Here is a 113068-nt window from a genome sequence, read left to right as displayed (position 1 = left end):
TGCCGGAGTCCAAGGTCGCGCGACTGTTGGCGACCCCCCTGTGCGGCACGCGCGGAGTCGGCCGGCTCCTGGCCCGGTTCATGACCGATGTGGCCGACGAGGCCGCGCTCTACACACCCGAGGACCACGCCCGGCTGGGCCACATCGCGCTCGACCTGGCCGCGGCCGTGGTGGCCCACCACACCGACGGCGAGGGTGCGTCGGCGGCAGGCTCCTCGCAGCACGTGCTGTTCCTGCGGATCACCGCGTTCGTCGACCGTCACCTGCACGTACCGGAACTGAGCCCCGCGGCGATCGCGGCGGCCCACCGGATCTCGACCCGCTACCTGCAACGGATCTTCCGGACGCACGGCACGTCGCCGAGCGCCTACGTCCGCCACCGGCGCCTGGACCGCTGCCGACGGGACCTGGCCGACCCCGCCATGGCCCACCTGCCCGTGCACGCCGTCGCCGCCCGCTGGGGGTTCACCCGGCCCGCCGAGTTCAACCGGGCCTTCCGCACCGCCACGGGCATGCCCCCCGGCGCGTACCGCGCCGCCGCCGGGAGCAACGCCGAGGACGTCCCCACGATCGGCACGCGGCCGCGTCCGCCGACGCCCGTCGGCCCGCCGGGCTCGGGGTTTCGGTGCGGTGGGTCGCCCGCGCGGCCCGCGGTCGCGACCTGGCAGCGCAGGCCCCGAACGGCGTAGGCCGGGCGCGCGGGCGGCCTACGCCGTTCGGGCGGGCCTACGCGTTCGGGCGGGCCTACGCGCTCGGGCGGCCCTCGAAGACATCCGGCGCCGTCGGCGGCACGTCGTCGAGAAACGCGGTCACCATCGGCCCCAACACCGCCGACTCCCCGAAGATGCCGACATGCGACGTCGCGGGCAGGATCACCAGGCGCGCGGCCGGAACCCCTTGCAGCATCCCCGAGCCCGCCGCCTCCTCGTCGCCGCCACCGCGCAGCCGGAACATGGCCAGTGCGTGTTCCGGCCGCACGGCATCCGCGTCCCCGGCGATGACCATCGTCTTCGCGGCGATCGAGCGCATCTGCGCGTCGGTGATGTGCTGGTCGTCGATGCCCAAAACCTTCATCTTGGCGACGTAGGCGTCGAACGCCGCGGCGTCCGGCGTATGTTCGCGAAATGCCCGCTCGACGGGCGTACCGGCAAACGCCGAGGCGCCGAGGCCCTCGATGGCCTTCGACACCGACGGGTACCAGCCGTCCCGGCGACAGGTGGCCGACAGCGAGACCAATTTCCCGACGAGCGCCGGGTGCCGGAGGGCCAGTTGCAGCGCGACCCCGCCGCCCTGCGAGTAGCCCAGCACATCCGCGCGCTTGACCTTCAGCGCCCGCAGCAACGCCCCGGCGTCGTCGGCGAATCGCTCGTACGACATCGCGCGCGAGATGTCCGGGGTGCGGCCGTGCCCCTGCTGGTCGAAGACGATCACGGTGCGCCGATCGGCGAAGGTCGACACCCACGGCGCCATCGTCTCGGTGCCCATGAACCCGCCGGGGATGAGCAACAACGGAGGCGTCGCCGACGTGCCGAGTTCGCCGTGCACTTCGTGATAGAGGCTCAGACCGTTGATCGGCAGCCGGCCGGCGTGTGCCGGCTTCATCGCCCTTCCCTGTCGGCATCCGGGTTCGGGCCGTACAGCCGGGCGACATCGGGCGAGCCGAGCCACTTGGAGTAGGTGGGCGACTTCGGCCAACCCTCGGGCGAATCCTGCCATTCCTCCTGCCGACCCCACGGCAGGATGTCGATCAACGGGAAGGTGTGGCTGAGTTGTTCGGTACCGCGACCGGCGGTGTGCCAGGTGCGGTAGACCGTGTCGCCGTCGCGGAGGAACACGTTCACCGCGAAGCCCCCACCGGGCGGCGCGCCCACGTCGGCGCCGAACGAGCTTTCCGCCGACGAGTACCACGCCATCGTGTTGCCGACCTTGGCCCGATAGGCGAGCGCTTCGTCGATGGACCCTTGGGTCACGATGACGAAGCGGGCGTCGTAGTTGGCGAGGAAGTCGAGCCGCACATACTGCGACGTCAGTCCGGTACAGCCGCCGCACTGCCACTTTGCGCCCTCGGACCACATGTGGTGGTAGGTGATGAGCTGGGAGCGCCCGTCGAAGACGTCGACCAGCCGGATCGGGCCGTCCGGACCGATCAGCGTGTAGTCCGGGAGCTCGACCATCGGCAGCCTGCGGCGCTGTGCGGCGATGGCGTCGAGTTCGCGGGTGGCGGCTTTCTCCCGCGCCCGCAGGTCGTCGAGCGCGGCCTGCCACTCGTGCTGCTCGACGACCGGGGGCAGGGCGCCGGTGCTCTGGTCGGTCATGGTTCCTCCCGGGTCGGATGAAGCTGCTCTGAGGTGTGGACCGGAAACGTCGGCGGAACTCATCGGTGCGGGGCAGCCCGCGACATTGTCACGCTGTGTAGCGGTCGGCGCCGATCGGCCCCGGGTCGCGATCCCACCCGTCACGCCGGGGGTCGGGTATCGGCCATCCGTGCCGGAGCAATCGCACAAACGCCCTGTATGAAGCGAAGTGGCACAAGGCCGAAAAACAGCTGGTCCATCACGCGCCGTGTGGATTCAATTACTGCTCATGCCCCATCCGACTACGGAGAAAGGCTGAAGATTGACGACTCATCGCAGCGTCGATCCTCGACGGCAACCCTCGCCCGGCACGGATCCCCGGCCGTCGGTCGTGGTGCTGGACGCTCCGGGGGCGGGATACGCCGAGGGCGCCGAACTGGAAGGGGAGGTCATCGGCCCACACGCCGACGTGCGGCCGCTGATCGTACCGGCGCATCGACGTGACCTGCTCTTCGACATGGATGCCGACTACGTCATCCTGTGGCACCGGGTCGCCCTGGACGCCGAGTTCTTCGAGAAATCCGCCGGCTGCCGGGCCGTGGTCTGCGCCAGCGTCGGCTACGACCACGTCGACGTCGACGCCGCCCGGGCACACGGCGTCCCCGTCTACCACGTTCCCCACTACGGAACCGAGGAGGTCGCCGACCACACGCTGGCGCTCTTCCTCGCCCTGGAACGACGCCTCGGCGAGCTGCGCGACCATGTGGCGAACGGCGGATGGGACTGGCGGGCCATCGGCGACCCACGACGGCTGCGGGGACTGGTCTGGGGAGTGGTGGGTCTCGGACGCATCGGGCTCGCGGTGGCCCGGCGGGCCGAGGCGTTCGGGCTCCGGGTCGTGTTCTTCGACCCGTACAACCATCCCGGGATCGAGAAGGCGCTCGCCGTGGAGCGGCGCCACGACCTGGACCGACTGCTCGCCGAATCCGACGTCGTCAGCCTGCACGTACCGCTGACCGCGGACACCCGCCATCTGCTGAACGCCGACCGACTGCACCGCATGCGGCGACGGTCCGTCCTGATCAACACCGCTCGCGGCGGGCTGATCGACCTCTCGGCCCTGGAAGGCGCGCTGGCCGAGGAGCGACCCGCGCGGGTGGGCCTGGACGTCGTCGACGGTGAGCCGGACATCCCCCACTGGCTGCGGAACCACCCCAGGGCCCTGATCAGCCCCCATGCGGCGTTCTACTCCTCCTCGTCCCTCACGGAACTGCGCACGCGTGCCGCCGAAGCCGTTCGCCAGATGATCGGAGGGGAGCCGATCACCTCGGCTGTCCCGGTGTCATGAGCCACGCCTGAGCCACGCCTGAGCCACGCAGCCACGCATGAGCAACACCCGAGCAACGCCCGACCCCATGCGCGTCACTCCACTCCGAGGAGAGCAGGATGACCACCGACGCAGTCCGGTGCGCCGAGGACGGGGAGTCCACCCCGGACGGCGAATGGACCGACTGGAAGTGGCAGCAGCGCAACGCGATCCGCACGGCCGGACAGTTCCGGACGCGTTTTCCCGGGTGCGACCAGGAGATCCTGGATCGCATCACCCGGCACAACCTCTCCAGGCGTTTCCAGGTGACGCCCTACTACCTGAGCCTGGTCGCCACCGACCCGACCACGGGCGGACCGGCGCTCGACGACCCGCTGTGGAAGCAGGTCGCCCCGCAGCGGTTCGGCGGCGGCGACGACGAACCGTACGCCTACGACGGCAAGACCGAGAACTGGGAACTCCCGCACGAGATGGTCACGCCCATCGCGCAGCACAAGTACGACAACCGCCTGATCCTGCGGTACGCGAACGTATGTCATGCCTACTGCCAGTTCTGTTACGAGGCGCTGCGCACGCTCGACAAGGACTCCGCGAAGGCGAGCTTCGACCGCGACCACTGGCGGGCCACCCTGGACTACCTACGCGCGCACCCGCAGGTCGAGGAGATCATCCTGAGCGGGGGCGAGCCGCTCATGCACGCCAACGGCCAGATCGACCAGGTGCTGGGTGAGGTGTCGGCCGCCCGGCCCGATCTGCTGGTGCGCTTCCACACCCGGGCCCTGACGTTCAACCCCTACCGGATCGACGAGGAACTCGCCGCGATCCTGGCCCGGCACGGCGTCGTCTCGATCGGGCTGCACGTCACCCACCCCAGGGAGCTGACGCCGGAATTCGACGTCGCGGTCAAGAGGTTGCAGGCGGGGGTGCCCATCATCTTCGCGAACGTCCCGCTCCTCGGCGGTGTCAACGACTCCCCGGAGACGATGCGGGAGTTGTGCATGGGCCTGTATCGACGGGGTGTGCACGCGGGCTACCTCTACCACTTCATGCCGCACAGCCCCGAGTCCGAGTGTTTCCGCATCCCGGTGCAGCGCGGGGTGGAGATCATGCGGTCGCTCAAACGCCGGATCTCCAACCCCGCCGTCCCCGAGTACGTACTGCCGCACGCCACGGGCAAGTACACGGTTCCGCTGGTGGACGTCGGCTCCACCGACGGCCTGCCCCGACACGTCCTGGACGACGAGGGTTTTCGGGTGTTGGAAATGGTCAACTGGCAGGGGGACCATGTGCGTTATCCCGACCCGGAGGTGGTGTGACGGCGATCCGCCGGCGCGAGCGCGTCGCCTCCCTGGCCGCCGCCCGGCTGGAGAAGACCGTGTCCGCCGACGCGGTGCGGCACAACCTCGAGGTGCTGCGCGCGGCGGCCGGGGGCCGGCGCGTCATGGCCGTGGTCAAGGGCGACGCGTACGGGTTCGGCGCACCCGACCTCGCCCGCCTGCTGGTCGACGCGCGGGTGGACGCGCTGGCCGTGGACACGGTCGCCCAGGGGGCCGAGCTTCGGGACGTCGGCATCGAGGTCCCGATCCTGGTGATGGACGTGGACGTCGCGGACAACGCCGCCGCGTGCGCGCGCCATCGGCTCATGCCGGCGGTCGCCACGGCGGAGCAGGTCCGGCGCCACGGCACGGTGCTGCGGGATCGGGGCGGCGCGCCGGGCGACGTGTGGCTGCGGACCAATATCGGGTTCAACCGGTTCGGGCCGCGCGAGGACGAGGGGTTCGGTGCAGTGCTGGACGCGCTGCATGAGGCACGTGCCGCCGTGCGGCCGGCCGGGGTGTTCGCCCACCTGTCCAGCGCCGGTCGGGACGAGGGGGAGACCGCGGCGCAGGCCGATGCGTTCCGGGCCCGGCTGGCCTCGGCCCGCGCCGTGCTGGGGCCCGGGTTGGCGGCCTCGCTCGCGGCGACGCACGGACTGCTGCACCCCGACGCGTTGCGGGGGACGGACTGGGTGCGGCCGGGGCTCGGACTGTACGGGCTGTTCCAGGCCGACGATCGGGTACGCGCCGCCCCGGCGGGTGCGCGTCTCGATCGGCTCCGGCCCGCGGTCTCCGTACGCGCCCGGGTCCTGGACGTGGTCACCGTGACCCGCTCGGAGGGGCTCGGATACGACCGGTCCGCGCCCGTCGCCCCCGGCCGGCGCCTGGGCTCGGTCGCCATCGGCTTCTCGCACGGGCTGGCCGGATCGGCTGCCGCGCCGCGCGGACTGCTGCGCGGGCGAAGTTGCGCCATGGTCGGCCGGCCCGGCATGGACTGCACCCAGTTCGACGTGACGGACGTGCCCGGCGCCCGCCCGGGGGACTGGATGACGTTCATCGGGCCGGAGCACGACGGCGGCGCGCCGGCGCGCACCGCTCAGGATCTCGGCGCGGAGTTGGGGCTGAGCCTGTACGAACTCCTTGCGACCCTGCGCATGCCCGTGCGCGTCGAGGATTCCCGGCCGAGCCGAGACGGCATCGAAGCTTTCGAGGACTGACCACCGCCCCCGTAGCGAACGTGGAGGACAAACATGGTCGAGGACCCGGGTATGGAACGGATTCCGCCGCGCGAAGGCGTCCGGCGACCGGCCGCGGACGTTCCGGAGGGCTCGGTGGAGAGCCTGCTCAACGCCGCCCTGGACGGCCCGGTCGAACCGCTCGAACTCGACGCCGGTCACCGCCGCCTGCTGGCCGCACTCGGCGAAGCCCAGGAGCGCGGGCGCACCCACGGCGACGCGGCGGCCCTGCTCGACGTACACCGCAGCGCGTACACCGTGTACGAGGGGCTGCTCGGCCACCCGCTGGGCATCGCCGTGCACGAACGCACCGCCTGGTTCAACGCGTTCCGCCACCTGTACGAGGACGAGGTGCTGCGTGCGGACACCGCCGAGATCCGGGACCGGCTGCCGTCCCCGCAGGACGCCGGCAGTCCCGACTTCGTGCGGGACTGGTTCGTCACCGAGGCCAAGGAACGCAACGAACTCGACCGCCTCGTGGAGACCTGCCTGGAAGAGCGGGCCACGATCGACCAGTTGGCCCTGTTCATCCGGGCCGACGGGTATCTCAACTACCGCTTCTTCGACGCGCTGGTCCTGGCCCAGCCGCACTTCATGGAGACGGTCAAGCACGAGATCAGCCGTCATCTGTGGGACGAGTGCGGCGCGGGCGAACGACACCGGGCGCACACCCTCCAGTTCACCCGCAGCCTGCAGACCCTCGGACTGACCCTGCCGACCGTGCCGCCGTGGGAGGACTGGCGTCCCTACGCCGGGCACAACCTGTACTTCGTGCTGGCCTGCAACCGCCGGAACCACTTCAAGGCGCTGGGCAGCCTGGCCATGCCGGAACTGTTCGACGTGGACCGCGACGCCTCGGTGATCCGCGGCCTGGAACGGCACGGCTACGGCGCGGCCGAGGACTTCGAGTTCTTCCACAACCACGTGGAGGGCGACGCGGAGCACGGGCCCGAGTGGCTGGACGGTGTCGTACTGCCGATCGTCGAGGCCGAACCCGAGGCCGGCATCGAGCTGATCACGGGCGGAGCGCTTCGGATGCTCGCCATGCGCCGATACAACGAGTACCTCGCCACACTGCTCGGGGTGGGGCGGCCGGCCGCCGAGCCGAACCCGTGAGCCCGGCGGCGGAGAATCCGTTTCCGTCGCTGGAGATGACGGAACGGGCCACGGGTCTGCGCGCCCGCGAACGATTGAGCACCAACGAGAACGAGTTCGGTCCGTCGGCCGAGGTGATCCGGGCGATCCACACCGCGGCCGCAGAGGCGCACCGGTATCCCGACTGCGAGCACTTCGCGCTGCGCGAACGGCTGGCCGCGGGGCTGCGGACCGGCCGGGACACCGTCATGGTGGGCCCGGGTGTGGACGGGCTGCTCGCCATGACGACGCGGGGATTCCTCGGCGCCGGCCGGACGGCGGTGACCAGCGAGTCCACCTATCCGACGTTCGGCTACTTCGCCCGGGCCGCCGGATCCGACGTGCACACGGTGCCCTACCGGGCGGACGCGCCCGATCTGGGGGCGCTGGCGCGGCGCGCGCACGAGTGCCGTGCCGATGTCGTCTACCTCGCGGATCCCGACAACCCGGGCGGCGGTTCGCACGGCGCGGCGGCGGTGCTGGCCCTGGCCCGGGCTCTGCCGGCGGCGACGCTGCTCGTGGTCGACGGCGCCTACGCCGAGTACCAGAGTCCGGCCGAGCGGTTGAGCGCCCGACAGGTCACGGGCACCCGGATGTTGTGGCTGCGGACGTTCTCCAAGGCGCACGCCCTGGCCGGGCTGCGGATCGGGTACGCGGTCGGGGACCGGTCGCTGCTCGACGCTCTGGCCCGCGGCGCCGAGCACTACGTGGTGGGCCGGGTGGCCGAGGCGGCGGCGCTGGCCTCGCTCGGCGCCGAGGCGCACCTGGCGCGCGTGGTCGAGCAGACCGCGGAGGGGCGAGCGCATTACACGGCCGCCCTGGGCCGACTGGGCCTGAGCGTACTGCCCGGAACGACCAATTTCGTCACCGTGCGGCCGGCCGATCCGGCGACGGGCGAGCACCTCGCCGAAGCGCTCGCGGCGCGGGGGATCTTCGTCCGGTACCTGAAGGTTCCGGACCTGGCGGGCTGCCTGCGAATCACCATCGGGCCGGCCGGTCAGCGGGCGCGGGTGCTGGATGCGATCGCGCGGTGTTTGGAGGGGCGGATTGCGGCGGCTGCCCCCTAGGGCGAACGGCCTTTCCCGAACCGCTTTTTGCGCGCGGCCCTCTTGGAATCGTTCCCTGCGAACGGCGTTTTCGGCACAGTCCTCTCGGAACAGCCCCCTGCGAACGGCGTTTTCGGCACAGCCCTCCCCGAACAGCCCTCCCCGAACAGCCCTCTGCGAAGGAGAACCCGTGCCCCTGTCATCCTCCGAACCGGCGGCGGCGCAGATCGCCGAATCGGTCTGCCCCGGCCACCCGGACAAGGTCGCCGACCAGGTGTCGGACAGCGTGCTGGACGCGTACGTCGCCGCGGACCCGCGCGCCCGCGTCAACTGCGAAGTACTGGTCACCCGGGGCGTCGTGGTGGTCACCGGACAGATCACCTCCACCGCCGACGTGGACGTCGAGGCCGTGGTCCGCGGCGTGCTGGCGGACGTCGGCTACCACGAGCCGGCGCGGCACGGCCTGAGCGCGAACACCAGTGGGATACAGCTGTTGCTGGACCGCCAGTCACCCGAGATCGCCCACCGCGTCGACCTGGGCGGGGCGGGCGACTCGGGCATCGTCTACGGCTACGCGACCGACGAGACGCCCGAACACATGCCACTGGGCTGCGTTCTCGCGCACGACATCGCACGCCGGGTCGCCGGCACGCGCGACGACGACGGCGCCCGGCTCCTGGGGCCGGACGGCAAGGTCCAGGTCCAGTTGACCGGCGACCCGGCGACCGGCGGGGAGGGAACGCTGCGAGCCGTGGTCGTGGTCTCGGCGCAACACCCGCAGGCGCTCTCTTTGGACGACCTGACCGAGACGGTGACCGAAAAGCTCGTCGTGCCCGCGTTGCGCGATCGCGGTGTGCGTCCGGATCGGGTCTATGTGAACCCGGCGGGCACGTTCGTGGTGGGCGGTCCGTCCGCCGATGCCGGGCTCACGGGGCGCAAACTCATGGTGGACTCCTACGGCGGCCTGGTGCGACACGGCGGTGGCTGCTGCTCGGGCAAGGACGCCACCAAGGTCGATCGTTCGGGCGCCTACGTGGCCAGATACCTGGCGACCAACCTGGTCGCGGCGGGACTGGCCCGGCGCTGCCGGGTCGGGCTCGGGTACGCCATCGGTTATCCCACACCCGTATGGGTGAACGTGGATTTCGCCGGCACCGGCGACGTGGACGCGGCGGAGGTGGCCGAGGCGCTGCCGGCCCTCGTGGACCTGCGGGTGGAGGCGGTGATCGAACGCCTGGAACTGCGCACGGCACGATTCCGGCCGACCGCCACCTACGGCCACTACGGCCGTCCCGACCAGGACTTCCCCTGGGACCGGACGGGATTGGTACCCGAGATACGGGAGCGTTTCGACCGCACCGGATGACGCGACCGGTGGTCGGTGGTCGCCGTACGACGACCCGGGTGGCCGGGTACTGCGGTCGGGTGTATGTCCGCGTATGCCCGGCCGCCCGCGCCCCGCGTTGTGGAAGGCTGTCAGCGGCGTCGCGATGGTCGGCCGCTTTTCGCGGTGGTCGGCTTTTGGCCCAACGCGCGACGCTTCGTCGTGCTCCATTGAATCCAAGGTGTGTTCCATGTCCATCGCATCCGCGGCACATGTGCTTTCACCGGCCGAACTGCGCAGCGTGTTCGAGCAGGACAAACAGGAAGAGCTGGTCGGCATCGAGATCGAGTCGGCCGCGCTGAACCCGCGTACGGCGGAGGCGATTCCGTACGAGGGCGAGACCGGAATCGGGGCCTACCTCGCCCACCTCGCGGCCGAGCCCGGCAACGAGGCCGTCCACGACTACGGCACGCTCGTCGGGGTCCGGCTGCCCGACGGCGGCCATGTCTCCCTGGAGCACGGCGGGGCCGTGGAGTATTCGTCGGCTCCCGCGGCGTGTGTCGCGGACCTGATGGGAGTCGTGCGCACGACCCTGGAACGGCTCGCCGCCGTCGCGGACCGATTCGGTTTCGCTCTCGTGCCGGGCGCGCAGTACCCGTGTACGGCCTTCGAGGACGTGCGGTGGATGCCGCACTCGCGTACGTCGCTGATGCGGGATCACTTCGCGAGCCTGGGGCGGGAAGGGGAGTGGGGTCCGCGGATCATGTCCATGATCGTGTCGACGCAGGTGTCGTTCGACTTCACCTCGCCCGACGATCTCGCGGACAAACTCCGGGTCCAGGCCGCGGCCTCCACGCCGGCGGCCGCGCTGTTCGTCAACGCGCCGATGGACGCCGGAAAACCGAGCGGACTGCTGTCGCGCCGGATGCGCTTCTGGAGTCGTGCCGACCCGATCCGCACCCGCGTCGTTCCCGTGACGCTGCGGGAGGACTTCAGCATCGACCTCTTCATCGACTGGGCCCTGGGCCTGCCGATGATGCACCGAGGCATGCCGGACGGAAGCCGCGAGCGCGTGCCCCCCGTGCCGTTCCGCACCCTGCTGGCCGAGGGCTTCGAGGACGGCACCCGGCCGGGAATGCAGGACTGGCGCGACCATCTGTCGCAGATCTTCCCGGACGTGCGGCTGCGCGACACCCTGGAACTGCGCGCGGTGGACGGGCTCCCCTACGCGGACCTCGCCGCGGTACCCGCGTTCTGGAGCGGATTGACCTACCACGCGCCCACGCGCGCGGCCGTATGGGAACTGCTGCGCGACATCACCGCCGAGCAGCACCTCGTGGCCCTCGACGACATCGCCCGGCGCGGCATGCGGGCAACGCTCGCCGGCCGCCCCGTGCGCGAAACGGCGGCCGAACTGCTCCGCCTGAGCAGGGCGGGGCTACGGGCGCGCGTCGACGCCGGCCTCGAACGTGCCGAGACACTGTCGTACCTGGAGCCACTCGAAGCGGTCGCCGCGACGGGCGAGACCTTCGCCCACCGCACCCTCGCCCAATGGCACCGAGACCCCACCGCCTTCCCGGCAAACTACGTCGCGACCCACCGAATCCCGAGCACGGGATGACGCCGGCGCGGGATGCGGGTTCGGTTCAGCTGCCGGTGGTGATCATTGCGAGGAGAACGATGACGAGTAGGGCGATGTAGGCGATGGAGTGGACGCGGTCCGGGACGTGGCGGCCGAGGCGCTTCACCAGGGCGATCGTGGGCAGCGAGCCGCTGAGCAGAGCTGCGGAGGAGACCAGGTCGACGTAGCCGATTCGGCCCGTGTGTGTCGAGGACGTGGCGGCGAGCGCGTAGACGATGCTTCCGACCGCCGCGACGGGAAGGCTCAGTGGGTTTGCCATCGCTGCCGCATCGGCCATGGGGAGGCCTCTGCGCCGCAGGAGCGGGACCGTCATGACGCTTCCGCCCACTCCCAGGCACGCGGCGACCGCGCCTATTCCGGCTCCGCCGAATGTGGTGGTGAGCCGTCCGAGGGCCGCCGGTTGTGCCGCGTGTGCGGGTACGAGGAATCCCTTTCGCAACAGGCTGTCGATGATCGTCACGGCCAGATAGGCGGCGAAGAGGAGGTGCAGCTGCGGGCCTTCGACCCGGGTGGCCGCGAGGGATCCGAGGCCGGCGCCGATCGCGACGAAGGCGGTCAGCGGCCACATGTACTCCCGGCGGAGCCGCCCGGCGCGCAGTTGTACCAGGGTGGTGGTCAGCGCGTTCACGAGCATGACCGCCGTCGACGTCGCCACCGCCACATGCATCGCATCGGCGCCGGAATCGGCCGTGACGGCCTGGAAGCCGTAGACGACCGGGACGGTGATGAATCCGCCGCCGAAACCGAAGAGCACCGTCGTGACGCCGGTCAGGCAGCCGAACAGGAAGAGGACAAGGAAAAGGGTCGGCACTGCCGGAACGCTACGGGTGTCCGTAGCCGGCGGGCAATCGATCGTTCGCCATGTTCTTACGCGCAGCGGACAGAAGGGGGTAGCTTCGCCGTATGCGCAACATCCCCGTCGCGGAGGTGGACGACCTCGACCGTGCCGTGCTGGCCGTCGGCACGGACTATCCCCACGACCACCTGCTCCCGTTCCACGAGCATCGGCGCACCCAGTTCCTGTACGCCGTCACCGGCGTCATGCAGGTGGAGACGATCGACGGCACCTGGACCGTTCCCGCCGACCGTGCGGTGCTCATCCCGCCCCTGACCGCTCATCAGGTCACCATGACGGGGGTCTCCACGCGGAGCCTGTACATCGAGCCGAGCGCCGTCCCGTGGTTTCCCACGCGCTGCCGCGTCGTCGACGTCTCCGCGCTGCTGCGGGAGCTCATCCTCGTCGCCGTCGACATGGAACCCCGTTATCCCGACCACGGTCGCGACGCCGTCGTCATCGAACTGCTCCTGCACGAGATCAGAAACCTCACACCGCTGCCGCTCGATGTGCCGCTGCCCTCGGACCCGGGGCTGCGCCGGTTGTGCCACGCGTTTCTCCGCGAGCCCGACATCCACGACCCGCCGGCTCGCTGGGCGACGGCGCTCAACGTGAGCGAACGCACGCTCAGTCGTCTGTTTCGTGGCGGTACGGGCTTGAGCTTCACCCAATGGCGACAGCGCGCCTGCGTCCTGCACTCCTTGCGCCCCCTGGCGGCGGGGGTGCCGGTCTCCCGGGTCGCGACCACACTCGGCTACGAGAATCCCGCCGCCTTCACGGCGGCGTTCAGGAACCTTCTCGGCCGCCCACCGACCGCGTATGGACCGGCGTGACGTCGGCCGGATGCCGGGGCTCGCTATGTGTTCGTGGGGAGGTGCGGCTCGAAGTGGCGGAAGGTGAGACTGACGCGGCGGCCGGCCGGGGGGTCGCGGGGGACGGCGTGGGTCCAGCCGCGTTGGGTCACGGCGGTCATGAGCAGCAACGAGCCGTGCGCGAGGGCGAGTTCGTGGCGGTGGTCGCGGTCGAGGCTGCGGAAGACGAGGCGTCGCGTCGCGCCGAGGGAGACGATCGCGATCGTGCTGCCGGGGGTGAGACCGTCGTAGGAGTCCTGGTGGAAGCCCATGGTGTTGTCGCCGGTCTCGTACAGATTCGCCAGGCAGTTGTCGAAGGGATGACCGGCGTGTGAGCCGGCGCGGGCGCCGATCGCGGCGATTCGCGGGGGCATGGGTGCGACGTCGTGCCGCCGCCCGGAGTAGTCGTACGGCACGCCGAAGCAGGCGGTTCGGCGTGCCCGCATGTCTTCGTCCCAGGTGACCTCGGCCAAGACCCGGGCGAGGTCGGTATCGGGATCGGCGAGCGCACCCGGGTGGTAGCGGATGTCGAGAGGTGGCGGTGGCATCGATTCTCCACGTCACGTCCTGGCCGATGTCGACGGCCCATCGGATCGCGTCTACCGGGAATGTAGTGCTCATTGGTTTTACGCGCGCCTGGTTTAACCCCCCGCACGTCACGAGTTGCCTGTGTCGGTCAGGATTGCGCCGGCGATGACGTTGAAGAGGTGAGCGGCGCGTGGGGTGAGTGCGGGTTGGTCGCCCAGCCAGGCGAGCATGGCCATCAGCGCGAACAGGTCGTCGCCGTCGAGGTCGCCGCGCGCCGTGCCCGCCGCCTGGGCGCGGGTGAGGAGCCGCGCGCCGGCCGCGCGCAGGGTGACGCACGAAGCGTGGAGCGCGGATTCGGTGTCCGCGATGGCGGCTGCCATCAGTACGGTCACGCCCCGATACTCGGTCGTCCACGCGACGCAATCGCGTACCCACGAGACGAGGGCTTCGCCGGGCGGGTTCGACGTCTCGGCGAGTGCGGCCGCTTGTGCGGTGAGTTCGTCGAAGCTCGTGCGGAGCAGGGCTTCCAGCAGCGCCTCGCGTGTCGGGAAGTGCCGCAGCAGCGTGGCGAGTCCGACGTCGGCCCTGCGCGCGATGTCGCGCATCGACACGTCGATGCCCTGTTCGGTGATGGCGGTGCCCGCTACTGCGAGCAGGTGGTCGCGGTTCTTCCTGGCGTCGGCCCGCATGCGTGCACGTCCCTCTTGACTATCCGGTTCAGTGGTCCATATATTCGGATCAGTGATCCACATATGCGGATCGCTGATCCGAATAAGCGTATCCCGCGGTCTGGACAGGAGAAAACGATGCCGACACGCACGATGAGGGCGATCCGGCTCCACGCGCACGGCGGCCCCGAGGTGCTGCGGTACGAGGAGGTGCCGATTCCCGAGCCGGGGCCGGGCGAGGTGCTCGTCCGCGTGCGGGCGGCCGGCATCAATCCGCCCGACTGGTACCTGCGCGACGGTATGTCCAACCTGCCCCCGGAGACGAGGCCGAAGTTCGACCTGCCCGTGATTCCGGGGACGGACCTGTCCGGCGTCGTCGAGGCCGTCGCCGCCGACGTGGACGGCCTCTGCGTCGGCGACGAGGTCTTCGGCCTCCTGCGCTTCCCCGGCTTCGACGGGCACACCTACGCCGAGTACGCGGTCGCGCCCGCGGCGGACCTCGCACCCAAGCCGGCCGGCATCGACCACGTGCACGCCGCCGCGGTACCGATGGCCGGGCTCACCGCGTGGCAGTTCCTGATCGAGCTCGGACACGATCACCCGTCGCCGTTCCAGGCGGCGAGGCACCGTCCGGTACCGCTCGGCCCCGACGTGACGGTCCTCGTCAACGGCGCCGCGGGCGGCGTGGGGCACTTCGCGCTACAGCTGGCGAAATGGCAGGGCGCACGCGTCATCGCGGTGGCATCGGGCGCGCACGAGTCGTTCCTGCGCGGGCTCGGCGCCGACGAGTTCATCGACTACACCAAGAGCCGACCCGAGGACCTCGTACACGACGTCGACCTCGTCCTCGACACCGTCGGCGGCCCCCACAGCAGCCGCCTCCTGCGCACGCTCAAGCGCGGCGGCTCCCAATTCCGCGTGTTCTTCGGCAAGTTCGACGAAGCGGAAATCGCCGAACTGGGCGTCACGGTCACGGCAACCCAGGTCCGCTCGAACGGCGCGCAACTCGCCGAACTGGGACGCCTGCTCGACGCGGGCACCATCCGCGTCGCGATCGACAGCACGTTCACCCTCGCGGACGCCCGGACAGCGCACGAACGCGCCGCCCGGGGGCACATCCGGGGCAAGATCGTACTCACGATCCCTTAGCACCCGGGGCTGAGTGGGAAGATTCCACAGCGGGTTCGGGCCGTTGGCTGTCGCCGCCGGTGCGTGTGCCGCGTGACACGAATTCGGTGGCGCCGATCTCCCGGTAGCGGCCCACGAGTTCGGCCAGCAGTTGCTCCGTCCGCGGGTCGTCGGGTGTGTACACCCACATCCTGGTGTCGGCGGCGGCGGTCGCCGAGAAGCCGGTCGCGATCAGGTCGAGCCGGTCGCCGTCGACGGTCCGAAAGCGCTTGCGCCGGGTGGCCGACGAGGCGACCTCGTGTCTGGCCCACATCGCGGCGAAGCGCGAACTCGCCTCGGACAGGCGGCGGATGAAACCCGTCCAGCGCGGGTCGTCCAGGCGGCGGCCGAACTCGGCACGCAACTGGGCCACCATGAAGGAGACTTCGCGCTCCCACTCGACGAGCGGTTGCAGGTTTTCCTCGGCGGTGAACAGGTGCCACAGCACGTTGCGTTCCGCCGGAGGGCGCAGCACCAGCCCCGGATCGAGCGCCGCGTACGCGTCGTTGAACGCGAGCACGTCGTAGCGGGTGGTCACGATCGTCGCCGGAAGCGGGGTCAGGGCATCGAGGATGGCCTGGTTCTCCGCCGGCCGGGAACCGTGCGCCGACGCGTCGAGCGGCACGCTCGGGACGCCCGCGAGCCGGTACAGGTGGTCGCGTTCGGTCCGGTCGAGCTTCAGCGTCCGGGCGATCGCGTCGAGTACCTGGACACTCGGGTTGATCCGCCGCCCCTGCTCCAACCACGTGTACCAGGCCACCCCGATTCCGGAGAGCTGCGCCACCTCCTCTCGGCGCAATCCGGGCGTACGCCGTCGTGTTCCGGCCGGGAGGCCGACCTCGGCCGGTGTGACGTGCTCCCGCCGCCGCCTGAGGAAGGCGCCCAACTCGGAGCGCCTCCGGGCCTCGCCGTCGGCGGAACTCCCCGCGGCGGCGGAGTCGGGGTCGGAGGGGGCGGGGCCCATGAGCGTCACCGTCCCAGTGTGCGGGACGGCGTCGCGGCCCGGCCGGACACCCCCTCTCGGTGTAGCCGGATACCGCCGGTACCGGGATGAGCGGATGCCTGGTACCCGCACACGGGTACCAACACCATCGGCCACATGAGTCAGACGAAATGGGACCCGGCGCGCCCGGACCGTCCCGGAGCCACCGCAGTCGCGACACCCCCCGACCCGGACGAACGCACCCGCCGGAACAACCGCATGCTGGTCGTCATGCTGGGCGCGGTCTTCATGGCCCTGCTCGACTCGACCATTGTCAACGTCGCCACCCCGACCATCCGCACCGACCTCGGCTCCACCGGCTCGGCGCTGCAACTGATCGTCTCCGGCTACACCATTGCCTACGCCGCGCTGCTGGTCACCGGCGCCCGCCTCGGCGCCCGCAACGGCTTCCGGGCCATGTTCGTGTTCGGTCTCGTCACCTTCACCGCCGCCTCCGCCGGCTGCGGTCTGGCTCCGAACTCCGCCGTACTGATCGGCGCCCGCGTGGTGCAGGGCGTCGGGGCGGCCATGCTGATGCCGCAGATCTACAGTCTGATCCAACTCAGGTTCACGGGGGCCGCGCGGGCCCGGGCATTGAGCCTGTACGCCGCGGTCATCGGGCTGGGCGTGGTGGTCGGACAGGTCGCCGGTGGTCTGCTGGTCAGCGCGGACCTGTGCGGCGCCGGCTGGCGTCCGGTGTTCTTGATCAACGTGCCGATCGGTGTGGGGCTGGTGATCGCCGGGCTGCGGGTGCTGCCGCGCGGCAGGCCGGAGCAGGCCAAGAGCCTGGACATCGCCGGCCTGATCGCGCTGACGGCGGCACTGTTGTTGCTGGTCGTGCCGCTGGTTCTGGGCCACGAGCGCAGGTGGCCGCTGTGGACGAAGGTCTCGCTCGTGGTCTCGGTGCCGGCTCTGGTCCTGTTCGTCGTGGTCGAGCGGGTGGTGGCACGCCGTGGCGGCGCCCCGCTGTTGCCCGGCCGGGTACTGAGGACGCCCGGGCTGGTGTCCGGCGCGTCGGCCAACTTCTTTGCGATGGCCGGCTACTCCGGCTTCCTGTTCGCCTTCTCGCAGCACATGCAGTCCGGGCTCGGCGAGTCCGCGACCCGTACGGGCCTGACGTTCGCGCCACTGGCCCTCGGTGTCGCGGGCGGCGGCCTGACCTGGCATCGGGTGCCGGAGCGGTGGCGTCGATCGATGATCGCCATCGCGTGCGTGGTCGCGGCCATCGGGTACTTCGGCATCGGCCTCGACATGCGCTCGGGCGGGCACGGGGGCGTGGCGCTGCCGGTTCTGCAACTGGTCGTCGGCATCGGCATGGGCTACCTCACCGGCCCGCTGCTGACCGTGGCGCTGGCGCGGGTCGAGCCCGCCGACGCGGCGGACGCGAGTGGCGTGATGACCACCACGGCCCAGATCGCCCAGGTGCTCGGGGTCGCGGTGTACGGGTCCGTCTATTTGGGTTCGGCCGGTGAGCACGCCGCGCGCTCGTCGGGGCACGCGATCTTCGTCACCGCGATGATCGTCACGGCCGGCATGCTGGCGAGCGCGCTCGCGGCGCCGGCGCTGCCTCGCGACGGGCGGGCCTGAAGGTGGCCAGGGGAGGCGGCTCGGGCGCTCGCCTCCCCTGGTTCGGGGGTGTGTTCGGGGTGTGGAGGAAGCGGGAGGGCTCAGGTCACCCGTGCTGCCCGGGCCGGTAGTCGCCGGCGGGCGTCCGGACCATGACATTGCCGCGGTTGAAGGCGTTGATGACGGCGATCTGGGCGACCAGGTCGGCGAGCTGGTCCTCGTCGTAGTACTTGGCGGCATTCGCCCAGACCTCGTCCGGGACGCCGCCCGCCGCGTCGGCGATGCGGGTGCCCTGTTCGGCCAGTTCCAGGGCGGCGCGCTCGGCATCGGTGAACACGGTGGCCTCCTGCCAGGCCACGACCAGGTTCAGGCGTACCGAGCTTTCCCCGGCGTGGGCGGCGTCCTTGGTGTGCATGTCGATGCATCCCGCGCAGCCGTTGATCTGACTGGCGCGGAGCATCACCAGTTCCCGCGTCGCGGCCGGCACCGTCGAGTCCGCGAGTGCCTTGCTTGCCGCGATGAGGTGCTTCATGGCCTTGGCCGCGACGGGGCTGGTCATGAAGTTCAGACGGGCGTTCATGGTGCGCTCCTTGGTGTTGTCCGCTGTTGCCCCTCTAAGACAAGGGGCCTCGGCGGCCTGTGACAGGAGCGGGTGTGACGTGCGTCTCTCGGTTGAGCGGTGTGTGCGGGGGTTGGGCGAGGAGGCCGTCGATGATCACGCGGAGTTTCCAGGCCGCCCTGGCGTCCTGGTTGCCGCCGGTGAGGCTCGGGGCCAGGGCTCGCAGGGTGGGGTATCGATCGGCGGGCAACGTCCGGAAGGTGGCGTCGAGTCGGGCGGTGAACGTCTCGGGCGTGGGCGGGTCGGTACCGGCGCCGGCGTTCTCCAGGGCGGTCGAGTAGATGTACTGGCCGAGCAGGTCGATGGCCCAGGAGCAGGCGTCGTCGTCGAGTCCGCCCGTGCGGAGCAGGCGGGCCATCTCCTCGGTCAGGCGCAGGCCGTGCGGGCCGGGGAGGGCGTCCCGCAGGCCGACGGAGGCGATGTCGTTGTGGCCGGCCAGGGCCGTGACGATGCGTCCGACGAGCAGTTCGAGGCGGGTACGCCAGTCCCCGGCGCCGTCGTCGGGCACGACCACGTCGGCCACCGCGTGGTCGAGGACGAGCGCCATCAGCTCCTGCCGATCGCGGACGTACACGTAGAGCGAGGCGGGACCGGTCTGCAGGGCCTGGGCGACGCGCCGCAGGCTCACCGCTTCGCAGCCAAGCTCGTCGACCAGCGCGATGGTCGCGGCCAGCACGGCGTCCAGGCCGAGCATGGATTTCGAGGGGCGGGAGCGGGAGCGGGCTTGCGGCATGGGCTGAGCCTACCTTGACGAATGCTGTTCGTTAAGGGCACTCTGCTTGACGAACAGTGTTTGTTAAGCGTGGGAGGAAGACCTGTGACCGTTCCCGCTTCGACGTCGGCTTCGACGTCGACGTCGGCCGTTCGTACGGCGCCGCCGAGTGCCCATCCGCGTCGGTGGCGGATCCTGGCGGTGGTGCTGCTCGCCCAGGCGCTGGACCTGCTGGACGCGACCGTGATGAACGTGGCCGCCCCGTCGGTCCGCGCCGGACTGGGTGGTGGTGCGGCGATGATGCAGTGGCTCACCGCCGGGTACACGCTCGCCTTCGGTGTCCTGCTGATCGTCGGCGGGCGGCTGGGTGATCGGTGGGGTCGGCGGCGGTTGTTCGTCCTGGGTGCCGCCGGGTTCACGATGGCCTCCGCGGTGTGCGCGGCGGCGCCTTCGCCGACCGTGCTGGTGGCGGCTCGGGTGGTGCAGGGTGCGCTCGGCGCGCTGATGATCCCGCAGGGGTTCGGCGTCCTGACCTCGGTGTTCGACGAACGCGAACGCGGCCGTGCGTTCGCGACGTTCGGGCCGGTGATGGCGCTTGCCGGCGTCGGCGGCCCCGTCCTCGCGGGCGGGCTCATCGCGCTCGATCCGGCCGGACTCGACTGGCGGCTGATCTTTCTGATCAACCTTCCGCTCGGCGCGCTGGCCGTGGTCGGGGCGCTGCGGTGGATGCCGGCCGACCCGGGGGATCCGCTCGTGCGGATCGACCCGCCGGGCGCGCTCCTGGTCGCGATGGGGTCCGCGCTCGTCGTGCACCCGCTGATCCAGGGGCGGGAGGCGGGTTGGCCGTGGTGGACGTTCGCGGAGATCGCCGCCGGAATCGCGGCCTTCACCGCCTTCGGCCGACGTCAACGCACCAGCCGCTCGCCGGTCCTGGTGCCGAGCCTGCTGCGCAAACCCGCGTTCGTCGGGGGCCTTGCGGTCACCGCGGCGTTCTTCACCGGCCTCGGCGGACTGCTGCTCGTCCTGTCCCTCCACCTCCAGCTCGATCTCGGTCGGTCCGCGTGGGGAACCGCGCTTCAGCTGTCGCCGCTCGCGGTGGGTATCGGGCTCGCCTCGCTCTTCGCCCCGGCGGTGTCCGCCCGGCTCGGCCGCTCGCTCCTGCATCTGGGGTTCGGGGTCGAGGCGCTCGGCACGCTCGGCCTTGCGGCGGTGGCGGGGTCGGGGTCTGCCGTCTGGGCGCTGTCGATACCGACTCTGGTCGTGGGTCTGGGGGTGGGACTGGTGTCCGGCACGCTGGTCCAGTCGATCCTGGCGGCGGCCGAACCCGCCGAGACGGGCAGCGCGTCGGGGACGCTCAACGCACTCCAACAACTTTCCACGGCCCTGGGTGTGGCGGTGTTGGGCACGGTGTACTTCGCCGCGCACGACGCCGGCGCTCCTGAGGCGGGAGCGCACGGTCTGGTGATCGGTGCGCTGGTGGTCACGGCGACCTGTCTGGCCGGCGCGGGCCTGGTGTTCCTGCTGCCACGTGCACGCGACGAGCTGCCCGCTTCGGCCCCTTCGACTCCTTCGACTCCTGTAACCCCTTCGACCCATTGATCACGTGAGGACACCGTCATGAGCAACGTCATCGTCTTCGGAGCCAACGGCCGTACCGGGCACCTCGTCGTCCGCGAGGCCCTGCGACAGGGCCACGACGTCACCGCCGCGGTGCGCGACCCGGCCCGGTGGCAGCCCCCGTCCCCGGAGGAATCGTCCGGTACGGGGAAGTCGAACGTCGTGCGGGCCGACGTGCGCGTTGCCGCCGACGTACGCGCCGCCGTCGAGGGCCACGACGTCGTGGTCTCCGCGATCGGCCCGCCGGGGCGGCACGCACACGGGCTCTACTCCGACGCGGCGCGAGCGCTGGTGTCCGCGATGGAAGGGGCGGGCGTACCCCGGTTGATCGCGGTCACGTCGGGGGGAGTGCACGACCGTGACCCCAACTTCCCCTGGTGGTACCGCAATCTCGTCGCCCCCCTGGCTCGGGAGTTGTACGACGACATGCGGTTGATGGAAACGATCGTGCGCGGAAGCACCCTCGACTGGACCTTCGTCCGCCCCGCGCGGTTGCAGGACGAACCCCCCACCGGCAACTACCGCGTCGTCGACGCGAGCAACCCCAAGGGCGGCCGGAAGGTGACCCGCACCGACCTCGCCCGCTTCATAGCCCACGAACTCGACGAACACCACTGGTCCCACGCCGCCCCAACCCTGGCCGAATAACGCGCGAGGCGGTACAGCCGGCGGGCACGACCACCTACGCGAGCGTGAGCATTGCCTTGGTGACCTCGGCGACCGCCGTGTCGGGGATCGTGGTGGCGGCGGCGTCGAGGACGAGCAGTTGTGCTTCGGGGATTTCGTGTGCGATCGCCTCGCCGTTGGCGAGGGGGAAGAACGGGTCGCGGCGACCGTGGACGACGAGCGTGGGGATCTCGATGTCGGGCAGGCGTTCGCGCCAGCGGGGTGCGCAGTCGAGCCTGGAGAACACCATGCCCATCTGGTTGGCCATCTGGACCGGGGGCGTGGTGTCGGGTGTGCGGTCCCAGATGCGTGCGGCGATCGCGCGCGCGGCGACGGGGTCGTTGCCGAGGATCTCCGCGCCGGCGGCGGCGAATTCCGCGACCGCCTCGCGGTCGGTCCAATCGGGCATCGCCCGCGCGAACAGCCGGCCCATCGTCGCCTGGTCGTGCTCGGGGAGGTCGTCGTCGGCCGGGCCGGGGGCGACCGCGCGGGTGCCGACCAGGGTGAGCGCCGAGAACGCGCCCGGATGGTCGAGCACGGCCACCTGGGCGACCATCCCGCCGACGCCGATCCCGCCGAGGTGCGCGGGCCCGCCGCCGAGCGCGTCGACAAGGGCCGCCGCGTCGGCGGCGAGGTCGCGCAGGGTGTAGGCGGGCGCTTCCGGGTCCTTCGTCGTCGACTCCCCGCTGTCGCGCAGGTCGTAGCGCACCACGCGGCGCCCGCCGGCGGCGAGGCGCTCGCAGAGCGCGTCGGGCCAGGACAGCATCGTGGTCCCACCCGCGAGCAGGACGAGCGGCGCGTTGTCGTCCCCGAACGACTCGACGCCCATGGCGATTTCGTTGGCATGCACAGTGGTCATCGGTTCACCCGGAGATGTCGCAGGAGAGGTGCGTGGTCAGCGTGATGCGGGTTGTACCAGGGCAGACCCGATCCGCCGCCCAAACTCATCGCTCACGCATGTACGGCCTGCCGCGGTGGTGAACGGAATGGCCGGGTGAAGCGTCGCGGGCGCGGCGGCCCGGTCGGGTCGGGCCCGGGCATCGGGTTTTGATCCGACTTCAGGGCGCGGAGCGTTCGGCTTTTGGCACGGCCCCGGGGGCTGGTTCCGTCACAGGGTGAGGACGAGTTTGCCTTGGAGGTGGCCGGTGTCCAGGTGTTGGTGGGCTTCGGTGATGTGTTCGAAGGGGAAGGTCTTTTGGATGTGGACTTGGAGTCTGCCCTGGTTGACCAGGTCGACGAGACCGCGTAGGGCGATGGGGTCGGGGTCGACGGCGATGCCGCTGAAGTGCATGCCGGCTGCTTCGTATGCGGCGATCAGGCCTTGGTCGTCCTCGGCGACCGCCGTTACGAGCCGGCCGCCCGGGTGGAGAACGGCGAGGGAGCGTTCGGCGGTGTCGCCGCCGATCGTGTCGAGGACGACGTCGATGTCGCGGGCGGCCCTGGTGAAGTCGACGGTGGTGTAGTCGATTACCTCGTCGGCGCCGAGCGCCTCGACGAAGCTCCGTTTGTTCGGGCCGGCGGTGGTGATCACGTGTGCGCCGCGTGCTTTGGCGATCTGGATCGCGATGTGGCCGACTCCGCCGCCTCCGCCGTGGATCAGGACGCGGTGGCCCTCGGTCACGGCGGCGAGGTCGACGAGGCCCTGCCAGGCCGTGAGTCCGGCGATCGGCAGTGCCGCGGCCTCGATGTGCGAGAGGGACGGCGGCTTGTGGGCCAGGTGCAGGGCCGGGGCGGCGACCACCTCGGCGTACGCGTTCGCCGCGCGCGGGAACAGGGGCATCCCGAACACCTCGTCGCCGGGCCGGAACCGCCACGTCAGCGGGCCCTCCTCGACCACCCCGCTGATGTCCCAGCCCAGGACGAACGGTGGCCGGCCGAGCAGCGGGAACTCGCCCGCGCGCAGGCGCGCCTCCAGCGGGTTCAGGCCGATGGCCTTGACGCGGACCAGGACCTCGGTCGGGAGCGGGCGGGGTTCGGGTGCGTCCACGACGGTGAGGACCTCGGGGCCGCCGAGGGTGTGTTGGGTGACGACTCGCATGGCTCTCCTGAGGTGAGGAAGGGGGAGAGATCCAGGCTAGGTTCTTGATGGGTACCGGCAGGTACCTTGGGGGCATGAGCGGATTCGGTGCCGGCGATCCCTTCCTCGCCGACTGTCCGGGACGGCTGGCGGTCGAGTTGATCGCCGACAAGTGGACGGTGGTCGTGCTCTACGGCCTGAGCAGGGGCCCGGTGCGTCATGGGGAGTTGGTCGGGCTGATCGGTGGGATCTCCCGCAAGGTGCTCACCCAGACGCTCCGACGGCTCCAGGCACACGGGCTCGTTCGTCGGCACGCCTATGCCGAGGTGCCGCCGCGGGTCGAGTACGAACTCACCCCGCTCGGGGCGACGCTGATCGATCCGATCCACATGCTGACCGAGTGGGCCAGGGCGCACGGCGACGCGGTGCTCGACGCGCTCGACGCCGAGCCCGAACCCGTCGCCCACGGCGACTGAGGCCCCGTCGGAGCGTGTCTTCGGGTCAGTCGGGGGAGGCGGGTTCGGGAGCGGGGCGACGGCTACTCGGTCAGACGCCCGCGACGGACTGGATCCATGTGCGGTACGCGGTCACGTTCGTGTACGCGGTGGTGCTCTGTCGGTCGCTGGTGGAGGCGACGCCGACCTGAATGCCGTTCGCGTTCATCGGACCACCCGAGTCGCCGCCCGCGGTGATGCCGTTGCCGTAACCGGCGCAGATCGCCGAGCCGTTGTACGCGTCGCGGCAGCCGCCGGTGACCGTCACGTTGGCGACCTTCAGGAACTGCGACTGGCAGTTGATCTCCTGGCCGCACCGGGACGTCGCGCCCCAGCCGTAGACCTGGACGCTCTGACCCACCGTCACCGATCCGGGCCGGCCCAGCCGGGAGTAGGTCGCCGAGACGGAGCGGTCCAGGCGTACCAGAGCCAGGTCCGCCGACGGATTGGTGTAGGTCTGGGCGCCGTTGGCCACGGTGCCGCCGGAACTCTGGTCGAGGCTGCCGATCCGGAACGTCAACTGCCCACCGCTGACGCAGTGTTTGGCGGTCAGGATCCAGGTGGGGGCGATGATGGTCGAGGTACAGGTCTGCCTGCCGGCGGAGAACAGGCGGGCCGCCCATGGGGCGTTCTGTGCGTATCCGCCACCGATGATCGGCCGGGGACCTTCGGCCGACGGGTTCTCGTTGGAAACCTCGACCGGAGCGGGGGAGGCGGTGGCGGTGGCGCCGAGGGTGAGCACCATGAGCAATGCGGCCAAGAGGGCGGGGACGATCCTGGTTATTCGCAAAGTTCCTCGTTTCCGACGGCACGCGATATCTCACGCGTGGGGTACAGGGGATACCAGGATCCCCAACGTCGGATTCCACGGGTAATAGCAATCTCCCCTTTTGGTGATGTTATGGCCAGGAAAGAATCGCACCGGTGTCGGCCGGAGTTCCGTCGATCCGGTCGTTGTGGCTTCGGTCATGGCGTCCTTCGACGTGGATGCGGATGATCCTGTGGAGCGCGATGTCCGTGCTCACCACGACAGACGGGAAGCCCGACCCATCGTGAACCCGGCCCTCAAGTCGATCCTCGCCGCCCTCCTGGCGTCCGGCCTGCTCCTGGCGACGGCCGGCTGCCGACTCTCGGACAAAAAAGACGACAAGGATGAGAAGTACGTCACCGGCGCCGCGGATACCCGCCCGTACGAGGAGTGGCTCGCGGCACGCTCGGAGATACCGGCCGACCTCGCGCTCTCGGGACGGTTCCGTACCGTTCCGGGCCATGACGAGGCCAGGGGCGGGACTCGCGTACTGCGCTATCGCATACAGATCGAGGAGGGCCTGTCGATCGACGCCACATACTTCGCGCGCGCCGTGCACGAGACGCTCAACGACACGCGCAGTTGGGGAGGCGACGGGACCATCGCACTGGAACGGGTGGGTTCGGGCGACTCCGACTTCGTCGTGACCCTCGCCAGTACCGGAACCGTCAACACGTGGTGCGCCAAGGACGGCCTGGACACCGGCGAACAACGTGTCTCGTGCAACGTCGCCTCCACCCGGCGGGTGATGATCAACGCGTGGCGGTGGGCGACGGGATCCACGACGTACGGCGACGACCTGGCGAACTACCGACGCATGCTGATCAACCACGAAGTCGGCCATCGCCTCGGTCACATGCACGAGATGTGTGACCGGTCGGGCGCCCCTGCGCCGGTGATGATGCAGCAGACGTTGACCCTCGTCACCGGCAGCGCCACGTGCTCGCCCAACCCGTGGCCCCGCCCATGAGCCGAATCGGGTGATTCATCCATCCGGAACGGCCTGCTTCCCGTTACGCAGGCCCCGAGATTGTCGGCCCCACCCTCGCAGTCTCGCCACCTGAACCACTAGGCAACGGCGCGACACGAGCGGAAAATTATCGGCGGGGTTGGTCAGCCCCACCGGGGAACCGCACCCGTGGTGAACCGGATTTCGGGGCCTGTCGTTTCGACAGCGTCGTCGAAGCGTGGACAGGCTCCGAGCACTCGGCCGGGCAATGGCCCGAGCCTCATACTCGGAGGAACAGGTGACCGTCACTCATCACGGTGACAGGCTCAACGGCGAGTCTGTCACGATCGCGACATCCACCACACGGATCGCCTCGTGGCTGGAGGACATCGCGACGGTGGACCGGATCCACCACTACCTGGACGCGCAACTCCGGAACCGCACGACGGGTCCGGGTGCCAGATCGTTGCGTGCGATGCGCCTGCACAACGACGAGGCGCAGGCCTCGATCCTCGCGGCCGTACGCGCCGGTGTCGCCGGTGACGCCGGTGTCATCGCCGGCGGTGTCACCGACCCGACGGGTGCCGCGCTCGCGCAGGAGGTGAGCGAGCACGCGTCGCGCTGGACGCACGCGCTGGCTCGCCTGATCGAGCACCCGGGATGGTTCGACCACCTCTGCGACGCGCTGATCGCCACCCACCAGGTGGTAAGGGTCGGCCCCGCCAAACCCTGCGGTCGCTGCGGGAACGACGGCGAGCGTGTGGTGTACACCAGCCTGTACCCGGGCGTCATGGACCGGGTCACCGTGTCCTGCGACCCGTGTGGTCGAACCGCCCATAACCCTTACGGCGAACCCGGCCCCGAGATCGATGTCCGCCTGGTCGCCCGTTCGGGCTCCGCCGTCCTGGAGATCGCGACGGTCGCGGACCCGCGAGCCGTGGCCCCGACGGCGATGCACCTCCGGTTCGCTCCCGGTGACGTGGAGGGCGGCCCGGTGAAGCCGTCGCCCGGGGAGCACTTCCCGTTGGAACCGGGCGGACGTTCGACCACGACGATGGAACTGCCCGACGCCGTGGGGGTGGGCGCCCGGCTCGAAGTCCTGTGCGTCAACGGTTTTCAGGTCTCGACCCGGAGCTTCGCGCTCCCCGGCCCGGCCGCGATCCCCCGCCCCCGCGCCACGATGTCCCGCCGCCGAGACACCCGCAAGGTCGCGCCGAAGCGCGGTACGGCGACCACCGACCCGGCGGTCGCCGCCGTCTCGTCGAAGGTCTGACACCCGCCCCGGAGACCTGACTCCCGCCCTCGCGCAGCGGCGGCGGGAGTCAGGGCGTGCGGCCGATGAAGGCGAGCAGGCGGGTTTGTGCGTCGGCGTCCTCCGGAACCTCGACCCGGGGGCCGTAGTGGCCGCTGCCGCGCAGGACTTCGTCGAGCGGCAACATCCCTTCCAGGAGCCGGGCGCACGTGGCCTGGTCCAGCCGCTCGTCCTGGCCGGTCGCCCGGGCCAGGTCCCAGGTGTGCATGAAGACGTCGACCGTATAGAACCGGTCGATCGCCTCGCCCAGCGGCAGCTCCCCGATATTCGGGTTCACCAACACCTTGCCGGTGGTGGCGGGGTCGTCGAGGAGGGCCTGCACCGCCTCGGTATGCACGGCCCAGGCGGCTTCCGGGTCGTCGTCCACCGGCGGCCCCTTGGGCAGTTCGATCCCGGCGCCCGATCGGAGAAACGCCGGGAACCACTCGACCATATGGCGCACCACGTCCCGGGCGGTCCACCCCTCGCACGGTGCCGGGTCGTCCCACGCGGCGGCCGGCACGCCGTGTATCCGCTCGGTGAACACGCCCGCGACGCGGCGGTGTTCGTCCGCGGCGGTGGTTTCGTGCGGCAAGGCCGTCTCGTCGTGGTGCGGGTCGTTCGTGGCAGTCATGCTGCCGCCTCCTCGGTGCGGGATATGAAAGGGCGTCGCGCGCCCACCTCACATCATCGGCCCGGGGGTGGGGGAGCGCAGCTCTCGGCGACGACCGTCGGCGGGCGTTCGGTGAGTTGGTGCAGGCGCAGGGCGAGTTGCAGTTCGAGTGCCTGCTGCGGCCCGTTCCAGTCCGGGCCCAGGAGGGCCTCGACGCGGTCCAGGCGTTGTACGACCGTGTTGACGTGGATGTGCAGTTCGTCCTTGGCGCGGGTCAGGCTGCCGCCGCACGCGAAGTAGACCCGGAGCGTGCGCACCAGCTCCGTGCCGCGCCGCGCGTCGTAGGCCAGCAGCGGGCCCAACGCGTCGCCGACGAAGGTGTCGACGTCCTGCCGGCCGCCGAGTACGACGCCCAGGAACCCCAGCTCCGCGGCGCAGGCGCCGTCGCCGGTGCGGCCCAGCACGATCAGGGCGCGCAGGCAGCGGGCCGCCTCGGCGTGGGCCGCTGCGATGCCGCGCGCACCGACGGCGGGACCCGCCGCGGCGACGGTGACCGGCGCTCCGGTACGTACGCCGAGCCGGCTCGCGGCGCGTCGGGCCGCCTCGCCGGGCGGCGTGCCGTCGTCCGGCAGGAGCAACACCGTGGACCCGGCGTGCTGCGCGGTCACGCCGCCGCCCGCGAACAGGTATTGCCGGGCACGCGCCGCGAGCCGCTCCCGGTCCGACGTCGCGGTGTCGGCGACGAGGATCAGGTGGGGGCGGTCGAGGTCGATCCCGGAACGCCGCGCCCGAGCCGACAGGGACGCGGGATCGCGGTCGGGATCGGTCAGCAGGTCGGCCAGCAATTCGCCGCGGACCCGGTTCTCGGTCTCCGCGACCGAGCGGCGCAGCAGGAGCAGGAGCGCGGCCACGACGCCGGCCCGCTCGAAGACGTGCCGGTCGGCGTCGTCGAGCTCGGTGCGATGCAGCACCAGGCTGCCGAGCGCCTCGGGCCCGGCCAGGACGGCGCACACCCACCCTCCGTGCCACGCCACCGCGCGGCCGAGCGCGTGCGACTCCTCGGCGGCGCGGACCAGTTCGGCGCCGCCGAGCGGGGTGGAGCCGTCATCGGTCGTGGTGCCGGTCAGGTCCAGTCCGGCCGTGTCGTGGATGGCGACCGCCCCGCCGAGGAGTTCGGCGACCGCCGCGGCCACGTCCGGCAGGTCGCCGCCGCGCAGTACCAGGTCGGTGAGTTTGTCGTGCGCCTCCTCGGCGCGCTGCACCGCGTCGGCGTGGGCCCGGATCACGGTGTTCGCCTCGGCCAGTTCCGCGAGCGCCGCCCGGGTATCGGCCATGGCGCGCGCGGTGTCGATGGCGATGGCGGCGTGGGTGGCCAGCGAGCTCATCAGCGCCACTTCGTCGCCGCCGAACGTGCGCGGCGCCCGGTCGGCCGCCATCAGGACACCGACGACCTTGCCTCCGTCCCCGCGCGTGGAACCCAGCAGGAGGGGCACGCCGAGGATGGCGACCAGTCCCTCGTCGAGAACCCCCTCGTCGACCCGGTCGACGTGCCGGAAGCGGGTGTCCGTGCGGTAGTCGGGGGTCGCGTAGGGCCGCGCGGTCTGTGCGACGAGGCCGCCGAGGCCGTCCCCGAGCCCCAGGCGCAGGGCCTGGAAGATCGGGGATACCGATCCGTCGGTCACCCGCATGTAGGTGTCGCCGGCCTCCTCGTCGGGCAGGGTGAGGTACGCGGTGTCGGTGCCCAGCAACATCCGCGCCCGTCGCACGATCGAGCGCAGCACCGAATCCAGGTCACGCAGCGCCGCCAGGTCGCTCGCGGTGTCGAACAGCGCGGTCAACTCCCGCTCCCGGCGCCGGTGTTCGCGCAGCGTGCCGCGGATGCGCAGGGCCTTCGCCGTGGCGTCGTCGAGGTCCGCGAGATCGTCGGGCGCGGCACCGGCCGCGCGGGCCTGCGCGGCCAGGGCCCGGAAGTCCTCGGCGGGCGCGTCCGCGGAGAGGAGGTCGAGGAGATCCCGGGTGAACCGCGCGGGTCGCCCCGGGTGTTGCTCTGCCATGGTGGTCCGTCCGTCCGTCCGTTCGCCGTGCGAGTCAGTGTGCGGTCCAGCCGCCGTCCAGGACGAACGAGGTTCCGGTGACGTGGCGGGCGTGCGGCCCGCACAGGTACAGGGCCGCCGCGGCGACCTCCTCGGGCTCGATCAGCCGTTTGATCGCCGTGCGTTCCAGCAGGATGTCGCGGACGACGTCGTCGGCGGGGATCCCGTGCGCGGCGGCCTGGGCGGCGATCTGGCCCTCGATCAGCGGCGTGCGGACGTAGCCGGGGCAGACGCAGTTGCTGGTCACCCCGTGCGGGGCGCCTTCCAGGGCGGCGACCTTGCTGAGCCCCTCCAGGGCGTGCTTGGCGCTCACATACGCCGACTTGAACGCGCTCGCCCGCAGACCGTGCACCGAGGAGATGTTGACGATGCGCCCCCAGTTCTGCGCGTACATGTGCGGCAGGACGCGGCGCATGATGCGAAAGGGCGCCTCCACCATCACCTTGTGGATGAGGGCGAACCGTTCGAGAGGGAACTCCTGGATCGGCGCCACGTGTTGCAGACCGGCGTTGTTGACCACGATGTCGACCCGGGTCGGCAGCGCGTCCACGGCGTCCGGGTCGGCCAGATCGGTCCCGTGCGCGGTGCCGCCGATCTCCTCGGCGACCGCCTCGGCCGCGTCGACCGCGATGTCCACGACGTGCACGTGTGCGCCGGCGGCGGCGAACGCGAGGGCGCAGGCGCGTCCGATCCCGCTCGCCGCCCCGGTCACCAATACGACGCGTCCGGCGAGGAAGGGGTCGTCGGGGGGAGTGGGCGGGTGGTCGCCGGTGATCGTACTGGTTGCCATGGCCATATCGTAGGAAGGGCGAGCCTGCGGGCACATGGAGTCCGTCGCCATAGTCGCGGGGTGCGCCGTGGGCCGAGCCGCCATGTCGGGCCTGCGGATGCGGCGGTGTCGCCGGGCGCGTGTCGAGCGGCTGAGACCCCGGCCGCGGGTCACCAGGTGCCGATGTCGCCGTCGTCGACGTCGTCGTTCCAGGCCACCGTGCGGTTCGACGGCGGGTTCGTGCCGTGCTCGACCCAGTCTTCGAGGGCCTTGAACACGGTGCGGTACGCGGGCAGGAGCGGACGCAGCCGAGCGGGGAAGAGGTCGCAGAACCCGTCGACGTGGTTGCCGCCCTCGATGCGGTACTGGCGGTGCAGCCGGCCGCGACCGGCGGCGGCGACGAGGTCGGCGTAGCGGTCGGAGTGCAGCGTGATGGGCAGGAACGCGTCGAGGGTCCCGTGCAGGGAGAGCAGCGGCTTGCCGATCGCCCCGGTGAGCGCGACCCGGGCGACGGCCTCGTGTACGGCGCGGGGGCGGTTCGGGTAGTCGTAGTCGGCGTCGCCGCCCGCCTCGCCGGGGCCGGCGAAGGGGACTCCGGCGGGCGGCAGACCCGTGCCGGGGTAGTGCGGGTCGAAGACCGCCCGGTAGGTGCGTTGGGTGACATCCCAGTAGGTCCGGTGGTGAATGTCCCAGAGGAACTCCGAGCCGGCCGGCAGCCCCGCGTCGATCAGCCGTGCCGCAGCCTCCGGATCACCGCTGTCCCGGTAGCGCGGATAGTGGGCCAGGGCCGTCGGCAGATAGGTGAACAGGTTGGGACCTTCGGCCGACCACAGCGGGCCCTCCCAGTCCACGCCGCCGTCGTACAGGTCCGGGTGCCGCTCCAGCTGAGCGCGTGTCAGGTAGCCGCCGTTGGAGATCCCGGTGACGTAGGTACGGTGCGCCTCCGCGCCGTAGTGGCGGCGCACCACCACGCGTGCGGCGACGGCGAGTTCGTACAGGCGCCGGGACCAGTCGACGAGCGCGTCGCCGGGGCGGCGCCCCGCGGTGTGGAAGTCGGGGCCGGAGTTGCCCTTGTCGGTGGCCGCGTAGGCATAGCCCGCGGCGAGCGCACCGTCGGCGATGATGCGGTCGGTGGCGTATTGGCGGCGGATCCCCGGGGCTGCGGTGACGACGAGTTTGCCGTTCCAGTCGTCGGGGAGACGCAGTACGAACTGCGCGTCGTGGTGCCAGTCGTGATGCGGGTTCAGCCGGGTTTCGGCGGGGAAGCAGCCGTCGATCTGCAGTCCCGGGACCGGACGTTCGGGCCGTGGGGTGCCGGACGCGTGCAGGTTTTCCCAGTCCGCGAGGACGGTGTGGCCCGTGACGGCGGTGCCGGTGGTGGTCAAATCCGCGAGGCGCACGGCCTGTTGGCGTTCGGCTCCCGGCACGCGGACCGTCGGGCCGGTGTCGACGCGCATGGCGCCGCCTTCCGTGGTGTTCGCCATCGCCGGCTCCTTCGGAGAGTGGTGGGTACGCCCGTACCGCGCGGGAGCGCCGGGCATCCGCACGACGCTACGGCCGTACCCGGACCTCGTCCATGGCGGCAAGCCCCATACATCGCCACCCGGGCGTGGTCGCGGAGCACACCGGCCGCCGCCTCAGCCGCCGGCGAACGGCGATTCCACCGGCGCACGGGCCGACACGTCGCTCGGTCGACCCCGGACCAGGGGTGTGACCCACACCTCCGGCCGCTCGTCGTGTGGGTCGTCCTCATGGGCCCGGCCCGCGTGTGCCGCCTACCGTGTCGGGGCGGGCCGCTCCGGGCCCGCCGGGCGGAGGAGTTGACGATGGTGCGGAAGTCGGGCGGCTGGATCCTCGCGGTATTGCTGGCGCTGCTGACCGGGCTCGTCGGAGCCCCGGCCGCTTCGGCCGCGGCGCCGGCGTACCTCACGATGGAGGCGAGCTACAACTCGCCGGCCAACGGCTGGGAGCGCGTCGAGCGTTATCTCGACACCACCGCCGGTTTCCACCAGGAGCAGTACCCGCCGGACGGCCGTGGTGACCAGGACGGTCAGCGCCTGACCTTCTTCGGCGGGGTCAAGCAGCCGTATTCCGGGCGCTTCCTGCTCTACTCCGCGCCCGGCTGGAACAGCGGCGCACACCAGGTGCCGGTGCTGCTGGTGCACGGCGCCAACGACAACCCGGACCGGGCCTGGGCCAACCCGGGCGAGTCGGGCGGTTACGGCTGCGGGACGGCGTCCTGCCCGAACACCGGCCTGATGCAGTACCTCTCCACCCGGGGATACCGGGTCTTCGCCATCGGCTTCGCACACAAGCAGGGCGACAACCTGATGCAGGCTCAGGAGGTGGGCGACGCGGTCGCGTTGATCCGCGCCCGGCTGGGCGTCCCCCAGGTGGATCTGGTCGGCTGGAGCAAGGGCGAGATGTCCACCCGGGCGTACGTCTCCTCGGTCAAGCCCTCCTGGGGTCGGCCGTACGCCGGCGACGTCCGGCGGCTGGTCACCCTGGGCGGCCCCAACGGCGGCTACGACTACCCCTTCGCGCACGGCTGGGCGCACGATTTCAGCATCTGGCCGGAGTGCGGCGGCAAGGTCAACGCGCCCTCGCCGCACCTGCGCATGACGTGCTACGGGACGTATCAGGCGCACCCGGAGTACGCGTTCACCCCGACCGGCGGCTATGACGACTACCCGGGGCAGCGGCAGATGTTGGCCCGGTGGGACGGTACGTACGGGGTCGATCAGAGCCAACAGGACTGGTACACCACGTATTACGGCGGCCAGGGGTTCTACACCGACGGCACCGGCATCCAACCCGCCATCGCCGCGGGCTCGTTGATCACACCGCTGCACCAGGCCGGCATCCCCGCCCAGGTCCGCACCTTCCTGCTGGCCGGCGGTACACCGAGCATCCTCGGCATCTTCAACGAGAACCGAGGGCCCAGCGACGGCGTGGTCTTCGTCTCCAGTGCCCTGGACACCACCGGAGTCGGTACGGTCGGCGGGACCGCGCTGGTCGCCGGCGCCAACCACCTCGAACTCGGCTGGAACACCACGGTCGCGGCCAAGGTCGCCGGCTGGCTCGACTGAAGGAATCAAGGATGCTGCTGCCCACCATCGCCGCCGGTCGGATCGCGACCTCCCGGCTCACCGTCAACTGCCTGCAGATAGAGGGACGTTCCGGTGAGCCGGTGGTCTTCGTGCACGGCAACGTGTCGTCCTCGCTCTTTTGGCGACAGGCGATGCTCGAACTGCCCGCGCACTACCGGCCGATCGCGCTCGACCTGCGCGGCTTCGGCGACACCGACCCGCTGCCGGTGGACGCGACCCGCGGCCTGCGCGACTACAGCGACGATCTGAGCGCGCTGATCGAGGCGCTCGACCTGGGCCGGGTACACCTGGTCGGCTGGAGCCTGGGCGGAGGCGTGGTCCTGCAACAACTGCGGGACCACGCCGAGCGGTTGCGCTCGGTGACCCTGGTCAACCCGGTCTCGCCGTACGGCTTCGGCGGCACGCACGGGATCGACGGCCGGCTGAACAGCCCGGACGGCGCGGGCTCCGGCGGCGGCGCCGCGAACCCGGAGTTCGTCCGGTTGCTGGCGGCCGGCGAGACCGGCGGCGAGTCACCGCTGTCACCTCGCGCGGTGTTCGACGCGTGCTACGTCAATACGCCCGTGGAGCCGGCCGACGCCTACGTCGCCTCGATGCTCACCACCCGGGTCGGCGACGACCACTATCCCGGCGACTCCCGCACCAGCCAGGCCTGGCCGGGCCTGGCTCCGGGCGACCGCGGCGTGCTCAACTGCCTGGCGCCGACGCACTTTCGGATCGACGACCTGGAACGCGCCGCGGCCAGGCCCCCGGTGTTGTGGCTGCGGGGCTCGGCCGACGTGATCGTCTCGGACACCTCGCTCTTCGACCTGGCCCACCTCGGCGCACTGGGCGCCGTCCCCGACTGGCCCGGCGCGGACCACTGCCCGGCCCAGCCGATGATCGCCCAGACCCGCGCCGTCCTGGCCCGCTACGCGGCGGCCGGCGGCCCGGTCCGAGAGGCGGTGATCGAGGACGCGGGCCACAGCGTGCACATCGAGCGCCCCAAGGAGTTCCTGACGGAATTGCTACGAGTGCTGCACGAGGCCGGCCCCGATACCCCGGCCGGGTAGCGCCCTGCGGGCAGCGTGGGCCGCCCGAGGCCCGGATGTCACATGTGTCCCCGGATTGTGCCGTTCCGGTAACAGGGGCCGGCGGGCGTGGTCGGTGGCTTTAGGGTCGTGATCACAAGCACGGCGCTGCCGTCGGGTACCCGGCACCAGGGGGGTTACGGGTACCCGCGTCACATACACGGCGGCGTCGTGGTCCGCGACAGACACCGAACTGGGGGGTTCACGGTGCGTATCACCATGCCGCGTCGCGCGGCGAGCAAAGTTGTTGTACCGCTGACCGCACTCGCGCTCTTCGGCCTCACGGCCTGCGAGAAGTCGGGCGGCGACGCCAAGGACAAGCCGTCCGGGTCCGCTTCGACATCCGCCGACAGCGGCAAGGGGGACCAGAACGCGACCCCGGCGACGGACCGGCAGCTGTCCGCGGTCCTCATCGACGGCAAGGACATCCCCGCCGGATACGGCGGCGGCAAGGTGTCGAACGAACGGTCACCGGACAAGCCCGGCCAGGTGGTCAGCCCCGCCGAATGCGTGGCGCTGGGCAGCGGCGGCACGTCGCACCCGGTCGGCCACGCCGAGCGGTCGTACGCCATCGCTCCCGCGGACCCGGAGTCGGACGACTCGGTGCGGGTGAGCCTGTCCAGCGCGCCGCGCGACGTGCTGCAGAAGCAACTCGACGACGGCATCAAGGCGCTGAGTTCCTGCGCGCACTACACACTCACCGAAGGCGGCGACGTCACGACCTTCGCCGTGACCGACGTCAAGGTCGGCGTGCGGGGCAAGGACAGCGTCTCGTACAAGGTCGCCGTCTCCGGCAACGGCCGGTTGCTCGGCACCGCCGTCAACACCCTGGTTCTCCAGGGCACCACCGGTCTCGCCGTCACGTCGTTCGCGACGCCGGGCAAGGGCGACCCCGCCGACACCGGCCCGTTCGTGAGCGCCCAGCTCTCCAGGCTCGTCAAGATGCCGCCCGACACGGGGAGTTCCCCGTCCCAGCCGGCGCGGCCCACCGCCGAGCCGTCGGCCACGCGGAGCGCGGAGAGCAGAACGATCCCGACCGCCGACACACTGACGGCGGCGCTGCTCGACGCGCAGGAGATTCCGGCGGAGTACTCGGCCGAGGGCCCGGAACCCGCGACGCCCGAGGCCGCACCCCGACTGTCCGACCCGCGGTGTGCACCGTTGCTGGACACCTCACTGGACCAGCGCACCGCCGCGGTTCAGCAGAACTATCGCAAGACGACCCTCGACGCGACCGTACAGCCCACCGAGGGCGTGATCACCGAACTGTCGAGCGGCCAACGCGCGGTGCTGAAGCGGGAGTTCGACGCCTACGTCGCGGCGCTCAAGGTCTGCTCCTCGTTCAACGAGACCAACGACGACGGCACGGTCGACCGGTACACGATCACCGAGGTCTCCGTCGGGCGCAACGGCGCGGACACCGTGGCGTTCCGGATGCGCGACGACCACCCCACGGACGGACGCCTGTACGCCTACCTCGTGGTCGCCGTGAAGGGCAACGTCGCCATGCAGATGGCGTCGTTCGCACAGAACGGCCCGGCCGAGGTGCCGTCCGCGATGATCACCGGCCAGCTGTCCAAGGTGGCCGAGATCACGGGCTGACGACCCGTCATGTGAGGCGAGGATGCCCGGGCGGCGGGCCACGAGGTGGTCGACCTCGTGGCCCGCCGCTCAGTCCACGTAGCGGGCGGGGGGTGGGGTTGCGGTGGGGTCGGAGAGGTTCGCGGCCAGCCACTTTCGGTAGGAGGCCATCCATGGGCTGTTCGGGCCGCCTGCGCGGTAGTTCTCCAGGATCGCGTTGACCCGGCGGACGAGGTCGGTGTCGTTGAGATTCATCGCGACGCCGTACAACGTTTCGTCCAGGCGTGGTTCCAATACGCGGATCATCGGGTCCTGTGCGGCGAGTCCCGCGGCGAGTGAACCGTGTGTGAGGATCGCGTCGGTCTGACCTTCCTGTAGGCGCACCAGGCAGTCGAGATGGTTGTCGGCGAGGTCGACGATCGCGCCCAGGTTCGCCTGTGCCAGTACGTCCACAGCCGTGGTGCCCGCGCCCACGCACACCCGCCGTCCGCGCAGCGAGGCGTCGAATGCCCGCACGGGCGATCCCTTGGGCACCACGAGCTGCTGGCCGCTGCGGAAGTAGACGGTGGAGAAGGCCACTTCGGACTTGCGTTGACACGTGATGGTCATCGTCCGCACCATCACGTCGACGTCTCGGGCCCGGAGCCGCGGGACACGCTGGTCGGGGGACATGGTCACGAACCTGACCCGGGCGTTCGGGCCCAGGATCCCGCGGGCGATGGCCCACACGATGTCGATGTCGAACCCGACGACCTCGCCCGTCGCCGGGTCGACGGACCCCCATAGGTAACTGTTGAGGTCGATGCCCGCGACCAGGAGGCCGTTCTGCCGGATCCGGGTGATCGCCGGCCCGTCGTCGGCGTTCGTCGGCCGCAGACTGGCCCACGGATCGCACACGGCCGGCGGCGCGGCGGGCGGTGTCGCCGCCGGCGCTCCGACAACCGCCGCGGGTAACGGGCGCCGCGTGGGCGGGGAACCACCGCATCCGACCGCCAGGCCCATGAGCACGACCACCACCAGACATCCGGCCGCCACTCTCACCGGTTGTAAGCGCATCGCCCGCCACGTCCTCTCCGTACGGCGTCTGTCGGAGGCGCCGCGCGCACGATCCGCACCCGACCCCCGGTTCGATCGACACCATCGTTGCGTTCCGAGAGGATGCAGGTGTGGGTATCTCCCCATGCGGCCGGCCGGCTCACGGCCGCTGCCTGTTTTATGGCGACATGGCGACTCGACCGGGCCCCCGGCCCGAGGTTCGGCGGATTCAGCCGGACCGGCTCGCCTGGGGAGTGGGCCGCTCGGGCTGCGCGTTGTAGCCGGCGATGTCGCAGTGCAGCGGACCCCACAGGCCCGGCTTGCCGAGTTCGCGGAAGTTGACGTCGACGTCGGTGGAGGGTCGGCCGCCCGGAACGCGGGCGTTGGCCGCGGTGCAGGTGAGTTGGTGGATCGCGTCCACCGGCACCCGGCCGGCGTCGAGGGGCAGCGTGAGCGTGACGCCGCCGTCTCCGGTGTCGACGTCGACCCGGCCGGCCACCTCCGCCAGGGCGGTCGAGAATCCCCGCCGCTGTTCGGCCTCCGTCGGTCCCTTCAGGAGCAACGCGATCGCCTGGCCGGGGTCGAGGGACGTGTCGGTGGGTCGGGACACGGCTTGCACACCGTCGGAGGTCGCGAAGAACAGGCGCGTGCGGTCGGGGACGGCGCCGACCTGGGGAACACCCTTGGCCGGAGGGCCGACTCCGTGCGGCGTCGTGGTCGAGATGCCGCATCCGGCGACGAGGGCGGCCATGGCGGCGGCGGCCACGGTGACGGCGAGCTTCACTGATCCTCCGGACGGCGGGTGTCCGGCACGACGACCGGTGGTACTGGTACGAGCGGGAGTTCGATGGTGAACACGGTGCCCTCGTTCGCGGTGGAGGTCGCGTGCAGGGTGCCGCCGTGCAGGTGGATGTTCTCGCGCGCGATGGCAAGTCCCAGGCCGCTGCCGTCGGATCGGGTCCGGGCCGAGTCGGCCTTGTAGAAACGATCGAAGATGTGCGCGAGTACGGCCGGATCGAGGCCGGGGCCGTGGTCGACGACATCGACGGCGACGCGGTCGTCGGCGCGGCGCAGCACGACCCGGACGGGGGCGCCGCCGTGCCGCAGCGCGTTGCCGACCAGGTTGGCGAGGGCGACGTCGAAGCGTCGAGGGTCCAGGACGACCCGGATCCCGTCGGGGAGTTCGGTGTCGACCCGGTCGCTCCAGCCGCGGGCGCGCAGGGTTCGGCGTACCGAGCCGGCGACGTCGACCTCGTCGGTGTGCAGGATCGCGGCGCCCGCGTCGAAGCGGGAGATCTCCATGAGGTCGTCGACCATGCGCGCGAGTTTGCGGGTCTCCTCGGCGACCAGGCGCAGCGCCTCGGAGGTGTCGGGGTCCAGATGGGCGGTGTCCTCGTCGAGGACCTCGGTGACGGCGACCATCGCCGCGAGGGGGGTGCGCAGTTCGTGGGAGACGTCGGCGGCGAATCGGCGGGCGCCGGCTTCGAGGCGGCGCAGTTCGGTGGCGTCGCGTTCGATGGTGTCGGCCATGGTGTTGAACGTCGTGGTCAGGTCCGCGAGTTCGTCGTTGCCGTGGACGGGGATGCGGGTGTCGAGGTCGCCCTCGGTGATCCGGTGGGCGCCCGCGCGCAGCCGCCGTACTGGGCGCAGGACGTGCGCGGCGGCGACGAGCGCCGGGACGAGGGCGAGCCCGACGGCGGGGATCGCGCCGTAGCGGGCCGCGGTGACCAGGGCGTGGATGTCGGCCTGTTCCCCGCGCAGGGACATTTCGGCGTACACCACGATCCGGGTGGGGGTGCTCTCGGGTCCCGCGTGGAGGATCGGCATGCCGACGACCAGCCACGGGCCGCCGGGCCGCGCGACGCGCTGGGCCACCGCGCCGTTCTTCCGCAACACCGCGGATCGCAGGGCGGCGGTGATCGCGCCGGGATCACCGGGCGCCTCGGCGGGGACGAGCGGGCCGTCCTGGTACGACACGTGTGTACGCCAGTTGCGCGGGGTGCCCGCGCGGTTGAGCAGTACGGTCAGCTCCAGCAGGTTCTCGGCACTGGGCGGATACGCCAGGTCGGGGGCGCGCGCGTCGAGTTGGGCACGTAGTTCGTCGGTCGCGGCGTCCTCGGTGCGGTCGAGGATCGCGTCGCGGGCCTTGTCGAACGTCAGCGCGGAGGTGATCAGTGCGCTGAACGCGGCGACCAGGAGAAACGCGACGATCAGCCGGGGGCGCAGGCCACGCGGCGACAACCGGCGTCCGCGAGCGCGCGGTGACCCGGGCGCGGAACGCGGGGTGGACGTGGTGGACGCGGTCACAGCGGACCGAAGCGGTAGCCGAATCCGCGCACCGTCTGCACGTAGCGGGGGCGGCGTGGGTCGTCCTCGACCTTCCCGCGCAGGCGCAACACGCACGCGTCGACCAGCCGGGCGTCGCCGGCGTAGCTGTGCTCCCAGACCCGTTCGAGGAGGATGTCGCGGCTGTACACGCGCCCGGCGGAGGCGGACAGGTACAGCAGCAGCTTGAGTTCGGAGGGCGCGAGCGTGAGTTCGGTTCCGTTCTTGGACACGATGAGCGCGGCCCGGTCGATTACCAGACGCAGGAGATCCTCGACGCCAAGAACATGATCGACCAGGCGTCGGCAGGCCGACGGATCTGGTACTACCGCGCACCCGGTGGCGCGTTCACCCCGGAAAGCCGCCGGGTCGCCGCCGATCACGGCATGCGGCCCCTCGGTTGGAACGTCGACCCGAGCGACTACCAGCGCCCCGGAGTCGACACCATCGTCACCCGCGTCCAACAACAACTGGCCAAGGGTCCCACCGTTTTGATGCACGACGGGGGCGGCGATCGCGAACAGTCCTTCCAGGCCATGGAGAAGCTCCTGGCGTGGTTCGACGAGCAGGGATACCGGTACAGCTTCCCGCAATCGTGAACCCGCTTCGATCGCCGGGCGACCGGCCGGCCGCTTGCGCGGTCGGCCGGTCGTCGTGTCCGGTACCGTCAATATTCGTCCGCCAGTTGGGTGACATCCACGGAGGACGCCCCGCTGTGCGGCTCCGGTACGACCGCCCACAGGGCCGCCATCGCGGCGAACGTGGCCATCAGGGCGACGGCCCCGGTCCGGCCACGCGCCCAATGGCCCCGGAAACGGATCGGATCCTCCACCAGGAGCTTGGAAAGTACGGCGGCGGCGACGGAAACGACCACGATGACGGCCGTCCGACCCCAGCCCGCGAAGCCGAGGCGTTCCTCGTCCAGCAGCAGATAGACCGGCCAGTGCCACAGGTAGAGGCTGTACGAGATCAGACCGGTCCAGCGCGCCGGGGCGCAGCCCAGGACGCGGCCGACGGGGCTGCCCGGTGCCCGGGTGAGGCACGCGATGAGGACGGCGGCGGCCAGCGCGTGCAGGAACATTCCCCCCTGGAACAGTGACGGGGAATCCTCTCCGTCGGCCAGGATCCAGTACGTGCCGATGCCGCACACCAGGGCGAACGAGAACCACCCGGCCGGGCGTTCGCCCAGTCGGGCCACCGCGCGAGTGGCCGGCCCGGTGGCCATCAGGGCGCCCAGGAGCAGGGAGAAGGCACGGGTGTCGGTGCCTTCGTACACCCGGGTGCTGTCGATCGAATCGGTGAGGTGGAGCATCAGGGCCGGCGAGGCAAGGGCCCCCGTCGCCGCGACGACGGCGACGTTACGGCCCGCATGCCGGCCTCGGGCCACCAGGACCAGGAGCAGCGGCCAGAACAGATAGAACTGCTCCTCGACGGCGATGCTCCACAGATGGCTGAAGACGCGGGTGTCGCCGGAGTTCCAATAGCCCATCCGATCCGCGATGAAGTGCCAGTTGGCGAGGTTCGCCACCACCCACGGGCCGTCGTCGAGCGCGTTTCGGATCAGCGCGGGCGATCCGAATGCCGATACCAGCAGCAGGGTGCCGGACACCATGACGGCGAGCGCGGGCAGGAGGCGGCGGGCTCGGCGGCCCCAGAAGGCGACGAGGTTGATGCGGCCGTCGCGGGCCGCCGCCTCCTTGAGCAGCAGCCCGGTGATCAGGTAGCCGGACAGCACGAAGAACAGGTCGACGCCCAGGAAGCCGCCGCCGAAGTTGCCGGCGTGAAAGAGCAGTACCGCCGCGACGGCCACACCGCGCAGACCGTCCAGTGGCCCGATGTGCGCTCTGGCGGAGGTGGGCGCACTCGCGGCTGTCGCGGGCGTTGCGGACGGCGCGGGAGCCCGCCGATGGGTACGCCGAGGGGAAGTCTGCGCAGGCATGGGGTAGTTCTCCGAAAAGCGCGGGGCGGAACGAACTCGGGCCCGTTCCGCCCCTCGATCAACTGTGGCCGGGGAGGCGAGCGTGTCGCCCCGGGTCGACTACTTGCAGCCGAGTCGTGCGTACACCTTGTCGCCGGTCCACGCGCCGGTGGCCCAGCGGTCCGCCGCCGCCGGTGCGAAGGAGTACCGCCTGCCGAGTTCCTTGCCCAACCAGTGGGCGAACGCGGCAGCGCCCTGCTGACACGAGTGGATGCCGTCGTCGCTCCGCTGTGCCTTGGCGGCGGCGCCGTCGGTACCCCACAGGGCCGCGGCGTCGAGGAAGTGCACCCTGCCCGGATGCTTGTCCGCCACGTCCTTGGCCGCCTTGGGGGCGGACTTGATCTCGGCCTCGTGCGGCTTGTAGAAGTCGTCGATCCGGAACGGCGGCGCCGACACGATGACGAGTTCGGCGCCCGCGTCGGTCACCGTCTTGACCAGTCGTTCGTAACTGGCTTGTTGTTCCTCGGACTTGCCCCAGTCGTAGGTCGTGATCTGGTAAACGACGACATTCGGCTTGAAGGAGCCGAGTTCCTTCGGCAGCTGTTCCCAGGTCGGTTCGGCGACCTCGCCGATGACACCACCGCCACCGGCGGCCGCGATCGACTTGAACTCGGTCCCGTTGGCCTTCATCGCCGCGCCCAGCGCGGGAGCCTCGACTTCGCCGATGGAGTCACCCATCCAAAGCAACTTGGCGAGCTTCGCGTTCCGAGTCCCGGCACCGGCCGGGGACGCGGTCGAATCGGCCCGGCCCACGGTGGCCTTGCTCGTGTCGTCCGAGTCGTCGCAGGCACTGAGCCCGAGAACGCCGATCGCAGCGCCAAGGGCGATTCCCACGGAGAACCGAACGGCGCGCCGAAGGCGGACAGAGGGATTGGTCTGGCTGTTCATGCACCTCAGTAGAACCGCAGAAATCCCCACCCAGAGGCCTCGTCATCGTTTCATCACACCCTGTGAGAGAAACAGTCATCCCCCAAGACCGACATCGCGGTGGCTGTCGGTATCGATCTGCTCGCGAAGTTCACGGGAGCGGGAGGTGATCCGAAACTCTTCGGTTTTTGTGCTGTATTCGTGGTCGTCGGGCAGAAGTCGGCCATGGGCACAGCGATGCGGGTTCCGGAGACGCGGGACATGAAGGGTGAGGAGTTGTCGGCCGACGAGGCGTGGGCGACGTTGCGTCGGTACGGCGGGTGGACGCTGGTCAAGAACGCGTTCATTCGGTTTCGGTACGCGGACGGGTTCACGCACTCGCGTGCGCTCGCGCTCCAGGCCGTGTTGTCGGTGCTGCCGTTCGCGATCGCCGTCGTGGGGCTGTCCAGGGTCTTGCACACGGACAAATTCGGCATGTTCGTCTCGTCGGTCCTCGGTCGGCTGTCCACCGGCCCCAGTTCGGCCGTCGTGCAGGACACGCTGCGCGACGCGGGTGAGGGCAGCGCGGCGGCGCTCTCCCTGGGATTGCTGTTCGCGCTGGTCAACGTCGCGACGGCGATGAGTCAGATCGAGCGGGGCGCCAACCGGATCTACGGCGTGGAACGCGACCGCCCGTTCGCGCGCAAGTACGGCCGCGCCGCGGTGATGACCGTCGTGGTGGGCATCCCGATCGGCCTCGGTGTACTGCTGACCGTGGCCGGCCGCGACATCGTCGGAGCGGCCGGCGACGTCTACGGTTGGAGCGATACCCAACAAACGGTGGGGAACACGATGCGCTGGCCGGTGGGCATCGCGCTCGCGCTGCTCTCGGCGTCCGCGGTGTTCCGGTGGTCGCCGCGCCGTCGCCAACCCGGCTTCACCTGGCTGGCGTTCGGGGCGGCGGTGTACGTCGCGTTGTGGGTGCTGCTGACGTGGCTGCTGGGCCTGTACGTCCGCTTCAGCAGCTCGTTCGACTCGGTGTACGGACCGCTCAGCGCGTTCGTGTCGTTGATCCTGTGGGCCTACCTGACCTCGATCGCGCTGTTCCTGGGCCTGGCCTTCGCCGCACAACTGGAAGCGGTCCGCGCCCACCTCCCCGAACCGATAAAGCCCGACCCCGGCGCCTGACACCGGCCGGCGCCCAACGTCAACTCGCGTTCGTGGGTGGGTGGTTGGGGCGGGTGTGGGGGTGTTGACAGATTGTGCCGGGCTGGTTGTGTTTTGTTGACGGTCGACTTGTGACTGTGTGAGCGTTTCGTTCGCTCGGGCACGAACCCGGCGCACCTGATGGTCGGTTCCGTTCACCTCGCGGGGCCGGCGCGAGTCGGACTCGTGGTCGAGGCCTGTCCTCCATCCAAGGAGCCTCGATGAAACGCAGCACGGTGACGGTCGGGTCGGTCCTGGCCCTACTCGCCGGCCTCGTGGTCGGTACCTCCCAGTCGAACGCGGCGACGCCTGCGCCCGCGCCCGGATTGGCGGCGGCCGTGTCCGCCGCCGACCGGGCCGCGGCGAGCGGCCTGGACGTCCTGGCCAAGGGCCCCGACGAGAGTTACGTGCGGCAGCAGGTCACCCCGTGGGTCGACAACCTGTACTCCGTGGCCTACGAGCGCACCTACCGCGGGCTGCCCGTGGTCGGCGGCAGCGCGGCGGTGCTGGCCGACGGCAACGGCACCGTCCGGGCCGCCCAGTCGGCCACCGATCAGCGGATCGACGTCCCCGTCAAGCCGACGGTCGGCAAGGACGCGGCCGAGAACGTCTCGCGTGCGCAACTCAGGGTCGTCGAGAAGGTCGACTCGCGACGCCTGGTCGTCCGGGTCCGGGAGGGTGGCGCGAACCTGGCCTGGGAGACCGTGCTGATCGGCAACACCGAGACCGCGCCCAGCCGGCTGCACGTCTTCGTCGACGCCCGCTCGGGGCAGTTGCTCGACTCCTACGACGACGTCAAGGGCGGCACCGGTACCAGCCAGTGGAACGGCCCCAACCCGCTGACGATCACCACCAGCGGCAGCGCCGGCAACTACAAGATGACCGACCTGACCCGGCCCGGCCTGTCCTGCTCCGACTACAACGGCGGCGTGTTCACCAAGGCCACCGACACCTGGGGCAACGGCAACGCCGCGAGCAAGGAGACCGGCTGCGTGGACGCCCTGTGGGCCGCGCAGAAGGAATGGAACATGCTCCGCGACTGGCTCGGTCGCAACGGCCACAACGGCAACGGCGGAAGCTGGCCGGTACGCGTCGGGCTGCCCGCGGTCAACGCCTACTGGACCGGCTCGCAGATCCAGATCGGCCACAACCAGAGCAACCAGTGGATCGCGTCCATGGACGTCGTGGGCCACGAATTCGGGCACGGCATAGACCAGTTCACCCCCGGCGGCGCCGGCTCCGAGGCCGGCCTGGGTGAAGGCACCGGCGATATCTTCGGCGCGCTCACCGAGGCGTACACCAACGAGCCCTCGCCCTACGACCGCCCGGACTACCTGGTCGGCGAGACGGTCAACCTGGTCGGCAGCGGCCCGATCCGCAACATGTACAACCCCTCGCAGATCAGCAACAACCCGAACTGCTACAGCGCCTCGATCCCGGGCACCGAGACCCACGCGGCGGCCGGTCCGCTGAACCACTGGTTCTACCTGCTCGCCGAGGGCACGAACCCCGGTGGCGGCAAGCCCAGCAGCCCGACCTGCAACAACACGCAACTCACGGGCGCCGGAATCCAGACCGCGGGCAAAATCTTCTACGGCGGCATGTTGCTCAAGACGAGCGGCATGACCTACAAGAAGTACCGCACCGCGACCCTGAAGTCCGCCAAGGCGCTCGACTCCACTTGCGGCCTGTTCAACAAGACCAAGGCCGCCTGGAACGCGGTGAGCGTCCCGGCCCAGCCCGGTGACCCGACCTGCCCGTGATGCCGAACGCACCTCGATAGATCCGACGACAGGCGCCGGACGATAGGCACCCGACGCCAGGCACCCCACGTCCGTCCCCCAGACGAGGCCGCGGCCCCCGCCGCGGCCTCGTTCGCCATGTCGGGCTCCGCGCGTCGGACATCCGGCGCCGTCGCCGGGAGCCGTACCCGGAACGTCCCGGGAGATCGGATGGCTGAGGGCCCGCGGGTGCCGGGACGACGCCGCAGGCGGCTGATGGGTGGTGGTCCGAGCAGTCTGTTTTCCGGTGCGCCCGGCCGTCATACTGGAAGTCATCGGATCTCTGGAAGGATCATCGGCATGGCTGTGACGGACGAGGCCATCGACAGGATCAAGGAGATGATCGTCTCCGGGGAGCTCCGGCCCGGCGACAAGCTTCCGAAAGAGGCGGACCTGGCCACCAAGCTGGGATTGTCGCGCAACTCGCTGCGCGAGGCGGTCAAGGCGTTGTCGCTGATCCAGATCCTGGACGTGCGCCAGGGCGACGGCACGTATGTGACCAGTCTGGAACCCGGCCTGTTGATGGGCGCGATCGCGTTCGTCGTGGACTTCCACCACGACAAGAGCGTGCTCGACTTCCTCCAGGTCAGACGGATCCTGGAACCCGCCGCGACCGCGCTCGCCGCGGCCCGGATCGACGCCGCGGGGATCGCCGGGTTGCGCGGCCTCGCGCAGGTCGACGAGCCGCAGCCGACCACCGAGCAACTGATCGAGCAGGATCTGCGCTTCCACCAGGCGATCGCGGGCTTCAGCGGCAATCCCGTGCTGTGCTCGCTGCTGGATTCGTTGTCCAGTCCCACGATGCGCGCCCGGCACTGGCGCGGCCTGACCCAGAGCGGTTCGTGGGAGCGTACGGTGCGCGAGCACCAGGCGATCGTGGACGCGCTGGAGAGCGGCGACGCGGAGGCCGCGCGGGCGTGGTCGACGGCGCACATCGCGGGCGTCGAGCAGTGGCTGCGCAAGGTGGCCTGAGGCGCGGCCGGGCCAGGCCCGACCGCGCCCGCCAGTGCCCAGCCGCGCCGCCAGTGCCCAGCCGCGCCGCCAGTGCCCAGCCGCGCCGCCAGTGCCCAGCCGCGCCGCCAGTGCCCAGCCGCGCCGGCAGTGCCCGACCGCGCGTCAGGCCAGCGACGCGGCGTGGGCGGGGTCGATCGCGTGCCGGAGCGGCAGGTCCTCGGTGAAGCGGCGCACTTCGTCGAGCACGAGCTGCCCGAGGCGGTGGCGCTCGGCCCCCATGGCGCCGGCCAGGTGCGGTGTCAGGACGACGTTGGGAAGGGTGAACAGTGGCGAGTCGGCAGCCGGGGGCTCGGGGTGCGTGACGTCCAGTACGGCGGTGAGGTCGGGCCTGGCCCGCAGGACCTCCGTGGCGGCGGTCTCGTCGATCAGCGCGCCCCGCGCGGTGTTGATCAGTGTCGCGCCCGGCCGCATGGAGCCCAACAGCCGTGCCCCGATCGAGCCGCGGGTCTCGGGCAGCAGCGGTGCGTGGAGACTGACGACATGGCAGCCGGCGAAGAGTTCGTCGATGGAGACCAGCCGGACTCCCGCGCGCTCGGCGGTGTCCGAGGAGGCGACGGGATCCGTGGCGAGCACCTCGACGTCGAAGCGCGCCAGGTGGGCGGCGACGAGCCGGCCTATGTGCCCGAGCCCCAACAGGCCCACCCGTGACCGGTAGGCACCCGGGACGTCGGGATTGACGGGGAAGCGGCGGTTGTGCGCCACCTCCCGGGCGATGTGGTGGGCCTGCTTCAGTCCGAGGAGGACATGGGCGAGGGTGAACTCCGCCACCGGAACGGCATTGGCCGCGGCGGCCGAGACGATCGGGATGCCGCGGTCCCAGAAGGCGGGTGTGGTCAGGTGCCGGACGGATCCCGCCGCGACGAGAACCGCCCGCAGCCGCGGGGCATGTGACAGGAGGTCGCCATCCAGGACGGGTGCACCCCAGCCCGTGAGCAGGAGGTCGACGTCGCGCAGCACATCCGGATCCGCCTCCAACTCCTGCCGGGTGAGGGGCGGACCCTGCCAGTGCACGAGCCGGCCGAGCCCGGCCAGCACTTCGGGCGGGTAGACGTCGGCCCGGCGTGCTTCCTCCATGACCAACAGCGCTGTCGGTACGGTGGCCGGTTCGTTCATGGCGGGTCGGTCTCCTCGGCCTGTCCGATGGTGGACCGATGCCGGACGATCGGCGGTCCCTGCTCGGATGCGGTGGCAAACGTCTGACTGAATGTCGCGATTGGTACGGCCTGGCCCGGGTTCGGCGCGGCCCGGCCCGGGTGTTGTCCGGCCTGAAGCTCACGGAAACCATACATCGGATCATTGAAATGTCATCGCTGTGACCTTGGCTGCTCGAACTTCTCGACTCGGACGACTACTCGCCGTTCCCGTCCATGCCCAAAATGCACGCATAAGCGCCCATCCAACGGTGCCAGGCCGTCCCTACCGCCGGTCGGATCACGTGGGGGCGGTGCGGAAGCGCGTCGGACGAGTGTTCTCGTCGGCCGCTGAAACCTCTTGTATTCATCGGACTATTGACCGGCGAATCGGACCCCGTTACCGTCCCAGCAAGCGCTTTCCAGGCCACTGCGATCCGGCGAAAACAGGAGTAGTCATGCAAAGATCGCGATGGATCGGTGTCGGGGCCCTCGCCTCCGCCCTGATCCTCACCAGCTGTACATCCGGGCCTGCGGGAGTGGATGCCAAGCAGAACTCCAAGGCACCTCTCGAGCTTTGGACCCGGACGACGCCGGGCGGACCGGGCGAGAAGGGCGCGCAGGAGCTGGCCGCCGCCTTCGAGAAGGCCACGGGCTTCAAGGTCGAGGTCACGGCGATCTTCGACGACTTCGAGACCAAACTGCAGCAGCGCGCCGCCCAGAAGAAGCTTCCCGACATCGTCATGAACGACGCGACGCAGATCGGGACCATGCACAGCCAGGGTCTGCTCCGCGAGATCGACATGGGCAAGATCAAGGACAGCGCCCAGATCATCGGTCAGGGGCTGCAGTCCGGGAAGAGCCTGGACGGCAAGCAGTTCGGCCTGCCCATCTCCGCGCAGGCGTCCGCGCTGCTCATCCGCAAGGACTGGCGCGAGAAGCTCAAGCTCGAGCCCCCGCGGACCTGGGACGAGTTCGCCGCGATGGCCGCGGCCTTCACCACCCAGGACCCCGACGGCGACGGCAAGAACAACACCGCCGGGCTCGCCGCGCCGCTGTCCACCAAGCGCGGCTACGCCTCCTGGTACTTCTCCAACTTCCTGTGGGCCGCGGGCGGCGACTTCATCACCGAGACGGGCAAGGGCAAGTACAAGCCGGCCATGACCACCCCTGCATCGGTGCAGGCCATGCAGTGGTTCCGTGACCTCGGCTGCAAGACCAAGGCGATCCAGCCCGGCGCCGTGACCATGGACACCCCGCCGACGAACGAGACGTTCGAGGCGGGCAAGGCCGGGATGTACGTCGTCGGCCCGTACCTGCTGCCGCGCTTCGACAAGTCGCTCGGCGCGGACAAGTACGAGGTCGTGCCGATGCCCAAGGGGCCGAAGGACGCCACCGTCCTCGCCGAGGGCAGCTCCGTCTACCTGATGGCCGGCTCCGACAACCGCGCCGGCCAGGACGCCTTCGCGAGCTTCGCGGTCTCCGTCGAGGGCCAGAAGAAGGGCATGGAGGGCACCACCGGCTACACGGTGCAGATTCCCGTCAACACCAACGTGGACATCGCCCAGATCCGCACCGACCCGCGCTGGAAGACCTACGCCCAGGCGTACCAGGACTCCGGCCGCTACGCGCCCTCCATCCCGAACTGGACGCCGGTGCGACAGGTGACGGCGGACGCGGTGAACGCGCTCTTGGCGGACTGCGGCCTGGACATCAACACCAAGTTGCGTGAGCTCGACAAGCAGCTCGCCGACATCCTCAAGGAGCAGGGGATCGCCGCGTCATGAGCCTCGACCAGGCGGATCCGGCCGCCCTGCCGGCGACCGGCCCCGCCCCGCGAAAAGTGGGTCGCCGGGGCGGCGGGGCCGCCGACCGCCGGGTCCGCGGCCGCCGGGGAGGCCGGTGGTGGACGCCCTGGCTGTTTCTGGCCCCGGCGCTGATCCTCTCCCTGTACTTCAAGTTCATCCCCATGGTCAACGCGGTGACCATGTCCTTCCAGGACGTTCAGCCCTACCTGGGAAACCGGTGGGTCGGCACCGAGAACTACAGCACGGTGTTGCAGTCCCACGGGTTCCGCGAGGCCGTCTGGCACACGATCGTCCTCGCCGTCGGTCAGACCTTCGGCGCGATGGCGCTCGGCTTCGCCCTGGCCCTGCTGATGGAGGGGCAGAGCCGCCGACTGGGATTCGTGCGCTCCGCCGCGTTCCTTCCGGTGGTGGTGCCGATGGCGGTCGTCGCCGAACTGTGGCGGATCATGTACCACCCGACCGGCGACGGCATGCTCAACTCCATTCTCGCGCTGGCGGGAATGGGCCCGTCGGGGTTCATCAACGACCCCGACACCTCGATGGCATCCATCATGGTCACCGGCATCTGGCGCGGCGCCCCCTACGACATGATGATCTTCCTCGCCGGTCTGACGAGTGTGGACCGCGGTCTGTACGAGGCGGCCAGGGTCGACGGTGCCTCCCGGTGGCAGCGGGTGCGGCACGTGACGGTGCCCGGACTGCGTTCGGTGTTCTCGATCCTGTTCATCCTCGCCGCGATTCGCGGACTGCGCGTGTTCACCGAGGTGTTCCTGCTGACCAACGGCGGGCCCAACGGCTCCACCGAGGTCGTCATGACCCTCATCTACAAGCTCGGACTCGAGCAGAACCGGCTCGGAGTCGGCGCGGCGGGAGCGGTCCTGCTGTTCGCGGCGACGCTGATCCTGACCATCATCGTCCAACTGCTGCGGCGGAGGGAGAGCAAGTGAGCGAGTCGACCGAAACCGCGCTGGGCCTGACCGAGAGCCGCAGCATCGGCGGACGGATCCTGAAGGCCGTCGTCTACCTCCTGGTCCTGACCATGTTCGCGGGCCCGCTGCTGGCCCTGCTCGTCGGCGCCTTCGGCGACATCAAGGACCCGACGCAGCTGAGTATCGTGCCCTCGGGCTTCACGTTGGACAACTTCAACATCGCCTTCGACCAGGGGGTGCTCAAGTATCTGCTGAACTCCTTCTTCGTCGTCGGCTTCGGGCTGCTGCTCCAGGTGTCCGTCTCCGTCCTGGCCGGATACGCGCTGGCCAGGAAGGTCTTCCCGGGCATGACGCTGGCGTTCGTCGCCATCCTGGCGACGCTGATGCTGCCCGAGGAGATCCTTGCCATCCCGCTGTCCGTCGTGCTCGCCGACCTGCCGGTCGTGCACTTCAACCTCATCGGCACCCTCGCCGGAATGATCGTTCCCCTGGGTGCCTGGGGGTTCTCCATCCTGGTGATGACCGAGTTCATGAAGGACGTGCCGCGCGAACTCGAGGAGGCGGCGCGCATCGACGGCGCCGGGGACTTCCGGATCTTCGCCCAGATCATCCTGCCGATGTGCAAGCCCGCGCTCGGCGTCATCGGGGTCTTCGGCTTCACCATGATCTGGGACCAGTACCTGCTGCCCCTGCTCGTGGCCACCGACTCCTCCTCGTACACGCTGCCACTGGCGCTGCGGACCCTGCGGATCGACCCGGCCGTGACCCCCGGCGTGGTGATGGCGGCCTCGCTGCTGGCGCTGCTGCCCTCGGTGATCGTCTTCCTGTTCTTCCAGCGGTCGTTCGTCAGCGGCCTGTCCTCCGGGGCACTCAAGGGCTGAACCGCACACCCGTCGGCCCGCCCCCACCCCCTCCCGTACGACCAGCCCGACGCGCACGAAAAGCCGGCGCGCGCCGACGGCCGACGAGAAAGAGCGATTCCCCATGACCGCGAGCGCTGACACCCCGCAGGCGCATCCGTCCGCGACCCCGGATCCCGAGGCAGGCCCGGAGACGAACTGGTTCACCACCGCCCGGTTCGGCATGTTCGTGCACTGGGGTCTGTACTCCCTCGCCGCACGGCACGAGTGGGTCAAGAACCGCGAGGAACTGACCGACGAGCAGTACCAGGTCTACTTCGACCACTTCGACCCCGACCGCTACGACCCCGTCGAATGGGCCAGGACGGCCAAGGCCGCGGGCATGCGCTACGTCGTGCTCACCACCAAGCACCACGACGGCTTCTGCCTGTGGGACAGCGCCCTCACCGAGTACAAGGTCACCAACACCCCGTACGGCCGCGACCTCGTGGGGCCCTTCGTCGAGGCGTGCCGTGCCGAGGGGCTCAAGGTCGGCCTCTACTACTCGCTGATCGACTGGCACCACCCGTCCTTCCCCGTGGACGGCACCCACCCGCAGCGCGACGACGAGGCGTTCAAGGCCGCCAACGCCGACCGGGACATCCGCGAGTACCAGCGCTATCTGCACGGCCAGGTCCGCGAACTGCTGACCTCGTTCGGACGGATCGACTACCTGTTCTTCGACTTCTCGTACGTCGGACGCGCCTGGTGGGGCGGCAAGGGACCCGACGACTGGGACTCCCCGCAACTCCTGAAGACGATTCGCGAACTGCAGCCGCACGTCCTCGTCAACGACCGGACCGGCCTGCCCGGGGACTTCGTCACTCCCGAGCAGTACCAGCCGTCCGGCCCGATGACCGAGAACGGGCGACCCGTGGTGTGGGAGGCCTGCCAGACGCTCAACGGGAGCTGGGGCTACGACCGGGACAACCGGGACCACAAGAGCCCCGACCTGCTGATCCGCATGCTCGTCGACGGCGTGTCCAAGGGCGGCAACCTGCTGCTCAACGTGGGGCCCGACGGCCGCGGCGCGCTCGACCCGCGCGACACCGCGATCCTCGACGAGATCGGCCGATGGACGCGGCTGCACGAGCGGTCCATTCGCGGCTGCGGCCCCTCCTCGTACACCGCCCCCGCCGAATGCCGGTACACCCAACGCGGCGACCGGCTCTACGTGCACCTGTTCGCCTGGCCGCCGCGTCACCTGCACCTGCCCGGCCTGGCCGGCCGCGTGCGCTACGCCCAACTGCTGGGCGACGCGTCCGAGATCATCCCGGTCCACATCGACCCGGACCGGCCCGCGGTCAACACCGAGATGGGCGGCCAGCCCGCCGGAACGCTCACCCTCCAGATCCCGGTCGGGCGCCCCGACACCCCCGTACCCGTCATCGAACTGTTCCTGAACGCCCAAGCGATCCAGGACGCCGAGGACACCGCCGGGGACGCCCCGACCGTCGGCTGATCACCAGCCGCGACACCGTCCGTACCTCCACCACATCCTCACGGAGGCACCATGCAACGCCGCACGTTCCTGATGGGTACCGCGGCAGGGGTGGCGCTGGCCGCCGCCCCCGTCGGCGGAGCGCTGACCGCGAGCGCGGCCCCCGGCGCCGTCCGCACACTGGACGAGCTGCAGGCCGCGATCGACCGGGCCCGACCCGGCGACCGGATCGTGGTGGCCGACGGGACCTACACCGTCCCCTCGGACCGCCCGCTCACCATTCGGAACAAGCAGGGCATCGGCTTCGCGCCGATCACCATCGAGGCCCGGACGCAGGGCGGCGTCGTCCTGGAAGGCGAGCAGAGCTTCGTCTTCGAAGCGTCCACCCACATCACCCTGAGCGGCTTCTCCTTCCGGCAGCGGAACACGCTGGACATACCCCCGGACTGCTCGCACATCAGGCTCACCCGCAACGACATCCACCTCGCCGACATCGAGGGCGTGCACTGGGTGATGGTGCGCGCGGACGACAGCACCGTCGACCACAACCACTTCCACGGCAAGAGCACCCTCGGCATCTATCTCGGCATCGAGGGCGCGAACACCGACGAAATGGCCCAGCGGGTCCACGTGTACCGCAACTACTTCTCCGACCACACCTTCACCGGCTCCAACGGCGGCGAACCGATCCGGCTCGGCGTCAGCCCCCGGGCCCTGTCCAGCGCCCACGCGATCGTCGAGTACAACCTGTTCGAGCGGGCCAACGGGGACCCAGAGGCGATCTCGGTGAAGAGCTCGGACAACACCATCCGGCACAACACCATCCGCAACAGTTTCGGCGGCATCGTCCTGCGGCACGGCAACCGCAACCGGGTGGAGGCCAACCACTTCATCGACGGCACCGAGGGCGTGCGGATCTATGGCAACGACCATGTGATCGTCAACAACCACCTCTCCGGCCTGGCCGGGCGCGCCCTGGTGATCGGCAGCGGATCGGAGCGCGATCACCTGCCCGGCGAGACGCCCGAGGCGCGCCGCGGCAACGACGCCCCCGACCGCATCCTGATCGCGCACAACACCCTGGTGAACAACGGCGGCACGATCTCCGGCGAGAGCCAGCGCTCGCACGAGCCGCGCGATGTCACCGTCGCCGACAACCTGCTCGTCGCAGACACGGGCCAACTGGTCGCCATGGCCAACACTGTGCGCTTCACCTGGTCCGGCAATCTCCTGTGGGGCGCCGCCGCGGACGGCAACATCCCCGCCGGTGGCGGAACCCGGGTCGACCCGAAGCTGGTGAAGGACGCGTACGGTATCGCCCGCCCGGCCGCCGGCAGCCCGGCCATCGACGCCGGCACGCCGCGCCGGCCGCGCATCACGCACGACATCGACGGACAGCCCCGCACCAGGACGCCCGACGTGGGCGCGCACGAATACTTCCGCCGGGCGCCGAAGTGTGGCCCCCTGACCCCGGCCGACGTCGGCCCCCGGGCCGACTGAGCGACCCGCCCGCCCACTTCGACGCAGGAGGCATCATGCAACGACGCACGTTCCTCAAAGGCTCCGCCGTGGCCGCACTCGCCGCGGTACCCCTCACCACCTCGCTGTCGGGCAGCGCGTCCGCGGCCGACATCCCGGTCGCCTCCCTCGCGGCGCTCCAGAGCGCGATCAACGGCGCCGCGCCCGGTGACCGGATCGTCGTCGCCGACGGGACCTACACGGTCCCCGCAGGCGGCTCGATCACCATCTCCGGGAAGAACGGCACGAGCGCCGCACCCATCACCATCGTGTCGAAGACGCGCGGCGGTGTGGTGTTGAAGGGTGAACGCAGCTTCGTGTTCGCCAATTCGAGCAACATCGTGATCAGCGGCTTCGCCTTCCGGCACAGCACCACGATGGAGATCCCGACGGACTGCTCGGCGATCCGGCTGACCCGCAACGACTTCCAGTTCGCCGACAGCGGCGACCCGTACTGGGTCGTCGTGCGGGGAAACGACACGAAGATCGACCGGAACCACTTCCACGACAAGACCACCGCGGGCATCTTCGTCGTGGTCGACGGTCCTCCCGGCAAGGACAAGATGGCGCAGAACGTGCAGATCTTGCGCAATCACTTCTCCGACCACAGCTTCACCGGGGACAACGGTGGCGAGCCCATCCGCTTCGGTGTCAGCAGCCGGGCCCTGGGCAACGCCGGCGGACACGTGGAGTACAACCTGTTCGAGCGCTGCAACGGCGACCCCGAGGCCATCTCGGTGAAGTCCTCGGGCAACACCATCCGATACAACACCATCCGTGACAGCAAGGGCGGCATCGTGCTGCGCCACGGCAACGGCTCGACGGTCGAGGGCAATTACCTGATCGGCGGCTTCGACGGGGTGCGGATCTACGGCAACGACCACGTGGTCGTCAACAACTACCTCAGCAACCTGTCCGGCCGGGCCCTGGTGGTCGGCAGCGGCAGCACCCGGGACCACACCCCGAGCGAGACGGAAACCCAGCGGCGGGGCAACGACGCCTGCGACCGCGCGGTCATCGCGCACAACACCTTGCTCAACAATGCCGGCATGTTGGAGGGCGAGACGCGGACGTTCGAGCCGCAGAACGTAACCATCGCCGACAACCTGCTCGTCGGCGACTCGGGCGACCTCGTTGCCATGGGAGCCACCACCGGCTTCATCTGGAAGAGCAACCTGCTGTGGGGGGCGGCCGGCAACGGCAACATCCCCGCTGGAGGCTTCACCCGGGCCGACCCCCGGCTCGCCCAGGGCACGGACGGTGTGTCGCGACTGACGGCGGGCAGTCCGGCGATCGGCGCGGCCACGCTGAGCATCACCCTGGCCGACGACATCGACGGGGACCCGCGCGGCAGCGTACGCGACATCGGTGCCGACGAGTACGCGACGACGCCCGCACTCCGGCACCCCCTCACCGCCGCGGACGTGGGCCCGAACGCTCCGTGAGCGGCCGGCGGTGACGGGGCACCGGACGCCTGAGCGGTTCGTGCGCCCGACCCCGCCCGCGCCTCCGAAGCGGTCCGCCCGGCTCCGTCCGGGCGGGCCGCTTCGGCCCCGCTTCGGACCCCCGCTTCGCACCCCGCAGACCATCCACAGGCCGACCGCAGGAAGGCAGGGCCATGACCGAGGAGAGCCAACGGAGCGCGGCGGACCACCCCCCGCTCCGCCCGTCGGCCGCGTCGGATGCCGGGCGGATCCGTCCGGGCCTGTGCTCGGTCACCTTCCGCCGGCTGCCCGCCGCCGAGGTCGTGCGCCTCGCGGTCGATGCGGGCCTGGAGGTGATCGAGTGGGGCGCGGACGTGCACGCGCCGGCGGAGCAGCCCGGCGCGGTCCGCGCGGTCCGTGAGGTCTCCGCCCGCCACGGGCTGGTCTGTTGCTCGTACGGCTCGTACTTTCGCGCCACTCCCGCCGAACTGGCCGGATTCCCCGCCGTCGCCCGGGCCGCCGTGCTGCTCGGGGCACCCCGGATACGGGTCTGGGCGGGCGCGACCGGATCGCGGGAGACCCGGCCCGACGAGCGGCACACCACCGTGCGCGGCCTGCGGGAGGCGGCCCGGATCGCCGCCGACCACGGCCTGGAACTCGCGACGGAGTTCCACGGCAACACGCTCACCGACACCGTCGCCTCGACCCTTCGGCTGCTCGACGAGGTGGACGCGGACAACGTCCGCACGTACTGGCAGCCGCCCCAGAACACCCCCGACGAGGAGGCGCTGGCCGGGCTCGTCGCACTCGGCGACCGGGTCACCGCCGTGCACGTCTTCTCGTGGTGGCCGGGCAACAACCGGCTGCCGCTCGCGGACCGCCGGGACCTGTGGGTCGCGGCCCTCGGCCTACAGGCGGGCCGGGGTGTCGAGGCACTCCTGGAGTTCGTCCCCGGCGACGACCCGGCGGTGCTGCCGCGCGAGGCCGAGACGCTGCGGCGCGCGGCAGGATGAACCCCTCGACCCGACATGGTCGAGACTGTGATCCGGCGGGCCGCGCGTGGGATGTCCCGCCGGCCCGGCCACCCATCGACGCCAGGACGGCAGGCATGCACTTCAAGGACGACGACACGCTCCTGTTCATCGGCGACTCCATCACCGACGCGGGCCGCGACCGCGCCGATCCCACGTCGCTCGGTGGGGGATACGTGCACGAGATCGCCCGGACCCTGCGCGAGCGGGCGCAGGACGGACCCGGCCCCCGCGTCGTCAACAGGGGTATCAACGGCCACCGCGTGTACGACCTCGAATCCCGCTGGAGCACCGACGTCCTGGACCACCGGCCCACGGTCGTCACGGTCAAGATCGGCATCAACGACACCTGGCGACGCTACGACCGCGACCTCCTCAGTCCGGTCGACGAGTTCGAGGCGTGCCTGGACCGGCTGCTCGCGGTCACCACGCGGAAGTCGTCCGCGCGGCTGGTCGTGATCACCCCGTTCCTGCTCCCGGTCGGGCCGGACCAGGAACGCTGGTTCGAGGACCTGTCGCCGCGCACCGACGCGGTGCTGCGGGCGGCCGCCCGCAACGCGGCCCAGGTGGTGCGCGCCGACCTCCTGCTGCCCCGCGCGGCGCAGGAGCGGGAACCGGCGGAGCTGGCCCCGGACGGGGTGCATCCGAGCCCGCTGGGACACCGGCTGATCGCCGACGCGTGGCTCGCCGAGGTCGCGCCCGCCGCCCACGACGCACTGCGGTAGCCGACTCCGGGGCCGCGTACCGCTCTACCCGCTCGGACGCGGGCCGCGCCGGGCCCGGGCCGTCGAGTCGCGGACGACCAGCTTGACCGGCAGGGTCATCGGCTTGCCGGTGCGCGGTGCCGGTTTGCCGCGCGAGGACAGCAGCGCGTCGACGGCGGCCCGTCCCTGGGCGCGCAGCGGGGCGGCGACGGTGGTCAGCCCGGGACGGACGATGCGGGTCGGGAAGATGTCGTCGAAGCCGACCACGCTGACGTCCCGGGGCACTCGCACGCCGCGCGCCTGGAGGGCGAGCACGACCCCGATCGCCAGTTGGTCGTTGTACGCCACGACGGCGGTCGGCAGGTCCTCGGGGAACGCGTCGACGGCTTCGCGACCGCCCGCGACCGTCGGCGCGAACGGGCCCACACGCTGCACCCGCAGGCCCAGCCCGGTCGCCGCCTCGCGCAGGCTCCGCAACCGCATCCCGTCCGCCCACGAAGCCTCCGGGCCGGCCACGTAGGTCACCGTGCGATGCCCCAATCGGGCCAGGTGTTCCGCGGTCACGAGCATGCCGTGCGGGTTGTCGAGGATGATGCTGGGGACATCGGCGACGTCCCGGTTGAGCACGACCACCGGCCGCTGCTTGGCGGTCATCCGGATGGCCGAGTCCGACAGCCGGGTACCCGCCAGGACGAGTCCCTCGACGGCGGGCAACGCCCTTTCCAGGCTGGCGCGTTCCACTCGGTCGTTCTCCTGGGCGTCGATCAGCAGGAGTACGAAGCCGGCCTCGGCGGCGGCCGACTCGGCCCCCCGGATGATCTCGGCGTAGAACGGGTTGGTCACGTCGGAGACCACTAGCGCGAGCATCGAGGTACGGCCGGTGGGCAGCCCCGACGCCAACGGATTGACCCGGTAGCCCAGCTCCGACGCCACTCGCCGGATGCGCTCCGCGGTCGCCGCGTTGACCCGGCCGGGCCGGGCGAACGCCCGGGACACGGTGGACGCGGCCACCCCCGCGGCCCGGGCGACGTCGTAGATCGTCGGCGCCTTCCCGCCGGTCGACGCGCTCGGGGCGCTCGGGGCGCTCGGGGCGCCGTCACGCTCGCTCACCCGATCTCACTTCCGTTCTCGCGGGAAACCCCAGGTCCGGGGCGGCGACACCGGTGGTCGGACGACGCCGTGGCCGCCCACGGGATGGTGGAGGCAGCGCACTGTACCCCGTTTCGACGCCGCCACCACCGCGCGGCGGCGCCCCGGGTTCAGGCCGGTTCGGGGGCGAGCGTGCGCGGGGTGGGGGCACCGGTGGTCAGGGCCGCCCGGTGGGCGGCGGTGGTGGTGGCGGCGAGGACGACGTGCACGGGAAGGCCGAGCCGGGCGGCGAGGGCGGCGGCGGGGGCGTACTCGGGGGTCGCCTGGAGAATTCTGCCGCCGCGGTGGCCCACCTTGACCGGGAGGCGGTCGCCGAGCACGTCCACGTGCGTCCAGCCTCGTTGCAGCTCGGTTTTGCGGACCGGCCGTTCGCGGACGCCCAGCGTGGTGGTGAGGCGGAAGACGGCGTCGCGCAGGGGATCGGCACCCTGTGGTGGGCACAGCACGGAGAGCGTGTGCGCGGGGCGGCCCTTCTTCATCAGGATGGGGGTCAGCCAGGCGTCCGAGGCGCCGGCCGCCATGAGGGAGGCCAGGACGCTGGGCCACGCGCGCGGGTCCAGGTCGTCGATGTTGGTTTCCAGGACGACGGCCTCGGCGGCGTCCGCGGCGGCGTCGACGGTCGCTGCGGGGACCGGGGTGCCGAGGAAGACGCGCGTGACGTTGGGGCGTCCGGGGATGTCCCGACTGCCGGCCCCGACGCCGGTGCGCTCCAGCCGCAGGTGCGGCAGGGGCGAGCATTCGCGGGCCAGGGTGGTGAGCAGCGCCAGGCCCGTGGGGGTGGCGAGTTCGCCCTCCCCACCCGCGAACACCTGCCACTCGGCCGCGAGTTCGGCCACCGCGGGGGCGGGCACGGGAAGCTCGCCGTGGGCGGTTTTGACCCGGCCGAAGCCCAACGCCACGGGACCCGCCGTCAGTTCGGTCACGGTGAGGTCGTGCAGCGCGGCACACACCCCGACGACGTCGGCGATGGAATCCCAGGCACCCACCTCGTGGAAGTGCACCTCCTCTGTGGTGGTGCCGTGTACGTGCGCCTCGGCGACGGCGAGGCGGGCGAAGGCGGCCAGCGCCGACGTGCGCACCGGATCGGCCAGGGGAGCCTGCTCGATGAGGCGGCGTACGTCCCGCCACGTGCGGTGTGCGTGGTCGTGCGCACTCGGCGTCACGTCGATCCGCGTCGCCCGCATCCCGGCGCGCGTGACCCGCGTCTGCTCCAGGCGCACCTCGCCGGGGACCACGGCCTCCACCGCGGCGCGCACGGTGCTCAACGCGGCCCCGGCGTCGACGAGGGCGGCGAGCAGCATGTCCCCGGCGATGCCGGCGGACGCGTCGATCCACGCGGCCCTCACGGGCGCAACCGATGCAGGATCTCGCCGGCCTGCGGCACGACGAGGGTGTGCGGATCGGCGGCGAGCGCCGCGAAGTCCACCGCGGCGGGGTCCAGATGGCCCAGGTTCGCGCCGCGGACGACGTCCTCGGGAATGCCCGTCGCGAGGGTGACGGTCAACCGGCAGCGCTCGCCGTGCTCTTCGTCGTATGTACCCGCCCCGCGCAGGTGTGTGGAGTGCGCCAGGACGCCCCAGTGCAGGTGCTTGAAGCGGTCCCACTGCTTGGTGAAATAGTCGCGGCAGTGGTAGCCGATCTCCTCGATCTCCGGGTGCATCGCGGCGATCGTGCGCACGTGCGGCGCGTAGAGGATGACCTCGCCGCCGTCCGCGACGACCGGTTCGAGCTTGTAGAAGCCCTTCGCCGCGGTCCAGATGTCCTCGTACTTCTCCGGGATCACGGACACCACCCGCCGTACGGGTGCGTCCAGGTAGCGGACGTGCACCTGCGCGGACACGTCGGCCGCCGCCGACCACGCCGCCTCCGGGGTCCCGTACGCCATCGCGTGCAGCGCCCCGGTGCCGGATTCGACCACCACGCACAACGCGCGCCGGCGGCTCGGGATCAGCGCGGCCGCCTCGTGGATCAGCGCGCGCACCGGGGTGATGCCGCGTGTGCCGATGATCTCCGCGCTGGTGATCAGGGCCCCGAGCCAGTGCGACAGGTCGATGATGTCGGCACCCGCGACGCCCGGAAAGAAGTACTTGTCACCGCCGGAGAAGCCGACCACCTCGTGCGGGAAGACCGGGCCGACGACCAGGGCCACGTCGTGCTCCACGACGGCGCGGTTCAGGCGTACGTCGACCTCTTGGCGCAGCAGCCCGCCGGACAACTCGGCCACCCGGTCGGCGCCGATCGTGCCGACCGAGGCGAACGTCGACGGCTCCCACCACTCGTGGTTGAGCACGGTCATGCCGGGCAACGGCGGGATGTGGGCGGCCAGTTCGGCCTCGCCCATCGGCGCGTGCGTACCCAACGCGACCAGCACCGTCAACCGGGAGACCCGGCCGTACAGCGCCTCGTGCACCGCGGAGAGCAGCAGCGGAAGCGGGCAACTGCGGGTGCCGTCGGGTACCACCAGGCAAACGCTCCGGCCGTCGAGGTCCTCGCCGGCCAGTTGCTCGGCGACGAAGGCTCGCACCCGGTCCTCGGGCAGGACGGTGCCCGGCCCACCGATCTGTGCTGTCATGGCGGCCAGAGGACCATGGTGTCCGACGTGGTGCAAGTGCCCGGGGCAACACATGGCAACCGGTTGCCGCGCCGAGCCGGCGGCGGCGAACATGCCGTCATGCCAAGCCCCCGACCCACGACCCGACCGCTGTCCCGCGCGGTCGACGCACGCCCCGCCGCGCCGGTGCGCATGCTCCATCTCGGCCTGGGCGGCTTCTTCCGAGCCCATCAGGCCTGGTACACCGAGCACGCCGGGGACGCCGACCGGTGGGGGATCGCGGCGTTCACCGGGCGCAGCACCACGATCGCCGAGCGGCTGACCGCCCAGGACGGGCTCTACACGCTGGTCACCCGCGGTCCCGACCGCGACCGCCTCGAGGTGGTCGGTTCGCTCACCTCCGCGCACGCCGGCGGCGACCACGCCGCGTGGCTGGAGCACTGGCGGCGGCCGGAACTCGCCGTGGTCACCCTCACGGTCACCGAGGCGGCGTACACCCGCGCCCCCGGGGGCGGCCTGGACACCCGACGCGCCGACGTGAGCGCCGACATCGCCGCGCTGCGCGCCGATCCGACGGCCCCGGTGTCGACGGTCGCCGCGCGGCTGCTGTCCGGGCTGGCCGCCAGGCGGCGCGCGGGCGGCGGGCCCGTGGCCGTCGTGCCGTGCGACAACCTGCCGGGCAACGGCGAGGTCACCGCGCGAATGATCGGCGAACTGGCGGACACGATCGGGCGCCCCGAATGGCGCGAGGCCGCCGCGCACGCCTCGTACGTCGCCACCATGGTCGACCGGATCACCCCGTGGACCACCCCGGAGGACGTGGCGGCCGTGCGCGACGCGACCGGGCGCCTCGACGAAGCCCCCGTCGTCACCGAGCCGTTCATCGAGTGGGTGCTCAGCGGCGAGTTCCCGGCCGGGCGGCCCCGCTGGGAGGACGCCGGGGCCCGCTTCGTGGCCGACGTCACGCCGTACGAGGAACGCAAACTGTCGCTGCTCAACGGCGCCCACTCGCTGCTGGCGTACGCGGCGCCGCTGCGCGGGCACGCCACCGTCGCCGAGGCCGTGGCCGATCCGGTCTGCCGGGTCTGGGTGCGCGAATGGTGGGACGAGGCGTCGGCCCACCTGGACTTCCCGGAAACCGTGCTGACCACCTACCGGGACGCGCTGACGGACCGATTCGCGAACCCGCGCATCCGGCACACCCTCGCCAAGATCGCCGAGGACGGGGCGCAGAAGATCCCGGTGCGCGTACTTCCGACGCTCTACGCCGAGCGGGCGTCCGGTGCGGTGCCGCCCGGCGCGACCCGCGTCGTCGCCGCGTGGATGCTGCACCTGCTGGGAAAGAACGGGATCCCGGTACGCGACGGCGCCGCGCCGGTGCTCACCGGATCACCGGCCGAGGCCGTGCCCGCGGTGCTGGCCTTCCTCGATCCCGCCCTGGCCGGGGACACCGAACTGGTCGAAGCGCTCACCGCGCGGGCCTGGGAACTCGGCTGACCGAAGTCGTCGTCGGCGGCGCGGATATGCGCCGCGGACCTGCGCCACGGCCCCGGCGGCGGCACATCGGCGAACCAACCTCGAACAGGAGAAGCACGTCATGCTCCCGGGACTGTCCGACACCGACGGCGCGGCCGTCGACCGCGTCGGCGCACTGCTCCACACGCCCGGCCGGCTCGGGGTGGCCTTCTCCGGAGGCGTGGACTCCTCCGTGCTGCTGGCCCTGGCCGTGCGCGCGCTGGGCGCCGACCGCGTGGTCGCCGTGCTCGGCGTCTCGCCCAGCCTCGCCGCGGACGAGCACACGGCGGCCCTGCACGTCGCCGCGACGATCGGGGCGCGCGTGGTCGAGGTCGAAACCCATGAGGGCGACCTGCCGGCGTATCGGGCCAACGGCCCCGACCGGTGTTTCCACTGCAAGAACGAGTTGTTCGCCCGTATTTCCGCCGAGGTGGTCCGGGCGCACGGCCTGACGGCCGTCGCCTACGGCGAGAACGCCGACGACGTGCTGCGCGCCGATCGCCCCGGTGCCGAGGCCGCCGTGCGCCACCGGGTGTTGCGCCCGCTCGCCGACGCGGGCCTGGACAAGGCGGCGGTCCGCCGGATCGCCGCCGCGCTGGGCCTGCCGTGCGCGGACAAGCCGGCCGCGCCCTGTCTGGCGTCGCGGATCCCGCATTTCAGCGAGGTCACCCCGGACAAGCTGGGTCAGGTCGAGGCGGCGGAACGGGGCCTGCGGGAGCTGGGGTTCAGCGACTGCCGGGTCCGCCACCACGGCGACGTCGCGCGGGTCGAGGTACCCGTCGCCGAGATCGCGGCGCTCGCGGGCGACCTGCGCGAGGCGGCCTTGGCGGTGGTCCGGGCCGCCGGGTTCCGGATGGTCGCCGTCGACCTCGCGGGCCTGCAGTCGGGTGCCTTCACGCTGTCCCTGATCGGAGTTCGCCATGGCTGAAACGACCGAATCGTTCGCACGTCTGGACCACGAGCGGATCGACCGCAGGGGATATCCGGAGGCGATCTTCTGCGAGGGGAAGACTCCGGAGCAGGTGGGCGCGATCGCCGCCGAGCTGCGCGAGCGCGGCCGGGGCCCGGCCCTGTTCACCCGCGCCGGTTCCGAGCACGCGCGGGCGGTGCTCGCCGAACTGCCGGACGCCCGGCACGAGTCGCAGGCCCGACTGCTGGTGTGGCCGCCCGTACCGCCCGCCCCGGAGGGGGGTCTCGTGGTGGTGTTGGCGGCGGGTACCTCGGACCTCCCGGTGGCGCTGGAGGCCGAGTTGACCGCGCGTTATCTGGGCCGGCGCTGCGAATCGGCCGTGGACGTGGGCGTGGCCGGACTGCACCGCGTGATCGGCATGCTCGATCTGCTGCGCTCCGCCCGGGTCGTGGTGGTCGCCGCCGGCATGGACGGCGCGCTGCCCAGTGTGGTGGCGGGGCTGGTCGCGGCACCTGTCGTCGCGGTGCCGACCTCCGTCGGCTACGGAGCGGCCTTCGGCGGCCTGGCGCCGCTGCTGTCCATGCTCAACGCGTGCAGCCCCGGGGTCGCGGTCGTCAACATCGACAACGGCTTCGGGGCCGGGCACCTGGCCGCGCAGATCGCGGCACCCGTCACCCCGGCGGTCGGGGGCGCGACGTAGGGGTCGGCTGGGAACGAGTCCCGCGTCGCGGCAACACATGACAACCGATTGCCGTGTTCTCCGGCCGCGGACGACCATTCGGGGTATGCCCTCCTCACTCCATCCCGACCGGCTCCTGCCCGTCGACGCACCGACGCGCGCCGTCGCCCGCCGGCTCTACGAAGCCGTTCGCGACCTGCCGATCCTGTCGCCGCACGGTCACGTGGACCCTCGTCTGCTGGTCGACGACCAGCCGTTCAACGATCCGGCGAGCCTGCTGATCTCCACCGATCACTACGTCACGCGCCTGCTGCATGCCTGCGGTGTCCCGCTGGACGAACTCGGGGTGGGGCAGGGGCCGTTGGCCGAACAGCAGGCCCGTCGGGCGTGGCGCGCGATGTGTGCGCACTGGACCGCCTTCCGGGGTACCCCCGTCCGCTACTGGATGGAGGCGGAACTCGTCGAGATCTTCGGCGTGACCGAACGTCCCGCCCCGGCCACGGCCGACCGGATCTACGACACGATCGCCGCGCGCCTGGCCGAACCGGCCTACCGCCCTCGGGCGCTGTTCCGCCGCTTCGGCATCGAGGTGCTGGCCACCACCGACGACCCCGCGGACGATCTGGCGGCCCACCGGGCACTGGTCGCCGACCCCGAGTGGACGGCGCGGGTCCTGCCCACCTTCCGCCCCGACCGCTACCTGGAACCCGGTGCGGACTGGGCGGCGGCCGTGGCGCGCCTGGGCGAGGCCGCGGACATCGACACCTCGGACTACGACGGCTACATCCGGGCGTTGGAGGACCGACGACGCCACTTCATCGCGCACGGCGCCACGTCCGCCGACCACAGCCACCCGGACGTGGGCACCGAACCGCTGACCGACGGCGAGGCCGCCCGCATCTACCGGGCCGCCCTCCAGGGCACGGCGAGCGAGGCCGAGGGCGTGGCCTTCCGTCGGCACATGCTCCTGGAGATGGCCCGCATGTCCTGCGACGACGGCCTCGTGATGACCCTGCACCCGTCCGTGCGCCGCAACCACCACGCGCCCACCCACCACCGGTACGGCCCCGACACCGGCCACGACATCCCGCTGCGCGCCGAGTTCACCGACGCCCTGCGTCCGCTCCTGCACAGGTACGGAACCGCCGAAGGGTTCCACCTGATCCTGTTCACCCTCGACGAGACCGTCTTCACCCGGGAGATCGCCCCGCTGGCCGGCTTCTACCCCTCGGTCTACGCGGGCGCCCCGTGGTGGTTCCTCGACGCCCCCGACGCCATCCGCCGGTTCCGCCGCGCGGTCACCGAGACGGCGGGATTCGCCCGGACGTCCGGCTTCGTCGACGACACCCGGGCCTTCTGCTCCATCCCCGCCCGCCACGACATGTCACGGCGCCTGGACTGCGGCTACCTCGCCGAACTGGTCGCCGAACACCGACTCGACGAGGACGAGGCGTTGGAAACGGCCGTGGACCTGGTCAGGGTCAATCCCCGAAAGGCGTTCAAGCTGTGACCCTTGCCCGACCCGGCACCCCGGGCTGACCATCTCGTCGTTCGCGGACCACCCACAGGTCGCCGAGGACGCCGCCGCCGGAGTGGGCGAGGGGCTCTTTGCCCGTCCTCCCGGACTGCGGCACATCCCACGAGGCACGCGGGTGGTCCGCGCCCGCGGCTTTGCCCGCGCGGCGCGCCCGGGTGGCGTGCTAGTTTTGTGAGCGAGCGTTCAACTATGGAGGTGGCGGTGGGCCGCAAGCAGCTCTGGGATCAGGCGGAGGTACTGGGCTCCGCCATGCGACTGTTCCGTGCCCGCGGCTATCTCGGGGCCTCGCTGCGGGACATCGAGGAGGCGACCGGGCTGCATCCGGGCAGCCTGTACCGGGTGTTCCAGAGCAAGGACGGCCTGTTCCGCGCGGCGCTGGACGCCTACAACGAGCAGGTGGTGCAGGGACGCGTCCGGGCCCATCTCCTGGAATCGCCGGACCCGGTGGCGGGCATCCGGTCGTTCTTCACCTCGACGTTCGAGACCGGCCTCGACCCCGATCCGGGATGTCTGCTCACCAACACCGCCGTGGAGTCCTTCGCCGTTCCGCAGGCCGCCGACGGGGTGCGCCGCGGGCTGGAGACGATCGAGTCCGGCCTCGTCCAGGCCCTGACGCGCGCCCGAGACCTGGGTCTGGCGGCCGCGGATCTGGACGTGGAGGTCTCGGCGGCCCACCTGCTGGCGCTCTACCAGGGCCTGTTGGTGCTGGTCCGAGCCGGCACCCCCCGCACGAAACTGCACACCGTCACCGATGGCGCGATGGCGTCGATCGACCGCAAAAAGCCCGAGAAAGAGGAACGACGATGAGTGACTCACAGCGGCTCTGGGAGAACTACGCCGCGTGCTGGTCGGCCGACCCCGGCGAGCGGTCCGCCGCGCTTCGTACGGTGGCGGTCGACGACGTCGCCTATCGGGACCCGGGCACGGAGGTCCGCGGGCTGGCCGAACTGGCCGACTACATGACCGGATTCGCCGGAGCCTTCCCCGGCCACCGGTTCCGCATCGACGAGGTGGTCGAACACCACGACCGGTCGCTCGCCCGGTGGACCCAGCTCGGCGAGCAGGACCAACCCGCCATGGCGGGCGTGAGCACCGCGCTCCACCGCGACGGCCGACTCGCCGACATCACGGGGTTCTTCCTCCCCGCGTGAGCGCAACGCGCGGCCTCGCCGAGCACACGGCCGATCCACCGGCCCCACTCGGCGAGGCCGCTGCCCCGAGGGCACATTGAAAACCGAACAGGTAAAAGGTTTTCAACTCTTGGCGGAAAACCGAACGCTCGCTAGAGTTTCATGCGCCGGGCCGCCGTGCGCCACGTTCAGCCGAGATTCACCCAGGAGGTTCCGCCGTGATCGACCACGCGGACGTCATCGTCGTCGGTGCCGGCCTGGCCGGCTTGGTGGCCACGTACGAACTCACCCGTGCGGGGCGGCGGGTGATCGTGGTGGACCAGGAGAACGAGGCCAACCTGGGTGGCCAGGCGTTCTGGTCGTTGGGCGGGTTGTTCCTGGTGGACAGTCCCGAGCAGCGCCGTATGGGGATCAAGGACTCGCGGGAACTCGCCCTCGCCGACTGGCTCGGCTCGGCGGGCTTCGATCGAGAGCGTGAGGATCGGTGGCCGCGCCGGTGGGCCGAGGCGTACGTCGACTTCGCCGCCGGGGCCAAACGGGCCTACCTGCACGGGCTCGGCCTGCGGCTGACCCCCGCCGTCGGGTGGGCCGAGCGTGGCGGCGGCACCGCGACCGGGCACGGCAACTCCGTACCGCGTTTCCACCTGACCTGGGGCACCGGCCCCGAGGTGGTGCGGGTGTTTCGCGAACCGGTGCTCGCGGCGGCCGAACGCGGCCTGGTGGACTTCAGGTTCCGGCACCGGGTCGACGACCTGGTGGTCGAGGACGGCGCGGTCACCGGTGTGCGCGGGACCGTACTCGTACCCGACGACGCGCCGCGCGGCGTGCGCTCCTCGCGCGAGGCGGCCGGGGAGTTCGAACTGCGCGCCCAGGCCGTCGTGGTCACCTCGGGCGGGATCGGCGGCGACCACGAACGGGTCCGCGCACACTGGCCGGTCGACCGGCTCGGCCCGGCCCCGGCCGAGATGATCACCGGGGTGCCCGCGTACGTCGACGGCCGGATGCTCGATGCCGCCGAACGCGCCGGGGCGTCCCTGGTCAACCGCGACCGCATGTGGCACTACACCGAGGGCATCAAGAACTGGGACCCCATCTGGCCCGACCACGCGATCCGGATCATCCCCGGCCCGTCCTCGCTGTGGTTCGACGCCACCGGCAAACGCCTGCCCGCCCCGCTGTTCCCCGGCCACGACACCCTCGCCACACTGCGCCACATCGGCGCCACCGGACACCACCACACCTGGTTCGTGCTCACCCGCACCATCGTGGAGAAGGAGTTCGCGCTCTCCGGGTCCGAACAAAACCCTGACATCACCGGCAAAGACCTCAAGCTCGCCCTCTCCCGGGTCAAGAAGGGCGCCCCCGGGCCGGTACAGGCATTCCTCGACCACGGCGAGGACTTCGTGGTCCGCCACGACCTGCGCGCCCTCGTCGACGGGATGAACGCGCTCACTCCCGACACCCCGCTCGACTACGCCGACATCGAGCGCGAGGTGCTGGCCCACGACCGCGAGGCGGCCAACCCGTACGGCAAGGACCTGCAACTGATGTCCGTCCGCAACGCCCGCGCCTACCTGCCCGACAAGATCACCCGCGTGGTCAAACCGCACCGCTTCCTCGACCCCACACACGGTCCGCTGATCGCCGTACGCCTGCACATTCTCACCCGCAAGAGCCTCGGCGGCCTCGAAACCGACCTCGACGCACGGGCGCTGCGCCCGGATGGCGAGGTGATCCCGGGTCTGTACGCGGCAGGCGAGGCAGCCGGCTTCGGCGGCGGCGGCGTCCACGGCTACAACGCCCTGGAGGGCACCTTCCTCGGCGGCTGCATCTTCTCCGGCCGCGCCGCCGGACGTGCGCTGGCGCAACGCCTCGCGTGACGCGTCACGCGCCCCGGACGCGGCGAAAGCAAGGAGACAGCGTGTGACCGCGTCCCCCGGCACGGCGGACACCCCCGCCGAACCCCCGGCCCGCGCCGCGGGCCGCAAGCGCGGTACCTACGCCAAGACCGAGGCGCGGCGCACCGAGATCCTGGACGCCGCCCTGGCCGCGTTCGCCAAGTCCGGCTATCGGGCCGGGTCGGTCCGCGAGATCGCCAAACTGGTCGGAATGAGCCCGGCCGGGATGCTGCACCACTTCGACAGCAAGGAAGCGCTGCTCACCGCCGTACTCGAACACCGCGAGGCCATCGCGCACCGCGTCGCCACCCGCTACGGCATCACCGGCCTGGACACCCTCGTCGGCCTGGTGGAACTGGCCCGCTACAACGCGCGCCACCCCGGCATCGTCGAGTTGTACTGCGTCGTCTCCGCCGAGGCGACCGCCGCCGACCACCCCGCCCACCCGTACTTCGTCGCCCGCTACCGGCGCGTCCGCACCCGGATCACCGAAGCCCTGGAACACGCGGGCCGCAAGGGCGAACTACGCGCCGGCGTGGTTCCCGAGCGGTCCGCCCGCGCCTGCGTCGCGCTGATGGACGGGCTCCAGGTGCAGTGGCTGCTCGAACCCGACGCCGTCGACATGCCCGGCGAACTCGCCGAACACTTCGCCTCCCTCGTCCGCCCCGGCGCATGGCGCCGCGCCCTGGCCGCGGCCCCGGACCCGACCCGACCCGAAGATTTCCCCACCGAGTGAGCCCCGACCGCGCCCGGCCGAGCCGCTCGACCCCGCTGCCGGAGTCGCGGCCTCACACTCGGCAACATCCTGCTGAACAACGGCGTCGGCTGGAGGACGCCGGCATGTTCGTCCCCCAACACGTTCTGGTCCGCAATCTGACCGACACGTTCCTGACCGGAGGCGGGGACCTGCGCTACGAGGCGCTCGACGTGAGCCTGCGGGACGTCGACGGCCGGCAGCCCACGGTCGGCTACCGGGACCCCGACGGCACGCCACACGTCGTCGCCTGCGACTTCATCGCCGGCACAACGCGGGCGACGCCTCCTGCGAAGGAGAGTTCCGCAGACAAACCGCCCGCGCGGAGATGACCCGCCTGTTCACCTCCCCCACGGCCCACAAACTCTTCGGTGAACTCACCGCCGGCGCCAACTGAGCATCGATCCACGGGGCGCCGGGTTTGACGAGGCCGAAAGACTGGGGGAGAGGGCGATTCGCCGGCCGATTCCGGTCGGATATCCGGCCCCGACGGGTGCGGGCCCCGCGCGTGGAGGTCTCGGGCTGCGGGGCGGTGGACGCGCGGGTGAGCTGCCGGCGCGGGGCGTTCGGATGGGAGGAGGCAGCATGCGGGAACTTGCGGGACGGGTCGGTGTGGTCACCGGGGCGGCCGGTGGGATCGGGTACGGCATCGCGCAGGCACTGGCGGACGACGGGATGCGCGTGGTCCTGGCCGATACGGACACGGCTCGGCTCGAGGAAGCCGCCGCGATGTTGAGGGCGGACGGTGCGGAGGTGGCGGTGGTGCCCACCGATGTGCGGGACGCGGCCGCCGTTCGGGCCCTGGCGGATGCCGCACTGGCCGGTTTCGGACGGGTCGACGTCGTCTGCAACAACGCCGGGGTGTGGACGTTGAACAGGCAGTGGGAGACCGAACTCGTCGACTGGCAATGGGTCGTGGACGTCAACCTGTGGGGCGTCGTGCATGGTGTGCGCACGTTCGTTCCGCTGATGCTCGCGCAACCGGAAGGCGGGCACATCGTGAACACCGCGTCGACGGGCGGCTTGATCGGCGGCGCGATGACCGGACCGTACAGCGCCACGAAACACGCGATCGTCGGCCTGACCAAGGGACTTCGCGCCGAACTGGCCGAAACCCCGGTCGGGGTGTCGCTGCTGTGTCCGGGCAAGGTGCGGTCCGAGATGCTCGACCGGGTCAACGCCCGCCCGGTCGCGGACGCCGACGACGAGACGCCCGGGGACGGCGGGCCGACGCCGTCCGCCCGGGACGTGATCGACGCGATGCGCAGGTCGCAGGCGGGGGCGATGAGCGCCAGGGAGGCCGGCGAACAGGTCGCCGCGGCGATCCGCGAGGACAGGTTCTGGGTGCTGCCGGGCGCCGACGCCCACGCGCCCCTGGTGCGGGCGGAGTTCGACGAACTGATCGGCGCGTTCGGAGCGACGTCGGGCGACGGGTGAGTCCCGGACCGGGCGCGCGCCGGCGTCCGGCGTGGTCAGACCTCGGGGCGGAGCGCGGCCAACAGGGCGAGTGTCGCGGCGCGTTCCTCGGCGGTGCCGGTCAGGCTCGCGGTCAGTTCGGTCGCGCCGGCCTCGGCGTAGCGGCGAATCCCGCGCGCCACCGTCTCCTCGTCCCCGGCGATCACCGTCTCGACCACGCCTTTCTTCCCTTGGCGGTCCAACTGGGCGCGGTACGCCGGTAGTTCGCCGGCGAAGCCGAGACGCTGCCCGACCTCGCGCAGTACCCGTGCCGGGTCGGCGGTGACGCTGACGATGGCGGTGACCACGATGCGGGGGGCGGGTCGCCCGGCCGCCGCGGCGGCCTCGGTGACGGTGGGGCGGATGTGTTCGGCGATCGCGTCCGGGCCGGTCCACACCACGACCACGCCGTCGGCGAGTTCGCCCGCGACGCGCAACATCCTCGGTCCCAGCGCGGCCAGGAGCAGATCGGGCGTGCCGGCGCCGGGTGTGTCCAGGGCGCCGACCGCGGTGACGGTGCGGCCGCGGTGCTCGACGCGCTCACCGCGCAGCAACGGGCCCAGAACGGTGAGGTATTCGCGGATGTGGTCGGCCGGACGATCGTAGGAGTGGCCGAACACGCCCTCGATCACCGGCTTGTGCCCGGGGCCGACCCCCAACGTGAACCGCCCGCCGGTGGCGGCGTGCGCGGTCAGGGCCTGGCCGGCCAGCGCGATCGCATGCCGGGGGTAGGTGGGCACGATCGAGGTGCCGACGTCGATGCCCGGGACGCGGGCGCCGGCGAGGGCGGCCACGGTGAGCGCGTCCCAGGAGGCGAGTTGGGGAAGGAAGGCGCTGTCCAGCCCGGCCCGAGCCGCTGCCTGGACACCGTCCAGGAGGTCGTCGAGGCCGGGGCGTTCCGGGTTGACCAGGGTTCCGATGCGCATCGCGACTCCAAAGTGAATCGTGGATTCATGTTGCCCGATGCAGCGTAGCCTAAGCTGAACCCGTCCTTCAGGTTGGTCGCGGTGCACCTTCCGCGACCAAAACGAAAGAAAGGGTTCCCCGAGTGCGAGCCGACGCCGAACGCAACCGCGCGCTGATCGGCGCGGCGGCGCTTCGCCTGTTCTCCCGGCACGGCGCCGACGTGTCGATGGAGCGGATCGCCCGCGAGGCGGGCGTCGCCGTCGGCACCCTGTACCGGCACTTCCCGGACCGCAACGCCCTGGTCCACGCGATCGCCGCCGACACGCTGCGCGACCTGCTGGCCCATGCCCTGGAGGCGGTCGGGCGAGACGAGCCGCGGCTACGCACGCTGCTCGAGATCGTGGAGTACTGCGCCCAGCTCCCACTGGCCCTGGTCGCCGCACTGACCGCAACGCCGGTCGCGGACCCCGAGGTGGTGGAACTGCAACGCGAGGTCGACGCCCTCCTGGAACAGGTGATCGGCCAAGCACAGGAGGAGGGCGACCTGCGCCAAGACCTCACCGCCACCGAAATCGTGACCCTGGTCAAGGTAATGGTCTGCCGCGCCAACGCCCGACCCGACGACCCGCTCACGGTGGTAATCCTGGCCGGCCTGGCCCCATGAACCCACACCGCCCGCCGCCGAGGCCGGGTCGCGGTCGACGACGACGCGCGACCCGGCGGGGTGCCGGGACGGGGGCGGGGACGGGGCCGGGAGGTTGCCCGCGGTCCCGCTTCGGCTACTTGCCGAACGTAAGCGATGCCGCCGGGGAGGCGTTGCCGTATGCGTCCACGGCTACGACTCGGGCCACGTACCGGCCGCTCGCGGCCGTGCCCGGTACGGGGATGTCGAGGGTGTTCGGGCGGGACATGAAGTAGTAGTCCGACAAGACCTTGGACGAGACGAGCGACTTCCCCGTCGCCGCGTCGGTGATGTCGACGTTGTAGTGGTGCACCATCTGGTCGTCCCTGGCCTGGGCGATCCGTACGGCCGTGCCGCCCTTGGCGTCGCGCACCGCGGACAGCGGCTGACGCTTGGTGAACTGCCCCGGTCGGCGGTGATCGCGGCGAGCCGCTGCTTGAGCCAGGCGCGCTGGGCCGTGTCGGAGTCGTACGTCTCGCTGTTGATCGTCAGCACGTGCAGGCCGCCCACCACGGAGTCGTAGTAGCCGCCGCCGGAGTCGGGGAACCACGCCTTGGGGTAGGCGCCCCGACCGTGGGGCGGATGTTCCGGCGGCGGTCGTGGCTGGTTTCCACCGGTTTCTACCGATCGCGCGTGACGGACCAGGCCGGCAGATGTTCGAAGAACGTCACGGCCTCCGGCCGCCATCGCTCACCCCACGTGCGGGCCCGCGCCGCCGCTTCTCGTGCGTGGTGCTCGGCGTCGGCTCGCAGGTCGGCGTCGATGCCGTGGGCGCGTGCGATCCGGCGGATTCGGTCGAGGGCGTCGTCGTCGCAGGCCGGATCCCCCAGGGCCGCGTCCACCACCTTGCGTTCGGCGTCGTCGGCCGCCGCCAGGAGGGCGCGGACGACGTAGCTGCGTCGCCCGGTACGGATGTCCGATCCGAGGGGTTTGCCGAGGGTTGCCGAGTCGCCGAAGAGGTCGAGCCAGTCGTCGTGGATCTGGTTGGCGATGCCCACCGCGGTGGCGTAGGCGCGCAGTTCGCCCTCGTACGGAGCGATGTCGGCGCCGGTGGCGAGCAGGCCGAGGCGCAGCGGGGCGAGCACCGAGTAGCGGGTCGACTTGTACTCGGTGACGGTGTGCAGGAACCCGATGTCGGCGTCGGGATGGAAGTCGCGTTCCAGGTCCAGGATTTGCCCGTTGATCATGGCGGCCCCCGCATCGGCGGGAACGGTGGCCATGGCCGCGATGCGGGCGGGTGGCAGGTCGCCGGCGAGGAGGACACGCAGGGACAGGAACGCGGCCAGGTCGCCGGCGAGGACGGCCAGGGCGAGGGCGACGTCGGGTCGGTCGGGGAATCGGCTGCGGTAGGCGTAGTAGGTGGATGGGCCGCCTCGGCGTACGGCCGCGTCGTCGATGATGTCGTCGTGGATCAGGCCGTGGGTGTGCAGCAGTTCGATGCTCACGGCGGCATCGTCGAGCCCGGGTACCGAATCGGGCGTGACCAGGGCGGCGGCCTCGTGCAGCAGGGCGACCCGAAGGCGTTTGCCGCCGCGCAGCGACAACTCGCGTACCAGGTCGAGGGCCTGGCGGGGAAACGCGCCGTGCGGCGGCAGGTCCAGGGCCCCGCTCGCCGGATCGGTCAGGGCGTCGAAATAGGCCGCGAAGCGGACTTCGAACCGCTGCTGGTGTGCGGCTGCGCGGTGTAGGGCGGCTGTCAGGGCGTCGTTCACCGAACCAGGGTTGCACGTCACCACGCGGACCCCGTCGCTGCCGGGGCGGTACCGCCGACCACGCGGCGCGGGCTCGGGGTCTGCGCGCATCGGCCTCGACGGACGGATTCGCGGCCGCGCGTCGGGTGGCGCGCGACCCGTTGACAGGTGCCTTATCGGGCTCTAGCGTGCTCCATCACCAGTTAGGAAACTTTCCTAACTATCCAGGTCCAGCGCCAACTTCCCCCGCGTGAAAGACCGTTGCCGGAAATCGCGCACCGCGAAGACGCCCGCAGCGGCCCGCCCGGGGAGCACCACGAGCCGCCGAGCCGCCCCCGCGCTCGGTCCCTCTTCGCTGGAGGACACCATGAGACGCAGCAAACCCCGGCCGTCCAGGGCATTCGGCGCCCTGGTGGCCGCGGCCACCACCGCCTCGCTCTGCGTGGCGTTGCCCGCCGCCCACTCCGCTCCCCTCCCTCGCGCCGCCGCCACGTACGAGGCGGAGGCCGCCCAAGTCGTCAAGGGCAAGGTGGAGTCCAACCACGCCGGTTACACCGGCACCGGCTTCGTGAACTTCGACGCGGTCTCCGACGCGTACGTCGAGTTCACCGTCCAGGCGCAGCAACCGGGTGCCACGAAGCTCGACTTCCGCTACGCCAACGGCACTTCCGTCGACCGGCCGTTGGACATCACGGTCAACGGTACCCAGGCCGCCAACGATCTCCCCTTCCCCGGCACCGGCGCCTGGACGACCTGGAAGACGGCCTCCGTCACGACGGCACTCGCCGCCGGCACCAACAGGATCCGCGCCACCACCTCGGGCGTGGACGGCCCCAACCTCGACAGCCTGATCGTCACCCCCCAGGGCCCGGCCGACACCGAGAAGCCGACGCCCCCGAAGAACCTGCGCAAGGACAAGGAGCCGACCACCACCTCCGTGTCGCTGGCCTGGGACGCGGCCACCGACAACGTGAAGGTCACCGGGTACGACGTCTACCAGCACGGCCAACTCATGAAGCAGGTCGACGGCTCCACGCTGGCCACGACCGTGACCGGCCTGACGCCGGAAACCAGCTACGACTGGACCGTCTTCGCACGCGACGCCGTCCCGAACGTCTCCGACGCCAGCAACGCGGTCACCATCGCCACGCTGCCCGCACCGCCCGACGGCGAGGCGCCGAGTGTGCCGCAGGGGCTGCGCGCCACCGGCAAGACCGCGACCAGCGTCGACCTGGCCTGGGCCCCGTCCACCGACAATGTGCAGGTCACGGGGTATGACATCTACCGGGATGGCGCCGCCGCCGGCACCTCGGAGGCCGCGTCCACGACCGTTGCCGGCCTGAAGGCGGCCACGGCGTACCGGTTCAAGGTGCGGGCCTTCGACGCCAAGGGCAACCGGTCGGCGTTCGGCCCGGAGATCAGCGTCACCACCGCCGGTTCCCAGGCCGGCGGCGTCCCCGATCCGGGCACCGTCAAGACCCTGGCCAGTGGTGTGGATGTGGCCTGGGGCCTGGCGTTCCTGCCGGACGGCTCCGGGATCTACACCGAGCGCAACACCTTCGACGTCTACCGACTGACCAAATCCGGCCAGAAGACAAAACTCGGCAAGGTGCCCAACTCGCAGACCACCGGCGGCGAGGGCGGCCTCATGGGGCTGGAGGTCTCCCCGAACTTCGCCACGGACCACTACCTCTACTTCCTGCACACCTCGACCGACGGCAACCGCATCGCCCGGATGAAGCTGGAGAACAACACGCTCAGCGGCTACAAGGTGCTGCTCGACGGCATGGCCAAGAGCCGCTTCCACAATGGCGGACGGCTTCGCTTCGGCCCCGACGGCAAGCTGTACGCCGGCATGGGCGACGCCCAGAACGACTCCCGGGCGCAGGACAAGAACTCCCTCAACGGCAAGATCCTGCGCATCAATCCGGACGGCTCGATCCCGTCGGACAACCCGTTCGGCAACGCCGTCTGGTCCATCGGGCACCGCAACCCGCAGGGCCTGGACTTCGACTCCCAGGGCCGGCTCTGGCAGGCGGAGTTCGGCGACAACATCATGGACGAGGTCAATCTGATCCAGAAGGGCGGCAACTACGGCTGGCCCAACTGCCAGGGCACCGAGGGTAGTTGCGCCGGATACATCGCGCCGAAGAAGACCTGGCCGGTGTCGGCCGCCTCGCCGAGCGGCCTGACCATCATCAACGACTACGTGTTCGTGGCCACGACCCGGGGTGAGCGCGTCTACCGGCTGCGCATCGACTCCGACTCCAACCTGGTCGACCAGAAGGCGTACTTCGAGGGCACGTACGACCGGCTGCGCACCGTGGAGGTCGACCCCGACGGGGACATCTGGCTCACCACGTCCACGGACAAGGACGGCACGGCGGGCAACGACCGGATCCTGCTGATCGACATCGTCTACTCGAACGGCATCGCCCAGGGCCCCGGCAAGCCCGAGCCGTCGGGCACGGCCTCCGCCGCCGCCTGGGACGTTTCGCCGGCCCGGGACATCACACCACCACCGACCAACCCCTGACCCTCCGCCCCACCCCAACCGACCCGAGCCCGCCCCCAGCAGCCAACGAGGCGGCCCGGCCCGGTCGCGGGCACGGCGGATCACCTCGATACCCGGCCGGGCCTGCCTGCCGCTGCTGCGGCAGGCAGGCCCGGCCGGCGCCAACCCATGCTCGGCCTCGACGGTTTCGCAGTCGATGGCGTCGAAGGCGTATCCGGCGTAGTGGGACAGCAGTTCCAGGAACGCGCGCAGGTTGCGCCCCCGGATCCATCCAACGATCCGCCCGATCACCTGTTCCCCTTGAGTCGTCGGGCTCCGTGGCTTGCGGCGATGCGTGGTCGTTACCGAGGTGAGCGTTGTGGCTGCGGGTGGTTACCTCCGGGGGCGGTGGTGAGGGTGCTCGGGGTCGGGGTGGTGTGCGTCTCAAGATCAATGTCACCTTGTCGATGCTATCGATTGTGAAATCTGACGCATCGTCATATCGTCACGCCGGTCGAGCGGAATGATCGACTCCGGTGGGGGCACCGGGTGTGCTCGAACTCGCGCGCATATGGCACTGGTTGCAAGGAACGACGGATCGTACGGACTTCAGGGGTGAGACACGTGGGCCAGGAACCGCCCGAGCCGGCCGCGCAGGCCGGCAGGATCCGAGCTGCCGGGGTCGAGCGCCGGTTCGGTCGTGGCGCGAGTCGCGTGCATGCGCTCGGGCCCCTCGAATTGGAGGTCGGGGCCGGAGAGTTCTGCTGCATCGTCGGCCCGTCCGGGTGCGGCAAGTCCACCTTCCTGCGGATCGTGGCCGGCCTGGTCAAGCCGACCGCCGGCCGGGTCGAGGTGACGGCCGCGACCGCGAACCCCGCGGCGATGGTGTTCCAGAACTACGGCATCAGCCCGTGGAAGACGGTGCTGGCGAACGTCCGGTTCGGCCTGGACCTGCGTCGGGTGCCCCGCAAGGAGGCGAACGCCCGAGCACACGACTGGCTGGGCCGACTCGGACTCGCGGACTTCGCCGACCGTTACCCCGCGGCCCTGTCCGGCGGGATGCAGCAGCGCGTGTCGATCGCGCGGGCCCTCGCGGTCGAGCCGGAGATCCTGCTCATGGACGAGCCGTTCGCGGCCTTGGACGCGCAACTGCGGACGATCCTGCAGGACGAACTCCTGGAGATCTGCCAAGCCGACAAGCGCACCGTCCTGTTCGTCACGCACAGCCTGGAGGAGGCGCTGGTCCTCGGCGACCGCGTGCTGGTGATGTCCGCGCGCCCGGGTCGACTGATCGCCGAGCGGGTACCGCCGTTCGTTCGCCCCCGCACCGGAGAGGTGCGCAGGTCACCGGAGTTCGCCGCGATGCAGGCCGAACTGTGGGAACTGCTGCGCGGAGAGGTCGAGCAGGGGAGGGGTGTGGGCCGGGAGACGGAACCGAATCACGAAACGGGACCGGAGACGGACCCGGCCCCGGACACGGCCCTGGTCCGGGACCCGACCCGGGGCCGCGCGCGCAACCACGATCAGGAATCGGGCAAGAAGGAGGTCGCACCGTGACGGTCACCGTGAAGGACGCCGCGCCGATCCGGGTGCTGGTCCGCGTACCGGGCGCCGCGGAGCGCGACCCCGGCCGGGCGCGGGCGCGACGCCGACTCCTGGAGGTCGGCCTGGCCGTCGTCGTTCCCGTGCTGCTCCTGCTGTGGTGGCAACTCGCCGCGAAACAGGGGTGGATCGACGACCGGCTCTACCCCGCGCCCTCGACCATCGTTGCGGACGGCTGGTCCGACGCCACCGACGGCAAGCTGTGGCCGGACGTGTGGGCCACACTCGCCCGGGTCCTGCCCGGCTACGCGATCGGGGCCCTCGGCGGATTCGTCGTCGGCCTCCTGATGGGTACCAACGCCCTGATTCGGGCCGCGCTCGAACCCACCCTGGACGCCCTGTACGTGGTACCGAAACTCGCGCTCCTCCCGATCTTCATGACCATGTTCGGCCTCGGCGAGGCGCCGCACATCGCGCTCGTCGCCGTGACGGTGTTCTTCTTCGTATGGATCGCCACGATGGCCGCGGTCATCGCCGTGCCCGACGGCTACCGCGAGGCCGGAGCGGTCTTCGGCGCCGGTCCCTGGCAGATGTTCCGACACGTGTTGTTGCCCGCGTCGCTGCCGCAGGTCATGGTGGGCCTGCGGATCTCGGCGGGCGTCGCGGTCCTGGTCATCATCGCGTCCGAAGGAATCGCCTCGCCCGACAACAAGGGCCTGGGCTACGTGATCTTCAATTCGCGGCAACTCTTCGACAACCGCGCGATGTTCGTCGGAATCATCGTGGTCGCCATCGTCGGCGTGCTGTTCTCCGAACTGATCCGCCGCGTGGGCCGACTGTGCACCCCGTGGGCACCGCGCGACCGCGGTCCCGGGCAGTCCTGACCCGACGTCACCACCTCGGCCGGGCCGGTTCGTGCCCGGCCGGCCCGAACACCACCGGGCGCACCGACCCCGAAAGGCACATCATGGCGAGACGTGGATTCCTCACCACCACCGCACTGTTGGCGTGCACCGCGCTGCTCGCCGCGTGCGGCGGCGGCTCATCCGACTCCGGTTCGAACCGGTCCAAGACCCCGCAACCCAAGCGTGCGATCGAGGCGGTCGCGGGCTGTGAGAAGGCGTGGACCGACCCGGCCGACCTGGCCCCGACCCGCAAGCCCGCACGCTGCGCGGCGGGTTCGCCCGCCGCCAAACCGCTCGCGCAGAAGGCGAAACTCACCGTGACCGCGGGATCGTTGTCGGCCGAATACCTCGGCCCGCTGCGCACCGCGATCGCCAAGGGCGAGTTCGCCAAGGAGGGCCTGGACGTCGAGCTCAAGCAGATGCCGGCCACCGACGCGATCACGCTGCTCGCCAAGGGCCAGGTGGACGTGCTGTATTCGGCGCCCGAGGCCGGCATGGTCAACGCGGTCAAGCAGGGCTTCGACATCAAGTGGGTCGCGGGCAACTACTCGGCGGCGCCCGAATCCAAAACCGGAGTCTGGGCCCGGGTCAAGAACGGCCGGACCGGCGACGCGGTCGACCTCAAGAACGCACGCTTCGGGACGCTGGTGGGCAAGACGTCGGTGATCATGTACCCGATCCAGAGTGTGCTCGCCCGGCACAGGACGAAGCCCACCGAGGTCTCGTTCCAGCAACTGGACGGTGCGGGTGTGCCCGAGGCGTTCAAGAACGGCGGCATCGACGCCGCGTGGCTGCTCGACCCGGTCTGGAAGGACTTCGAGGGCAAGCCGGAGTACACCTTCCTGGGCGGTCAGCCGGTCGGCGAGCCGCTCGGCGGCATGCTCTACGGGCAAAACCTCCTGGAGAAGAACCGGGACGCCGGCGTCGCGTTCCTGCGCGCGCTCATCCGCACCGTGAACACCTACTTCGCCGGCGACTACAAGCAGGACCCGGCCTTCGTCGAGGAGTTGGCGACGACGCTCGGCAGCAAGCCCGAACTGCTGAAGTCCGTGCCCGCGCAGGTGGTCGACTGGGAGATCCGCGGCGGCACGACCGACCGGGTCCAGAGCATGTACATCGAGGGCAAGGTCATCGAGGCCCCGGCGCTGCCGGAGGACAAACTCGTCGACCGCTCCTTCTACGCCGAGGCCGTGGGCCACACCACACCCTGACCGCGCGGGCGGCCCACCGCGCTACCCGGGCCGCCCGGCCCGCATCGCGCGGGAAGCGGCCGGATCGTGGTGACCGACCGGCGTTCCGGAAAGTTCTTCGAGGAAATCCGGAAGGCGGTGTCGGATCGGGGCGGTGGTGTTCGTCGCAGGAGTGGTATGACGATCCGGGTCCACCGGCACACCGCCCCGCCCCGACGACGCCCAAGGAGACGATCTTCGGATGCAGTACCTGATTTCCGTGATCCACGACCGACCCGACCCGGCCACCCCGGAGGAGGACTCCGCGATCGACGTGTTCAACGACCGGCTCCGGGCCGAGGGCAACTGGGTCTTCGCCGGCGGCCTCGCCGCACCCGACACCGCCACCGTCATCGACAACCGGGGCGAGGCGGCGCTGGTCACCGACGGGCCCTTCGTGGAGTCCAAGGAATACCTCGCCGGCTTCTGGATCGTCGAGGCCCCCGATCTCGACGCGGCGTTGAAACTCGCCGCCGACGGGTCGAAGGCGTGCAACCGCAAGATCGAGGTGCGGCCGTTCCAGTGACCGGGACCGACATCCGCGAGGCGATCACCCGGGCCCACCACGCGGAGTGGGCCCGGGTGGTGGCGGCACTGACCCGGCGCTTCGGCGACCTCGACATCGCCGAGGAGTCGGCGGCCGAGGCGTTCGCGACCGCCGTCGAGCGGTGGCCGGCCGACGGCGTACCGCCCAACCCCGGGGCCTGGCTGACCACCACCGCCACCCACAAGGCCATCGACCGGCTCCGGCGCGAGAACAAGCGGGACGACAAGCACAAGGAGGCTCGGATGTTGCACGACAACGCCCCGCCCGAACCTCTCGGCGCCATCGACGACGACCGGCTCCGGCTGATCTTCACCTGCTGCCACCCCGCGCTGGCGATGGAGACGCGCGTGGCGCTGACGCTGCGCATGGTCGGCGGTCTGACCGTGTCCGAGATCGCCCGCGCCTTCCTGGTACAGGAAAGCGCCATGGGCCGGCGGATCACCCGCGCGAAGGCCAAGATCACCGCGGCTCGCATCCCATACCGCGTGCCGTCCGCCGAGGATCTTCCGTCGCGCGTCTCCGGCGTACTCGCCGTCCTGTTCCTCGTCTTCAACGAGGGTTATCTGGCGACCGGCCCCGACACCGATCCGGTACGTCCGGGCCTGACCGCCGAGGCGATCCGGCTCACCCGGCTGATCCGCGTCCTCCTGCCGCGGGACGGTGAGGTGGCCGGACTGCTGGCGCTGATGCTGCTCACCGAGGCCCGCCGCACCGCCCGGGTCTCGCCGAGCGGCGAACTGGTCGCCCTCGACGAGCAGGACCGCGGCGCCTGGGACACGGAACTGATCGCCGAAGGCCACCGGCTGGTGCGTGAGCGCCTCGCCGCTGCCGCCGCCGGGGTGGCCCCCGGCCGCTACCAGATCCTCGCCGCGATCAACGCGGTGCACACCTCCGCCGGCGACATCCGCGACACCGACTGGTCGCAGGTCCTCGCCCTGTACGACCGACTCGTGCGCCTCGACCCCTCGCCGATCGTCGCCCTCAACCGGGCCATCGCGGTCGCCGAACTCGACGGCCCGGAGGCGGCGTTGGCGGCCGTCGACCGCCTTGAGGACCGGCTGGCCGGGTATCACGCCTACCACGCCACGCGCGCCGACCTGCTGCGGCGGCTGGGCCGACGCGGACAGTCCCGCGCGGCCTACGATCGGGCGATCGAGTCGGCGGGCAACAGCGGTGAGGTCGCCTATCTCACCCGGCGCCGCGACCGGTTGCGGTAGCGGTTCGCGCTTGACGAGTGATTTCGAAGAAATTTCGCGGGCGGTGTCCGATCGGGCCGGGTGTCTTCGTAGGGGAGGTGAGAGGTCGCCCGAGAGGGGCGCCCGGGGCCAGTGAAGGACGTTCCTCATGACCACCTTGACGGAGCCGGACACCGTCGTCGTCACACACCACTCCAGTCGCCGGATGTGGGCAATCCTGGGACTGGTCCTCCTTGCCGACGCCCTCGACGTGATCGACGGGACGGTCACGAACATCGCCGCCCCCACGATCGCCGGCGAACTCGGCGGCGGTGAGAGCCTGATCAAGTGGCTGGGGCCGGCGTACATGCTCGCCATGGGCGTCCTGCTCCTGGTCGGCGGACGGCTGGGGGACAAGTTCGGCCGGCGCAGGCTTTTTCTGATCGGGATGGGCGGGTTCACCCTGGCCTCGGCGGTCGCCGGGTTCTCGCCCGACCCGGCCCCGCTCATCGCCGCCCGGGTCGCCCAGGGAGCGTTCGGGGCCCTCCTCATCCCGCAGGGCATGGCGATCATGACGAAGGCGTTCAGCCGGGACATGCTCGCCAAGGCGTTCGGGCTGTTCGGCCCCGTTCTCGCCCTTGCCAGTGCCGGCGGCCCCGTCCTGGCCGGATTCATCATCGGCGCCGACCTGTTCGGCCTGTCCTGGCGTCCGATCTTCCTCGCGAACATCGTCCTCGGCAGCGTCGGACTGGTCATGGCCGCCCGGATTCTGCCGCGTGACGACGACGGCGACCGCTCCACCGTCGTCGACGGTCGGGGCTCCGGCCTGCTCGCGGTGACCATGATCGGGTTGCTGTACGGCCTGATCGAGGGCTCGACCAACGGCTGGAACGCGGTCCCCGTCGTCTCGATCCTCGTCGGCGTCCTGTTCTTCGTCGCCTTCGCCCACCGTCAGCGCACCGCGACGCACCCGCTGATCAAGCCCTCACTTCTGAAGAACCGGGGTTTCACCTCCGGAATGATCGTGGGCCTGGTCGTCTTCCCCGCCGGCACCGGCCTGATCTTCGTACTGTCGCTGTTCCTGCAGGAGGGGCTGCACGCCGGCCCGCAGGAGGCCGCGCTCGGCCTGCTGCCGCTGACCCTGGGGCTCGTCGCCGCCGGGTTCGCCGCGATGGGCGGCCTGGTTGCCAGGCTCGGTCGTACGCTCGTCTTCATCGGCCTCGTCGTCGTCCTCGCCGGGTGTGGTTGGGTCCTGGCGCTCGTCGATCACTCCGGGACGCGCGTCGGCCTCTGGTCGCTGGCTCCCGCGTTGTTCGTCATCGGCGTCGGCACCGGTTTCTGCTTCGCCACGATCCCCGTCGTGGCCCTCGGGGACGTGAAGCCCGACGAGGCCGGCAGCGCCGGCGGCTCGCTCGGCTCGATTCAGCAACTCGCTTCGGCGATCGGCTCGGCGGCGGTCACGTCGATCTTCTTCCAGGCCGCGACCTCCGGATTGGCCCACGCGATGAAGGTCACGCTTGTCGTCGTGCCGGCCGTTACGGTCCTGAGCCTTCCGATCGTCGCTTTGATGCCTCGTACGGCACCGTCGGATCCGTCGGGTTCCGGCGAGTGAGCCATCGGTCGAACGCGGCGCCGCCGACGTCATCGATGTCGGCGGCGTCGGCTTCGGACCGGTCAGGCCGGCACGCGGCGGAAGCGGGCCAGGGCCGACGCGCCGAGTGCCACGGCGATCACTCCCACGATCAGGGCGACGATGCCGCCGCCCAGGCCGTTGCCGGTCCCGAGGCCGCCTTCGGCGGTGACGACGACCAGCAGCCCGAGGGCCGCACCGACCGCACCCGCGGCCAGGGCGACGAACGCGCCGTTGCGTCCGGTGCCCGGTCCGGAACGGGTGCGGATGCGGCCGGTGGCGCGGGCCAGGGCCAGGGCGCCGACGATCGCGCCGGCCAGTCCGAGCAGGGCCGCCACGGAGGCGCCGATCCGCCCGGAGCCGAAGTCGCCGACGGCGAGCGATTGTGCGGAGGTGTACGCGGCGGCCGGTGAGGCGAGCATGGACATGGCCGGCATGGGTGCTCCTTCTGCTGCGACGAGATGTGGTCCGAGGATGTCGGCCGGGCCGGTTGCCGGTCGTCCGCCCGCCGCGGACTCTTCGCGCTGTCGCCGACGCGGTATCCCACTACCGCGGATGCCGCAGAAACCGCGCGACTACCGCGCCCGCGGTAGTCGGCCGCTCGTCCCGGCGCGGGACCCGCCCGCCCGGGGTGCCCGGCTAGGGTGCGGCCTATGACGTCAGGACGGTTCGCGGTGGGCACCGCCGCCCGGGATTGGGCGGTCGCCGTCGGAGTGGCGGCGGCGCAGTTGGTCACCGGGCTGTCCGCGGAGCGCTCCGCCGGCGCCGTCGATCTGCTCGGGTACGTACTGCTGGTGGCGGGCGGTCTGGCGCTGGCAGCCGGCCGCAGGGCGCCCGTTGCGGTCCTGGCCGTCACCGGGGCATGCGCACTGGGCTATCAGGCGGCCGGCTTCGATGTGCCGGTCGTGGCCTACCTGTTCGCGGTATACGCCGCCATGCGGGCGGGCCATCGCAGGGCCACGGTGGCGGCGTCCGTGATCCTGCTCGCGGTGCTGCCGCTCGCCGCGCTGGTGTCCCTGCACGACGGGGGCGCGGCGTACGCGCAGGCCCGCGGCGCACTGGAGATCGCGTGGCTGATCGCCGCGGGCGCGGCGGGTGAGGCGCTGCGGCAGGCCGAGCGGCGCGCCGACGAGGCCGAGCGCACCCGCGAGGAGACGGCACGACGGCGCGCGGACGAGGAGCGCCTGCACATCGCGCGGGAACTGCACGACTCGCTCACCCACCAGATCTCGGTGATCAAGGTGCAGGCCGAGGTCGCCGTACACCTGGCGCAACGGCGCGGCGAGGACGTCCCGGAGGCGCTGCGGGTGATCCGGGAGGCCGGCCGCGAGGCGAGCCGGGACCTGCGGGCGACGTTGGAAGCGCTGCGCGACGACGGCAAGGCCCCGCCGCTGGGGATGGACCACGTCCCGGAGTTGGTGGACCGGGCCCGCGCGTCCGGCCTGACCGCGACGTTGACCATCGACGGGCAGCGGCCGGACGTGCCGGCGCCGGTGGATCGCACCGCGTACCGGATCGTCCAGGAGTCGTTGACCAACGTCGTCCGGCACGCGGGCGCCGCGTCCGCGACGGTCCGGATCGACTACCGGCCGGACGCGCTCGCGATCCGCGTCGACGACGACGGCACGGCCACGCCGGGTGGCACTCCCGGCGCGGGCGTCGGGCTGACGGGCATGCGGGAGCGGGTCGCCGCGCTCGGCGGTCGCCTGGTCGCGGAGCCGCGGGCCGGGGGCGGGTTCACCGTCCAGGCGGAACTGCCGGTGGAGCGCGCCTCGTGATCCGTGTCCTGCTGGTCGACGACCAGCCGCTGCTGCGCAGCGGATTCCGCGCGCTCCTCGACGCCGAGGACGACATCGAGGTGGTCGGGGAGGCCGCCGACGGCGAACAGGGCGTGGCCCTGGTCCGGGAACTGCTGCCCGACATCGCGGTGCTCGACATCCGGATGCCCGTCGTCGACGGTATCGAGGCGACCCGGCGCATCGCGGCCGACCCGGCACTGGCCGGCGTGCATGTGGTGATTCTGACCAACTACGGCCTCGACGAGTACGTCCTGGACGCGCTGCGTGCCGGCGCCGCCGGGTTCCTCGTCAAGGACATCGTGCCGGAGGACTTCCTGCACGCCGTACGCGTCGCCGCGCGTGGCGACGCGCTCCTCGCCCCGTCCATCACGCGCAGGCTGATCGACCGGTACATCACCGAGCCACTGCGCGGAGCCGCCACCGGACTGGACGAACTGACCAACCGCGAACGCGAATCCGTCGCCCTGGTCGCCCAGGGACTGTCCAACGACGAGATCGCCGCGCGCATGGTGATCAGCCCGACAACCGCGAAGACCCACATCAACCGAGCCATGACCAAACTCCACGCCCGCGACCGCGCCCAACTGGTGGTCATAGCCTACGAATCCGGCCTGGCCACCCCACGAAGCACCACCTGACCCCAATCCATCCACTCAACCCAACACCACCACGCCGCCCCGAAGGCCGCCGGCCTCGAACCGCCTCCAACACCCACGCCGACACCGCGCAGCGCGCAACACCCCACAGCAATCGAGGCCATGCGGCGGCCCACACCCGATCCGTCGTCGTCCGCCACGTGGTCCCGTCGCCGGAACTGGCCGCGCGGCCGGCCTGTAGGGCGAACGAGGCGCCCGGGGTCGGGTGAGGACCGTCGGCGCGGCGGAGGCGTTTGATGGTGACGACGTGTGGGCTTGTGGTGATACGTCAGCGGTAGTCGTCGGGATGGCCCTGCATCCAGGTGTTGATCCGGTCCCGGGTGTGGATCAGCGAAGTCTGGTGCTTCTTCAGGTTCTCGAAGGATCGGTCGCCGCCGAGTTCGCCGTCGAGCGCCTTGATCAGGGCTATCGGCTCGGGAAAGTGACCGGCCCCTTTGGGGTCGGTCTTCATCGCCTGGTCCAGGCGGTGCAGTTCGTCGCGGACCCGCCCGAGGAAGTAGGCGCAATTGCCGGGTGTGCACGCGTCGTTCAGGGTCGCCTGCAGCCCGGCAAATGCGTCCCGAACCCTCACCTCCGGCACCGCGGCCGACGGGGCGACCGACGTCGCGGCCGTCGTATGGGATCCGCCGTCCGAGGTGTCGCAGGAGACGCCGAACACGACGGACACCGCCACGGCGAACACCGCGCCCCGCACCGATGGCGTGAACGACGTGAACGACGTGAACATGGAAGTCCTCCTGCGGTAGTCGTCGAGTCGGACGACCATACCGTTACGCACCGACGCCGCGCAGCTACTGCGACGACAGGAACTTCGAGAAGACCGCGGGCATCGAGTGGCCGTCATGTGCCCGGGGGTCTATTCGTGCGAACCACCGTGCGGGCCGGGCCAATACGACGACGGGCAAGACCGTGAAGGGTGTTGGTTGGGCTGGAGTAGCCTGCGGGCATGACCGATGTGATCATCCTGCATGGTGCCTGGCATCAACCGGCTCACTACGATGACCTGGTCGGGTTGTTGCGTTCGCGAAACCTCAGTGTGGAAGTGCCCGACCTCTACGAGCTGTCGCTGGGGGACAGCACCGCCGTGGTCGAGGACATCGTTGCCGCATCGGAGCAGCCTCCGCTGGTGCTCGGGCACTCCTTCGGAGGTGTGACCGCCGGAACGGTCCGTGGCGCGGCAGGGCTGATCTTCCTGGCCGCTTGGCTTCTCGATGTGGGTGAATCACCCGCACAGCTCCTCGAAGAGGCCGCGAAGGAAACCGGTGCCCCCGCCGAAGGGTTGCTCGCTGCCCTCGACGACAACGGGCGGCTTCGACTCGATCCCGCGGATGCTCGCAAGAACCTCTACGGCGACGTCGACGAACGGGCGGCCACCCGCGCGATCGAGCTGCTGCGTCCGGAACCGCCCTCGATCTTCGGGGCCATGCCGAGCCACGTGAGCTGGCGCGACACACCCTCCGTCTATGTTGCCGCCCGCGACGACCGTGCCATCGCGGCTCCACTGGTCCGCCGCTTCGCGACCCGCTGCTCGGTCTCGGAGACGTGGGAGACCAGTCACTCGCCACACCTGAGCCGACCCACGGACGTCGCCGATCTCATTCACCGACAGCGACGAATCACGAGTCGCTGACCACGATGGGGCCACCGGTGTGGCGGCTGGTGAGGGTGGGGGTGTCGTGGCGATGCGCCATGATCGGCGCGAGTCGGGCATCAGTCCGGCGAAAGGTCGTACGTGGAAGCGGGGGACCGGCCGATGGTCGAACTGTTGAGGGTTGAGGACGCGGGCCAGGCGGTGACGGTGCGCGTCCTGCCCGATCCTGTGATCGACGAAGCGACCTGGCGCAGTTTCACCGCGGTCGTGACCGTTTCCAGTGACTGGGTCAACGTCGAGACGGACACCAACGTCGACTTGGTCGACGGCGACTCCGACATGGATGGCCTCGACCGGTGGGAGACCATCCTGGACGAGTTCGCCGCGTGGGAGGCGTCCGACGCCGCGAACGACGTGTCCTTCGACTGGCCCCCCATGGGAAACGCCGGCTATCTGCGCATGAGCGGCACCGACGGAGTGCTGTCGATACGAGTCTGCGACGGTCCGCGCACCGGCATTGGCATCCACATCCCCGTGGACCCCGCCGGAAACTGGATCGACGAGAACCGTGCGCTCCTGGCGGCCGCGCGGCGAGCCCTCGCACGCGGGACGTCACACGAGGGGGACATCGGGAGCCGGCTCCGGTCCTGATGTCCGGCGCGCGGGAACCGGTGGCTCGAAGGGCATCGGCAAGGGAATCGCCGTCGTCTTCGCCCGATCCGGAGCCCACGTGGTCACCACCGGCCGCAACGCCGCCGACGTGCACGCGACCGCGACGGAACTCACCGCCACGGGCGGGAAAGTCACCGGCATCGCGGCGGACGCCGGCGACCCGGCGGCCATCACGCGTCTCGCCGACGAGGCGGTCGAGGTGCTGGGCGGCGTCGACGTCGTCTGCTGCAACGCGGGCATCTTCCCCAGCGCTCGGCTGACCGACCTCACCGCCGAGCGCATCGACGAGGTCTTCGACGTCAACCTGCGCGGCACCATGCCGACCGTGACGGCCTTCCTGCCGGCTCTGCGGCGCAGCGCGCACGCTCGCGTCGTGGTCACCGCGTCCATCACCGGCCCCGTCACCGGCTACCCCGGCTGGAGCCACTACGCGGCCGGCAAGGCCGGACAAATGGGCTTCGTACGGGCCGCGGCCCTGGAACTGGCCCCCCACGGCATCACGATCAACGCCCTGCTGCCCGGCAACGTGCTCACCGAGGGCATGGCGGACCTCGGCGCCGACTACATTCGCGGCATGGCCCGGTCCATTCCGATGGGCAGGCTCGCGACGAGCGAGGAGATCGGCCACGCGGCGCTGTTCCCGGCCTCCGAACACGCGGGGTTCATCACAGGCCAGGGGCGGCTTCGCCGCGCCCGGGCCGTCCGTTGCCGCGCTTGCTAAACGGAACCCCGTTCCGTATCGTCAAACGGGACGGCGTTCCGTTTGCTCACGATGCCCGAGCAAGGGGCCCGCAGCCAACCCACGATCGTCACCACGCTTCACCCGCAACGGAGGAACCACGGTCATGCAGTACCGCACCTTGGGCCGCACCGGCGTACACGTCGGCTCCCTCGCGCTCGGCGCGATGAACTTCGGCAGGATGGGGCGCACCACCCAGGACGAGGTGACCGCCATCGTCGACGCCGCACTCGACGGCGGTGTCAACCTCATCGATACCGCCGATGTGTACAGCGGCGGCGAGTCGGAGGAGCTGGTCGGCAAGGCCATCGCCGGCCGCCGCGACGACATCGTGCTGGCCACGAAGGCGAGCCTGCCGATGGGTGAGGAGCACAACCACCGGGGCGGTTCGCGCCGTTGGCTGTTCACCGCGTTGGACGATAGTCTGCGCCGCCTCGGGGTCGACCACGTCGACCTCTACCAGATCCACCGGTGGGACCCGAACACCGGTGACGAGGAGACGCTGTCGGCGTTGACCGACCTGCAACGCGCGGGAAAAATCCGCTACTTCGGCTCCTCGACGTTCCCCGCGTACCGTATCGCGCAGGCCCAGGCGGCCGCCCGCGAGCACCGCCTGGGTCGCTACGTCACCGAACAGCCCAGCTACTCGATCCTGCAACGCGGCGTCGAAAGCCACGTGCTGCCCGTGACCGAGCAGTACGGGCTCGGGGTGCTGGTGTGGAGCCCGTTGGCCTCGGGCTGGCTGTCGGGCGCGATCCGTGCGGGGCGGGAAGTCACCACCAGTCGCGCCGCGTTCCTGCCGCAGCGCTTCGATACCGACATCCCCGCCAACCGCGCCAGGCTCGACGCCGTCGAGCAGTTGGCCAAGGTCGCCGACGAGGCCGGCCTGACCATGATCCAGCTCGCGCTCGGATTCGTGACCACACACCCCGCCGTGACCAGCGCGCTCATCGGCCCCCGCACACTGGACCACCTGCACTCGCAGCTCGCCGCCGCCGACACCGTGCTCTCCGCCGACGTACTCGACGCGATCGATACGATCGTCGCTCCCGGCACCGACCTGGCCGCACACGAAAAGAACGACACTCCACCCGCCCTGCTCGACCCGGCCCTGCGCCGCCGCTGACGCCGGAGGCGCCATCGTTCGGTCCCGACGGTTCGATGTGGGTCGGACGAGCTCGCCGGCGCAGTTTCCCGTGCCGGACGAGGGAGTGCACGAAGTCGTCCCAGTCCGACGGGAATTCGGGCGGTGCGGCGTGCGGGTCGTCGGAGTACGGGGCCTTGCGGGCCTCGGACGCGGGCCAGGCCCGTGTACCGGGGCCGCCACCGATCCGCCGACGCGCGCCCGGCTTTGCCCTGGTCCGGCTCCGCCCCGGCTCAGTTCTGGTCGGTCTCCACGACGTGGATCGTGAACGGTTGCTTGTCGTTCCCCGGGTTCCGGTCGTCCTCGCTGCGGACCGCGACGTAGCCGCCGGCCAGGTCGCCGATGGGGACGGTGTCGGCGATCCGTACCGGGACGACTGCCGTGGCGGTTCGGAACTGCGGCAGGCCGGCGGGGAAGACGCAGCGCACTCGGTGGCCGTTCTGGAATACGGAGCAGTCCTCCGGGAAGAACGGGCCCTCGGGCGTCACGCCCTCCGGCAGCGTGATCACCACGGTGAACGGTGAGGCCGTCCGGTCCGGCCCGGCGTTGTTGATGAAAGCGTGCACTGTGGTGGTGCTGCCCGGCGCGACGGAGTCCGGGTCGATTCGGATCACCTCCAGGTCGGAACCCGACGGGCGAACCCCAGCCGCAACCTGCGCCGAGGCCGGCTCCGTGACCGGGGGAGCGATGGCACAGGCCTGCCCGGCGGCCAGCACCACCAGCGCGGAGCCCACCGTCAGCGACCGCCCGACGAACCCTCGAATCGACCCGTTGCGCGACATCGCCGCTCACCCTGCTCCCTGTGTCCGTCCGTACGCCCCGCATCGTCGAGGGCCTGTCCCGGCCGAGCGTGACCGATCCGCCCGCCGGCGTCCGGGCGACCCGCCCTCGGGTCGCCCGAACGGGCGAAGGTGAGTACCGGACGGCGGCACCGCACCCCCCTGCGCGACATGCTCACGACGCCACGGCCGACGGCGGATCCGCCGGTCCGCACGGGTGTGTGCCGGGGCCACGTCCGCGACGTGCTCCCGGCTGCTCCGGCCCTGCTCTCCCGAAGGAACACCCAAGCCACAGGGCATACTTGCCCCTGCGGAACCCTGGGCGTCGCGGTTGTGGCGTTCCCGGAAGCGTAGGTCCAAATCCCGGAGCCGAGAGCGCCCGTGGTGCATGATTATCCGTATGGAAACGCCTGAGCTCGCGCTCTCGGGCGACGACGCCGTGCGCTGGGTGAACGACACCGTCGGCGGATTCGCCACAGCCCTGTGCGCGATGAAGGCCCTGTTGGAATACGACATCGAACTCGGCGCCGTCTCCGACCACCACCCGGCCTGACGGGTTCGGCGGCCACAATCGTGGCGCGGGCGGTGCGCGAACTCCGGTGCGGGGGTGGTCTGTTCATCGCAGCCGCAGGGTCGCGCGGCAGGCCCGACGGGTCGCCGCCGACAGGGATCAGGTCGTCGAGGACGTCGACGACGAACCGGGATGCGGGGCCCGCCGGTCAGTCGAGGCCTTCGACGATGCGGAAGTCGCGTTCGTAGCCGTCGGGGAGGGCCACCAGCGCCTTCTGGTACGCCTCGCTCTCGTATGCCGCGACGGCCTGTTCAAAGGTGTCGAACTCGACCAGAACGACTCGTTGCGTGAGTCCCGCCTCGTGGGCGACGACTCGACCGCCGACGGCCAGGGTGCGCCCGCCGCCGGCCCGGACGGCCGGACGGGCCAGCTCGTTGTAGGCAGTCAGCGTCTCCGGGTCGGAAATGGCGGGGTAGACACTGACCCAGTAGCCCTTGGCCATGGAAACCTCCTGTGTTCGGCCGGACACGTCCGACTTCGAGTCGACACTCGGATCGATCGATCCCGGCGACTGGTGCTGCGGCCGGTGGGATCGACATATGCGCAGGTTAGGGCTTGATGTGCGGCCGAGGGAAAGATCGGTACGGGATAGACTCAGAACGGATCGTTATCAATCGGCGGGGAGGACACGTGGTGGCGCCGGATACGGTGAGCCTGCGGTACTTCCTGGTGCTGGCGCAGGAGTTGAACTTCACCCGCGCGGCCGCACGGATCGGTATCGCGCAGCCCGCACTCAGCGCCCGAATGCGCCGATTGGAGGCGGAACTCGGTACGCCCCTGCTGGTCCGCGACACGCGTAGCGTCGCATTGACCACGGCCGGTGCGGCGTTGGCGGAGTCCGCGCCGCCCGCGCTGGCGGCGCTGGACCGGGCATGGGATACCGCCCGGAGCGCGGCGGCCGGTGGGCTGGGCACGCTGCGCATCGGATACAGCCTCAGCACCGGGGCCGAGACGGCACCGGCCCTGGTGGACAGGCTGATTCGCGACAACAGCGGCCTCGAGGTCGGCGCGGTCCCGATGGCGACACCGGAGATCTCCCCCGCGGTCGCCGACGGCCGCATCGATGCCGGGATCACTCGCGGTGAACAGCCGGGCCGTGGCGTGCACCGGTACCTGCTGCGGCGTCAGCGCATCGGGGTCCAGCTGGCGCAGCACCATCCGCTGGCCGAACACCCGGAGATCGAGATCGCGGACGCGGCCGGGTATCCGTTGCGACTCCCCGACCGTGCGGCCAACCCCGTGATCCACGATCAGCTGTCCGCACTGTTCCGAGACACCCGACCACACCCCCGATTCCACACGCCCGCGGTCTCGTTCGACATGTCTCAGCACGACCTGCGCGACGGGGTCACCCTCGCCCCGGCCGGAGAAGCCGCGGTCACGGTACAACCGTCCGGTCTCACCTGGCGACCGCTGCGGGGCGCGGCCGGCCTGACGATCCACCTGGTCCTCCCCCGCGAGCAGTCCCCGCTGCACCGCCGCATTCGTGCCGTCGCCAAAACCCTGGCGCACGAACTGCACTGGCTGCCGGACTGACGCGTTTCAGCCTCGCAGGGTGGTGATGGCCTTCTCGATGCGTCGTTGGCGGGTTTCGGGTCTCTTTGCGGTTTCGATGGCGCGTACGTGCTCGCGTTTGTGGCTGTACGCGAGGTTGTCGTAGGCGGTGCGGGCGATGGGGTCGTCGTCCAGGGCTTGGGCGAAGTCCGGGGGCTCGACGACGACGCGCGGCTCGGTGTCGAGCCTCAGTTCGACCTCGACCTCGTCGCCGATCGCGACACCCGCGGCCTGCCGGTTGGCGTTGCTGAGGCCGAGCAGGTGGCGGCCGCGCAGGAGGGCGACCCGGCTCTTCCAGGAATGCCCGTTGACCGTGATCGTCACGGGCGGCCGCGCGCCTCCGCCGAGCGCCGCCACCACCTCGGCTGGAACTTCCAGGCCCCGCATGGGCTCGGGCGGCTCGACGTGGGACATGAACTTCATGATGTTCGTCTTTCTCCTGTTGTTCTGCCGGCGCACTGCGATTCGGCCGCCGGCTACGTCCGGAACGGCGCGGCACGTGCCGCGCTGCGCCGTGCCGTTCCGGACGGCTGTGAGGTGAGGGATCGCGGCTACTCGGCGTAGGGCTGGTCCGTTCCCTGGGCGCTGTAGCCGAGGCTCCAGATGTAGCCCTCCGGGTCGGCGAAGGTGCCGCCGTAGCCGCCCCACGGCAGGGCGCCGGCGGGGTTGAGGATCGTGGCGCCGGCCTTGCGGGCCTCGGCCATGAGCTCGTCGACCCGCGCCTCGCTGCGGACGACGTAGGTCAGGACCAGGCCGCTGAAGCCGCTGCCTTCGGGGTCGGTGCCCACCTGGCCGGCCAGACCCTCGCGGGCATAGAAGCCGACCGGCGAGGCGCCGTCGGATGCGAAGAACACCGAGATGCCGAAGTCGTTCTCGATCTTCCAGCCGAGCCCCTCGGTGTAGAACTCCTTGGCCCGGTCCATGTCACGGACACCGAGGAGGATCGAGCTGACGTGCGCCTTCATGCCTTGCCCCTTGCATTGTGGATGTGTCGTACCTGCCGGGTGTCCGGACCCCGGCCCGGATGCCCTGCGGTTGCCATGACCATCACGCTAGGGGCCGCGCGGCGGCCGGGGCTTCTCGAATCCTGCTCGGTGTCGCGACGCCGCGCCGACGAGAACCCGGGTGTCCCGGGCCGGGCAGCTGCTTCGGCCCGGTGCCCGGCCGCTTGGGTGGCGTGGTGCCGCGGCGTCCCGGCCACCGTCGGCACTCGGTGATCTCCGGTCCAAGATCTGATCATGCCCATGTCCGTCGGTCTCGTCTCGCGCTACTCTCCGCGACGTCGTCCGGTGGGGCGGCTGGGGAGCCTGGACGGCGTGGGGGCTGATATGCGGGCTGTATGGCGGGTGTCGGGGGCGGTGGCGGGGCTGTTGGTTCTCGGCGGCTGTGGCGGTGGCGGTGGAGGTGGTGCGGCCGATGCGCCGCCGACCACAGCGGCGTCGAGCCGGGGCACGGCAGGGCCGGCCGGAGCCGAAAGCGGTCCCCTCAGGCCCGGGACCGAGCGGTGGAACCGGACCGGGTACACCGTCGACGGGCTCATGACGAACGGACCGGCCGAGGACGTGAAGAGCTTCCTCGGCTGCCACGGCGACGCGGGCACCGTCGAGAACCTGCGGGTGATGGTCGGCTCCTATACGCCGGTGCTGGAGTTCAGCTGCTACATGACCCGCGGCGGCGTGTCCTCCGACATCCAGGCCCCGGTGTTCTTCCTGCGCTATGACGCCACCCGGTCCGGTGCGCTCCTGCCGGTCGACTGGGCCAAGGCCGCGGCCGGCCACTTCGGGACCGAGGACGGTGTGAGTACGACCGGCGCCCGGGTCACGTACCACGCCGAAGCCCTGTCCGGGCTGCCCATCATGGCGATCTCGTCCGACCCGGACGAACTCGAGGCCGTAAACGCGGTGTTGGCCCACTCCTGACCCAAGCTACCTCGCCTCGGCGGGACCGCCACCCCCACGTAGTCCGCCGGGGAGGCGAACACGCTCCATGGCGGAGCCCGGCCACCGAAGGGCGTGATCAGCCCGCGGGTTTCGGCGACCGCTCCGCGGCGGACGCGGGGGGTTGCCACTGCGTGGACGGGGCCCAGGTCCGGGTGAGCGCGGCGGCCGGAACGAGTCGGAGCAGGGAGTTGCGTACCGGTTGGCGCCACCCGCCACCGAGGTCGGCACCGAAGCGGGCGATGAGCTCTGCCTGCCGGGCGATCGAGTGGCGACGGCGGGTGTCAGCCGCCCTGGCCGGCGCTGCCGATCGGGCCGACCTTGATCGGGGCGTCACCGCTCTTGACGGGGAGCCTGCCGACGCCGGGCCAGTTCAGAGTCACGGACTTCGTCTCGTCCGGCGGGGTCACCACCAAACCGGTGATGCGCGGGCCGGAGGCCTCGCCCATCGTCTCCAGCGGGTAGTTGATGCCGAAGGACACCGACTTGCCGCTCTCGAGAACGAACGAGACTGGCTGTTGGCCGGTGCGCTGCGCGGGGATCTCGCCCACGTCGGTCTTCAGGTCGACGCCCGCGTAGCCGGCCATCGAACAGTCCGGGCCGTTGTTCTTGAACGTGACCGCGACAGTACCGTCGGAGTCGCCGCCGATGGTGCCGTCGATCGCGGTGGCCTTCAGGTTGTCGGTCCGGCACTTGGCGGCCTTGCCGTTGCCGCCGCCGCCCGAGGTGGTTGCGGCGCCGGCGCTCGTGCCCTGGCCGCCGCCGCTGCTCTGTCCGCCGGAGGTATTCGCTCCGCCCTGGGTGCCGCTGCTCTGGGTTCCGCCCTGACTGCTTTGACCGCTCTGGCTGTTGGTGCCCTGACTGCCGCCCGGGTTCGCCGTGTTGGGCGCGGCGGGCGCCTGAGCGCCCGGAGCGTTGGACGAAGTGCTTTTCGCGGCGCCGGAGTCCGAGTCCTGACAGGCGCTCGTCAACAGGACACCGGCGACGAGGGTCGCGGAGGCGAGGACGGTCCGGCGGCGGTTGGCGGACATGAAAAACCCCTTGGTATCAGGTAGTTGAAGCCGCGATGGCGCATGGCTTCCCGGTGCTTGCGTGATCACCCTGCCGGGGCGGGGACCTCCCTGGGAACCGACGTCGGCGTTCCACGACAGCGCTGTCACCAACCGGTGACATGGTCACAGAACGCAACAAGCGTGCGGACGACGCCGATCGCGGAGCACCGTCTCCGCGCTCGGGTGGCTCAAACCGTCGGCGGTGCGGGTCGCGCAGAGGAACCACGCGGCAGCGCCCGCTCTCCCGACACGGCGATTTCCAGGAGCCCCCGAACGGCCTCCCGTAGATCGTCCCTGCTCTCCGGTGTCCCGGGTGTGGGGACGGTGCCGGGTGGGGCCGTCAGCCGGTCGAAGATCAGCCCGTCCACGCAGGCCAGATGCCGACGGGCCCGCTCCTCGGCCCGGGGCCGGGGTATGCCGGCGGCCGTCAGCAGCGCGCACATCTGCGCCCTGGCCGCGTCCCCGTGCCGAAGGATCTCCCGCAACTCGGGTTCGTGGACGGTCTCCAGGATGCAGTGGTAGCGCGCGAGGGTACGCACGCGTCCGGGCCCGAGCATGTGGTCGACGAAGGCCGCGGTGGCGTCGGCGAGTTGGTCCAGGTGCGCGGGGCCGAGCAGTCCGGCTCGCGGCGGGGCGAGCAGCGGTCCGTCGGCGGCCAGTGCGACCTGCCGCAGGTCCTCGGCATCCAACTCGACCAGGCGCTGGACCGCTTTGGTGATCAGCGCCTTCCGGGTCCGGAAGTACGCCGAGGTGGTGCCGACGGGCAGTTCGGCCCGGGCATCCACGCCGCGATGGGTGAGCGCCCGCATGCCGCCGGAGGCCAGCAGTTCGATCGCCGCGTCCGCGAGAACCGTCCGACGATCGTGTTCCGCACGCACGCCCGCTCCTTCCGGCCCCCATGTTGCTTTCTACATCCGTAGTATACGGTCTTCTACAGAAGTAGAAGCGAGGGGGCGTGAACAATGCCGGAAAAGAACGCAACGAACACACACGTGAACAGCCACGCGACCGCCCGGTCGGCGGTGGTCGTCGGTGGTGGCATCGGGGGCCTGGCGGTTGCCGTCGGGCTGCGTCGGATCGGTTGGCGGGTGACCGTCCTCGAACGTAAGGCGGTCGGCGGCGAGGTCGGGGCGGGGATCGCCCTGATGAGCAACGCGATGCGCGCGCTGGAGAGCCTGGGCCTCGGCCCCGCGGTCAAGGCCGGCGGCCGACCACAACTGTCCACCGGAGTGCGCGACGGCGAGGGCAGGTGGTTGTCCCAGGTCGACGGCACGGCACTGGAGGCCAAGCTCGGCACCGGGATCTATTCACTGCACCGGGCCGAACTCCACGACATCCTGCGGGGAGCCCTCCCCGCGGACTGCGGCGTCGTCACCGGGGCCGAGGTCACCGACATCACGCAGGACCCGAACCAGGCTCTCGTCCACTACACCGGCCCGGGTGGGACGGCGGCCATCGGGGCCGATCTGGCGGTCGTCGCCGACGGCGTCAACAGCCGCATCCGCGCGCGGCTTCGGCCGGACGCCCCGGCCCCCGTCTACAGCGGCTCGACCGTGTGGCGCGGAGTGACGACCGAGGCGTTCCTGCCCACCCCCGACATCGCGCAGACCCTGCACGACGGAGCCGAGATCGGCGTCATGCCCATCCGCGACGGCCGGGTGTGCTGGCACATGGTCACCAAGGCGAAGGCCGGAGTGCGCTACGACAACGAGTGGGCCGAGGTGCGGCGACGCCTCGACGGCCTGCACGACCCGATTCCCGCCCTGCTGAAGGCCACCGCTCCGGAAGCCGTCCTCCACCACGACATCCACATCCTGGGCACCCCCTTGGACACGTACGTGGCAGGCCGCGTCGCCCTGCTCGGCGACGCCGCCCACGCGATGCCCCCACACCTGGGCCAGGGCGCGTGCATGGCCATCGAGGACGCCGTCGTCCTGGCCGCGTGCCTGCACACCCACCAAAACCAGGCCACGGCACTGGCCACATACGACAACACCCGCCGCCCCAGAGTCGCGGCCGTAACCAAGGCCTCACACCGCATGGGCCGCATCCAAAAGGCGGAAGGCCGCCTGGCGGTGGCCATGCGCAACACCGCGATGCGCCTGACCCCACCGGCAGTGGCAATGAAGGCAATCCTCAAATTCGCCGACTGGACACCCCCGAGAATCCCACTACCCGACACCGGAACAACGGCGTAGCCGCAGACGGGGGAGGCGTGACCGAACGTCAGCGATATCAACGACTCCGGCCCGGGACGTTGCTCCCGGCCGGGTGCGCCCCCGTCAGTTCCGGGCGTCGGTGTGGAAGATTCCGTCGCGGGCGAGCCGGACCAGGGTCGGGGTGCCCATTTCGTCGAACCAGGCCGGGGGGTGTGTCGGGGTGAAGGCTGCGGTCATCGCCTCGAACCAGGCCGCGAATGAGGGGAAGTCGGGTACGGCGTCGGCATGTTCGTCCCATGCGCCGTCCGCGAGGCTGCGTGGCCGTGGCTCGTCTTGAACGAACCGGCGCAGGTCCAGGAGGGTGGCGCGCGGTATGGCCCTGGTCCGACTCCTGAAGCCCTCGGGCGCTGCCTGCCGCCCCGCCGGCGGTGCCGCGTCGTGACAACCGGCGACGCCGGGCGCCCAAGGGCGCTCCGGCGTCGCAGAGTTGCGGCACTGCCTGGAGAGGAAAGCGAGAGGACTAATGATACCCAAGTGGGTTGAGAAGGAAGCCCCCTCATGGCCTCGCCGCCGCCGACGCTACCAGTCACGCGGGGATCAGGTCGCGCAGATTTTCCGTGGTGACCACCCGCGACTCCGGGTGCAGGCCCTCGGGCCGCTCCAGGCCGATGAACGTGACCGGGCCCTGCGGCAGCGGCCCTCCGTCCCATCGGGTGACCGCCGCGGCGCGCTCCGCCAGCAGATCGGTCAGATACCGCACCGTCAGCTGGTCGCGCTCGACGATGCCGCGGACCAGCGTCGCGACCGTCACCCGGTTGTCCTCGACCCGGTTCGCGGCCGGCTTGCCACGCAGGTACAGATGCAGCCACTTGGCACGCCACTTGCCATCCTTGCCGCGCAGGAACACCAGCGGCAACGCGACCCGCCCCTGCCCGCGCAGTTCCGACTTCATGCGCACCGTACGCGGCTCGAACGGCTGCCCCCGCTGCTCGTCCTCACGCAGCATGAACCCGAAGAAAGACTCGGCGACCTCCTCGAACCCCTCGCCCGCGTAGATGTTGACCTGCGGCACGATGAAACCCCCGCGGATGGCGCCCAACCGCAGGTTGATGAACTCCGAAGCCCCTTCGGGCGCTTCGACGATGTCGCCGGAGTGCTCGCCGTCGACCGAGGACAGTGCGGTGTACGAAAGCCACGACACCGTCCGGTAGTCGGCGTCCAGCATCAGCGCCGACAGGTCGAAGTCCGTCGTATGCCGGGTCTGCTTCCAATACACGAAGAATCGCAGCAGGTCCCCGCGGATCCGCGAGACCGAGCCGCGCGGGAGCACGCCGAGGCCGGCCGAGGACGCCTTGCCGCTCAGCGGCAGCGCGACGTCGAGCACGTCCGGGCCGAGGACCAGGTGCCCCGGGTTCGGCAGGCGGCCGCGTATCTCCGCGTCCACGGCGGCGACGACGCGGTCGCGATACGCGGCGGACACCGGCGCACGCCGCTCGGGCGTGACCCACGCACCACCGAGTCGGTTCACGAACACGCGGCTCTGGTCGCGCGGTTGATCCCCGGGAGCCGAATCGGGGCCCGCGACCCGGCGGTTGAGGAAATGTTCGCGGACCGACAGCAGCACCCGCCCGGACACCCGCGGTGCGGCCTCGACGGCCGCGGTCACCACCATGTCCCGCGCCTGCTCGGTCCGGACGCCGCGCAGCAGCCGGTCCAGCGAGCGGAACAGCTTCCCCGGCGCGGCGGACGCCAGGAGCAGTGCCGCTCCCGCGACGTCCTCCGCCGCGAGGAGCGTGTCGACGCGGCTGTCCACCGACAGGGCCGGCGACTCGCCGCGGGCCACCGCGAACACCTCGGCGGCGTGCGGCCACTGCGGGTATTCGTGCGGGTGGAGCCGCTCACCGAGCCGCTTGAACGCCTCCCGGTGCACGCGGACGTCGGCGAGCTTGGCCGGCGACGCCGCGACCACCGCGTCGAGCGCGGCGAGCAGCCCCCGGCGCATCGGCCGCGGCACCGACCGGAAGCGGGTCGGCTCGACCAGCGTCACATCGCCGTACGACAGCGCGCAGGCGAGCCGCAGTACGTCGGTGACGGTGTCCACCAGCGGGCCCATCCCGGAGGTCAGCCGCGCGCGGTTCACCACGGCACGGTTCTCCCGCACCGGGATCACGTCGGGCTGCGGCCCGGCGACGCATGTCTCGGCTAGCAACTCCAAGTCGAACAACGCCTCTTCCCCGAGCGGCGTGGTGCTGCCGGCCAGCGCGAGGTACAGCGCCACGACCTCGTCTTCCGGGTCGCCGCCGGGGTGCAGCACGGTCATGCGGTCGCCTGCCGCGCGGATCAACTCGTCGTGTGCGAGCAGCATTTCCTCGTAGGTGTGCCGGTAGTTGCCGTACGAGGGCAGGGTCAGCAGGTCGATCACACCCGTGCTCGGTTGCGCGAGCGTGCTCGCCCGCGAGGACGTGTCGGCGAGCGCGTCCGCGATGCATCCCATCCAGAACTCGAGCGTATCGGGCACGTTGGCCGGGAAGTCCACGAAGTACGTGTTGTGCGCTACGTGGTCGCCGGCCATCTCCCGCACGGTCGCCAGCGTCCGCGTGCCGATCCCGACCACCGTCGCCTCGTCCAGCCCGGACAGGCGCTCCAGCAACTCGGCCGACGCCTTGAACCCGGCCGACATCAACGCCGCGTCGAACTGCCGCGCCGCCGCCGCACCTTGCCCCGCTGCTCCGGCCCTTGCCGCTCCGGCCTTCGCCGCAGCGGGGACGGGGACACGGTGACGGTGCCGGACGACCAGGTATTCGAAGTCGCTGTGGGTCATTCGCGCATGCTCGCAGACCAACATTCGCACCCGCACGCGAGTTTCCGGCGCCGTGCGTCGTCCCCCTCACGCCGAGGATGCCCCATCGTCTCGCACAGTGTGGCTGGATGTGGTCAGCCGGCGGGGAACCCGAGTTTCCAGCCGTCGATGATGCGCCGGGGTCGTACTGCAGGAGTTCGGAATCGCGGAAGAGGTATGGCTCGTGGGGCCTGGGCGGCGGCGTCGATGTAGTCGACGAACGAGGTGGCGCGCAGGCCGGCCCAGCCGTCGGCGATCTCCCGAGGACCCACGACGACCTTGCCCTCACCTGCGACCGACGGCCGGACGGGCCGTCTCGCCCGGCCCGCCAGGGCCGCCCCGCCAGGGGCCGCCCCGCGACGGTGGCCGGGAAGTCGCGGTCGCCGAGCGCACGACCCGATACGGGGCGCCAAGGCGCGGTTCGGACCTCGTGGACGCCACGCGCCCCCGTCAGGAGATCTCCGGCAGGCCCAGTCCGATCAGGTGGGGTGCGTAGTCGCCCTCCAAGCTCAGCCACGCCATGTGGCCCAGGTCGTCCAGGTTCAGGTTTTGCGCGCGCAGGGCGCGTACCAGGGCCTGTGCCGCAGGCTCGGCGTCACTCGGACGGGGGTTGGGGATACGGATCTCGGCGAGCCGGCTCGGTCCGCTGCCGAGCTGCGGGCCCGTCCGCGATCCCGGCAGCGGTGCGAGGACCCCGTCGGCCGCCTCCAGGGTCAGTTCGTCGGGCCCGCAGGCGAACTGCACGAAACCTTCCGCGTCCTCGTCCGTGGGCTGGATCACCATATGGAAGTCCTCGTCCAATCGGCCCAGGTCCGTCAGCAGCGCCTCCAGCGTCTCGCGCAGGCCCCGGCCGAGTTCCTCCCAGGTCTCGGCGCGGCGAACGCCGGGTATGAACGCGTCCAGCAACCCGGGATGACGATGGATGTACCCCTGCCACACCCCGAGTTCGGCCACGCAGTCGTCGCGTTCGCCCCATTCGGCGAGCGCGTGTTCGTGCTTCTCCACCACCTTCGTCGCCAGCAACCGCAACTGCACGCCGTTGCGGTCCCACTCGATCTCCAGAAGGGTCTCCGGACGACGCCAGCGCAACACGGGACCGGGGCTCCTCACGATGGGCGCCGGCCCCATACGTGCCTCGACCGCCGTCTTGACAGTCCGGAACACCGCTTCCACAACGGCGACATCCTCGCCGCGCGCCAGATCGCACTCCAACGAGGTGAAGCAGCCCTCGCGCGGCGACCCGAGAACATGGCCCCGATGGGCGCGGCTGCGACCATGGGGCAGCGGCCCGACGAACGTCAGCCTGGATGTGCCGTCGGAGCCCGAGGGCCGGCCCAGACCGGCGGCCGCGCGCTCGACGGCGTCCCGATCCCATTCCCCCATGGACATGGTGTCGAACCGGGCAACCAGGTCGGCGATCTCGGCATCGGTCAGTCTGTTGGTCATGCCCGGATGCTAACGACGCCGACGGACGGCCGCCGTCCCTTGCGGTGTTCGGGCGGGCGCGGGTGCGTCCGAGGGTGCGGCCGTCGGGGCCGGGTGGGTCAGCTCGTCCAGGTCTTGAGTTGGGTGGCGACCTCCCGTACCGGCAGGCCTTCGCGGGCCGCGCGGGCCAGGGGGAGGACGGTGTCCAGGCCGGGGCTCACCGGCAGGCCGCACGCGGCCAGGTATGCCGCGGTCACCGTGGCCGCGAACAGCAGGTTCCCCGCTTCGAGACTCGGATGCCTGGCCAGCTCGCACAGCAGCGCGGCGGCCTTGTGGTGGGGCTCGGGGTAGACCTCGTGGTCCAGGATCTCCGCGCGGTGCCGTGCCTCCGCCGCGATCGGTACGCCGTAGTCGACGACCTGGGGGTCCCCGGGGATCTGCTGGGCGATGGCCAGGATCCACGCGAGGTCGATGCGCAGGTTCACGCGGCGTCCCGCGGCGCGGTCCGCGCCGACTCCGCAGGGAGGCCCGGGTAGCGGTCCTCGCCGAACTCCGCCTCGAACCGGTCGGCGTACGCCGCCAGGAACGTCGCGGCGCCGGCCATGAACGCGGCGCGCGACTCGTTCACGTCCTGCTCGATCAGATCGGCCACGTACCCCTGCAGGCTCAGGCCACGACGCTTCGCCCGCTCCTCGGCAGCCGCCTTGACGGCCTCGTCCAGCCGGATGTTCGTCTGCTTACTCATGCCCAAGAGCATAGCTACATTCCGATACCGGCGACTAGCACAATCGCTGGGCCGCCGCGCGGCCGTCGCCGTCACGGCTCGCAGTACACCTGTATCCCGAGCCACGACCGCTCGTGGCCCTCGACCTGGGCGCACTCCTCGGCCACGACATGCGGCCCCGGGCGCGAGTCCGTCCGCCCGGTGAGGACGTGGGCGGGCGGACGGGCTTTACGGCGGGGGAGGGGTCAGGAGTCCGCTGGGCGCAGTAGCGGGCGCTGGGTGGTCTTTTCTTGTTCGTAGCCTCGACGGGCCTTGGCGGTTGTGGGGGTCGTGGAGACCTCGGCGACGGGGACGTCCCACCATGCTCGCGAGGATGGGGCGCCGATCAGAGGGTCGGTGTCGATGTGTACGACCGTCGTGTGCGTGGAGGCGCGGGCGGTGGTCAGGGCGGTGCGAAATTCGGCGAGCCCGTTTGCTCGGAGTACGTGCGCGCCCAGGCTGGCTGCGTTCGCTGCCAGGTCGATCGGCAGTACATCGCCGTCGAAGGTGCCGGATTGCCGGTCCCGGAAGCGGTATTGCGTGCCGAATCGTTCGGCGCCCACCGCCTCGGACAGCGCCCCGATCGAGGCGTAGCCGTGGTTTTGTACGAGCACGATGACCAGTTTGACGTCCTCGGCGACGGCCGTGACGATCTCCTGCGCCATCATCAGGTAGGAGCCGTCCCCGACCAGGACGAACACCTCGCGTTCGGGCGCGGCCATCTTCACGCCCAGGCCGCCGGCGATCTCGTAGCCCATGCAGGAGAACCCGTACTCGACGTGGTAGCCCAGCGGATCGGTCGGGCGCCACAGTTTGTGCAGGTCGCCGGGGATGGAGCCGGCCGCGGAGACCACCACGTCGTGCGGCGCCATCGCCTCGCGGACCGCGCCGACGATCTCGCTCTGGGCGGGCAGCGGGGTGTGGGCGCGGGCGAACGCGGCGTCGACCTCGGCGTCCCAGCGGCGCACCGCCTCGGCGGCGCGGGCGCGGTGTTCGGCCGGGGCGCTCCAGCCGGTCAGCGCCGCCGTCAATGCCTCCAGGCCCGCCCGCGCGTCCGCGACCATCGCGACGCCGGCGTGCTTGGCCGCGTCGAACGCGGCGATGTTGAGGTTGACGAAGCGTACGTCGGGGTCGGCGAACAGGGTCCGCGACGCGGTGGTGAAGTCCTGCCACCGGGTGCCGATGCCGAGCACCACGTCGGCGTCGTGGGCCAGCGCGTTCGCCGCGACCGAGCCCGTGTGGCCGATCCCGCCGACGGCGGCCGGGTGTTCGTGCGGCAGCGCGGCCTTGCCCGCCTGGGTGACCGCGACCGGGATCCCGGTGGCCGCGGCGAAGGCGGCGAGCGCGGCACTCGCGTCGGCGTGCACCACACCGCCGCCGGCCACGATCAACGGCCGGCGCGCGCTCCGCAGCACCGCGACGGCGGCGGCCAGCGAGTCGGGGTCGGGCACCGGCCGGCGCACGTGCCACACCCGCTTGGCGAACAACTCCTCGGGGAAGTCCCACGCCTCGGCCTGGACGTCCTGCGGCAGTGCGAGGGTGACCGCGCCCGTCTCGGCCTGGTCGGTGAGTACCCGCATGGCCTGAATCGCGGCGTGCGCGAGCTGCTCCGGACGCTGGACGCGGTCGAAGAAGCGGGACACCGGCCGGAAGGCGTCGTTGACGCTGATGTCGGCGGCGTACGGCAGTTCCAGTTCCTGCAGGACCGGCGAGGCCACCCGGGTGGCGAACGTGTCGCCCGGCAGCAGCAGTACCGGCAGCCGGTTGATCGTGGCCAGCGCCGCGCCGGTGACCATGTTGGTCGCCCCGGGGCCCACCGACGTCGTGCACGCCAGCGTCGACAACCTGCGGCGGGTGCGGGCGTAGGCCACCGCCGCGTGCACCATGGCCTGCTCGTTGCGGGCCTGATGGTAGGTCAGGTCGCCGGGCCGCTCCAGGAGCGCCTGTCCGATCCCGGCCACGTTGCCGTGTCCGAAGATCCCGAAGCAGCCCTCGATCAGCCGGTGTTCGACCCCGTCGCGTTCGCTGTACTGACGGGAGAGGAAGCGCACCAGCGCCTGTCCCGTGGTCATTCGCACGGTGTTCGTCGTGCGCACGGTGTTCATCGTGGTCCCTCCGCATCGCACATCGGCACCCGGGGGTCGCGTTCCACGCTCTCCCAGGACTGCCGGACCCAGTGGTGTTCGGGGTCGTCGCAACAGGCCATCGTGCGCTGCGGATGCGGGCCCGCGAGCACGTTCAGGTAGTACATCGGGTATCCCGGTGGCGCCATCGACGGACCGTGGTAGCCGCGCGGCACCAGGACCACGTCGCCCTGGCGCACCTCGGCGAGCACGTCCACCGCCTGCCCGTCGTAGACCCGCTGGTAGCCGAAGGGGCGCCCGGGGCCGCCGGAGGAGCCGAGTTCGAAGTAGTAGATCTCCTCCAACACCGCCTCCCCGGGGCGGGCTTCGTCGTGCTTGTGCGGCGGGTACGAGGACCAGTTGCCGCCGGGCGTGAGCACCTCGACCGCGACGAGGCGGTCGCAGCCGAAGCCGTCCGGCGCGGCGAAGTTGTTGACCTGTCGCGAGGCGGCGCCCGCACCGCGGACCTCGACCGCGACGTCGGCGGCCGGCACGTACGCCGGGGCCAGACGCCGCTCGCAGCGCGCCGCCGGCAGCGCGAAGCGGCCACCGCGCTCGGAGGTCACGCTCACCCGCGCGTCGCGCGGCGCGTAGACGAAGTCGGTCACGCGCGCGAACACGTGCTCGCGGCCCGCGAGTTCGTAGGTCGCCGCGTCGACGGTGACCACGCACGACCCGGCCAGGGGCAGCACGATCGTCTCCGCGTCGCCCGTCTCGAACCGGCGGGTCTCGCCCGGGGCCAGCTCCAGCACGCGCAGCGAACTGTAGGCCCAGCCCGCCGACTCGGGGGTGATCGCCACCCGGAAGCCGCCCTCGGCGGTGCTCCCGTCGGGCAGGTGCAGGGGGCTCACCGCGTGGCCCCACGCACCAGGGACACGGCGGTGTCGACCGCGCCGGCCACGTCGCCGTCGTGCGGGAAGAGCATGGTGCGTCCGATGATCAGGCCGCGCACGTGCGGGATCTCCAGCGCGCGCTGCCAGGAGGCGTACATCGCGTCGACGTCGCCGCCGCCCTCGCCGCCCAGGAGCAGCGTGGGCATGGTGGTCGAGGCCATCATGCGCTCCATCTCGTCGACGACGGGCACCTTGAGCCACGTGTACGCCGAGGTGCGCCCCAGTGCGGCGGAGATGTTGTTGACCTTCATCTGCGCGTCGGGGGTGAGGATGTTGCGGACCTTGCCGTTCTCCCGGACCGACAGGAACGGCTCTATCAGCGCCATGAGTTCGCGTTCGGCCAGCTCGTTGACCGCGTTCGCGGTGCCGATCAGCGTCTCGGCGGTGCCGGCGTCGGCCGGGTCCACGCGCAGCAGGATCTTGCCGCCGTCCAGGCCGCCCTCGGCGATGCCGCGCGCGTCGTAGGAGCCGAACCGGTCGTCGAGTTCGAAGCTCGCGCCGGGGATGCCGCCTCGGTTCATCGAGCCCAGGACCAGCTTGCCGTCCAACGCGCCGAGCAGGATCAGGTCCTCGACGATGTCCGGGGTGCCCAGGAAGCCGTCCACCCCGGGGCGGGCCAGCGCCTCGACGCAGCGCGCGAGCAGTTCGTGCCGGTCGCCCATCGCGGTCGGGTCGCCACCGGCGGCGATCGCGCCGCGTGCGGCGTGGTCGGCGGCGAGGATGAACAGCGGACGGGCGAAACCGGCGCGCTCGAACCGGGGTCGGGCCAGCGCGGCGCGGCGGATGGCACCGGGGTCGGTCAGACGGGTGGTGACGACCGAGGCGATGTCGGGGGCGATGGTCACAGCTGTCCTTCGGTAGGGGCGGAAACGGGGGTGGCACTGGGGGTGGAGCCGGTAATGGATCCGAGGGCGGCGCTCGAAGCGGTCCCGGGGCCCGAGTCGCCGGCGGGGACGGAGGCGTCGCCGACAGAGCGCGCGATCAACGCGTCGATCTCGGCCGGAGTCGGCATCGCATCGGCACACGCATGCCGCCCGGCCACAAAGGCACCGGCGGCGTTGGCGATCTCCAACGTGCGCCGCAGCGGCAGTCCGCCGGCCAGGCCGGCCGCGAGCGCGCCGCCGAACGCGTCGCCGGCGCCGAGGCCGTTGACCACCTCCACGGGAATCGGCGCCAGCCGAATCTCCTCCGTGGCGGTGCGCGCCAGCACGCCGGCCGGCCCCTGCTTGACCACGGCCAGCCGCACGCCGCGAGCCAACAGCCGATCGGCGGCCTCGTCCGGGTCGCGGGTCCCCACGGCGACCTCGACCTCGTCGCGGTTGCCCACCGCCACGGTGGCGTGCGCCAACGCCCGGGCGTACCAGGCGGGCGCCTCGCTCGGGTCGGCCCAGAACATCGGCCGCCAGTCCAGGTCGAGCACGGTGTCGCCGCCCTCGACCCGGTCGGCGACGGCGCGCAGCGTAGTGCTGCGCGAGGGTTCGGCGGACAGCCCGCTGCCGGTGATCCACACGATGCGCGCGGCGCGCAGCGCCTCGGTGTCCAGGTCCTCGACGGTCAGCGCGAGGTCGGGGGCGTTCGGCCGGTAGAAGTAGAGCGGGAAGTGGTCCGGCGGGAAGATCTCGCACAGCACGACCGGCGTCTGCCGGCCGGAGACGGTGACCACGTGGCGATCGGCAACGCCGAATCCGCGCAGCGCGCGCCGCACGAAGTCGCCCAGCGGGTCCTGGCCCACGCCGGTGACCACGCTCGTGCGCAGCCCGTGCCGGGCACCCGCGACGGCGACGTTGGTCGCGCTGCCGCCGAGGTATTTGGCGAAGGTGCGCACGTCGGCCAGGCCGACGCCGATCTGTTCGGGGTACAGGTCCACGCTTACCCGGCCGAGGGTGATCAGGTCCAGGGCCTCGCTCATCGGGCGTCCGCCGCGGCGCGGTCCACGTACAGGGACGGGTGTTCGCAGGTGACGACCAGGGTCGCCGGCCACGCCGGGTCGTAGTCGTCGGCCGCGCCCAGGCGGCGCACCGCCTCGCGCTTGTGCTCGCCGTGTACGACCATGACCGCGCGTCGCGAGCGGGAGACGATCGTCTGCACGCCGACGGTCACGCCGTGCCGGGGGACCTCGTCGAGCGAGGCGTAGTCGGGGAAGGTGCCGAGGTTGTCGCGCCGGGTGCTGTCGGGCAGTTCGACGACGCGGCTGCGGCTGTCCCGGGGCGCGCCGGGCGGGTTGAAGGCGATGTGTCCGTCGGTGGCGCCGGAGGCCAGGATGAACAGGTCGATGCCGCCCGCGTCGGCGAGGCGGGTGTCGTACGCCTCGGGGTCGGCGGGGTCGGGGAACCAGACGGCGTCGGCGGGGATGCCGCGCCCGGGGCCGGCGGCGGCGTTCAGCGGGGCGACGATCTCCTCAGCGGCGAAGCGATGGCAGCTGTTGTGCGCGCCGTGGTCGATGTCGGTGTAGCCGTCGGAGCCGGCCACCACGTATTCGTCCATCATCGCGATCACCACGTGCCGCAGGTCCAAGCCGCGGGCGGCGACCTGTTCGGCCAGCGCGTCGTAGACCGGCTTGGGGCTGCGGCCACCCGGGCAGCCCAGGACGTAGCGCACACCGGCCGCGGCGGCGGTGACGATGCCGTCGGCGATCTCGCGGGCGAGCGCGTCGCCGAGGTCCGCGGGTGCGTCGAAGACCCGGAGGGGAAGGGGGGCTGGCATGGGTGTCACTCCTTGACGGCGCCCGCGAGCATTCCGCTGATCATGCGGCGCTGGAGGGCGATATAGCTGATGAGCACGGGAAGGGCGACCAGGACGGCCGCGGCGGCGGTCACGCCCGGATCGCTGTTGCGGCGGTTGCCGGCGAAGAACGACAGGGCGAGCGGTGCGGTCTGCACCGAGCGGTCGTCGGGGACCAGGACCAGGGCGAGCAGGAACTCGTTCCAGGCGAACAGGAAGAGCAGGGTGGCCAGGGTGCCGATCGCGGGCATCGCCATCGGCAGCAGCACCGAGCGCAGGGTGCGCAGGCGGGACGCGCCGTCGACCGAGGCGGCCTCGCGCAGCGCGGGCGGCGTGGAGACGAAGAACGTCCGCATCCAGAACACCGCGAAGGGCAGCGACAGTCCGATCTGCGGCAGGATCAACGCCCAGTAGGTGTTGACCAGTTCCCAGTCCTTGAGCTGGTAGTAGAGCGGGATCACGGTCGCCTCGTACGGCATCACGAGCCCGATCAGCAAAAGCCCGAGCATCGGGCCCTTGAGCGGGAACGGGAAGAACGCGAGGGCGTAGCTCGCCAACACCGCGAGCACGATCGTGCCGATCACCACGGCGGCGGCGACGATCAGGCTGGAGGTGAGCGCGTCCGAGAACAGACCGCGCCGCCACGCCTCGGTGAAGTTGTCGAAGCTGACCGAGCTGGGTATGGAGAATCCGCTGGTGCGCGTGCCGGGTTCGCCGAACGCGAGCAGCAGCACGGACAGGAACGGGTAGAGCGCGACGAGGGCGGCGACCACGAGGATCGTGTGACCGATGACGGTCTGTCGGCGACTGTTGCCCGGCATCGGTCAGCCCTCCTTGCCGCGCACGAGGCGCATGATCACGCCGGTGACGACGAGCACCACGGCGGTCAGGCAGACGCTGATCGCGGCGGCGCCGCCCACCTCGTGGGTGAGGAACGCGCCCTGGTAGACGAACACGCTGGGCACGGTGGTGGAGGTGCCCGGGCCGCCCGCGGTGGTGTTCCACACGAGGTCGAAGTTGCGCAGCGCGTAGGTGATGGTGAGCACGAGCGCGATGGCGATCTCGCCGCGCAGCGCGGGCAGGGTGACGGTGAAGAACTCCCGGATGGGGCCGCACCCGTCGAGCCGGGCCGATTCGTACAGTTCGGTGGGGATCTTCTGCACGCCGGCGAGGAAGAGCACCATGCACAGGCCGTACATCACCCACGTGCCGACGATGCCCACCGCCGGCAGCGCGGTGTCGTAGTCGCCGAGCCAGGCCCGCGCGAGCGAGCCCAGGCCCACCGCGCGCAGCCCGGCGTTCAGCGGGCCGTCGATGTCGTAGATCCACCGCCACGACACCGCGACCACCACGGTCGCCAGGATCTGCGGCAGGAACAACACCGCGCGGAAGAAGCTCAGCCCGCGCACCCTGATCCGCGACATCAGCGCGGCCAGGAACAGTCCGAGCGCGACCGGGAAGACCGCGTAGAAGACGACGAAGACGAGGGAGTGCGCGATCGCGGAGGGGATCCGGCCGTCGTCCAGGAGCGCGGTGTAGTTGTCCGCGCCGACCCAGCGGCCCTCGGTGATGCCGTCCCAGGCGAACAGGGACACCCACGCCGTCTGGCCCAGTGGGCGCAGTACGAACAGCGTGTAGAACACGGCGGCCGGCAGCAGGTAGAAGAACGCGGGCCAGTACTGTCTCGCGCCCCAGGCGCGCAGGCCGCTCACGACGCGGCCTTGCGATCCGTGCGCTGTTTGGCCGCGAACGCTTCCCGGTCGTCCTGGAGCGCCTTGGCGAAACCGCTCGGCGAGGTGTGTTTGGCCAGCAGGTCCTGGGTCTTGGCACCGATGGTGTCGTACATGGTGGTCGAGGCCCAGTCGAGGTAGAAGTTCTGGCCGTCGTCGACCAGGAGCTTCAGGCCGATCGTGTTGACCTGCTCGACCACGGGGCTGCCGGCCTTGATCTTGCCCGCGCCGGTGACCGGGGTGCGGCCGACGTCGGCGATGGTCTGCGCGAACTCGTCGCTCATCAGCAGGTCCAGGAACGCCACCGCGGCGGGCAACTTCTTGGTCTTGGCGCCGATGTGCCAGCCCAGGCCCAGCGAGCCCACGGTCGCGCGGGTGCCGTCGGCGCGGGCGGGCAGGGTGAACCCGACCTTGCCGTTCATGTTCTCCTGGAGCGAAGGTGCGTTCCAGGAGCCGGCGACGAGGAACGCGCCCTCGCCGGCGCCGAACTTGGCGACCGCGTCGTCGGAGCTGATGCCGTTGTAGCCGGGGCCGAAGTAGCCCTGCGCCGCCCAGTCCTGCACGGTCCGGGCGGCGTCCACGGTGCCGGGGTCGGCCACCGTGGTGCCGGGCACTCCGCTGATCCACGAACGCACGTCGCGGCTGGGCACGTTCTGGCCCTGGACCAGGCCGATGACCTGGCTCGCCGGATACTTCTCGGCGTTGCCGAGCATGATCGGCTGCTCGCCGGCGGCCTTGACCCGGTCGAGCGCGGCGGTGAACTCGGCGTAGGTCTGCGGCGGCGCGATGCCCAGCCTGGCGAGCTTGTCGGTGTTGTAGAACACGCCGACGTATTCGGTGGCGGGGCTGATGCCGTACAGGCTGCCGGAGCCGAAGATCGAGCCGTCGGGCGACCAGCGGTACTGCTTGAGCGCGCCCTCGGTGAAGGTGTTCTCCCACCCGTAGGTGCGCATCACGTCGTCGAGCGGGCGGATCAGTCCGGCCTTCACCAGCGGGCCGTCGGTGCCGTAGCCCTGGTTGCCCTGGGCCAGGTCGGGCGCGTCGGAGCCGGACATCGAGTTGACGACGGTCTTCATCAGGTCGTCGAAGCCCTTGGTGGCGACCTCGACCTCGACGTTGGGGTACTTCTTCTCGTACAGCGGCACGAGGGCCTTGAGCGTGTTCTCCTCGCCGGCGTCGGCGAGCACGCGCAGCTTGGTGTCGCCCATGGCCTTGACGTCCTCGGCGGTGACCCGTTGGGTCACGGGACCGCCGGCGAGGTCGGAGGCGACGGTGGTGCCGCCCGCGCCGGGGACGCCACACCCGGTGGCGAGGATGCCGGTCAGGGCGATCCCCGCGACGGCGGTCCAGCGCAGAGATTTCATGGTTGCTCCCGGATCCGACCACCGTGGGTGGTCAAGAGGGACCGAGGGGCGGCCTGGCGGAGCGCCCCTCGGGATCGGGGTCGGGGTCAGACGAGTTCGGCGACCTTGGCCGCGAGCCACGCGCGGTTGGCGGCCTGTTCGGCGGCCACGGTCGGGTACAGCTCGGCGGGGGTGGGCGCGCGGTCCTGCTCGATCAGCAGCCACTCGCGGTAGCCGCCGCGCAGGAGGGCGACCAGGAATCGGTCGATGTCGACGTCGCCGCACCCGAAGGGCACGCATACGTTCGCCCACCACGTGTCGAAGTCGGTGCGGCGCTCGGCCTTGGCCCGGGCCAGCACGCTCGTGTCGACGTCCTTGAGGTGCACGTGGTTGATCCGCTCGTGCCAGCGGTCCAGGCACTCGACCGGGTCACCGCCCGCGAGTTGGATGTGGGCGATGTCCAGCGTCAGGCCCACCTCGGTGAGGTCGAGCAGCCGGTCCACCTCCCAGGGCGATTCGACGAAGGTGCTGATGTGCGGGTGGAAGGAGGTGCGCAGCCCGTACGAGCGGGCCAGCGCGACGGCTTGCGCGGACAACTCCGCCAGCCGCCGCCACCCGGCGTCGTCGAGCGCGAGCGAGCGGTCCTCCCAGGCGCGGGCCGGGTTGTGCAGCAGGGCCTGGCTGCCCTCGTCGGCCAGGATCGCCAGCGGCGTCTCGCCGCCGGCCTCCGCGCATGCGGCCAACTCGCGGCAGGTCTGTTCCATCCGGGCCAGGTCGTGCGCCACCACGTCGTCGCCGAGCGCGTA

106 protein-coding genes and 3 pseudogenes (2 of these 109 cut by a window edge) are annotated in these 113068 nt (G+C 71.0%); 59 read left to right on the top strand and 50 right to left on the bottom strand.

Annotation, left to right across the window (positions count from 1 at the left end):
* Positions 1–689, top strand: partial view of a helix-turn-helix domain-containing protein gene (locus ACMXN5_RS34240; RefSeq protein WP_439678787.1) — the 3' portion only. 286 nt of this gene lie to the left of the window's left edge; 689 of the gene's 975 nt are visible here — the last part of the coding sequence; its start codon lies beyond the left edge, outside the window; its stop codon occupies positions 687–689.
* 55 nt (positions 690–744) lie between these two features.
* Here ACMXN5_RS34240 and ACMXN5_RS34235 read toward each other — a convergent pair whose 3' ends face one another.
* The gene (locus ACMXN5_RS34235; protein ID WP_439678786.1) at positions 745–1602 is read right to left on the bottom strand and encodes an alpha/beta fold hydrolase; all 858 of its coding nucleotides are present in this window, start codon (positions 1600–1602) and stop codon (positions 745–747) included.
* Positions 1599–2315, bottom strand: a complete 717-nt coding sequence (locus ACMXN5_RS34230; RefSeq protein WP_439678785.1) for a DUF899 domain-containing protein — start codon at positions 2313–2315, stop codon at positions 1599–1601. Before ACMXN5_RS34230 ends, ACMXN5_RS34235 begins: the two co-directional genes overlap by 4 nt.
* Positions 2316–2616: 301 nt before the next feature.
* Between ACMXN5_RS34230 and ACMXN5_RS34225 the strand changes: the two genes are divergently transcribed.
* From ACMXN5_RS34225 to ACMXN5_RS34195, 7 genes are all read left to right on the top strand, one after another.
* Positions 2617–3642 carry a C-terminal binding protein gene (locus tag ACMXN5_RS34225; protein WP_439678784.1) on the top strand — a complete coding sequence of 342 codons (1026 nt, stop codon included), beginning with the start codon at positions 2617–2619 and terminating at the stop codon, positions 3640–3642.
* Positions 3643–3740: 98 nt separating this feature from the next.
* Positions 3741–4937 (top strand): KamA family radical SAM protein, encoded by a 1197-nt coding sequence (locus ACMXN5_RS34220; protein ID WP_439678783.1) that lies wholly within the window; start codon positions 3741–3743, stop codon positions 4935–4937.
* Positions 4934–6154 (top strand): alanine racemase, encoded by a 1221-nt coding sequence (locus ACMXN5_RS34215; protein ID WP_439678781.1) that lies wholly within the window; start codon positions 4934–4936, stop codon positions 6152–6154. The genes ACMXN5_RS34220 and ACMXN5_RS34215 overlap by 4 nt, the downstream gene beginning before the upstream one ends.
* 51 nt (positions 6155–6205) lie before the next feature.
* Entirely contained in the window at positions 6206–7288 is a 1083-nt protein-coding gene (locus tag ACMXN5_RS34210; protein WP_439678780.1) for an iron-containing redox enzyme family protein, read from the top strand.
* A gap of 35 nt (positions 7289–7323) precedes the next feature.
* Positions 7324–8373 (top strand): pyridoxal phosphate-dependent aminotransferase, encoded by a 1050-nt coding sequence (locus tag ACMXN5_RS34205; protein WP_439678778.1) that lies wholly within the window; start codon positions 7324–7326, stop codon positions 8371–8373.
* Positions 8374–8542: 169 nt separating this feature from the next.
* On the top strand, positions 8543–9718 hold the full coding sequence (gene metK / locus ACMXN5_RS34200) for a methionine adenosyltransferase (RefSeq protein ID WP_439678777.1): 1176 nt from the start codon (positions 8543–8545) through the stop codon (positions 9716–9718).
* A 208-nt stretch (positions 9719–9926) separates the two neighbouring features.
* Positions 9927–11297 (top strand): glutamate-cysteine ligase family protein, encoded by a 1371-nt coding sequence (locus ACMXN5_RS34195; protein WP_439678776.1) that lies wholly within the window; start codon positions 9927–9929, stop codon positions 11295–11297.
* Positions 11298–11322: 25 nt separating this feature from the next.
* On the opposite strand, the gene ACMXN5_RS34190 is transcribed toward ACMXN5_RS34195, so the two are convergent.
* Entirely contained in the window at positions 11323–12129 is an 807-nt protein-coding gene (locus tag ACMXN5_RS34190; protein ID WP_439678775.1) for a sulfite exporter TauE/SafE family protein, read from the bottom strand.
* Between the two features lie 92 nt (positions 12130–12221).
* Between ACMXN5_RS34190 and ACMXN5_RS34185 the strand changes: the two genes are divergently transcribed.
* Positions 12222–12986 (top strand): AraC family transcriptional regulator, encoded by a 765-nt coding sequence (locus tag ACMXN5_RS34185; RefSeq protein WP_439678774.1) that lies wholly within the window; start codon positions 12222–12224, stop codon positions 12984–12986.
* A gap of 23 nt (positions 12987–13009) precedes the next feature.
* On the opposite strand, the gene ACMXN5_RS34180 is transcribed toward ACMXN5_RS34185, so the two are convergent.
* Complete coding sequence (locus tag ACMXN5_RS34180; protein WP_439678772.1) at positions 13010–13552, bottom strand: alpha-ketoglutarate-dependent dioxygenase AlkB; 543 nt, start codon at positions 13550–13552, stop codon at positions 13010–13012.
* Positions 13553–13660: 108 nt separating this feature from the next.
* Positions 13661–14221: a TetR/AcrR family transcriptional regulator gene (locus tag ACMXN5_RS34175; protein ID WP_395794998.1), complete on the bottom strand. Its 561-nt coding sequence runs from the start codon at positions 14219–14221 to the stop codon at positions 13661–13663.
* A gap of 117 nt (positions 14222–14338) precedes the next feature.
* Between ACMXN5_RS34175 and ACMXN5_RS34170 the strand changes: the two genes are divergently transcribed.
* Positions 14339–15349, top strand: a complete 1011-nt coding sequence (locus tag ACMXN5_RS34170) for an NADP-dependent oxidoreductase (protein WP_439678771.1) — start codon at positions 14339–14341, stop codon at positions 15347–15349.
* Here ACMXN5_RS34170 and ACMXN5_RS34165 read toward each other — a convergent pair.
* Positions 15336–16331 carry a helix-turn-helix transcriptional regulator gene (locus ACMXN5_RS34165; RefSeq protein WP_439681338.1) on the bottom strand — a complete coding sequence of 332 codons (996 nt, stop codon included), beginning with the start codon at positions 16329–16331 and terminating at the stop codon, positions 15336–15338. The two genes, ACMXN5_RS34170 and ACMXN5_RS34165, sit on opposite strands and share 14 nt — an antisense overlap.
* Before the next feature lie 135 nt (positions 16332–16466).
* Here ACMXN5_RS34165 and ACMXN5_RS34160 point away from each other — a divergent pair, with 135 nt between their 5' ends.
* A complete protein-coding gene (locus tag ACMXN5_RS34160; RefSeq protein ID WP_439678770.1) occupies positions 16467–17936 on the top strand; it encodes an MFS transporter in 1470 nt (489 codons plus the stop codon).
* An 85-nt stretch (positions 17937–18021) separates the two neighbouring features.
* On the opposite strand, the gene ACMXN5_RS34155 is transcribed toward ACMXN5_RS34160, so the two are convergent.
* Together ACMXN5_RS34155 and ACMXN5_RS34150 are read right to left on the bottom strand one after the other, a co-directional pair.
* Positions 18022–18495, bottom strand: coding sequence for a carboxymuconolactone decarboxylase family protein (locus ACMXN5_RS34155; RefSeq protein WP_439678769.1), 474 nt, complete (start codon positions 18493–18495; stop codon positions 18022–18024).
* A gap of 34 nt (positions 18496–18529) precedes the next feature.
* Entirely contained in the window at positions 18530–19267 is a 738-nt protein-coding gene (locus ACMXN5_RS34150) for a TetR/AcrR family transcriptional regulator C-terminal domain-containing protein (RefSeq protein WP_439678768.1), read from the bottom strand.
* Positions 19268–19351: 84 nt separating this feature from the next.
* Here ACMXN5_RS34150 and ACMXN5_RS34145 point away from each other — a divergent pair, with 84 nt between their 5' ends.
* Together ACMXN5_RS34145 and ACMXN5_RS34140 are read left to right on the top strand one after the other, a co-directional pair.
* Positions 19352–20845: an MFS transporter gene (locus ACMXN5_RS34145; RefSeq protein ID WP_439678767.1), complete on the top strand. Its 1494-nt coding sequence runs from the start codon at positions 19352–19354 to the stop codon at positions 20843–20845.
* An 18-nt stretch (positions 20846–20863) separates the two neighbouring features.
* Positions 20864–21511, top strand: coding sequence for an NAD(P)-dependent oxidoreductase (locus ACMXN5_RS34140; RefSeq protein ID WP_439678766.1), 648 nt, complete (start codon positions 20864–20866; stop codon positions 21509–21511).
* Between the two features lie 34 nt (positions 21512–21545).
* Here the strand turns inward: ACMXN5_RS34140 and ACMXN5_RS34135 are convergent, their stop codons facing one another.
* Both ACMXN5_RS34135 and ACMXN5_RS34130 read right to left on the bottom strand, forming a co-directional pair.
* Complete coding sequence (locus ACMXN5_RS34135; protein WP_439678765.1) at positions 21546–22388, bottom strand: alpha/beta fold hydrolase; 843 nt, start codon at positions 22386–22388, stop codon at positions 21546–21548.
* Positions 22389–22637: 249 nt separating this feature from the next.
* The gene (locus ACMXN5_RS34130) at positions 22638–23567 is read right to left on the bottom strand and encodes an NADP-dependent oxidoreductase (protein ID WP_439678764.1); all 930 of its coding nucleotides are present in this window, start codon (positions 23565–23567) and stop codon (positions 22638–22640) included.
* 74 nt (positions 23568–23641) lie between these two features.
* Between ACMXN5_RS34130 and ACMXN5_RS34125 the strand changes: the two genes are divergently transcribed.
* A complete protein-coding gene (locus ACMXN5_RS34125; protein WP_439678763.1) occupies positions 23642–24022 on the top strand; it encodes a winged helix-turn-helix transcriptional regulator in 381 nt (126 codons plus the stop codon).
* 70 nt (positions 24023–24092) lie between these two features.
* Here the strand turns inward: ACMXN5_RS34125 and ACMXN5_RS34120 are convergent, their stop codons facing one another.
* The gene (locus ACMXN5_RS34120) at positions 24093–24830 is read right to left on the bottom strand and encodes a S1 family peptidase (RefSeq protein ID WP_439678762.1); all 738 of its coding nucleotides are present in this window, start codon (positions 24828–24830) and stop codon (positions 24093–24095) included.
* Positions 24831–25092: 262 nt separating this feature from the next.
* Here ACMXN5_RS34120 and ACMXN5_RS34115 point away from each other — a divergent pair, with 262 nt between their 5' ends.
* Positions 25093–25818: a DUF3152 domain-containing protein gene (locus tag ACMXN5_RS34115; protein ID WP_439678761.1), complete on the top strand. Its 726-nt coding sequence runs from the start codon at positions 25093–25095 to the stop codon at positions 25816–25818.
* 277 nt (positions 25819–26095) lie between these two features.
* Positions 26096–27070 carry a hypothetical protein gene (locus tag ACMXN5_RS34110; RefSeq protein WP_439678760.1) on the top strand — a complete coding sequence of 325 codons (975 nt, stop codon included), beginning with the start codon at positions 26096–26098 and terminating at the stop codon, positions 27068–27070.
* A gap of 49 nt (positions 27071–27119) precedes the next feature.
* On the opposite strand, the gene ACMXN5_RS34105 is transcribed toward ACMXN5_RS34110, so the two are convergent.
* The 4 genes from ACMXN5_RS34105 to ACMXN5_RS34090 form a co-directional block, all read right to left on the bottom strand.
* Positions 27120–27722, bottom strand: coding sequence for a TIGR03086 family metal-binding protein (locus ACMXN5_RS34105; protein WP_439678759.1), 603 nt, complete (start codon positions 27720–27722; stop codon positions 27120–27122).
* 53 nt (positions 27723–27775) lie between these two features.
* Positions 27776–29755 (bottom strand): helix-turn-helix domain-containing protein, encoded by a 1980-nt coding sequence (locus ACMXN5_RS34100; protein ID WP_439678758.1) that lies wholly within the window; start codon positions 29753–29755, stop codon positions 27776–27778.
* A 34-nt stretch (positions 29756–29789) separates the two neighbouring features.
* Positions 29790–30584 carry a 3-hydroxybutyrate dehydrogenase gene (locus ACMXN5_RS34095; protein WP_439678757.1) on the bottom strand — a complete coding sequence of 265 codons (795 nt, stop codon included), beginning with the start codon at positions 30582–30584 and terminating at the stop codon, positions 29790–29792.
* Positions 30585–30733: 149 nt separating this feature from the next.
* The gene (locus ACMXN5_RS34090) at positions 30734–32047 is read right to left on the bottom strand and encodes a tannase/feruloyl esterase family alpha/beta hydrolase (protein WP_439678756.1); all 1314 of its coding nucleotides are present in this window, start codon (positions 32045–32047) and stop codon (positions 30734–30736) included.
* Positions 32048–32389: 342 nt separating this feature from the next.
* Between ACMXN5_RS34090 and ACMXN5_RS34085 the strand changes: the two genes are divergently transcribed.
* The 3 genes from ACMXN5_RS34085 to ACMXN5_RS34075 all read left to right on the top strand — a co-directional run bounded on the left by ACMXN5_RS34085 (position 32390) and on the right by ACMXN5_RS34075 (position 36345).
* Positions 32390–33652 (top strand): esterase/lipase family protein, encoded by a 1263-nt coding sequence (locus ACMXN5_RS34085; protein ID WP_439678755.1) that lies wholly within the window; start codon positions 32390–32392, stop codon positions 33650–33652.
* 11 nt (positions 33653–33663) lie between these two features.
* Positions 33664–34725, top strand: a complete 1062-nt coding sequence (locus tag ACMXN5_RS34080; RefSeq protein WP_439678754.1) for an alpha/beta fold hydrolase — start codon at positions 33664–33666, stop codon at positions 34723–34725.
* A gap of 225 nt (positions 34726–34950) precedes the next feature.
* The gene (locus ACMXN5_RS34075; RefSeq protein ID WP_439678753.1) at positions 34951–36345 is read left to right on the top strand and encodes a hypothetical protein; all 1395 of its coding nucleotides are present in this window, start codon (positions 34951–34953) and stop codon (positions 36343–36345) included.
* Between the two features lie 69 nt (positions 36346–36414).
* On the opposite strand, the gene ACMXN5_RS34070 is transcribed toward ACMXN5_RS34075, so the two are convergent.
* The 4 genes and pseudogenes from ACMXN5_RS34070 to ACMXN5_RS34055 all read right to left on the bottom strand — a co-directional run.
* A complete protein-coding gene (locus tag ACMXN5_RS34070; RefSeq protein ID WP_439678752.1) occupies positions 36415–37359 on the bottom strand; it encodes a glutamate ABC transporter substrate-binding protein in 945 nt (314 codons plus the stop codon).
* A gap of 229 nt (positions 37360–37588) precedes the next feature.
* Entirely contained in the window at positions 37589–38143 is a 555-nt protein-coding gene (locus tag ACMXN5_RS34065; protein WP_439678751.1) for a hypothetical protein, read from the bottom strand.
* A complete protein-coding gene (locus tag ACMXN5_RS34060) occupies positions 38140–39600 on the bottom strand; it encodes an ATP-binding protein (protein ID WP_439678750.1) in 1461 nt (486 codons plus the stop codon). Before ACMXN5_RS34060 ends, ACMXN5_RS34065 begins: the two co-directional genes overlap by 4 nt.
* A 62-nt stretch (positions 39601–39662) precedes the next feature.
* Positions 39663–39944: pseudogene (locus ACMXN5_RS34055) on the bottom strand (winged helix-turn-helix domain-containing protein); the annotation flags it as partial.
* A 27-nt stretch (positions 39945–39971) separates the two neighbouring features.
* Here ACMXN5_RS34055 and ACMXN5_RS34050 point away from each other — a divergent pair.
* Positions 39972–40283: a hypothetical protein gene (locus tag ACMXN5_RS34050; RefSeq protein ID WP_439681450.1), complete on the top strand. Its 312-nt coding sequence runs from the start codon at positions 39972–39974 to the stop codon at positions 40281–40283.
* A gap of 68 nt (positions 40284–40351) precedes the next feature.
* Here ACMXN5_RS34050 and ACMXN5_RS34045 read toward each other — a convergent pair whose 3' ends face one another.
* Positions 40352–41623 carry an acyltransferase family protein gene (locus ACMXN5_RS34045; RefSeq protein WP_439678749.1) on the bottom strand — a complete coding sequence of 424 codons (1272 nt, stop codon included), beginning with the start codon at positions 41621–41623 and terminating at the stop codon, positions 40352–40354.
* A 99-nt stretch (positions 41624–41722) separates the two neighbouring features.
* The gene (locus tag ACMXN5_RS34040) at positions 41723–42550 is read right to left on the bottom strand and encodes an SGNH/GDSL hydrolase family protein (protein ID WP_439678748.1); all 828 of its coding nucleotides are present in this window, start codon (positions 42548–42550) and stop codon (positions 41723–41725) included.
* Between the two features lie 204 nt (positions 42551–42754).
* On the opposite strand from ACMXN5_RS34040, the gene ACMXN5_RS34035 reads away from it, so the two are divergent.
* The 3 genes and pseudogenes from ACMXN5_RS34035 (at position 42755) to ACMXN5_RS34025 (ending at position 46467) form a co-directional block, all read left to right on the top strand.
* Positions 42755–43696, top strand: coding sequence for a YihY/virulence factor BrkB family protein (locus ACMXN5_RS34035; protein ID WP_439678747.1), 942 nt, complete (start codon positions 42755–42757; stop codon positions 43694–43696).
* A 239-nt stretch (positions 43697–43935) separates the two neighbouring features.
* Positions 43936–45471: pseudogene (locus ACMXN5_RS34030) on the top strand (M4 family metallopeptidase); the annotation flags it as partial.
* Between the two features lie 324 nt (positions 45472–45795).
* Complete coding sequence (locus ACMXN5_RS34025) at positions 45796–46467, top strand: FadR/GntR family transcriptional regulator (protein WP_439678746.1); 672 nt, start codon at positions 45796–45798, stop codon at positions 46465–46467.
* Positions 46468–46611: 144 nt separating this feature from the next.
* Here the strand turns inward: ACMXN5_RS34025 and ACMXN5_RS34020 are convergent, their stop codons facing one another.
* Entirely contained in the window at positions 46612–47622 is a 1011-nt protein-coding gene (locus ACMXN5_RS34020) for a hydroxyacid dehydrogenase (protein ID WP_439678745.1), read from the bottom strand.
* 475 nt (positions 47623–48097) lie between these two features.
* On the opposite strand from ACMXN5_RS34020, the gene ACMXN5_RS34015 reads away from it, so the two are divergent.
* The 8 genes from ACMXN5_RS34015 to ACMXN5_RS33980 all read left to right on the top strand — a co-directional run bounded on the left by ACMXN5_RS34015 (position 48098) and on the right by ACMXN5_RS33980 (position 57414).
* Positions 48098–49426 (top strand): sugar ABC transporter substrate-binding protein, encoded by a 1329-nt coding sequence (locus ACMXN5_RS34015; RefSeq protein ID WP_439678744.1) that lies wholly within the window; start codon positions 48098–48100, stop codon positions 49424–49426.
* The gene (locus ACMXN5_RS34010; protein WP_380006323.1) at positions 49423–50394 is read left to right on the top strand and encodes a carbohydrate ABC transporter permease; all 972 of its coding nucleotides are present in this window, start codon (positions 49423–49425) and stop codon (positions 50392–50394) included. The genes ACMXN5_RS34015 and ACMXN5_RS34010 overlap by 4 nt, the downstream gene beginning before the upstream one ends.
* Positions 50391–51257, top strand: a complete 867-nt coding sequence (locus tag ACMXN5_RS34005) for a carbohydrate ABC transporter permease (protein ID WP_439678743.1) — start codon at positions 50391–50393, stop codon at positions 51255–51257. The genes ACMXN5_RS34010 and ACMXN5_RS34005 overlap by 4 nt, the downstream gene beginning before the upstream one ends.
* A gap of 103 nt (positions 51258–51360) precedes the next feature.
* Entirely contained in the window at positions 51361–52737 is a 1377-nt protein-coding gene (locus tag ACMXN5_RS34000) for an alpha-L-fucosidase (RefSeq protein WP_439678742.1), read from the top strand.
* 51 nt (positions 52738–52788) lie between these two features.
* Complete coding sequence (locus tag ACMXN5_RS33995; RefSeq protein WP_439678741.1) at positions 52789–54216, top strand: chondroitinase-B domain-containing protein; 1428 nt, start codon at positions 52789–52791, stop codon at positions 54214–54216.
* A 35-nt stretch (positions 54217–54251) separates the two neighbouring features.
* Positions 54252–55679 (top strand): chondroitinase-B domain-containing protein, encoded by a 1428-nt coding sequence (locus tag ACMXN5_RS33990; RefSeq protein WP_439678740.1) that lies wholly within the window; start codon positions 54252–54254, stop codon positions 55677–55679.
* 173 nt (positions 55680–55852) lie between these two features.
* On the top strand, positions 55853–56671 hold the full coding sequence (locus ACMXN5_RS33985; RefSeq protein ID WP_439678739.1) for a sugar phosphate isomerase/epimerase family protein: 819 nt from the start codon (positions 55853–55855) through the stop codon (positions 56669–56671).
* Between the two features lie 95 nt (positions 56672–56766).
* Entirely contained in the window at positions 56767–57414 is a 648-nt protein-coding gene (locus tag ACMXN5_RS33980; protein WP_395795612.1) for an SGNH/GDSL hydrolase family protein, read from the top strand.
* Between the two features lie 24 nt (positions 57415–57438).
* Here ACMXN5_RS33980 and ACMXN5_RS33975 read toward each other — a convergent pair whose 3' ends face one another.
* From ACMXN5_RS33975 to ACMXN5_RS33965, 3 genes are all read right to left on the bottom strand, one after another.
* Positions 57439–58503 (bottom strand): LacI family DNA-binding transcriptional regulator, encoded by a 1065-nt coding sequence (locus tag ACMXN5_RS33975; protein ID WP_439678738.1) that lies wholly within the window; start codon positions 58501–58503, stop codon positions 57439–57441.
* Between the two features lie 149 nt (positions 58504–58652).
* The gene (gene larC / locus ACMXN5_RS33970; protein WP_439678737.1) at positions 58653–59888 is read right to left on the bottom strand and encodes a nickel pincer cofactor biosynthesis protein LarC; all 1236 of its coding nucleotides are present in this window, start codon (positions 59886–59888) and stop codon (positions 58653–58655) included.
* The gene (locus tag ACMXN5_RS33965; protein ID WP_439678736.1) at positions 59885–61114 is read right to left on the bottom strand and encodes a lactate racemase domain-containing protein; all 1230 of its coding nucleotides are present in this window, start codon (positions 61112–61114) and stop codon (positions 59885–59887) included. Before ACMXN5_RS33965 ends, larC begins: the two co-directional genes overlap by 4 nt.
* 99 nt (positions 61115–61213) lie before the next feature.
* On the opposite strand from ACMXN5_RS33965, the gene ACMXN5_RS33960 reads away from it, so the two are divergent.
* The 10 genes from ACMXN5_RS33960 (at position 61214) to ACMXN5_RS33915 (ending at position 70953) form a co-directional block, all read left to right on the top strand.
* A complete protein-coding gene (locus tag ACMXN5_RS33960; RefSeq protein WP_439678735.1) occupies positions 61214–62590 on the top strand; it encodes a mannitol dehydrogenase family protein in 1377 nt (458 codons plus the stop codon).
* A gap of 100 nt (positions 62591–62690) precedes the next feature.
* A complete protein-coding gene (locus ACMXN5_RS33955) occupies positions 62691–63536 on the top strand; it encodes an asparagine synthase-related protein (protein WP_439678734.1) in 846 nt (281 codons plus the stop codon).
* Positions 63529–64218, top strand: a complete 690-nt coding sequence (larB, locus tag ACMXN5_RS33950; RefSeq protein WP_439678733.1) for a nickel pincer cofactor biosynthesis protein LarB — start codon at positions 63529–63531, stop codon at positions 64216–64218. The genes ACMXN5_RS33955 and larB overlap by 8 nt, the downstream gene beginning before the upstream one ends.
* An 85-nt stretch (positions 64219–64303) precedes the next feature.
* Entirely contained in the window at positions 64304–65707 is a 1404-nt protein-coding gene (gene uxaC / locus ACMXN5_RS33945) for a glucuronate isomerase (protein WP_439678732.1), read from the top strand.
* A 216-nt stretch (positions 65708–65923) separates the two neighbouring features.
* Positions 65924–66541: a TetR/AcrR family transcriptional regulator gene (locus ACMXN5_RS33940; protein ID WP_439678731.1), complete on the top strand. Its 618-nt coding sequence runs from the start codon at positions 65924–65926 to the stop codon at positions 66539–66541.
* Complete coding sequence (locus ACMXN5_RS33935; RefSeq protein ID WP_439678730.1) at positions 66538–66885, top strand: nuclear transport factor 2 family protein; 348 nt, start codon at positions 66538–66540, stop codon at positions 66883–66885. The genes ACMXN5_RS33940 and ACMXN5_RS33935 overlap by 4 nt, the downstream gene beginning before the upstream one ends.
* Before the next feature lie 197 nt (positions 66886–67082).
* Entirely contained in the window at positions 67083–68744 is a 1662-nt protein-coding gene (locus tag ACMXN5_RS33930) for an FAD-binding dehydrogenase (protein WP_439678729.1), read from the top strand.
* A 43-nt stretch (positions 68745–68787) separates the two neighbouring features.
* Positions 68788–69498 carry a TetR/AcrR family transcriptional regulator gene (locus ACMXN5_RS33925; protein WP_439678728.1) on the top strand — a complete coding sequence of 237 codons (711 nt, stop codon included), beginning with the start codon at positions 68788–68790 and terminating at the stop codon, positions 69496–69498.
* A gap of 104 nt (positions 69499–69602) precedes the next feature.
* Positions 69603–69848, top strand: coding sequence for a hypothetical protein (locus ACMXN5_RS33920; protein ID WP_439678727.1), 246 nt, complete (start codon positions 69603–69605; stop codon positions 69846–69848).
* 253 nt (positions 69849–70101) lie between these two features.
* Positions 70102–70953 (top strand): SDR family NAD(P)-dependent oxidoreductase, encoded by an 852-nt coding sequence (locus ACMXN5_RS33915; protein ID WP_439678726.1) that lies wholly within the window; start codon positions 70102–70104, stop codon positions 70951–70953.
* A gap of 35 nt (positions 70954–70988) precedes the next feature.
* Here the strand turns inward: ACMXN5_RS33915 and ACMXN5_RS33910 are convergent, their stop codons facing one another.
* Positions 70989–71897, bottom strand: a complete 909-nt coding sequence (locus ACMXN5_RS33910) for a TIGR03564 family F420-dependent LLM class oxidoreductase (protein ID WP_439678725.1) — start codon at positions 71895–71897, stop codon at positions 70989–70991.
* Positions 71898–72019: 122 nt separating this feature from the next.
* Between ACMXN5_RS33910 and ACMXN5_RS33905 the strand changes: the two genes are divergently transcribed.
* A complete protein-coding gene (locus ACMXN5_RS33905; protein WP_439678724.1) occupies positions 72020–72541 on the top strand; it encodes a TetR/AcrR family transcriptional regulator in 522 nt (173 codons plus the stop codon).
* Positions 72542–72656: 115 nt separating this feature from the next.
* On the opposite strand, the gene ACMXN5_RS33900 is transcribed toward ACMXN5_RS33905, so the two are convergent.
* Together ACMXN5_RS33900 and ACMXN5_RS33895 are read right to left on the bottom strand one after the other, a co-directional pair.
* Positions 72657–72932 carry a hypothetical protein gene (locus ACMXN5_RS33900; RefSeq protein ID WP_439678723.1) on the bottom strand — a complete coding sequence of 92 codons (276 nt, stop codon included), beginning with the start codon at positions 72930–72932 and terminating at the stop codon, positions 72657–72659.
* A gap of 247 nt (positions 72933–73179) precedes the next feature.
* On the bottom strand, positions 73180–74271 hold the full coding sequence (locus ACMXN5_RS33895) for a polyprenyl synthetase family protein (RefSeq protein ID WP_439678722.1): 1092 nt from the start codon (positions 74269–74271) through the stop codon (positions 73180–73182).
* A 346-nt stretch (positions 74272–74617) separates the two neighbouring features.
* Between ACMXN5_RS33895 and ACMXN5_RS33890 the strand changes: the two genes are divergently transcribed.
* From ACMXN5_RS33890 to ACMXN5_RS33860, 7 genes and pseudogenes are all read left to right on the top strand, one after another.
* A complete protein-coding gene (locus ACMXN5_RS33890; protein WP_439678721.1) occupies positions 74618–76786 on the top strand; it encodes a PQQ-dependent sugar dehydrogenase in 2169 nt (722 codons plus the stop codon).
* A gap of 624 nt (positions 76787–77410) precedes the next feature.
* Positions 77411–78142 (top strand): annotated as a pseudogene (locus ACMXN5_RS33885) (ABC transporter ATP-binding protein); the annotation flags it as partial.
* Between the two features lie 155 nt (positions 78143–78297).
* Positions 78298–79170 carry an ABC transporter permease gene (locus tag ACMXN5_RS33880; protein ID WP_439678720.1) on the top strand — a complete coding sequence of 291 codons (873 nt, stop codon included), beginning with the start codon at positions 78298–78300 and terminating at the stop codon, positions 79168–79170.
* A gap of 83 nt (positions 79171–79253) precedes the next feature.
* Positions 79254–80402: an ABC transporter substrate-binding protein gene (locus tag ACMXN5_RS33875; protein WP_439678719.1), complete on the top strand. Its 1149-nt coding sequence runs from the start codon at positions 79254–79256 to the stop codon at positions 80400–80402.
* Between the two features lie 220 nt (positions 80403–80622).
* Positions 80623–80946 (top strand): YciI family protein, encoded by a 324-nt coding sequence (locus tag ACMXN5_RS33870; RefSeq protein ID WP_439678718.1) that lies wholly within the window; start codon positions 80623–80625, stop codon positions 80944–80946.
* Positions 80943–82184 (top strand): RNA polymerase sigma factor, encoded by a 1242-nt coding sequence (locus ACMXN5_RS33865; RefSeq protein ID WP_439678717.1) that lies wholly within the window; start codon positions 80943–80945, stop codon positions 82182–82184. Before ACMXN5_RS33870 ends, ACMXN5_RS33865 begins: the two co-directional genes overlap by 4 nt.
* Positions 82185–82311: 127 nt before the next feature.
* Positions 82312–83754 carry an MFS transporter gene (locus tag ACMXN5_RS33860; RefSeq protein ID WP_439678716.1) on the top strand — a complete coding sequence of 481 codons (1443 nt, stop codon included), beginning with the start codon at positions 82312–82314 and terminating at the stop codon, positions 83752–83754.
* Positions 83755–83816: 62 nt separating this feature from the next.
* On the opposite strand, the gene ACMXN5_RS33855 is transcribed toward ACMXN5_RS33860, so the two are convergent.
* The gene (locus ACMXN5_RS33855; protein ID WP_439678715.1) at positions 83817–84209 is read right to left on the bottom strand and encodes a DUF6223 family protein; all 393 of its coding nucleotides are present in this window, start codon (positions 84207–84209) and stop codon (positions 83817–83819) included.
* Between the two features lie 216 nt (positions 84210–84425).
* Here ACMXN5_RS33855 and ACMXN5_RS33850 point away from each other — a divergent pair, with 216 nt between their 5' ends.
* Both ACMXN5_RS33850 and ACMXN5_RS33845 read left to right on the top strand, forming a co-directional pair.
* Complete coding sequence (locus tag ACMXN5_RS33850) at positions 84426–85550, top strand: sensor histidine kinase (protein ID WP_439678714.1); 1125 nt, start codon at positions 84426–84428, stop codon at positions 85548–85550.
* Positions 85547–86209, top strand: a complete 663-nt coding sequence (locus ACMXN5_RS33845; protein ID WP_439678713.1) for a response regulator — start codon at positions 85547–85549, stop codon at positions 86207–86209. Before ACMXN5_RS33850 ends, ACMXN5_RS33845 begins: the two co-directional genes overlap by 4 nt.
* A 286-nt stretch (positions 86210–86495) precedes the next feature.
* Here the strand turns inward: ACMXN5_RS33845 and ACMXN5_RS33840 are convergent, their stop codons facing one another.
* Positions 86496–86954, bottom strand: a complete 459-nt coding sequence (locus tag ACMXN5_RS33840) for a hypothetical protein (RefSeq protein ID WP_439678712.1) — start codon at positions 86952–86954, stop codon at positions 86496–86498.
* Positions 86955–87173: 219 nt separating this feature from the next.
* Here ACMXN5_RS33840 and ACMXN5_RS33835 point away from each other — a divergent pair, with 219 nt between their 5' ends.
* The 4 genes from ACMXN5_RS33835 (at position 87174) to ACMXN5_RS33820 (ending at position 90355) form a co-directional block, all read left to right on the top strand.
* Positions 87174–87857 (top strand): alpha/beta fold hydrolase, encoded by a 684-nt coding sequence (locus ACMXN5_RS33835; protein WP_439678711.1) that lies wholly within the window; start codon positions 87174–87176, stop codon positions 87855–87857.
* Positions 87858–87959: 102 nt separating this feature from the next.
* Positions 87960–88469 (top strand): DUF5959 family protein, encoded by a 510-nt coding sequence (locus tag ACMXN5_RS33830; RefSeq protein WP_439678710.1) that lies wholly within the window; start codon positions 87960–87962, stop codon positions 88467–88469.
* Positions 88387–89211 (top strand): SDR family oxidoreductase, encoded by an 825-nt coding sequence (locus tag ACMXN5_RS33825; RefSeq protein WP_439678709.1) that lies wholly within the window; start codon positions 88387–88389, stop codon positions 89209–89211. Before ACMXN5_RS33830 ends, ACMXN5_RS33825 begins: the two co-directional genes overlap by 83 nt.
* A 124-nt stretch (positions 89212–89335) precedes the next feature.
* Positions 89336–90355 (top strand): aldo/keto reductase, encoded by a 1020-nt coding sequence (locus tag ACMXN5_RS33820; RefSeq protein WP_439678708.1) that lies wholly within the window; start codon positions 89336–89338, stop codon positions 90353–90355.
* A 251-nt stretch (positions 90356–90606) separates the two neighbouring features.
* Here the strand turns inward: ACMXN5_RS33820 and ACMXN5_RS33815 are convergent, their stop codons facing one another.
* A complete protein-coding gene (locus tag ACMXN5_RS33815) occupies positions 90607–91155 on the bottom strand; it encodes a hypothetical protein (RefSeq protein ID WP_439678707.1) in 549 nt (182 codons plus the stop codon).
* Positions 91156–91552: 397 nt separating this feature from the next.
* On the opposite strand from ACMXN5_RS33815, the gene ACMXN5_RS33810 reads away from it, so the two are divergent.
* Positions 91553–91705, top strand: coding sequence for a hypothetical protein (locus ACMXN5_RS33810; protein ID WP_439678706.1), 153 nt, complete (start codon positions 91553–91555; stop codon positions 91703–91705).
* Positions 91706–91871: 166 nt separating this feature from the next.
* Here ACMXN5_RS33810 and ACMXN5_RS33805 read toward each other — a convergent pair whose 3' ends face one another.
* Positions 91872–92165 carry a DUF1330 domain-containing protein gene (locus tag ACMXN5_RS33805; protein ID WP_439678705.1) on the bottom strand — a complete coding sequence of 98 codons (294 nt, stop codon included), beginning with the start codon at positions 92163–92165 and terminating at the stop codon, positions 91872–91874.
* A gap of 188 nt (positions 92166–92353) precedes the next feature.
* On the opposite strand from ACMXN5_RS33805, the gene ACMXN5_RS33800 reads away from it, so the two are divergent.
* Positions 92354–93259 (top strand): LysR substrate-binding domain-containing protein, encoded by a 906-nt coding sequence (locus ACMXN5_RS33800; RefSeq protein ID WP_439678704.1) that lies wholly within the window; start codon positions 92354–92356, stop codon positions 93257–93259.
* Positions 93260–93265: 6 nt separating this feature from the next.
* Here the strand turns inward: ACMXN5_RS33800 and ACMXN5_RS33795 are convergent, their stop codons facing one another.
* The gene (locus tag ACMXN5_RS33795; protein WP_439678703.1) at positions 93266–93691 is read right to left on the bottom strand and encodes a YdeI/OmpD-associated family protein; all 426 of its coding nucleotides are present in this window, start codon (positions 93689–93691) and stop codon (positions 93266–93268) included.
* Positions 93692–93828: 137 nt separating this feature from the next.
* Positions 93829–94242 (bottom strand): VOC family protein, encoded by a 414-nt coding sequence (locus tag ACMXN5_RS33790; RefSeq protein ID WP_439678702.1) that lies wholly within the window; start codon positions 94240–94242, stop codon positions 93829–93831.
* A gap of 573 nt (positions 94243–94815) precedes the next feature.
* Between ACMXN5_RS33790 and ACMXN5_RS33785 the strand changes: the two genes are divergently transcribed.
* Positions 94816–95196 (top strand): hypothetical protein, encoded by a 381-nt coding sequence (locus ACMXN5_RS33785; protein WP_439678701.1) that lies wholly within the window; start codon positions 94816–94818, stop codon positions 95194–95196.
* Positions 95197–95498: 302 nt separating this feature from the next.
* Here ACMXN5_RS33785 and ACMXN5_RS33780 read toward each other — a convergent pair whose 3' ends face one another.
* Positions 95499–96374 carry a DUF4232 domain-containing protein gene (locus tag ACMXN5_RS33780; RefSeq protein ID WP_439681337.1) on the bottom strand — a complete coding sequence of 292 codons (876 nt, stop codon included), beginning with the start codon at positions 96372–96374 and terminating at the stop codon, positions 95499–95501.
* 80 nt (positions 96375–96454) lie between these two features.
* Positions 96455–97144, bottom strand: coding sequence for a TetR/AcrR family transcriptional regulator (locus ACMXN5_RS33775; protein WP_439678699.1), 690 nt, complete (start codon positions 97142–97144; stop codon positions 96455–96457).
* A gap of 114 nt (positions 97145–97258) precedes the next feature.
* Between ACMXN5_RS33775 and ACMXN5_RS33770 the strand changes: the two genes are divergently transcribed.
* On the top strand, positions 97259–98464 hold the full coding sequence (locus tag ACMXN5_RS33770; RefSeq protein ID WP_439678697.1) for an FAD-dependent monooxygenase: 1206 nt from the start codon (positions 97259–97261) through the stop codon (positions 98462–98464).
* A 547-nt stretch (positions 98465–99011) separates the two neighbouring features.
* Here the strand turns inward: ACMXN5_RS33770 and ACMXN5_RS33765 are convergent.
* From ACMXN5_RS33765 to ACMXN5_RS33700, 14 genes are all read right to left on the bottom strand, one after another.
* Positions 99012–101246 (bottom strand): hypothetical protein, encoded by a 2235-nt coding sequence (locus ACMXN5_RS33765; protein ID WP_439678696.1) that lies wholly within the window; start codon positions 101244–101246, stop codon positions 99012–99014.
* 113 nt (positions 101247–101359) lie between these two features.
* Positions 101360–101536: a hypothetical protein gene (locus ACMXN5_RS33760; RefSeq protein WP_439678695.1), complete on the bottom strand. Its 177-nt coding sequence runs from the start codon at positions 101534–101536 to the stop codon at positions 101360–101362.
* A gap of 178 nt (positions 101537–101714) precedes the next feature.
* Positions 101715–102710, bottom strand: coding sequence for a hypothetical protein (locus ACMXN5_RS33755; protein ID WP_439678694.1), 996 nt, complete (start codon positions 102708–102710; stop codon positions 101715–101717).
* Between the two features lie 98 nt (positions 102711–102808).
* On the bottom strand, positions 102809–103174 hold the full coding sequence (locus tag ACMXN5_RS33750) for a hypothetical protein (protein WP_439678693.1): 366 nt from the start codon (positions 103172–103174) through the stop codon (positions 102809–102811).
* Positions 103171–103434: a hypothetical protein gene (locus ACMXN5_RS33745; RefSeq protein WP_331769276.1), complete on the bottom strand. Its 264-nt coding sequence runs from the start codon at positions 103432–103434 to the stop codon at positions 103171–103173. The genes ACMXN5_RS33750 and ACMXN5_RS33745 overlap by 4 nt, the downstream gene beginning before the upstream one ends.
* A gap of 224 nt (positions 103435–103658) precedes the next feature.
* Complete coding sequence (gene iolD / locus ACMXN5_RS33740) at positions 103659–105557, bottom strand: 3D-(3,5/4)-trihydroxycyclohexane-1,2-dione acylhydrolase (decyclizing) (protein ID WP_439678691.1); 1899 nt, start codon at positions 105555–105557, stop codon at positions 103659–103661.
* Positions 105554–106426 (bottom strand): 5-deoxy-glucuronate isomerase, encoded by an 873-nt coding sequence (iolB, locus tag ACMXN5_RS33735; RefSeq protein WP_439678689.1) that lies wholly within the window; start codon positions 106424–106426, stop codon positions 105554–105556. The genes iolD and iolB overlap by 4 nt, the downstream gene beginning before the upstream one ends.
* Entirely contained in the window at positions 106423–107307 is an 885-nt protein-coding gene (locus tag ACMXN5_RS33730) for a Cgl0159 family (beta/alpha)8-fold protein (RefSeq protein WP_380006873.1), read from the bottom strand. Before ACMXN5_RS33730 ends, iolB begins: the two co-directional genes overlap by 4 nt.
* Positions 107308–107309: 2 nt before the next feature.
* The gene (gene iolC, locus ACMXN5_RS33725) at positions 107310–108377 is read right to left on the bottom strand and encodes a 5-dehydro-2-deoxygluconokinase (RefSeq protein WP_439678688.1); all 1068 of its coding nucleotides are present in this window, start codon (positions 108375–108377) and stop codon (positions 107310–107312) included.
* Complete coding sequence (locus ACMXN5_RS33720; RefSeq protein ID WP_439678687.1) at positions 108374–109171, bottom strand: 6-phosphogluconolactonase; 798 nt, start codon at positions 109169–109171, stop codon at positions 108374–108376. The genes iolC and ACMXN5_RS33720 overlap by 4 nt, the downstream gene beginning before the upstream one ends.
* A gap of 5 nt (positions 109172–109176) precedes the next feature.
* Positions 109177–110010, bottom strand: a complete 834-nt coding sequence (locus tag ACMXN5_RS33715) for a carbohydrate ABC transporter permease (RefSeq protein ID WP_439678685.1) — start codon at positions 110008–110010, stop codon at positions 109177–109179.
* A 3-nt stretch (positions 110011–110013) separates the two neighbouring features.
* Complete coding sequence (locus ACMXN5_RS33710) at positions 110014–110901, bottom strand: carbohydrate ABC transporter permease (protein ID WP_439678684.1); 888 nt, start codon at positions 110899–110901, stop codon at positions 110014–110016.
* The gene (locus ACMXN5_RS33705) at positions 110898–112283 is read right to left on the bottom strand and encodes an ABC transporter substrate-binding protein (RefSeq protein ID WP_439678683.1); all 1386 of its coding nucleotides are present in this window, start codon (positions 112281–112283) and stop codon (positions 110898–110900) included. The genes ACMXN5_RS33710 and ACMXN5_RS33705 overlap by 4 nt, the downstream gene beginning before the upstream one ends.
* 86 nt (positions 112284–112369) lie before the next feature.
* Positions 112370–113068: the 3' portion of a sugar phosphate isomerase/epimerase family protein gene (locus tag ACMXN5_RS33700; RefSeq protein WP_439678681.1), read on the bottom strand. It continues 246 nt past the right edge of the window; 699 of the gene's 945 nt are visible here — the last part of the coding sequence; its start codon lies beyond the right edge, outside the window; its stop codon occupies positions 112370–112372.

Origin of the sequence: Embleya australiensis (assembly GCF_051903075.1) — a bacterium.
Lineage (GTDB): Bacteria > Actinomycetota > Actinomycetes > Streptomycetales > Streptomycetaceae > Embleya.
The sequence above is the reverse complement of the archived record's forward strand: the minus strand, read 5'-3'. Positions and strand labels throughout refer to the sequence as shown.

Bases quoted from the DNA above. Each gene is read 5' to 3' on its own strand.
- ACMXN5_RS34095 (WP_439678757.1), bottom strand. From the start codon at position 30,584: ATGGCAACCAGTACGATCACCGGCGACCACCCGCCCACTCCCCCCGAC.
- ACMXN5_RS33870 (WP_439678718.1), top strand. From the start codon at position 80,623: ATGCAGTACCTGATTTCCGTGATCCACGACCGACCCGACCCGGCCACC.
- ACMXN5_RS34135 (WP_439678765.1), bottom strand. From the start codon at position 22,388: ATGACCACTGTGCATGCCAACGAAATCGCCATGGGCGTCGAGTCGTTC.
- ACMXN5_RS34175 (WP_395794998.1), bottom strand. From the start codon at position 14,221: ATGCGGGCCGACGCCAGGAAGAACCGCGACCACCTGCTCGCAGTAGCG.
- ACMXN5_RS34195 (WP_439678776.1), top strand. From the start codon at position 9,927: ATGTCCATCGCATCCGCGGCACATGTGCTTTCACCGGCCGAACTGCGC.
- ACMXN5_RS34020 (WP_439678745.1), bottom strand. From the start codon at position 47,622: ATGAACGAACCGGCCACCGTACCGACAGCGCTGTTGGTCATGGAGGAA.
- iolD (WP_439678691.1), bottom strand. From the start codon at position 105,557: ATGAACACCGTGCGCACGACGAACACCGTGCGAATGACCACGGGACAG.
- ACMXN5_RS34050 (WP_439681450.1), top strand. From the start codon at position 39,972: ATGATCGACCAGGCGTCGGCAGGCCGACGGATCTGGTACTACCGCGCA.
- ACMXN5_RS33755 (WP_439678694.1), bottom strand. From the start codon at position 102,710: ATGACCAACAGACTGACCGATGCCGAGATCGCCGACCTGGTTGCCCGG.
- ACMXN5_RS33850 (WP_439678714.1), top strand. From the start codon at position 84,426: ATGACGTCAGGACGGTTCGCGGTGGGCACCGCCGCCCGGGATTGGGCG.
- ACMXN5_RS33820 (WP_439678708.1), top strand. From the start codon at position 89,336: ATGCAGTACCGCACCTTGGGCCGCACCGGCGTACACGTCGGCTCCCTC.
- uxaC (WP_439678732.1), top strand. From the start codon at position 64,304: ATGCCCTCCTCACTCCATCCCGACCGGCTCCTGCCCGTCGACGCACCG.
- ACMXN5_RS33715 (WP_439678685.1), bottom strand. From the start codon at position 110,010: ATGCCGGGCAACAGTCGCCGACAGACCGTCATCGGTCACACGATCCTC.
- iolC (WP_439678688.1), bottom strand. From the start codon at position 108,377: ATGAGCGAGGCCCTGGACCTGATCACCCTCGGCCGGGTAAGCGTGGAC.
- ACMXN5_RS34025 (WP_439678746.1), top strand. From the start codon at position 45,796: ATGGCTGTGACGGACGAGGCCATCGACAGGATCAAGGAGATGATCGTC.
- ACMXN5_RS34140 (WP_439678766.1), top strand. From the start codon at position 20,864: ATGAGCAACGTCATCGTCTTCGGAGCCAACGGCCGTACCGGGCACCTC.
- ACMXN5_RS34210 (WP_439678780.1), top strand. From the start codon at position 6,206: ATGGAACGGATTCCGCCGCGCGAAGGCGTCCGGCGACCGGCCGCGGAC.
- ACMXN5_RS33965 (WP_439678736.1), bottom strand. From the start codon at position 61,114: ATGACAGCACAGATCGGTGGGCCGGGCACCGTCCTGCCCGAGGACCGG.
- ACMXN5_RS34160 (WP_439678770.1), top strand. From the start codon at position 16,467: ATGAGTCAGACGAAATGGGACCCGGCGCGCCCGGACCGTCCCGGAGCC.
- ACMXN5_RS33835 (WP_439678711.1), top strand. From the start codon at position 87,174: ATGACCGATGTGATCATCCTGCATGGTGCCTGGCATCAACCGGCTCAC.
- ACMXN5_RS34080 (WP_439678754.1), top strand. From the start codon at position 33,664: ATGCTGCTGCCCACCATCGCCGCCGGTCGGATCGCGACCTCCCGGCTC.
- ACMXN5_RS34230 (WP_439678785.1), bottom strand. From the start codon at position 2,315: ATGACCGACCAGAGCACCGGCGCCCTGCCCCCGGTCGTCGAGCAGCAC.
- ACMXN5_RS33995 (WP_439678741.1), top strand. From the start codon at position 52,789: ATGCAACGCCGCACGTTCCTGATGGGTACCGCGGCAGGGGTGGCGCTG.
- ACMXN5_RS33955 (WP_439678734.1), top strand. From the start codon at position 62,691: ATGCTCCCGGGACTGTCCGACACCGACGGCGCGGCCGTCGACCGCGTC.
- ACMXN5_RS34015 (WP_439678744.1), top strand. From the start codon at position 48,098: ATGCAAAGATCGCGATGGATCGGTGTCGGGGCCCTCGCCTCCGCCCTG.
- ACMXN5_RS33795 (WP_439678703.1), bottom strand. From the start codon at position 93,691: ATGTCCCACGTCGAGCCGCCCGAGCCCATGCGGGGCCTGGAAGTTCCA.
- ACMXN5_RS33910 (WP_439678725.1), bottom strand. From the start codon at position 71,897: ATGCGCATCGGAACCCTGGTCAACCCGGAACGCCCCGGCCTCGACGAC.
- ACMXN5_RS34220 (WP_439678783.1), top strand. From the start codon at position 3,741: ATGACCACCGACGCAGTCCGGTGCGCCGAGGACGGGGAGTCCACCCCG.
- ACMXN5_RS33815 (WP_439678707.1), bottom strand. From the start codon at position 91,155: ATGTCGCGCAACGGGTCGATTCGAGGGTTCGTCGGGCGGTCGCTGACG.
- ACMXN5_RS33705 (WP_439678683.1), bottom strand. From the start codon at position 112,283: ATGAAATCTCTGCGCTGGACCGCCGTCGCGGGGATCGCCCTGACCGGC.
- ACMXN5_RS33860 (WP_439678716.1), top strand. From the start codon at position 82,312: ATGACCACCTTGACGGAGCCGGACACCGTCGTCGTCACACACCACTCC.
- ACMXN5_RS34090 (WP_439678756.1), bottom strand. From the start codon at position 32,047: ATGGCGAACACCACGGAAGGCGGCGCCATGCGCGTCGACACCGGCCCG.
- ACMXN5_RS34085 (WP_439678755.1), top strand. From the start codon at position 32,390: ATGGTGCGGAAGTCGGGCGGCTGGATCCTCGCGGTATTGCTGGCGCTG.
- ACMXN5_RS34105 (WP_439678759.1), bottom strand. From the start codon at position 27,722: ATGACTGCCACGAACGACCCGCACCACGACGAGACGGCCTTGCCGCAC.
- ACMXN5_RS34125 (WP_439678763.1), top strand. From the start codon at position 23,642: ATGAGCGGATTCGGTGCCGGCGATCCCTTCCTCGCCGACTGTCCGGGA.
- ACMXN5_RS33765 (WP_439678696.1), bottom strand. From the start codon at position 101,246: ATGACCCACAGCGACTTCGAATACCTGGTCGTCCGGCACCGTCACCGT.
- ACMXN5_RS34010 (WP_380006323.1), top strand. From the start codon at position 49,423: ATGAGCCTCGACCAGGCGGATCCGGCCGCCCTGCCGGCGACCGGCCCC.
- ACMXN5_RS33855 (WP_439678715.1), bottom strand. From the start codon at position 84,209: ATGCCGGCCATGTCCATGCTCGCCTCACCGGCCGCCGCGTACACCTCC.
- ACMXN5_RS33915 (WP_439678726.1), top strand. From the start codon at position 70,102: ATGCGGGAACTTGCGGGACGGGTCGGTGTGGTCACCGGGGCGGCCGGT.
- ACMXN5_RS33840 (WP_439678712.1), bottom strand. From the start codon at position 86,954: ATGTTCACGTCGTTCACGTCGTTCACGCCATCGGTGCGGGGCGCGGTG.
- ACMXN5_RS33810 (WP_439678706.1), top strand. From the start codon at position 91,553: ATGGAAACGCCTGAGCTCGCGCTCTCGGGCGACGACGCCGTGCGCTGG.
- ACMXN5_RS33990 (WP_439678740.1), top strand. From the start codon at position 54,252: ATGCAACGACGCACGTTCCTCAAAGGCTCCGCCGTGGCCGCACTCGCC.
- larB (WP_439678733.1), top strand. From the start codon at position 63,529: ATGGCTGAAACGACCGAATCGTTCGCACGTCTGGACCACGAGCGGATC.
- ACMXN5_RS34000 (WP_439678742.1), top strand. From the start codon at position 51,361: ATGACCGCGAGCGCTGACACCCCGCAGGCGCATCCGTCCGCGACCCCG.
- ACMXN5_RS34130 (WP_439678764.1), bottom strand. From the start codon at position 23,567: ATGCGAGTCGTCACCCAACACACCCTCGGCGGCCCCGAGGTCCTCACC.
- ACMXN5_RS33960 (WP_439678735.1), top strand. From the start codon at position 61,214: ATGCCAAGCCCCCGACCCACGACCCGACCGCTGTCCCGCGCGGTCGAC.
- ACMXN5_RS33785 (WP_439678701.1), top strand. From the start codon at position 94,816: ATGACGAACGGACCGGCCGAGGACGTGAAGAGCTTCCTCGGCTGCCAC.
- ACMXN5_RS34185 (WP_439678774.1), top strand. From the start codon at position 12,222: ATGCGCAACATCCCCGTCGCGGAGGTGGACGACCTCGACCGTGCCGTG.
- ACMXN5_RS33980 (WP_395795612.1), top strand. From the start codon at position 56,767: ATGCACTTCAAGGACGACGACACGCTCCTGTTCATCGGCGACTCCATC.
- ACMXN5_RS34100 (WP_439678758.1), bottom strand. From the start codon at position 29,755: ATGGCAGAGCAACACCCGGGGCGACCCGCGCGGTTCACCCGGGATCTC.
- ACMXN5_RS33745 (WP_331769276.1), bottom strand. From the start codon at position 103,434: ATGAGTAAGCAGACGAACATCCGGCTGGACGAGGCCGTCAAGGCGGCT.
- ACMXN5_RS34040 (WP_439678748.1), bottom strand. From the start codon at position 42,550: ATGAACAGCCAGACCAATCCCTCTGTCCGCCTTCGGCGCGCCGTTCGG.
- ACMXN5_RS34155 (WP_439678769.1), bottom strand. From the start codon at position 18,495: ATGAACGCCCGTCTGAACTTCATGACCAGCCCCGTCGCGGCCAAGGCC.
- ACMXN5_RS34045 (WP_439678749.1), bottom strand. From the start codon at position 41,623: ATGCCTGCGCAGACTTCCCCTCGGCGTACCCATCGGCGGGCTCCCGCG.
- ACMXN5_RS34180 (WP_439678772.1), bottom strand. From the start codon at position 13,552: ATGCCACCGCCACCTCTCGACATCCGCTACCACCCGGGTGCGCTCGCC.
- ACMXN5_RS33805 (WP_439678705.1), bottom strand. From the start codon at position 92,165: ATGGCCAAGGGCTACTGGGTCAGTGTCTACCCCGCCATTTCCGACCCG.
- ACMXN5_RS34235 (WP_439678786.1), bottom strand. From the start codon at position 1,602: ATGAAGCCGGCACACGCCGGCCGGCTGCCGATCAACGGTCTGAGCCTC.
- ACMXN5_RS34035 (WP_439678747.1), top strand. From the start codon at position 42,755: ATGGGCACAGCGATGCGGGTTCCGGAGACGCGGGACATGAAGGGTGAG.
- ACMXN5_RS33875 (WP_439678719.1), top strand. From the start codon at position 79,254: ATGGCGAGACGTGGATTCCTCACCACCACCGCACTGTTGGCGTGCACC.
- ACMXN5_RS33720 (WP_439678687.1), bottom strand. From the start codon at position 109,171: ATGCCAGCCCCCCTTCCCCTCCGGGTCTTCGACGCACCCGCGGACCTC.
- ACMXN5_RS33985 (WP_439678739.1), top strand. From the start codon at position 55,853: ATGACCGAGGAGAGCCAACGGAGCGCGGCGGACCACCCCCCGCTCCGC.
- ACMXN5_RS34150 (WP_439678768.1), bottom strand. From the start codon at position 19,267: ATGCCGCAAGCCCGCTCCCGCTCCCGCCCCTCGAAATCCATGCTCGGC.
- ACMXN5_RS33935 (WP_439678730.1), top strand. From the start codon at position 66,538: ATGAGTGACTCACAGCGGCTCTGGGAGAACTACGCCGCGTGCTGGTCG.
- ACMXN5_RS33920 (WP_439678727.1), top strand. From the start codon at position 69,603: ATGTTCGTCCCCCAACACGTTCTGGTCCGCAATCTGACCGACACGTTC.
- ACMXN5_RS33790 (WP_439678702.1), bottom strand. From the start codon at position 94,242: ATGAAGGCGCACGTCAGCTCGATCCTCCTCGGTGTCCGTGACATGGAC.
- ACMXN5_RS33890 (WP_439678721.1), top strand. From the start codon at position 74,618: ATGAGACGCAGCAAACCCCGGCCGTCCAGGGCATTCGGCGCCCTGGTG.
- ACMXN5_RS33940 (WP_439678731.1), top strand. From the start codon at position 65,924: ATGGAGGTGGCGGTGGGCCGCAAGCAGCTCTGGGATCAGGCGGAGGTA.
- ACMXN5_RS34170 (WP_439678771.1), top strand. From the start codon at position 14,339: ATGCCGACACGCACGATGAGGGCGATCCGGCTCCACGCGCACGGCGGC.
- ACMXN5_RS34205 (WP_439678778.1), top strand. From the start codon at position 7,324: ATGACGGAACGGGCCACGGGTCTGCGCGCCCGCGAACGATTGAGCACC.
- ACMXN5_RS34165 (WP_439681338.1), bottom strand. From the start codon at position 16,331: ATGGGCCCCGCCCCCTCCGACCCCGACTCCGCCGCCGCGGGGAGTTCC.